Source organism: Roseimarinus sediminis, from assembly GCF_050433125.1.
Taxonomy (GTDB): domain Bacteria; phylum Bacteroidota; class Bacteroidia; order Bacteroidales; family Prolixibacteraceae; genus Roseimarinus; species Roseimarinus sediminis.
Genome location: NZ_JBNPXV010000005.1, coordinates 230,685 through 330,492, shown reverse-complemented (window position 1 = coordinate 330,492; position 99,808 = coordinate 230,685). Strand labels below are relative to the sequence as shown.

The window sequence follows — 99,808 nt, the reverse complement described above, 5'->3', positions numbered from 1 at the left end:
CGATAAAGCCAAAACCAAAAAGTGGCACAGTTTGAACCGAAATCACTGGCACTGTTGCTCCGAAATCACTGGCACAAATCGAACCGAATTATCCAACAAGCAATCTTGAATTTCATATTTAACAAAACTGCACATTAATCCAATATTTCGTATTGATATTCCAATCTCCATCGGCTTAAAAAAATAAAATACTAAATTCAAAAATGTTTACATATTTGTTAACTTTGTGGTGTGACCAGAGAAATACAATTTTATAGGAATTATTTTATTGACTTTTATATTTCACTTGATTCTTCGGTGCAAGAGAAAATAGAATATGTTTTCAAGGTCATTAAAACAGTTGATGTTATACCTCAAAAGTTTCTCAAACATATTGAAGGAACGGAAGGACTTTATGAAATAAGAGTAAAGGTGGGCAGTGATATTTTTAGATTTTTTTGCTGTTTTGACTCTGGTCGATTGGTTATTTTATTCAACGGATTTCAAAAGAAAAGTCAAAAAACGCCCAAGAAAGAGATAACTAAAGCATTGAAAATAAAAGACGAATATTTTCATTCAAAAAAGGAGGAGGATAAATTATGAAAACAATTAAAGACGCAACATCATTCGACGAACTTCTTGATATTAAATATGGTAAATTAGGATCAAAGAATAGAGATGAGTTCGAATCAAAAGCGAAAGCCTTTGTCATTGGAGAAATGATTAAGGAAGCAAGAAAAAGTGCGCACTTAACCCAAGACGACTTAGCAAAAAAAACAGGTACTAAAAAAAGCTATATTTCAAGAATTGAGAATGGTAAAATCGACATCCAGTTGTCTACCCTGTTCAAGATTTTTGAGGAAGGCCTTGGTAAAAAAGTAGGATTAACAATACACTAAGATCAAAGTCGAGTAGGCAAAGGGGAATTTCACCCCTAAACAGCGGCTGGTGCGGTTTCACCCAATAAACGCAAAATCTTATTAAAAACGATAAAACAACTGGATTTTTGATTTTTTTACTGTTGATAATCTAAGACTTACGAGCAGTTGTATAGAATTTACCTAGGGGTGATTTTCGCTTCGCTACAATTGCAATCCGCGCCTAACAGGCTCGGGATCTGTGATCTCTAAATCAATTTCAGGCTATGGTAAAGAATAAGATAATACATACACCGACCCCTGCAACGATTTTTAGTTTGTTCCATGATGGAAAATTGTAAGCATCCGGTGAACTCCGTATTGTTTTGCAAGGAATAGGAGTTAATATCAGAGTTTCTCTAAAACATTCAGAGAACTATTAAAGTCGGGTTGGAGTTTCTTTGAGTTGATTCAGGTTTTTACCTTGGATATTGAATTAAAAGAAGCCATTAAGGAGTTAAAATGAAGTATTTTAGGCCAATTGATTAACAAAACAAATATTAACCACTATTTTGTAAGGGCTGCTTAAAACGGCTAAAAAACAGCCAACTTTTAGATCTGATGCTTGGTTTTTAGACTGACTGACGTTAGCGGCATGCGAAAAAACACGTGCTTTTTACAAAATATTGCACGGGTACCAATTCTTTCATAACTTTACACGTGTAAAAATATTAAAATAGAGAAGTGTCATGAATACAAAACTTACTTTAACAATAGAAGAAAGAATAATTCAAAGAGCAAAGAAATATGCGAAACAAAATGGACGAAGCTTATCTGGAATTATAGAGAATTATCTTAAAATAATTACTCAGGAAGTGGATCAAGATATAAATGAAATTTCACCTCTTGTAAAATCATTAAAAGGTTCGTTCAAAGCACCTAAAAGCTATGATTACAAAAAAGACTTATCAGATCGTCTATCTGAAAAATATCTATAATCATGAAAAATATTCTTATAGACACAGATGTAATCCTGGACTTCTTCTTTGATAGAAAACCATTCTCAGACAATTCTGAAATTATCCTTTCTTTTTGTGAATCAAATAAGCTAAAAGGTTTTATCACTCCTGTTATTTGCAGTAACCTGTACTATCTTCTTAGACAGTCTTCAAAGCACGAAAAAGTTATAGAGAAACTAAGTCAACTATTGACTTTTATTGATGTACTCCAAATGGATAAAGAAATAGTTCTGAATGCCATTAATTCAAAATTCAAAGACTTCGAAGACGCATTACAAAATTTTGCCGCTGTAAAATCAAGTAATATTGATGTAATCATTACCAGAAATATAAAAGATTTCAAAACAAGTGAAATTGGAGTTATGACCCCTGATAATTTTATTAAATCAATAAACGCCAGCCGTTAATAAATAGACCCCTGAACGGCGCACAGCACCTGGTAAGGAGTTTCCGTCAGCTGGCGAAATGAACTACATACATCCTGCGCCGCTGGTGGCGATTTAGCTCCACTGATTTTCAATCACCTAAGGGTGATCTTCGATTGCAATCGCCGCCTAACAAACTCGCCCGCGATATATATCGGGGTGTGATCCAATACATGGAAGAAGATTCTATTTGGGAAGCCGTTGAAAAACCTTTCGACCTTTGATCCAGTTTTCAAAAGCATCGGGAAGCAGGCTGCTAAGCAAGCCCGATTCAATGGTATTCTCGAATACCCGAAGATCGTCCATGCGTCCTTTTCTGAGGCGGGCCTGAAAACCTTCATTGAGCATACGACCGGCTCGTAAGGGCATATCAAATAATTGCGGGTAGATTTTATCGTCATTGGGGCTGCTCAGGTCGTCGATACAACTTTGCACATTGCGCGAAAGATAAATACGGCAGGCCATTGGCCGGGCCTGATACGCCATGCAAAAATTTCCTTTGGAATGAAGCAAGGGACAAGCCTGTTTGTACCTGAGCAGCTTCGACATTTTTAGTTTACTGCTTACTTCGGCTTTGGTTGCTGCCCTGTCAACGATGGTTTTAAGTGCATTTCCAGGGAATTTTTTCTTTAAAAATTCAGCCAGATAAAGCAATTCATGTCCTGAGGCCAGCACCGTTTGATGACAGCAATAGGCACAACCTTTACGACATTCAGTGGGCTGTTGCTCTGCTGCCGTGCGTTTTAAGAAAGAGTCAATCAGTTCATCCACCACTTTATACAGCTGCTTTTGCGCCGACATGATGCTGTCCTTGTTGAAACCCATCGAAAGGTGGCGGTCGCACAAATTGTAACCATCCTTAAAAAATGCTTCATCAAATTGTTGCCAATACGCTTCCTGCCCACTCATATACAGCCTTTTATCACTTCTTTTTAATTGGAGTAACTTACCTGAAACTGATAACTGGCCAAAGGAAGTACTCCATCCTCCTTTCGAAACAAACGACATCCCAGTTTCCAGTTTCCTTCCAATCTGTCGAAACTTTCATCAATTGAAAAACTGTTGCTGGCTTCAAAAACTTCTTGATAAGCCATACGATAAATCAGTATGGTATCGATGGTGATCAGGGTATCGGCCATAGAAGTACTGCCGGCTTCCAAATAAGTGGTATCGCTTTGAAACAGGGTGTCGGCCACCGGCGATTGCAGAAAAACCTCACACGCTCCGTCAATCAAATCAATGCTCCCTTTAAAATGAACGGAACTTCCGGGCCGATCGACCAGTATCAGCATCGAATCGCTGCTTACACGATTTACATCCTCCGCTGCCAGCTCATAATATGAAATACTGCTTTCATCACAGCCCATCAGGAAAAAGCTGAAAAACAGTATAAACAGTAAGCTGAATACAAACAATAAATGGATGGATTGTTTCATTTTAACAGTCTAAGGTTTAAGCTCATGCATCGCATTTACCAGTTCATCAAAGCGTGCATTCATTTGAATATCAACAGTAGTATTTGCCTTTTCACCGGTATACCATCCTGCTATTTCGTTAACACCTTCCGAAAAGGGAATGCAACAGTTAAATTCAGGGACAAGTGCTTTAATTTTTGAATTATCGAAAATCATGCTGTGCATCTTATCACCCAATAGGCCCCCCCCGAGTTGTGGCAGATAACGAACAATCAGCTCAGAAGGGCAATGCAACAGTTTAGGTTCAACGCCAAAAGCCCTCCCCACTAAGGTGTAAATCTGGTTCCAGGTCAGCCATTCATCCGAGGTAATGTGAAACACTTCGTTCATTGCCCCTTGATGGTTCAGCAATCCGACCAGTCCTACTGCAAAATCACGATGATGCGTAAGCGTCCAGATGGATGTTCCGTCGCCCGGCACCACAACGGGTTTTCCTTTTAACATGCGGTCGATTACCGTGTAGCCTTCGTCGAAAGGCAGCAAGGTTTTATCGTAGGTATGCGAAGGTCGGACAATGGTGAAACTCATTCCATGTTCTCCCGCCTTTTCCCGTAAAATTGTTTCGCAGGCAATTTTATCACGCGAATATTGCCAGAAGGGATTCTCAAGCGGTGTATCTTCTTGTACCGGCAGCTTTTGAGGAGGCGTTTGATAGGCCGAAGCCGAACTGATGAAAACATATTGTTTCGCCTTGTTTCGAAACAGGTTCAGATTATGCACAAGCTGCTCGGGAACAAAGGAAATCCAATCGACCACGGTATCAAATTGCATATCGCCCAGGGCTTTGCTCACTTCGCCGGCATTGCGGATATCGGCACGGATTGGCTTCACTTTTGCTGAAACCGGTCTGATTGCCTGTGACTTTCCCCTGTTCAGATGATAAAGCTCAATGCCTTTATCAACTGCCAGTTGCGAGCATGCAGAACTGATTATTCCGCTTCCGCCTATAAACAATACCCTGGTCATTGGCTTGCGCTTTAGTCGTGGTTCGAAAAATATTTCATAAACTGGGCTCGCTCATAAACTGCCGGCGAACCAATGTTTTTGTAGCTCATGCGTGCTCTGAATTCATCAACAGAAGTAAAGCGCCATTGCTTCATAAAGGCATCGATAAAGTGATGGATCTCACCAACGATGGCAGGACCATGAAGATAAAACGCCGAACAAAGCTGAACCACCTGTGCTCCGGCCAGCAACTGCTTGACTGCACCTGCTCCGTCGTGGATTCCTGTAGAAGCGGCCAGCTGCACAACCGGCAATTTACCTTTTACAATGCCGGTCCAGCGCAAACCTGCATACAGGTCGTGCGGCGTACTTAATACTTCAGAAGAGGTGAACTCAAGTTGATCGAGATCGAAATCGGGCGTGTAAAATTTATTGAAAAGTACAACAGCGGCTGCACCATTGGCGTGCAACTGATCGACCACCCGAATAAGGTTGGAGAAATTAGGTCCAATCTTTACACTAACCGGAATTTTCACCTTCCGTTTTACCATTCGCAAAATATCGATGTATTTTTTATCGTACGAATCGGCCGATATGCTGCGGTCGACCGGCAGTTCATAAATATTCAGCTCAAGACCATCGGCACCTGCTGCTTCAATATCGGCAGCAAAATCGGTCCAGTCGGAAGCCGACATACAATTAATGCTGGCAATAATTGGTATTGAAACTGCTGCTTTGACTTCCTTCACAAATTCAAGATACTTGCCCAGGGTGTTGCTTCGCGTATAGGCACGAATGTAATCGCCAGCTTCGGGATAAGTATTGTTTTGCTCGCTTGATGAAAGCATGTTCTTGATTTCGAGTTGAATTTGTTCTTCAAACAACGATTTTAACACTACGGCTCCCACGCCGGCTTCTTCAAGCTGCTTAATTTGCTTTACTGAATTGGTAATGCCCGAACTTCCTGCAATAACAGGGCTTTTTAAGTTCAGACCCATGTAGGTGGTTTTCAAATCTATCATAGTTCAGTTGTTATTTCAAATGTTAATGTTGTGCTCTTTCCCCAAATATAGTACTTCCAATGCGAACCATGGTACTTCCCTCTTCCACTGCGATTTTAAAATCGTTGCTCATGCCCATCGAGCGTTCACAAAACGACTCATTATCGTGGAAATAATCCTGTTTCAATTGTTGAAAGACAGCATGCAGGGCTTTAAATTCCTGTCTGATTTGTTCCATATCGTCGGTGTAGGTCGCCATGCCCATCACGCCAACAATCCGAACATTTTTCAGTTGGTCAAACTCATCCGATTCAAGCAGGTCTTTCACTTTACCGGGAGTAAAACCGAACTTGCTTTCTTCGTCGGCAATATGAAACTGCAATAAGCAATCGATGGTTCTTTTGTTTTTTTCAGCCTCCTTATTAATTGTTTTCAAAAGCTTCAGGCTATCCACCGCATGAATTAAATGAACAAAGGGAGCAAGATATTTTACCTTGTTGCTTTGCAAATGCCCAATGAAATGCCATTGAATATCATCAGGCAGTTCTTCGTATTTCCGGCACAATTCCTGTACCTTATTTTCCCCAAAAATTCGCTGTCCCTGTTCATAAGCCTGCAGAATTGCTTCGTTCGGTTTGGTTTTTGAAACGGCAACCAGCTTTACATTTTCAGGAATTTCTGCTTTTATTTTTAAAAGATTTTCTGCTATCGACATAGTGATTGGCTTGAGCTACAAATCTAAAAAAATCGATACAAATACACAGAGCACTTTTACTGAAAAAGCACGCCTGCTATAATTTAGAATGATTTGTTAAAACAGATTATCAAACGCACTTCTATTCAAATAGAAAACAAAGAGGGTATTCACCAGTCCGGCAAATACCCTCTTTATTAGAAATTTTAACTCAAACCGATCTTGTTTGATCTCAGTCGAGCTGATGAATAACAAGTCCCGATCGGAGTTTAGGTTCAAACCATGTTGTTTTAGGAGGCATGATGTTGCCGGTGTCGGCAATATCGATGAGTTGTTTCATCGAAACGGGATAAAGCGCAAAGGCAACGGCCATTTCCCCCTTGTCAACCCGTCGGCTCAGTTCGCCCAGTCCACGTATTCCGCCAACAAAATCGATACGCTTGTCGGTGCGTAAATCTTTAATTCCCAGAATTTTATCGAGAACCAGATTTGACAAAATGGTTACATCGAGCACCCCAATCGGATCGTTGTCGTTGTAACGACCGGCTTTGGCTGTGAGCTGATACCAGTTTCCTCCGAGATACATACTGAATTCATGGAGTTTCTCCGGCTTATAAATGGTTGGTCCCACCTTGCTGAGCTCAAAATCATCCTTCAGTTTTACCAGTAATTCATCGGGGCTTAATCCGTTCAGATCTTTCACTACGCGGTTGTAATCGATGATCTGCAACTGATTGTCGGGAAAATGCACGGCCAAAAAGTAATTAAACTCCTCATCGCCGGTATAATCGGGATGCTGCTTGCGTTTTTCGGCTCCAACCAGTGCTGCGGCTGCAGTACGATGATGTCCGTCGGCTACATAGGTAGCCGGAATATCATTCCTGAAGATGTTTGTGATGCGTTCGATCACCTCTTCCTGGTCGATCACCCAGAAGTGATGTCCAAAGCCATCGTCGGAAATGAAATCATATTCAGGTGCTTTCTCATCCACAATTTTAGCCACCAGCCGATCGATTTCCTCGTGAGCCGGATAGGCGAAAAAAACCGGTTCGACGTTGGCATTGGTATTGCGTACGTGTTTCATTCGGTCTTCTTCCTTGTCGGGCCGGGTTAATTCATGCTTTTTTATTACACCGTTCAGGTAATCATCGACCGATGCTGCGGCCACCAGCCCGTACTGAGTGCGTCCGTTCATGGTTTGTGCATAAATGTAGTAACAATCCTTTTGATCGTTTTGCAACCAGCCTTCATCCTGAAAACGCTTGAAATTTGTGACGGCCATCTGATACACCTCGTTGGAATGTTCATCTGTTCCTGGCTCAAATTCAATTTCAGGCTTTATGATCCGGAGGAGGGACATGGGATTTCCATCAGCCTCGGCACGTGCTTCGTCTGAGTTTAATACATCGTAAGGCCTCGATGCCACACGGGCAGCTATTTCCTTAGGGGGCCTTAACCCTTTGAATGGTTTTATTACAGCCATTATTTGTTTACTTGATAAGTGGTATCACCTTTGGTGAAAAAATTTACAATTTGTTCTGCAGCAGCGAGTCCTGCATGAAGATTGGCCTCTCCAGTTTGCGCCCCCATTTTTTTAGGAGTGAAGAAGAAACGTCCTTTCAGGGTATTTTCGAACTCTTCGACGCGGTCGGGAGCAATGTCGGCAAGGTATTTAACATCGGGGCGAAAACGAAGAAAATTAATCAAATCCTCTTCATTGATCACCTCTTTTCGTGCGGTGTTAATCAGCAAGGCACCGGGGCGTAAATGTTGCAACACCTCGTAGCTTACCGAGCGGAGATGTTCTCCACGGGCAGGTACATGAATTGAAACCACGTCGGACATGGCATACAATTCTTCCAGTGAATCGGTTACCTGAAGTCCGTCGGAAACTGCCTGTCCTTTGCTAAAGCGGGTAAATACCACACAATTCATACCCAGTCCGCGGGCAATACGATGCACATTGCGTGCAACATAGCCGTAGCCATGCAAACCTAGGGTACGCCCTCTGAGTTCGCCGCCCGAAGTACCCGAAAACATATTCCTTATACCATACAAGGCAAGTCCAATGGCCAGTTCTGCCACTGCATTTGAATTCTGACCCGGTGTATTCATCACAACAATTCCTTTTTCAGAAGCGGCTTTCAGGTCGACATTATCGTAGCCTGCACCAGCCCTTACCACTATTTTCAATTCAGGAGCTGCATTCATCACTTCCTGATCGATGATGTCGCTCCGAACAATTAAAGCAGTGGCTGTTTTTACGGCCTCAAGCAATTCGGTTTTGGATTGATAGCGCTCAAGCGTATCACATTCAAATCCGGCCCGGTCAATCACATTGGTGATTTGGTTGATGGCTTTTTCGGCAAAAGGTTTTTCAGTTGCAATTAATACTTTGGTCATCATACAAGATTTTAAAAGAAAATGCAGAATTTTCGAATCCTGCATTTCCTGTTCGTTAATGTTTCGATTCGAATTCCTTCATCGCATCGACGAGCACCTGTACGCTTTCCTTTGGCAGGGCATTGTAGGTTGAAGCCCTGAAACCTCCTACTGAGCGGTGACCTTTGATTCCCAGAATTCCCTTGCTGCCGGCAAAGGCCAGAAATTCATCCTGCAATGCTTCGTTTCCTTCGCTCATCACAAAGCAGATATTCATCACCGAGCGATCGGCAGGATCGGGTACTACCGGTTTGAAAAGCGGATTGCGATCCAGTTCGTCGTACAATATTTTTGCTTTTTCAATATTATCTTTTTGCATGGCAACAATACCACCCCGTTGTTTGTACCACTTCAGTGTTTGAAGTGCGGCATATATTACCAGGCATGGTGGCGTGTTAAACATCGACCCACCTTCGATATGGGTGTTATAGTCGAGCATAGTCGGTATCGGACGTTCCACTTTACCCAGCACACTTTTGCGCACAATAACCAGTGCAACACCAGCGGGCGCCAGATTTTTCTGTGCTCCTGCATAAATCAGGTTGTATTTCGAGAAATCGATGGGGCGACTGAAGATATCGGACGACATATCAGCTATCAGCGGAACATTGACCTCCGGGTCGGCTTCAAACTGGGTTCCAAAAATGGTATTGTTCGAAGTATAGTGAAGGTATTCGGCATCGGCCGGAACTTCATATTGCTTCGGAATGTAGTTAAAATTGGTATCGGCCGAAGAAGCAACTTCGACCACTTCGCCAAAGAATTTGGCTTCCTTAATGGCTTTTTTTGCCCAAACACCAGTATTCAGGTAAGCTGCTTTTTTATTAAGCAGGTTAAAAGGTACCATGCAAAACTGCATGCTGGCTCCTCCCTGGAGGAAAAGTACCTCAAAATCATCGGGAACTTCAAGTAATTCTTTTACCAAAGCAACGGCTTCATCCAATACGGCCTGAAACTCTTTGCTACGATGCGAAACTTCCATCACCGACAAGCCTGTATCTGCAAAGTTCATTACAGCCTTGGCTGTTTCTTCTTTGGTAAACTCAGACAAAATCGATGGTCCGGCGTAAAAATTGTGCTTTTTCATTCGTCAATAATTTATTATTTCAAAAGCATGCATCATGTTCCGTTTAATGGAAAACTCAGTTGCCAGTCCGGTTTTTATTCGCGGTTAGTACAACTTTGCTTTATCAACCTGCTTTTGATGGTTAGAAATTCATTTTTTACCTGAAATTTCCTTTGACAAGTTAATGGTGGACAGTTGACAGACAACTGAGAAAAATCAACCTTATCAAAGAATTTTTCAATTTAATTTATTTTTATTAATCAACTGATTTTCAGTAGTTAATTCTTGTTTTTCGTGTTACATCAGGAATTCTTTGGGAACAGCTGGTCACGATTCATGACCAACATCAACATTTAAAACTAATTAGCCCGCATAACAGGGGCATGAGCGATAGCATGAGGTAAACCATCCCATTTGAACAGGATGCCATAATAACGGGAGGCTTGAAGATGTATCCATGTTTCTGTCATTTTAAGGCCGTAAAGATAAAATTAAATGATGACATTTATCATCCGATCAAAAACAAAGTTAGATATTTAACGTAGTTCTAAAGTCGATCACTCTTGATGCCAAATCTTCAATAAATAAGCTGATTGCGACCATGATTGTCAAAAACTGCATCTTCTGTCGCTTGATTTCACCATGGATGTTTGGTTCATGCGATCAAAAAAAAGGTCCCGCCAAAAGCGGGACCAGGTAATTGAATTAGTAAAGTTGAATTGAAAAATATTATAGGAAGGGTAATTTTACCACTTCGGCTTTTAAAAGCTTGTTACGCACTTTGATATAGATATCAGTTCCAAGGGCGGCATGGGCCGTTTCGATGTAGCCCATACCAATGCCAATGCCCAGACTGGGAGACATGGTGCCTGAGCTCACCTGTCCAATTTTATTGTCGTTAGCATCGAAAATTTCGTACCCGTGACGCGGAATGCCACGATCGATCATTTTAAAACCACGGAGCCTTTTTTTGAGCCCGTCGGCTTTCAATTGCAAAATAAGTTCTTTGCCAATAAATTCTTTTTCGTCATTCAGTTTGGTAATCCAGCCCAAACCGGCTTCAATGGGCGAAGTAGTGTCATCAATGTCGTTGCCATACAAACAAAAACCTTTTTCAAGCCTCAGGGTATCCCTGGCTCCAAGTCCAATCGGTTTTATGCCTTTGTCCTTACCAGCTTCAAAAATTGCCTTCCATATTTTTTCACCGTATTCGTTGGCAAAGTAGAGCTCAAATCCACCGGCACCGGTATATCCGGTTGCCGAGATAATTACTTCATCAACGCCCGCAAAAACTCCTGTTGTAAAAGAATAATAAGCGATTTCGGAAAGATTGACATCGGTAAGCTTCTGCAGGATGGCAGTAGCCTCGGGCCCCTGTATGGCCAATTGTGCCAGCTGGTCAGACACATTTTCCAACACGGCCCCTTCGGAGTTGTGTGCTTCGAGCCAAGAAAAATCCTTTTCAATATTCGATGCATTGACCACCAGCAGGTATTTTTCACGATCGAAACAATATACCAGCAAATCGTCGACAATACCCCCGGTTTCGTTAGGAAAGCAGGAATACTGCGCCTTTCCGGGCACCAAACGGGCCACATCGTTCGAAGTTACTTTTTGAAGAAAATACAAAGCCTGAGGCCCTTTAACCCATATTTCACCCATGTGAGAAACATCAAATACCCCGGCTGCGTTCCGAACTGTGAGATGTTCATCTTTAATCCCCGAATATTCTACAGGCATGTTGAATCCTGCAAATGGTAGCATTTTTGCCCCGAGGGCAATGTGCAGGCTGGTAAATGGCGTTTCCTTCATCGTTCTTAATTTAAGCTTCTGAACATTTTTGCATCAGGGCGATAAGCTGTTTCAATTCTTCTGCTTATCCCTGCTAATAATCAAAACAGATACACCCTGGAATAAAAATTTATTATGCTGATACAAATCAATGACAAATTTATCTTTTAAGCAACGACAGGATTATGAAAAATATCATGGGCGCGAAATATCTAAATGGCAGCAATAAAGTTTAGGAGTTAAAACCGATTTTTGCTATTATTGTGCAGTTATGTTCAAACTTACACAACCATGGCGTATACAGATCTTACTTACTTAAAAGAAATTACTGGTGGCGAAAGCAGCATTGTCAGAGAAATGGTGGAAATGTTTGTTGCTCAGGTCGATGAATTTAAAGAGAATTTGCATAAGCATTTGAATGATGGCAATTGGGCTGAACTGGGAAAAGAAGCACATAAAGCCAAATCATCGGTGTTGATTGTTGGAATGGAAGAATTGGGGAAAAATCTCAAGAAACTTCAGTTGCTTACCGAAGAAGAAAAAGAAGTTGAAACCTATCCGGAATACATCAAAATGTTCGATGAACAATGCGATGCTGCCTTGATTGAACTTCAGGAAGAGCTTGACCAACTATAAGGTGAGAGGAAGTAAGACTCCTCTCCTATTCAACTCTTAATATTTTCAATGCCAATTAATTAACTTCAATAAACATGAAATGTTAAAAAACGTTTCATGGTATTTTATCCCCCCTTTTCAGCCAATTTATTCACCTGATTATTGTTCATCTGCCATAAATTTGTAGCGGTTTAGTTTAGAAAAAGGAAATACCGATCAGATTTAGAAGATGAAGAAAAAAGAGAATTTTTATACCACTTACATTGTGTTGCGTGGTTTTGAAGCCGGAACTTTCAGTATCATTTTTGGTTTGATTCTGCTCTCACTTTTGATTGCAGGCATTCAATAAATATTATAACAGGATGGTGTTGCTTCCTGAAGGCGATTGAACAGGTCGTAAATTTCATTCAACATTTCGTGCTTTAACTTGTTTTTTTAGTTAATCTAACTGAAAATACTATTTGCTGCTATTTGTGCACAGCCCATTTCAATGCTTCCAAATAGCTAATCAAAGTGGTATTTAAGCTAAAAAAACATAAGCATGAAAAATGAAAATGAAAGTGATCAGACTTTTCAAAACAGGTCGAAACAACTTGAGCGTTCGATGGCTCGTTTTAAACACACTCCACTTTCAAACTCAACAGAATCATCGGAAGAAATTAGTAAGCTGATTGATTTAAATGACTTTGAAGAGCTTTCAGCAGTTTTCAATCAAGCCACGGGGCTGGGCGTAAGTTGCTTTGATGCCAGTTTTAATTTGATTGCCAACAGTGGCTGGCAGAAAATATGCAGCCGTTTTCATAAACAGCATCCCGAAGCCCATCAGGCATGTAGTGAAACACTGACACATTTTAAGAAACATTTGAGTGCCGAAGGGCCAATCAGCTATAAATGTAAAAACGGGCTGTGGGATCTTGCCTATCCCCTGCTATTTGAAGGCAAAATACTGGGATGTTTAATATTCGGGCAGTTTTTTTATCAGCATGACCCTGTTGACAAGCACTTTTTTGTAGAGCAGGCAAAAAAATATCAGTTCGAAAAAGATGCCTACATTGGTGTTTTAAAGGAAGTTCCGATTATTTCGCAGGAAAAACTCGAAGCCTACATCGAGCTGTTTGTAACCAGCCTGGAAAAAACCATCCAACTAAGATTACACTAACTTACAGTTGAGTGCTGCGACGCTCCTGAAGAAGGTCTTCGAGACTTGTTGCATGGAAATAGTCAGCCACAACTTTGTTCAAACCTTTCCAAAAAGGTTGGGAATTGCACTTTCCGTGACGTTCACAGATGAAGTCGTTGTTCACGCAATCGATTACACTGATGCCATTTTCAAAAGCATTGTGTATATCGAACATAGTAATTTCGGAAGGTTTTCGGGTAAGCACATAGCCGCTTTTCTTTCCCCTTTGGGTGGTAATTAATCCGGCTGCTTTCAGTGCATGAATAATGTGATCGAGGTATTTAACTGATATTTCCTGGTTTGCAGCGATGTCTTTCTGAAAAACACCTTTATCCGACTGATCGGCAGCAATTTCAAGCATGGTACGTATACCGTATCTGGTTTTCGTGCTGAATTTCAAAACAGTTGATTTTTGCCTGGTTCATGATTGTTTAAAGTTGATCCTAAAATTAATAAAAACTGTATCATCCAACCTGATCAAATTAAAAAATTTTTTTAATGGTTTGATTTCAAAATCGGATAACGACATGCTGGCACTGCCGGTAATGAAATTATCCTGCTCGTCGAGACAACCTTTGTAAAATGGTATCCGGTAACTTTTTGAAGTTCCTGCAATATTCACTATTACATTTAATACGCCTGTTCCATTATTATCAACAATCGATTCAAACTGTTTACGGTTTACGGTTAAAGATATAAAAGGAAAATGTTGGGCATTCACCATGTGCCTGAAATCGGCAATCATCATTTGATTTCCTGCTTCAATTTCACTCACAGGAATTTTAAAATGAAGCAAATCACCTGAAGGAGCAGCCTGATAGGTTCGGGCTGAAGGGGTGTTATTATTAAACGTGAGTTTAAAACTATTGATGTTGCTGCTACCCGAAATTACAAGTTGGTCAAGCGCTATTTGCCGGTCTTGTCCTGAAACATACAGCGTAGTAATGAGGAAAACCAATATGGATAACAGTACACGGATCATCGGAATGTTTTTATTAAAAGGTACCACCCGGAACCGGGCGGTACCTTTTTACTCAAAAATGATCTATTGTTAGAAAGAAATTGCAGCTTCCAATACCAGTCCGCTGAACTTGCCACCATCGATGGCTCCATGAGCAGGACCTTCGTATTTTTGGTTCACATAATCAAGTTTAACCAATACATTGTCAACCATTCTCCAGCCACCGCCAAAGTTGGTGCGGCTTACAGTTGAACCATCGTTGTTATCAACATTGTTCAAACGGGTTCCAACATAAAAGTCGCCGATATTGTAAATGGCCTGTACTGCAGTCTGGGTAAATTTCTGATCATTACCACGCAATACTCCGGTCATGGTTTCATAAATACCAAATACTTCCAATCCATAAAACTGAACAAAAAGGTTGGCCATAAAACTGCTCATTTGTGAATGACCACTACCCGGGCTCCAGCGACCTGAACGGAAGTTATCACCTTCAGCGTCGGCTGTTTGCATCACACTGTAGTAGCGGGCACCGGCACGGTCACCGTCCCACAGGTACGATCCGCTGTGTCCTTCGCCAACATGGTATCCCGAAACCGTGGCACGTACACGCAACTGTTCGTTGAGTTGCGTATCGTAACCGGCTTTCCAGTTAAAAACCAAATCCTCGGCAAGGTTTCCACCACGACCGTAGTTCATTTTACCATTGTTGGTACCTACCATGGCCAGAATACCATTATGACGGAACATTACTTCCATGCCAGGATTGGTGGTATAGGCATCCATGATCCAGTTACCGACAAAAGGATTGTTTACTACATTGGCATTGGTACTGCGGAAAAAATGAGCATCACCATAGTTGGGCATCATTACCCCAGCTTTTACAGTCAGGTATTCCATAATTCCATCGGCAGCCGGCAAAAACGGCAAATTATCGATGGTCAGGTAACCACCTTCAACCCATGCTTCGTTGTGGTGACGCGACGAAAGATAGGTATTCATGTACAACTGCATTCCCGGTGCCAAATCGGTGGTAATGCTGAAGTTGGCTGTTGGCAGATTGAAATTGTTTTTCAGATCGATCAGTTCCACATCGGCTTCATGATCGATGGCCTGAAGCTGAAGCGCAAAATCGGCTCCAACCCTGGCATTGACTTTTTCAAAATCAGCCTTATCTAATTTTGGACTTTCAAATTGAGCAAAAGTGTTTAACCCAATAAATCCCACAAGCACTAACAATACTAACTTCTTCATTTCGAAAACGTTTTATTAATTATTTGTTTAAGCTGTTATTAATTACTATTTCTTTTGGAAGTAAAAGGTGTAATCCACCACAACTTCATCTCCTGTTTTAATGGTCCCCATCAAAGCGGTTGGTGCCTTCATATTAAAATCGGACATCTTCAGTACCAGCGTTCCTTTTACTTTCACATTTCCTTCCGTATCAACTTCTCCTTTAAAAGGGATACTGATGTTCTGTGCTTGTCCGGCAATGCTAAGTGCTCCGCCTACTTTACTATTGAGGGTTCCCCCGTTTACAATCACAGCCAAAGGTTGCTTACTTGTAAAACTGATCTTCTCATGTTTTTTGACCTTCAATGCATCGTGGGCTTTATCATCCATTATAGAATTATCACTTTTAATGGACGCGGCCTTGCATTCAATTGATACATTGTTGATCTCCAGATCTGCATTGGTATTTAATCCGCCCTCGAAGCTGCCACTAAACAGCCCCGCAGCCATGTGCCAGTCGTGCAGACTTGAAGTTCCCTTTACGGTCAATTCGCTTTTTGACGGAACCAATACAAAAGTTTCCTGTGCATTGAGCACATTTACAAACAAGAATAGTACGAATACCATCCATCCTTTTTTCCCTAAACTCATCCAATTTGTTTTCATACAGCTAATCCTATCGTATTGATAGGACAGAAATACAAATAGATTGTTTCCCTTCAACATAAAAGCATTTTGAAATAGTTATTTAAAGTGCCCTATTTAAAGACTTTTTTATCCTTATTTAGAGGAAGTTACTGAAACATGGCAAAATAGAAGTACATATAATTATGTAAATGACAAGTTTGAGAAACAATTCTAAAGATAATTCTAAATAAAAGATTGCGTTTTGATTTTGTCAGTAATGCTTGAAACATGGGGAAAAGTCATAAGTTGAAATCATAATCCACTGTTAAATGAACAAAATTCTACCAATTGTAGTCGCTAATAGTAGGAAAAACCATTTCTTTGGGCAAAGAATTAATAAAAATGGACTATCAAAAAGTTATTATTGAAATAAAGCCTGACAATCAGGATTTCAGAGATCTGATGATTGCTCAAATGGGAGAAGCAGGATTTGAAAGCTTTGTTGAGAACGAAACAACAATTGAAGCTTACATTCCCCACAAGCAGTTTAAGGAGGAGCTGTTGCTGGGAATCGATATGCTTCCTCTGTTTTCGTTTTCCTATACAGAGGAAGTAATTAAAGATCGTAATTGGAATGAAGTATGGGAAACCAATTATTTCAAACCCTTACTGGTTGCCAACCGTTGCCTTGTTCGGGCGCCATTTCATAACGATTATCCTGAAGCAGAATTTGAAATCATCATTGAACCCAAAATGGCTTTTGGAACAGGTAACCATGAAACCACTGCACTGATGATGGAATTCATTCTGGACAACGAAATGAAAGGACATAACATTCTCGACATGGGATGTGGTACAGGCATCCTGGCCATGCTGGCCTCAATGCGCGGAGCGCAAAAGATTACAGCCATCGACATTGATGAATGGGCATGGCAGAGTACAGTCGAGAATGCAGTCTTGAATCAATGTAACAACATTGATGCATTTCAGGGAGATGCTGCTTTACTCGGACAGGAACAGTTCGATATGATTTTTGCCAATATTCACAAAAACATTTTGATAAGCGATGTTGAGCAATACAGTGCTGTGCTTAAAACCAATGGATTACTATTCATGAGTGGTTTTTATGAAAGCGATCTGGAAGACATAAAAAAAGCAGCCGCTTCGTCACAACTCACTTACATTGAACACAAAAGCGGAAATAAATGGGTGGCTGCAGCATTTAAAAAGAAATAGCACAAATGCAGAAACATGTTCTTCAACATAAAAATTAACATCCAATTAACAGACCTATGGCTCTTTTGCTTTATTTTTGCACTGTTCTTATAAGTTTAGATTTGGTTAGTTTTTATTGGTTAGTTTAGTTAGGTTCGAAAAGGATGGATGTCAGATCTATCCTTTTTTTTTACATAATTTCTTCTCCTGACAAAGGTTTACAATCAAATCATTATACCTTACTTCTTGAAATTTTTTATTCAGACATTACCTACAGCAACTACTTTTCGCTGTTTTTTCTGAAATATTATTGTAACTTTTGTAAAATTTCAATTCTTAATATTATGGAAACAGAAAAATTTGAAAACGTTATCAATTTGCTTAAAGAATACCTTAGCCTGTATGGAATGAAGGTTTTGGGAGCAATTGTGGTATTAATTGTTGGTTTATGGGTGATTAAATTCATCGTGAGAGGAGTTAATTCAGCTGTAGAGAAAAAAATTTCCGATCCATCACTTACCAGCTTTATCAAGTCGTTCGTATCGATGTTGCTCAAGGTTTTGCTTGTGATCAGTATCATGACCATGATTGGCATTCAAATGACTTCGTTTATTGCTATTCTGGGTGCTGCAGGTTTGGCTGTGGGCATGGCACTTTCGGGGACTTTACAAAATTTTGCCGGAGGTGTAATGGTGCTTACTTTTCATCCTTTTAAAGTAGGCGATTACATTCAGGCACTGGGGCATGCAGGAACCGTAAAGGAGATTCAACTTTTCAATACAATTTTAAATACTCCCGATAATGTTACCATCATTATTCCAAACGGAAAAATCTATTCCGAATCGATTGTCAACTATTCAAAAGAAGCACAACGAAGAGTCGACTTTGTTTTCGGTATTGGCTATGAGCAGGATTACGATACGGCCAAAGCAACATTAATGGAGCTGATCGAAGCCAACGAACTTATTTTGAAAACTCCTGCACCTTTTGTGGCTTTAAAGGAAATGGCCGACAGTTCGGTAAACATTGTAGTACGTGTGTGGGTCGATGCACCCAATTACTGGAGCGTTTTCTTCGACATGAATGAAAAAGTTTTCAAAACGTTCAACCTTAAAGGCATCAATATTCCTTTTCCGCAAATGGATGTGCATTTAAAGAAAGACGCATAAATATTTGATTCAGATAATTTAGAACGATAATGACCAGTATTTTCTGCTATAGAAGTAAATACTGGTCATTTATGCAGAAGAAAAAAATCATTCATAAAAAATAACTTTAGCATGAAAACAGTGAAGCACTTAGGCTTACTACTCATTTTGTTGCTCGCATTTAATTCTGGCTTCGGACAGACAGTGAGCGACACCACCTACTGGAAAAACGGAGGTGATTTCACCTTGAATTTCACCCAGGTTTCGTTTACCAACTGGTCGGCCGGAGGACAAAATTCGGTGGCCGGAGTGAGTAAATTCAAATATTTTGCCCGCTATGAAAAATCGGGGGTAAAATGGGAAAATCTGATGGATGTGGGATACGGTCTCTCAAAGGTGGAAGGATTAGAAATACAAAAGAGTGAAGACCTGATCGATTTTGCATCGAATGTCGGATTGAAGGCTTCCGGTTTTTGGAGCTACAATCTGGGATTTTCTTTTAAATCGCAGTTTGCACCAGGTTACAGCGATGCCACCAACACGGTAAAAACTTCTAACTTTCTATCCCCGGCCTACCTCTCGCTTACAGCAGGTATGGAATATCAGCCAGTTGAATTTTTCAAGCTGATGCTTTCTCCTTTATCGGGCAAAATGACGATTGTTACCGACGATGAGATCGACGCGACCAATTATGGCCTCGAAACAGCCGATGCAACTACACGCATGGAGCTGGGTGCCACTATGCTGGCTACCCTGAAAACCCCGATTGTTAAAAATGTTGACCTTGCCACCGAACTGGGGCTTTTTTCCAATTACCTCGATGAGCCTCAAAACATCGATGTTGACTGGAAATTAGGGATCAATATGAAAATTAATGATTACCTGAGTGCACAAATCAATACCCGCTTGATTTATGATGAAGACATCAAAGATCCGGTAGACGATACAGCAAAAATTCAGTTTAAAGAACTTTTGGGGATCGGGCTCAATTTCAAATTTTAAACCCGGTTAGCTATAAAATTCAGAAACGAAGGGGTAAATCGAGCTGATCGATTACTTCTTCGTTTTTGTCTTTATCAACCATTACTATTTCGGCAAAAACCAACTTTCCTAAATAATTTTCCGGGAATTCGGGAAAGCTAATCTCGATGCTTGCGTCGATTCCCGATCGAGAAAATGCACAATTGTTATTTTCGGCAATTAATTCCCAGCTCCCGGCATCGTAGATCCGGGCATATACCTTCCCGTCGACATCGGTTGCTGCATAATTTTTAACCACAAGCTCCAGCATTTTGCCTCCCAAAAAAGAATCATCGCTCAGCACTGCATGGCATAGTACCACGTCGGTATGGAAATCGACCGACCATCGCGTAAGCCAACGCTTCAGCATTGAAGCATCAAGCTCCTTTTTTACCTGCAATTGCAAGAGGATGGTACCAGCGTCAGCAAAACGGCTAATATCTGCATGAAAGTTATCTCCATTTAATTCACTTTCAATCAATTCATCATTAACATACACCGCAAAGAAACCAGGTTCGAAATACAAATTCAGCACTGCAGCTGCAAAATTCTCATCCGAAACATCGATTCTGACCTGAAGCACCCTGCCTTTTACGATCGCCTCTGAGAACAACAAGGGTTCGGCTGAGTTATTTTTCTCTTCGCCGTGTGATAGCAACTGACCAGCCAGGGTCCAATCAAAAACCTTTAAATTGTTGCTTCGCTGTCCGCCCAAAAGTGCCAATGAAAGGAAATTGAAAACAAACAAAGCCGAAAAAAATAAACGAGTTGTCATAAAGCTTACCTGAATATAATATTCTCAATTATTTTTGATCCAACACTTTCGTTAAGTGCTTCCTGTATGCGGGTTCGCATCATAAACAATTCATGGCGAACAACGGGAGAGCTGATGTGTACAAACAGGGTTTTGTTCAGAATGTAAATTCTGGAGGTCGATTGTGCAATTCCTTTTCCCAGCACTTTTTCCCAGTTTGCAATTAATTTGGTTTCACGTAGTTTCTTTTCATAACTCGATTCCTTCACTACCTGTTTTAGGATGTCGCTGATATTCTGGGTTTCTTTTCTTCTCATCGGTTGACAACTTTTCCCTGTTCTATTTTAAAAATACTGTTTGAAGTATCCATTTTATTGAGTATTCCTTCGAGATGCTCACGGTTGGTATCGGTAATAAATATCTGTCCAAACTGTTCTTCAGATACCAGCCTGATAATTTGCCCTACCCTTCCGGCATCCAGCTTATCAAAAATATCGTCAAGCAAGAGAATGGGTTTGATCCCGCTCGCATTTTTGAGGTATTCAAACTGGGCAAATTTCAAGGCCAGCAGATAGGTTTTCGTTTGCCCCTGCGACCCCAGTTTTCTTATCGGATGGGCTCCCAAATCGAGCTGAAGATCATCGCGATGAATGCCTACACTGGTATGCTGTAACATGCGGTCGCGCTGATGCTGACTTCTAATCTGCTCCAGAAAATTGCCTTCACGCAAAGATGATTGATAGGTAAGTGCCACTTTTTCCTTTCCACCTGAAACATATTCATAAAAATGTTGAAAAACCGGAATGATTTCGTTGATGAAAGTGCTTCGCTTTTCATAGATATAACTTCCGTATTCAACCAGCTGCTCGTCGTAAATCGACAAGGTATCTGCATCGAAACGCTTACGCTCGGCAAACTGTTTCAGTAGGTTGTTACGTTGTAATAAAGTGCGGTTGTATCGCATCAGTGCATCGAGAAAAGCACGGTCGAACTGCGAAATAACACCATCCATAAACTTTCTTCGTTCTTCACTGCTCCCGCTTATCAGATTACTATCCGAAGGGGAAATCATTACCAGTGGAAACAAGCCGATATGATCGCTCAGACGCTTGTAAACCTTATGATTACGCTTAAACTGTTTTTTATATCCCAGCTTAAATCCGGCTGAAATCAGCTCCTCGTCCTCGTCGCGCGAATAGCGCCCCTGCACCATAAACATTTCACATTCGTGCCTGATGTTTTGTACATCCATCGCATTAAAAAAGCTTTTGCAAAAAGAGAGATAATAAATGGCATCGAGCAGGTTGGTTTTACCTGCACCATTGTCACCCAAAAAGCAATTGAGCCTGGGGTTGAAATTGATCTCTGCCTGTTCAATGTTTTTATAATCGAGAAGTGAAAGTGATTTCAGATACATAAAATTCAATTTCCGACAAAATTGCTAAAATTATCACAATTCGCTAAGCTTTAATTTCAAAAGTAGTGAACAGCTACAGCAATTGGAATGTTTCTTTAGCATGTTGAAAAAGCACTTATTACTGGTTCTGTTTCTTTTTACCGTGTTTGCGGTCAGCGCACAGGTACAGGCACATCAAACCTTCAGTTCAATCGATGTACATTTCTCCGAACTGAACAAAAAAGGCATGCTGGTATTAGGAAGCTGGGGAGCAGCCAATTTGCTGGCAGGTACTGTACTTTCATTGAATATGCAGGGCAAGTCAAAATATTTCTGGCAGATGACAGCAGCCTGGAATACGATCAATTTAGGCATTGCGGCAGCAGGATATTTTGGCGGAAGCGATGCTGCAAATGCAGGTGAGCTGCTCAGCACCCTTCATGGCTATCAAAAAGCCTATTTGTTCAATGCAGGGCTCGACGCAGCCTATATCATGACCGGTTTTCTTTTAAGGGAAATAGCCCGAAACAAAGCACTTCATGCCGATCGCCTGACGGGTTACGGCAATGCAATCATCCTTCAGGGAGCTTTTCTTATGGCCTTCGATTGGGTAATGTATGCTATTCATCACCAACAATATCAGCTAATAGTTAGTCCATGGATCGACTCCTTTACAAGCAGTGCCGGGCTTTCATTCTCGATGCAATTTTAAGACGAATGTTCACTTCACTTTCTTAAATTACTGTATTCATTGCCATTACAGCTATTTGATAAATTTATCAGGCAAAATGAGTGGTTTAAACCAAAAAAAATTATTTTTGTGGGCAATTGAAAAAACAGATTTTAACCATGGTAAAAAATAAGCATCATCAGGAAGATGGATTGAAAGACGTTGAAGAAGCGTTGACCAAAACTGAACAATTTCTCGAAAATCACCTGAACCTTGTACTTTATGTGATTGGCGGTTTAATCGTAGTAATTTTAGGAGTAATCGGATATCAAAAGTATTATGTTGCTCCGCGTAACCTCGAAGCGCAGGAGCAAATGTATGCTGCTCAAAATTATTTTAGTACCGATTCGTTTGCCGTGGCCATCAATGGCGATGGTGTAACACTTGGATTCCTCGACATCATCGATAATTACGGAGGCACCGATGCTGCGAATCTGTCGCGTTACTATACAGGAATTGCTTACCTGCATCTTGGCGAGTATGAAACTGCCATCGATTATCTGAATCAGTTCGATACCGACGATATGCTACTTGCACCAATGACCGAATCGGCCAAAGGGGATGCCTATGTTGAAATGGAACAATATTCAAAAGCCATATCAGCTTATCAATCGGCACTGAAGAAAAATGAGAATGATTTCACTTCTCCGGCCATTATGAATAAATTAGCGCTTGCCTACGAGGCCAGTGGTGATACCCAGAAAGCTTTGGCAACCTATGAAAAAATCATGAAGGAATACCCAAGCGGAACCGAAACTGTTAATGTTGAAAAGAGCATTGCTCGTTTAAAACAATAAAAGCACATTGATAAAAATACAAACGGGCGCCTTTAAGGTCAGCCCGTTTTTGTTTATCTTGCATTTCAAAACAGGAAATTATGGCAACTAAAGATTTATCGGCATACGATTTGAATTCGGTTCCTTCGGCCGAAGAAATGAAATTTGGCATTGTAGTAGCCGAGTGGAATTACGACATCACAGGAGCATTGGCCAAAGGGGCAGTTGACACACTTATCAGGCACGGAGCCAAAGAAGAAAACATCATTGTTAAACATGTTCCCGGAACATTTGAACTTACGCTGGGTGGGCAGTTCATGGCCGAATACACCGACGTGAATGCCATTATCCTGCTTGGATGTGTAATTCAGGGAGAAACCCGTCACTTCGATTTCATTTGCCAGGGAGTGACCCAGGGCACTACCAGCCTGAACATAAATTACAGTCTGCCTGTAATTTTCGGCGTACTTACCACCGACAACGAACAACAGGCCCTCGACCGCGCTGGTGGCAAACTGGGCAATAAGGGCGACGAGGCAGCCGTTACAGCCATTAAAATGGTTCAGCTGCAGTTCGATATGGAAGAAGGGAATTAGAGAGGCTGAGTGACTAAGTGACGGAGTTGATAAGTCAATACACAATCCAACAGCATTCTATTTTGTATACCAATGAGTCAATGACTTTTTACTTATTGACTCATTGACTCTTTACTTTTATAGTGGGAAATTTTATTTCCTCTTTTTCCTTTTCTGGCGTGGGTTTTTACGTGCAAACTTATCAGTATAATCCTTCGCTTCACGGGTGAATTTGCGCTTTTTCTCATGAAAAGCTCCCTGGTATTCGGGATCATCAATTTTACGCTGACGGTCAATCTCGCGTAATTGAGCCTGCCGATCGTTTTTTTCGGTTTCAACCACGGTAACTTCTTGTGGTATTTCCAATACCGGAATGTTCATCCTGATCAGCTTTTCAATTTTGGCAAAGTGCCATTCTTCCGACGGATCGAGCAGCGTAATGGCTACACCATCGTTGCCAGCGCGGGCAGTACGTCCAATCCGGTGAATATAATCATCGTAATTGGTGGGAACATCATAGTTGATTACATGGCTTACTTTGCTGGCATCGATCCCGCGCGCCGACACATCGGTCGAAATAAGTATACGCACTTCATCGTTTTTAAAAGCAGTAATGGCATTAATTCGTGCACTCTGTCCCTTGTTCGAATGTAAAATACGCTTCTCTCCTTCCGATTTTCTTTTAATTACCTTGAAAACCGCTTCGGCCGATACTTTGGTCTTACAAAAGATGATCACCTTTCGAAATTCCTCATCATCAGCCAACAAATGCCCCACTAAGTTCAGTTTTGTGCGGAAATTGGGTACGTGATAACAATACTGTTTTACCAGCTCGACAGGAGTTGCCGATGGCGCAACCTCTACACGGTGAGGAAAGGCCAGAAATTCTTCGGTCAGTTTTTCAATATTACCCGAGAATGTTGCTGAGAACATCAGATTTTGACGTTTGGAAGGTAAACGGTCGAACACATTTCGCAACTGAGGCATGAAACCCATATCGAGCATACGGTCGGCTTCGTCAATTACCAACGTTTTGACTTTTTTCAGGCTAAGCACATTGTGCTGATACAAATCGAGCAAACGCCCCGGAGTTGCCACCAGTACATCGATTCCTTCATCGAGCAAGGCTGCGTGTTTGGTCCAGCCTACGCCCCCATAAACTGCGGCATGCCTTATGTTGGTATACTGTGCCAGTTCGGCCAGATCTTCACCAACCTGTATTGAAAGTTCCCTGGTAGGAACCAGAATCACAGCCCTCGGATCTTCACCTTCGGCTTTCACCAGTTTAGTAAGTATGGGTAAAATGTAGGCCGCTGTTTTACCCGTACCGGTTTGTGCGATACCTAAAACATCCTGTCCTGCCTTGATGGCCGGAATTGCCTGTTCCTGTATGGGAGTTGGATGGATAAAACCTATCTCATTAACTCCTTTCATCACCGATTTGGTTAATTTAAAATCTTCGAAACTTGCCATTAATTAAAAATTTGTCGCAAAAGTAACTAAAAGTAGGCACTACCACCAATTAAGCAGCGATTTCGATGGAATAACATGATGGTATGCACAATGTTTTAATACAAACGTCATCAAAATAAAGCACAAGTTATTGGAATTTGATGCTGCTTTTTGTCTAAAAGAGACAGACAAATTGCCAGCCATGTTGCGAAGCAGTAAAATGATCGGTAAATTTAAGGCTGAAACCTGATAAGCATAGCAACCTAAAACAATAATAAAATGAGCTTCAGCACCAACCGACGCCGGTTTTTAGCTACCACCGGCACAGTCGCAGCAGGTATGTTACTTAGTAACAGCAGCGCTGCAATGATGATCAACAACGCGCAGGGAAAAAAGTTGAAACTGGCCATCGTTGGCACAGGAATCAGGGCGATCAAATACTGGGGAAAATTTGTAGTCGATAACTACAGTGATGTAGCCGAATTTTCAGCTTTGTGCGATATCAATCCCGGGCGGCTTGAATACGCACGTTCGTTTATTGGCGTTGATTGCCCGATATTTACCAGCTTCGACGAAATGCTCAGCAAGGCCGACATCGATTTATTGTTTGTAACAACAGTCGATTCAACCCACGATGAGTTCATAGTGAAAGCACTGAACAACAATATCAATGTGGCCACCGAAAAACCGATGACTACCGATGAGATTAAATGCCAGGCCATCATCGATGCTGAACGTCAATCAAAAGCAAAGCTCATTATGGGGTTCAATTATCGTTATGGAAAGATCTTTACTACCCTGAAAGAACAACTCGAAAACAAAACCGTAGGAGACCTTACTTCCATCGACTTTCACTGGTACCTCAATACCTACCATGGTGCCTCGTACTTCAGACGCTGGCATGGTTTACGCGATAAAAGCGGCACCCTGCTTTTACACAAATCAGCCCATCACTTCGATCTGCTCAACTGGTGGATTGGATCCGATCCGGTCGAGGTACATGCATTTGGCGATCTGGAGCATTATGGCAAGAACAATGAATTCAGAGGAGAACGCTGCATGACCTGTCCTCATCAAAAGAAATGCAAATTTTATTGGGACATTACCCGCGACGAAACATCGATGAAACTTTATGTTGAACATGAAAAGCACGACGGCTACATTCGTGACAATTGCCTTTGGCGTGAAGAAATCGATATTTTCGATAAAATGGCTGTTCAGATTAAATATGCCAACAATGTGCAGGTGAGTTATTCACTTACCACCTACTCTCCTTTTGAAGGCTTCCGTCTGGCATTCAATGGCATGAAGGGACGAATGGAAACCTGGGAAGGCATTCCTTCGCTCGAAGCATCGCAGGAAGATCAATCCACAATTTACGAACGAGAAATGGACCAGTCGTCGCATACCCGGGCTCAATTAAAACATCATGAAATTATTACCCAGCTGAATTTTGAAGAGCACCAACGGATGGAGTTACCTTTTGTCAGAAGTGGTCACTGGGGAGGCGACAGCATTATGATGGATCAGATTCTCAGGGGAAAGGAACCACAACCCAATCTGAATCATGCCTCCAATGGACGAGATGGATCAATGGCCGTACTGATCGGCATTGCTGCCCGTAAAAGTATTGATGAAAAACGGGCCGTTAAAATTGCCGAGCTAAGCGATCTTCAACCAAAAATCAATAAATGGGGTTAATACTCAACAAACTTTTGGAGAAATAACAAATAAAGACTTAAATGTCTTATTTGTTTTTCTTATCTTTGCGGCCTGAAATTTTGAACAGAAAATTATGTCGAAAGGAAAGGTCCTATTATGTATGAGTGGAGGCATTGACAGCTCGGTTGCTGCCATGTTGTTGAAGGAGCAGGGTTATGAGTTACACGGACTGACCTATCGCCCTTACGATGCCATTTCGCCTGCCTGTATGGAAAAACAAACAGGATGTTGTAGTGTTGATGCCATTTTTGAAGCCAAGGCACTTGCCAACGATTTGAAATTCGATCATTCGGTTCTCGATATCCGCAAGGAATTCGACAAGACGGTTATCAGCGATTTTGTGAGGGAATACCTTGCAGGTCGCACGCCCAATCCCTGTGTTGTATGTAACCGTACCATCAAATGGGGCGAGGTAATCCGAAAAGCAGACGAACTTGAATGCGACTTTATCGCGACCGGGCATTATGCACAAATAGGAAATCAAAATGGTCGTTATTACCTTATTCAGGGGGATGACGACAACAAGGATCAGACCTATTTTTTGTGGCAACTCAGCCAGACCGATCTTAAAAGAACGCTTTTCCCCCTGGGACAATTCAATAAGCCGGAGGTACGAAAAATTGCATTCGATCATGGGTACGAGAGCATTTCAAAGAAGAGAGAAAGCCAGGAAATCTGCTTTATTCCTGATAACGATTACCGTCGTTTTATCAAAGAACGCGTACCCGATATTGCCGAAAAAGTAGGCGAAGGAAATTATGTAGACACTTCGGGAAAAATACTTGGCCGGCACAAGGGCTATCCTTTTTATACCATTGGCCAGCGCAAAGGGCTTGAAATAGCTCTTGGACGTCCGGTTTATGTGATCGACATTGATGCTGAAACCAACACAATTACGCTGGGTGATCGTGAAGAACTCAATAAAAAGGAATTGTGGGTCGACAATGTGAACCTCATGAAATATGATAAAATAGAAGGAGAACTCGAGGTAATTACCAAGATTCGCTACAATAACAAAGGTACGCTTAGTCGTATTTCGCAGCACGGTGACCGGCTGAAAGTTGAATTTTACGAAAGCGCCTGGGCCATTACTCCCGGTCAGTCGGCTGTATTCTTTGAAGGACGTGATGTTGTGGGTGGCGGTATTATTTGCCGCTGACCCTTGACTTTCTCACTGCGAAATCATTAACTTTGGCCATTGTACAGTATATGAAGCTACTTATCTTTATTTTCGTATTATGTGCATTGGGGAACACAGTTTTTGGGAGTTCATATCAAAATACTTACTGGATTCAGTTCAGCGATAAGCTGAATAGCCCTTATGTGCTTAGTGAGCCGGAAGCCTATCTGTCGGAACGTGCCATCGAAAGGCGACGGCGTCAGGGAATAGCCATCGACTCAAGCGATTTTCCTGTAAACAAGACCTATGTCGATTCAATAAAACAATTGGGATTTAACGTCATTCATACCAGCAGATGGATGAATGGCGCCATAGCAAGCCTCGATGAAAGCCTGACCATCGATTCCATCATTCAACCCTCGTTTGTAAATTTTATCCAACTCACGAAAAGCAGTGCACTGAAGAGTGCCTCAAATAAGTTGGAAGACGACAGTACCAGCATGGCCTATTATGGAAGTGCTTACCGTCAAATCAACATGCTTAAAGGCGATGCCTTGCATAAGGTTTCGAAAGGAGAAGGAGTACATATTGCGGTTATTGATGCAGGTTTTCTGAAGGCAGATCAAATGGTTGCTTTCGACTCACTGTACGCCCGCAATGGCATATTGGGAACCTACGATTTTGTAAAGCCCGGGAACAATGTATTTGAAGAACATTCGCATGGCACAGCCGTTCTTTCAATCATGGCCGGAAACTTGCCGGGAAAACTTATTGGTGCTGCACCCCATGCTTCCTACTGGCTTTTGCGCAGTGAAGATGCGCCAAGCGAATTTCCTGTTGAAGAAGATTACTGGATTGTTGCAGCCGAATTTGCCGACAGTGTTGGCTGCGATGTCATAAATACCTCGCTTGGCTATAGTGTTTTCGACGTACCCGATATGAATCACAGCTATCAACAATACGATGGCAAAACCTTGCGCATTTCTAAAGCTGCCAACCTGGCTGTACAAAAAGGGATGGTGGTGGTTTCGAGTGCCGGTAATTCGGGAAATGATGAATGGGGACACATTACAGCACCAGCCGAAGCCGAGCACGTGCTGGCAGTTGGAGCCGTAAACAGTCAGGGTGATACGGTTCATTTTTCATCGCCTGGTTTTGATACTGAAAATGCACTGCCCAAACCCGATATTTCAGCCATGGGAGCGGGTGTAGCCTATGCATCGCCTTATAGTGAAGAAATTGTAAATGGAAACGGAACTTCTTTTTCCTCTCCTATTATAGCAGGCATGGCAGCCTGTATGCTGGCAGCCTTTCCCGAAAAAAATTCATTCGAAATTATGCAAACCATACGCGAACTCGGAAATTTGTATCCTCAGCATGATCTGAAACTGGGCTATGGACTGCCCGATTTTTCAGCACTGTTCGGTACCAATTCCATCGCTTCAACGGTTGAATACAATAAAGTACTTTATCCCAATCCTTTCGATCAGCAACTTTTTATTCACTTTACGAAAGAATGGGAAACGCTTAAGTTTTTCTCATTGAGTGGTACAAAACTACTGCAATTGGAGCTTTCGTTAAACAGTCAGGAAATTTCTTCACAATCGTTGTCAGATTTGCCCAAAGGTGTGTATTTTGCAATTTTAAAAAGCAAAAACACAAGCCAAAGGTTCAAACTGATAAAACGCTAAGTTGGAAACACAAATCACACTCAAAGATCTTAACCTGTTGGTAAAGGAGACGCTCAGCCTTTCTTTTCCTGAACAGTTATGGGTGATAGCCGAAATTGGTGAACTCAAGGTAAACCGCACAGGCCACTGTTATCTCGAACTGGTTGAGAAAGATGAACTGAACGACCAGATTGTAGCACGCAGCAGGGCCACCATCTGGTCGTGGCAGTACCGCTTTATTCAGCCCTATTTTGAAGCCAGCACAGGAAAAGCACTATCGGCCGGAATAAAAGTATTGCTGGCTGTCTCGGTCGAATTTCACGAAGTATATGGAATGAGCCTGAATGTGAAGGACATCGATCCGGCTTACACCCTGGGCGATATGGCCCGCAAAAGGCAGGAGGTAATTAACCGCCTGATGGAGGAAGGGGTTTTTGAAATGAACAAAGACCTGCCCTTGGCCGAAATCCCTTCGCGCATTGCGGTGATTTCATCGCCTACAGCAGCCGGGTATGAAGATTTTATCAACCAGCTCAACAACAACCAGGCAGGATACCGCTTTTACACCCGGCTTTTTGCTGCAAGCATGCAGGGCAACGATGCTGTGCCTTCCATTATCGATGCGCTCGAAAATATATATGTCTATGCCGATTTTTTCGATGCTGTGGTTTTAATTCGTGGTGGTGGCTCTCAAATGGATTTAAGCTGTTTCGACGATTACGACCTGGCATTTCATCTCTCCCAGTTTCCCATTCCGGTTTTAACCGGTATCGGGCACGAGAAGGATGAGTCGATTGCCGACATGGTAGCCCATACCCGACTGAAAACACCCACTGCTGTTGCTGAATTTCTGATAGAAAAATTCGACAGGGCAGCAGGAACCATCGATCAGTTGCAACAGCGCTTCTTTTCCGAAGTAGAACAACTTATGAACTACGAAAGCCAGCGACTGACACATGCACTTCAGCTCTTTCGACCTTTGATCCGCTCACGCCTCGAACGAACCGCAGGCAAACTGCAGCAAATGGCGGGCACTGTTAAACCGCTGGTTAACGATGTGATTGACCAACAACAGTTTAAACTGCTGCAGCTGGCCGATCATACAAAAACCGGAACACGTGCCATGATCAAAGAACATGCTGTTGCACTGCAACAACTTTCATCAGGCATGGCTTATGCCAGTAAATTAAAAACAAGTCGTGAAAACCAGCTGCTCGAAGAAAAACAAATTCAACTGAAACGGCTTTCAATAAATAAAATGGAAAAAGAAACCAAGCGGCTCGAATGGATGGAAAAGAACAAACAATTGATCGATCCCTCAAACATCCTCAAAAGGGGTTTTAGCATCACCTTGAAAGACGGAAAATCAATCAGGGCATCCAATGTACTAAATGAGGGCGATTTGATCGAAACCATTTTATTCGATGGTAAAATTTATTCTGAAGTACAAGGCAAAACAAAGAACAACAAACAATAAAAAATACAGGCTATGGCAACAAAAAAACAAAGCTACCGCGAAGCGATTGATGAAATCGAAAGCATACTGGCCAGCATCGAAAACGACGAGCTCGATGTGGATGAGCTGGCAGTGAAGGTAAAACGCGTTTCTACCCTTTTAAAATTCTGCAAAGATCAATTGTTTGCCACGCAGAATGAAGTGGAAAAAGTGCTGAAGGAAATGGAAGCCTGACAGCAGCGTCGTTCAAGTGCAAAACTTCATGTCCAGGCTTATCCATTGTTCACGTTGAATAAATCATTAACATTTTCTTCGTGACCTGTATTCAGCATTCGATGAATAAAAAAACATCTATTTTCGCTGGCTTAAATTAATTCGGCATTTATGTGGGCATTACTGGGCGTTGTGGCAGCTCTTTTTCTTGGCATTTATGATATTTTCAAAAAAACATCGCTGAATAACAATGCGGTAATTCCGGTTCTTTTTATCTCGGTGCTTACCAGTTCGCTGATATACCTTCCGGTGGTAGTCGGTTCACAAATTCATCCCGGTTTTTTTCAGGGGCTCCAGCTCTATGTACCAAGTTTAACAATGAGCGAACATCTGTTAATTGTTCTAAAATCGTTCATCGTTTTATCAAGCTGGATCCTGGCTTTCTTTGCCATCAAACACTTGCCACTCACCATTGTCACGCCGGTAAGGGCCACTGCACCAATATGGACCTTGCTCGGGGCCCTGCTTATTTTTTCAGAAAAACTAAACGGCATGCAATGGGCCGGGCTGCTCATCACCCTCACCTTCTTTTATCTTTTCTCTACCATGGGAAAACTTGAGGGAATTCATTTCGGAAAGAATAAGTGGATCTGGCTGATTATTGCAGCAACTTTGCTGGGATCGGCCAGCGCGCTCTACGACAAATTCATTATTCGCGAAATCGACCGGTTGGCAGTACAAACCTGGGCCGGCTTGTACAAGCTGATTATTATGTTGCCCATATTTGCCTTTTTATGGTACCCCCGGCGGAAAAAAACAACTCCTTTTCAGTGGCGCTGGGGTATTCCGCTCATTGGCATTTTCCTCATTCTTACCGATTTCTTTTACTTTTATGCCCTGAGTTACCCCGATGCATTGATTGCGATACTTTCGGGTATCAGACGAAGCGGTGTCGTCGTTTCATTCATTTTTGGAGCTTTGGTGTTCAAAGAGAAAAATGTCAAAAAGAAAGGTATATATTTGGCAGGCATCATTGGTGGTGTTTTACTCATGGTGGCTGGAAGTCACTAAATCAAATTTTTTAATTCGAAATGGACAATACGACCAAAGGAATTCTATATGCACTGACGACTACTCTTTTATGGGGTTTTCTGGCCATTGCACTAAAAGTGGCATCAAGAGCCATCGAGCCTTTCACCATTGTATGGTTCCGGTTTGCCATGGCCTTTGTGGTATTGCTCGTTTATTTCAGTATCAGCTCACCCAAAAAACTCAGCATACTCATTCATCCTCCCTGGAAACTGGTAGTTGCATCCATTGCTATTGGCATTAACTACATTGGTTTTATGCTGGGAGTCAAATACACCAGTCCCAGCAATGCACAGGTACTTATTCAGGTTGGTCAGATTTTACTGGCTGTTGCAGGGGTATTATTATTCAAGGAGAAAGTGAGGCGGATCCAGCTTTGGGGCTTTGGCATCGTCATCATTGGCTTTGCCCTCTTCTACAGTCAGCAACTAAAAGGAATGTTTTTCACCCCCGATAATTTTAACAAAGGAGTGCTATTCACCTTAATGGGTGGTGTTGCCTGGGCCATTTATGCGGTGATGCAAAAATACCTTGTAAAGAAATACCATCCCCAGCAATTGAACATGTTTCTGTTTGCCCTCCCGGCACTGCTTTACCTTCCAACAGTGAATTTCAGCAACCTGGCTTCACTGAGTACCGGCTGGTGGCTGCTATTAATCTTTCTGGGTGGAAACACACTGGTAGCTTATGGCGCCATGACCGCCGCTTTAAAATACCTCGATGCCAACAAGGTGAGTACCATCGTCATCAATAACCCCATCATCACCTTCATAACCATGGCTTTGCTAACAGGTTTCAATGTGCCCTGGATTGAACACGAACGTTTCGGAGTACTGGTATGGCTTGGAGCCCTTTTGTTCATTGCCGGTGCAGTGATTGTTGTGCGCTCGGGCAGGAAATAGTTTTCAACAAAGTGCCCATTTTGTGAATAAGTTAAAGCCTTTGTTCCGCGAACTTCGAAGCGGAACAACTATTTTTGAACTCTTGTGGAAAAGCCTTTAACTTATATCGATGTGATTTTGCCCGTGCCACTCGCACAGAGTTTTACCTACCATGTACCCGATCGCTTTCAGAAGGAGGTACAGGTGGGATGCCGCGTTGTGGTACAGTTTGGGAACCGTAAGTTTTATACCGGCATTTGCAAAAGTATCCACCAGTCAGCCCCCGAATACGAAACCAAACCGCTTGAAGTGGTACTCGACAATCAACCGGTAATTAACGAATGGATGTTTCGTTTATGGGAATGGATGGCCGATTATTATTTATGCAGCACCGGCGAGGTGATGAAAGCTGCGCTTCCGGCTGGCTTAAAACTCGAAAGCCAGTCACAAATTATTCTGAATGAAAACTGGCTTGAAAGTGAAAAACTAAGCTCCACCGAAGAAGCTGTTTATCAGTTCCTATACAACAACAAGCACGCAAGCATACAACAGGTAAATTCGCTCACCAGCCGCTCGAATGCCTATCCGCTTATAAAATCGTTATTGAACAAGGGAGCCATCATTGTTGAAGAAAAATTGCGCCTGGGCTATCAACCCAAAACCGTGAGTCATGTTGGAATATCGGAAACCTTGAGTGATGACAAGGCCATGGAAGAAGCTTTTGCTCAATTGAAAAGAGCTCAGAAACAGCTCGATTTACTGATGTTCCTTCTCAGCGAATTGAATTACTATGCTCCAAAGCGTAAGTCATCGGTTTCGAAAAAAGAATTGTTGAAGAAAAGCGGGAGCAACGAAGGAGTACTGAAAGCCCTTGTAAAACGCAATTTTGTTACAATCAGCGAGGTGGAAACCGATCGGCTTTCATCGGCTGTACCATCGCGTGAAGCCTATCAGCTAAATCCTTACCAGCAAAAGGCCATCAACGAAATCTATGCTCAGTTCAGAGAAAAGGATGTAGTACTGTTGCATGGAGTTACTTCCAGCGGAAAAACGGAGATGTACATCCAAATGATTGCCGAGCAGCTCAAAGCCGGAAAACAGGTTTTGTATCTTTTGCCCGAGATTGCGTTAACTGCACAAATTATTGAGCGACTTAGCAAGGTATTCGGACAGGTGGCTGGTATTTACCATTCAAAATTCAGCGATGCCGAGAGGGTTGAAATATGGAACAAGGTGCTCGAATTCGACCGCTCGGGTTCATCGCGTTACCAGCTCATTGTGGGAGCACGCTCTTCGATATTTCTTCCATTTAAGAAACTGGGGCTCGTTATTGTTGACGAAGAACACGAAACATCGTTCAAGCAATTCGATCCGGCCCCACGCTACAATGCCCGCGACACGGCCGTAGTGCTGGCACAAATGCACGGCGCCAAACTACTGATGGGAACAGCCACCCCTTCGTTCGAATCGTATTTCAACAGTAAAACCGGCAAATATGGCTATGTACAGCTGAAACAGCGGCATAACGATGTACAGCTACCCGAAATTGAAGTAGCCGATATGCGCGATGCCTACAAGCGCAAGCTGATGAAATCGCATTTCACGCCACAACTGTTCGATGAAATGACCAGGGCACTCGAAAACAACAAACAAATTATCCTGTTTCAAAACAGACGAGGCTTCTCCCCTTTTATTCAATGTCGTACTTGTGGTTTTATTCCCAAATGCAAACACTGCGATGTTAGTTTAAGCTACCACAAATTCATCAACAGGTTACAGTGTCACTACTGTGGTTATACCAGCGCCTTACCTGCCCAATGTCCCGAATGCCATTCGGCCGATATGCAGACCAAAGGATTTGGAACTGAAAAGATTGAAGATGAACTGAAAATATTTTTTCCTGAAATAAAAGTGAGTCGGCTCGATTTGGATGCTACCCGTAAGAAACAGGGTTTTGAAAAGGCGATCAACGATTTCGCGATGCAAAAGACTCAAATACTGGTGGGCACACAAATGATTACCAAAGGTCTCGATTTTGAACATGTTCATGTGGTGGGCATACTTAATGCCGACAACCTGCTCAATTTTCCCGATTTCAGATCGTATGAAAAAGCATTTCAACTGATGTTACAGGTAAGCGGACGCGCGGGAAGAAAAGCAGAACAGGGAAAAGTGATCATTCAAACATCACAAGCCGAACATAAAGTCATTGAGCTGGTACAAAAGCACGATTTTGAAACTTTTTTCAATCTATACATTCAGGAACGAAAAATGTTTCATTACCCACCCTGGTTCCGATTAATTTACCTGACCATAAAACACAAAAACCGCGATCGGGCCAATAGAGCAGCCCATCAAGTGGCTGAGTTACTAAGAAAGAAATTAGGAAATCAGCTGTTGGGTCCCGAATACCATTTGATTAGCAGAGTACAACAATATTATCAGTTAATGATCAGGATCAAACTCAATAAAAATCAGTCACCTGCAATAGTAAAAAAATACATTGTAGAAGCTGTAGAAAAAGTGAAACATTACGAAAACAACTCACAGGTGCAGGTCAACATCGATGTTGACCCCTATTAAACAGTATAAAACAGGCAAGTGCAAAAGCCTGATGCGTACTGCCTTTCAAATAATACCGACAAAGGCCTTTGCACGATGATGGGGTTCTGACTTAAAATATTATTTTTGGGATACTAAAATTACAATAAATATGGGTAAAGTTATAGCATTAGCTAACCAGAAAGGTGGAGTAGGCAAAACAACTACAGCCATTAATTTATCGGCCAGTCTGGCGGTACTCGAAAAAAAAGTACTGCTGATTGATGCTGACCCACAGGCCAATGCCACCTCAGGATTGGGATTCGATCTAAAAACAATCGATAACAGTATTTATGAATGTATCATTGATCGTGTCGATCCTGAAACAGCCATTTTAAAAACAGAAATTGAAGGGCTCGATTTGATGCCTTCGCACATCGACCTGGTAGGTGCCGAAATTGAAATGCTCAACATGCCCGACCGGGAAAAAATTCTGAAATTGGTAACCGAAGAGCTTAAAAAGAAGTATGATTTCATTCTGATCGATTGCTCGCCATCGCTGGGATTGATTACAGTAAATGCGTTAACAGCTGCCGATTCGGTAATTATACCGGTTCAATGCGAATATTTTGCACTCGAAGGGCTGGGCAAATTGCTCAACACCATAAAAATCATTCAGAACCGCCTGAACCCTGAGCTCCAGATTGAAGGCTTCCTTTTAACCATGTACGATTCGCGTTTAAACCTGTCGAATCAGGTATATGAAGAAGTAAAAAGGCACTTTCAGGAGATGGTTTTCAACACCGTAATTCAGCGTAACATCAGGCTCAGCGAGGCGCCCAGTTATGGAAAACCTGCACTTTTGTACGATGCATCGTCAAAAGGAGCTGTCAACCACCTGAGTCTGGCAAAGGAGCTGATCGATAAAAACATGACCATTTCAAGCAATTAATTAGTTTGGTAAAAGCAGTAAAAACATGGCGAAAAGAAATGCATTAGGACGAGGGTTGGGCGCGTTAATCAACGATGCCGATGAGGTACAAAACCCTGCCGCTGCGATCGATGAAATAAAAATAAGTGAAATAGAAGCCAATCCTTGGCAACCACGTACCACTTTCGATCAGGATGCACTGAACGAACTAGCACGCTCTATCAAAGAAGTTGGTATTATTCAACCACTTACCTTACGTAAAACGGGTGAAAACAAGTACCAGATTATTGCCGGTGAACGGCGGTTCAGGGCGTCCAAACTGGCCGGAAAGGACAAGGTTCCTGCCTACATCCGCGAATCGGACGATAACAACATGCTCGAGCTGGCGCTGGTTGAAAACATTCAGCGCGAAGACCTCGATGCCATTGAGGTAGCCCTGAGTTATCAGCGACTGATCGACGAATGTCAGCTCACGCAGGAAATACTCAGCGACCGGGTGGGAAAAAAACGATCCACGATATCGAATTATCTCAGATTGCTTAAGCTCCCGGCCATTATACAAAAAGCCATTAGGGATCGTGAAATTTCGATGGGACACGCCAGAGCCATTATCAACGTTAAGGATCCCGATACGCAAATCATGCTTTACAAACAAGTAGTAAGCTACGATTTCTCGGTGCGTAAAATTGAAGAAATCGTTCGTAAACTAAACGATGAAGAGCAGGATGAGAAAAAGCCGGAAAAGAAACCGGTTCCCAAATATCCCAGCGAATTCGAAGAACTTAAAAAACACCTGTCGAAACACTTTGACTCCAATGTTGACTTTAAAATCAACAATAAGGGAAAGGGACAAATCGTTATACCTTTTAACTCAGCCAACGATTTGGAACGAATCATTGGTGTACTTGACAAATTAAACAGTTAGAACCCTATTAATTTGAGAATTACCACTACGGGCATAATTTTGGTGCTTTTATTTCTGTTAACCAACACACTTTCGGCACAAACAGCCGATAGCGTTGCGTTGAACGAAATAATCGAAGCAGACACCATTGTTGCACAGGAAACACCTTATGTGAAGGTGCATTTCCCGCGTAAGGCGACCATGTATTCGGCGGTTTTGCCCGGACTGGGGCAAATATACAACCGGCAATGGTGGAAAGTACCGATTATTTATGGTGGCTTTGTTGGACTGGGAATGGCCATTCAATGGAACCATAATTATTACACCAGTTACAAACAGGCCTACATCGACATGAACGATGGCAACCTGGAAACCGATTCCTACAAGGAGCTGCCCATTCTTGCCAATGTGAATGAGTTAGGTTCACATACCAGTGAGAACCAAACTGCTCAGACCCGTTTCGAATATTATAACCGTCAACGCGATTTGCTCATTATCGGCACGGTGGGTTTTTACTTGTTAAATATCCTCGATGCCAATGTCAATGCCCATTTTCTTGATTTCGACATTTCAGAAGATCTGTCATTACATTTTGAACCGGTAGGAAATAACCCCTACACCAATGCTCCCCTATTGGGAGCGAGTCTGTCGTACAACTTTTAAAGGAGAAGAACTTAGCGTATGAGAAAAATGTTGTCACTGTTTGCTGCCTTAATCCTATTATTCAGCATAAATGCCCGGGCCATCAACGATGTGATCGAGAAAGCCCGTCCGATGCAAAGAATTGGAATCAGCTCGGTAGATACTTCCGGAAATTTAACGATTTATAAAGAATATCCCGACGAAGTGCTTGATGATATCTTTACCGAAAAAATGGATAGTCTGATCAATAACTGGTACATCAAAAATGCCTACGACATTAATAGCAGGGTTATTTCTGACACCATTGCCAACCTCTTAATGATTGATGCCGACCAGGAGTACCCCGGCAATTCAATCCCCGATTCGGTATACATCGAACGACTGGCCATGTTAAATTCACACATCGATCTGTCGTTCAATAAAACGGTAAAAAATGTCATCACACTTTATACCGAACGCAGGCGCGATCAGGTAGAAGTAATGCTGGGACTGGCCAATTACTATTTCCCCATGTTCGAGGAAACACTCGACAAGTACAACATGCCACTCGAACTGAAATACATGGCGATTATCGAATCGGCACTCAATGCCCGCGCCTTCTCAAGAGCCGGTGCCAGCGGATTGTGGCAGTTCATGTACGGAACAGGAAAGATGTACGGACTTGAAATTTCAACTTTTGTTGACGAACGACGCGATCCGGTAAAAGCAACCGATGCTGCCGCACGTTATCTGAACGATCTTTATAAAATTTACAAAGACTGGCATTTGGTAATAGCAGCCTACAACTGTGGACCTGGCAATGTGAACCGCGCCATCCGCCGTTCGGGAGGCAAACGCGATTACTGGACCATCTATTACCGCCTTCCCCGCGAAACCCGTGGCTATGTGCCGGCTTTTATTGCTGCCACTTATGTAATGAATTATTATAAAGTACACAATCTGACCCCCCGACAGCCTGCTTTTGATATTGTAACCGACACCATTATGGTCAGCAATTATCTGCATTTTGAACAGGTAGCCAAGGTGATGAATATTGAAACCGAACTTCTTCGGGAAATTAATCCCATGTACCGGCGCGATGTGGTACCGGCTACACCCGATAATCCCTACCCTTTGCGTTTACCCCGGAATTCCATTTCGGCCTTTATCGATCAGGAACAAAGCATTTTTAATTATCAACGGGAAGTATTTTTCCCCAACAACCAGATTAAAAATCCCAGCCAAACAGCCTATCATTATGTCCCATCAGATGTAAAAAGCAAAGCCACTGTTTATTATACGGTCAAATCGGGCGACAATGTTGGATTTATTTCCGAATGGTTTGATGTAAGAGCATCCGATGTTCGCTACTGGAATAATTTAAGGGGCAATCTGATTCGGGTTGGACAAAAACTGGTGCTGTATGTTCCCGAAAGCAAAGCCGACTCCTATGCAAAAATCAATACGATGAGTTTTGCCGAAAAGCAAAAAAAGGCTGGTATAGCACCGGTTGTAAATGCTGAAAAAACTTTGCCTGTACCGCTCGATCCATCTTATGAATATTACACTGTAAAATCTGGTGATAATTTATGGGATATTGCAAAGAAGTATCCAGGCATATCGGCTTCCGATATTCAACAACTCAACAACATATCGAGCAGTCGCTCGCTTTCGATTGGTCAAAAACTAAAGATCCGAAAAAAATAGATTGTCGCCATACATGATAAATGTCACTTTCCATCAAGAAAGTGACATTTTTGTGTGTATTATTTTAAATAGAACAGGCGGAGATAAACATTTTTTAACTATTTTTCGTTTTTGAAAATCGATTGTTCAACTCAAATAACGCTAAATAACTCATGCATGAATACTGCATAATTAGTAAATCTGCCTTGTTGCCATTTATTTTCAAAATATTAACAGACAAAAATGTTCATGAAATTATTTAACTATTTTTAACAACCATGTAAAATAAGTAAAGTAAATTGACTTTTATTAATCCATAAAAATGATTTGTATGAAAAAAATTGCGCTATTACTCACGATCGCAATGTTCGTGTTATCACAGGCAGTGAGCGCCCAATCCCGAACTGTTACAGGTCTTGTAACAGCTGCTGAGAACGGGCTGAGTCTGCCAGGAGTATCTATCGTAGTTAAAGGCACAAGCATTGGAACCGTCACCAATATTGACGGTAACTATTCACTGAATGTTCCGTCTGATGCGACAACATTGGTGTTCTCGTTCGTTGGTCTTGAGACGAAGGAAGTAGCTATCAACAGCGATGTAATTAACGTTGCGTTAAATGCTTCGAGCCTCGACGTTGATGAGGTAATGGTAGTTGCATACGGCACAACAAAAAAGAGTTCATTTACCGGTGCTGCAACAACAGTGAAAGGTGAGAAACTTGAAAAGATGCAGTCGTCCAACCTTTCCAAATCACTTGAAGGAACTGTATCAGGGGTTCAGATAGCTTCAGGATCGGGCCAACCGGGCGATGGAGCCAGCATTCGTATCCGTGGTTTGGGTTCTTTGTCAGCCAGCCAGCAACCTTTGATTGTTGTCGACGGTGTCCCTTATGAAGGATCACTTAACTCAATAGCTTCACAAGACATTGAGGCCCTTACTGTATTGAAAGATGCTGCTGCTAACTCAATGTACGGTGCACGCGGATCGAACGGTGTGATTCTTATCACCACTAAAAAAGGAAAAAGCGGTAAAAACGAAATCAAATTTGATGCTAAATATGGATGGAATACCAGAGCAGTTCCAACATACGACATTATCACTGATGCCGGCGACTATTATGAAATGTTCTGGGAAGCATTAAGAAACAACTATTATGATGATGGAAACGGTGCTGCCTTGCTCGAAGCAAATTACATGGCAAGCCGTGACCTTATCGATGGTAACCTGGGATACAATGTTTATAAAGACATTCCAAACAATCAGGTTATTGATCCGTTAAGCGGCCAATTAAACCCTAACGCTACTGAAAAACTCTGGCCCGAAGAATGGACAACCGTTCCGTTCAAATCAGGACAACGTCAGGAATACAACCTGAATTTTAGCGGTGGTACCGATAATTCTAATTACTATTCGTCGATCGGTTATCTGGGAGATGAAGGTTACATTGACGGATCAAATTTTGACCGTATTTCTGCAAGAATCAAGGTTGAACAGGAAATAACCGACTTCTTCAAAGTGGGTGGTAACATGAGCTATGCCGGAACAACACAAAATACAGCAATGAGTGCTGATAACTTAACAGCCTATTCCAACGTATTTATGTTTTCACAGCAAATTGCACCTATTTATCCTGTTTATTTGTACGACCATGCAACAGGCGAATTAATGCTTGACAAGGACGGCAACAAGCGCTACGACTTCGGTTCGACCTATGCAAGGCCATACGCCTCTGAGCAAAACCCTGTTTCGGTTATGAACGATAACCTGAATGAATTCAAAAGTGACAACTTCAGCTCAAGAGGATTCTTCCAAGTAAAATTCCTAAAAGATTTTACTTTCACCGCGAATGTTGCTTACGACCTGTTCAACAGTAACAATACCGAATACGATACACCAAATGGTGGCGACGCAGCCAATGTTGGCGGACGTGGTTATAAATATACACAACGCTATGCTGCTTTGAATGCCAACCAGCTGTTGAATTATGAAAAAGAATTTGGTGCTAACACGGTAACTGCTTTGTTTGGACATGAAACAAAACATGACGAAAGCAGGTTCCTTTTAGGGCACATGACCAATTTTGTAAATTCGGATAACCCTGAGTTTGCCAATGCAACAGTTTACCAGGACCTTACTTCGTACAAAAACGAATATGCACTGGAAGGCTACTTTAGCCGTGTTGAATACGACTACAATGACAAATATTACTTGTCAGCAAGTTTGAGGTACGACGGGTCATCTCGCTTCCATCCCGATGTACGTTGGGGTAACTTTTGGTCAGTTGGCGGATCATGGAGAATCAGTGAAGAAGAATTCATGGGCAGCCTTCAGTTTATCGACAACATGAAAATTAAGGCAAGCTATGGTACTCAGGGTAACGACAACATTGGTACCTGGTACGCCTACAAAGACCTGTACGAAATTAACCGGGTTGACGGCGCACCTGCCATGAATCTTACATTCAGAGGAAATCCGGATCTGACCTGGGAAAAAAGCCAGAACTTTAATGCCGGAATTGAAGCTTCTCTTTTTGATCGAATGACTTTAGAAGCTGACTACTTTATTAAGCAAGTTGATGATATGCTTTATCAAAGCCCCTTGGCCAGCTCATTAGGAAATCCAAACTGGATTTATCGTAACGAAATGGACATGAAAAATACTGGTTTTGAATTTGAACTGGGTTACGATGTAATTAACTCAAACGATGTAAACTGGAACATTTCTGTTAATGGAACCCATTACAAAAATGAGCTGACTCGTCTGCCAGTAACAAAAGACCCCGAAGGCTATCAGGCAGGTAGTTACTGGAGAAAACTAGGCGGAAGTATTTATGATTTCTATACTTATGAATACGTAGGAGTTGACCCTGAAAATGGTCTCCCGCTTTATAATAAGTACACAGAAGCCGAAGATGGAACCGAAACTATTGAAACAGTAAATAAAACTTCAGATGCTACCCTTAGAGAAACCGGTAAGAGCGCTATTCCGGACTTCTACGGTGGTCTTTCTACAACTGTCGATGCTTATGGTATTGACTTCTCAGTTCAAACGTCCTTCCAGCTTGGAGGTTATGTTTGGGATTCGGGTTATCAGAACTTAATGAACGGTGGTGAAATAGGTGGAAACTTCCACAAAGACATCTACAAACGCTGGAGTGCAAACAATACCGATACCGATGTTCCCCGTGTTTACCTTGACGACCGGGACATTAGCGCCTCTTCCGACAGATGGTTAACCGATGCCTCTTATTTCAACATTCGTAATATCACTTTAGGTTATACCTTCCCTGAACAGATGGCAAAGAAAGTTAAACTTAGCAAATTAAGAGTATATGTAGTGGCCGACAACGTATTCTTTATCTCGGCACGTAAAGGACTGGATACACGTCAAAGCTTTACCGGTTCAACCGGATTTAACTACTCTGCTTTGCGCGCTGTATCATTTGGTGTATCACTTAGTTTATAATTGCTAAAAAATTTATGAATATGAGAATTAGAAATTTAATATATATAGGGATAAGTGTTTTTCTGTTCAGTTTGTCATCATGTGATGACAGCTATCTGGAAACAGAATTCACTGATGGTATCGACAAGGAAACTGCTTCAGAACTGGCCTTTAATGACCCTGAAGCACTGAACGGATACCTTAACGGAATTTTTGCCCACATGGTAGCTTTCGATATTAACGGAGGCGGTTCTCACGATGACTTCAGCTTTATGTCCATCCTGCATTCAACCGACATGATGGGAGAATACATTGTTCAAAGCAAAAGTCACTGGTTTACTTACGATTATGCCCATGACAATCATGAGTACAACTACAGACGTACAGCTGTAAACTGGAAGACGCTATACACTGTAATTGCCAAATCGAACGAAATTATCAATTTCTTCGACGAAGAGCCTGAAGCAGTCGGTAGTAAAGGTATTTTAGGACAAGCTTATGCCCTAAGAGGAATGGCTTATTATTATCTCATTCAGCTGTATCAACATACCAGTTATGACAATCTGAACCTCGATGCTCCAGGCGTACCCTTACGTTATGCCGAAGTTGAAGTTGTCAAAAATGGCTGGTCGGAAGAAGAAGTTACTGCCATGACTGGCAGAAATACAGTGGCCGATGTTTTCAATCAAATACAAAGCGATCTGGAATACAGTGTGGAACTGTTAGATGCAGGTTATGCACGTCCGGCAAAATATTTTCTTAACGCCTCGGTAGCCAAAGGCTTGCTGGCACGTTACTATTTGCTTTCAAAACAATGGGAAAAAGCAGCCACCACTGCAAAGGCCGCATACAGCGGATACAATATGATGTCGCCCAGCGACCTGCACGATGGATTTATGGATATCGAGAACAGAGAATGGATGTGGGGTTTTGATCACAACACCGAAACACAGACTACTTATGCATCTTTCTTCTCACACATATCAAACATTGCTCCGGGTTATGCAGGTATTAACTATGCACCGCGCCTGATTGACGCCAGATTATATAGCAGAATTTCGGATACCGACGAAAGAAAAACGCTTTTCTGTGGTCCCGAAGGACCCAGCGCAGAACAAGCAAGTGTTGCAACAACTACTGCATCACGATTGCCATATGCCAACCTGAAATTTGGTTCCGATGGAAACTGGACCATGGACTATGTGTACATGCGTGCAGCTGAAATGGTACTCATAGAAGCCGAAGCCCTCGTTCACCAAAATAAGAAAAGCGAAGCAGCGACTTCTCTCGCAATACTTATGGCTAACCGTGATCCCGAATGGTCAAAAGAAAGCATCGAAATTGAAGATATTATGATTCAGCGTGCCATTGAATTGTGGGGCGAAGGTTTTGAATTCTTCGATCGTAAACGCTGGAACATTGGTATTGATCGTTCCTACGAAGGAACCAATCACCGAACTGGAGCACAAATAACGGTTGCTGCTGGTGCCAGGTCGTGGATTTATCAAATACCGGTATCAGAAATCAACGAAAATGATCTGATCACAATGGATGACAAAAATGATTAAGTAATATTTAAAAAGGCATAATATGAAACTAAAAAATATAATCAAATCCATGTTCCTCTTGCTGGTTGTAACAATTTTTGCAACCGGCTGTCAGGAAGATATTCTCAAAGAAGATTATGAGAATGCGGATGCAAGTAAATTGCCAACATTAACACTCACGGTAAACAACGTTACCTATGAATCAGCTGTGGCTTCGGCAACAATTACCACTAATGGTGATGATGTTTTTTCAGAAAAAGGATTCATTGTTAGTACCGATGCGTCTTTTCTCTCTGCCGAATCAGTAATTGTTACTGAAGGAGATGCTTTTATGAATGCACTGAGCCTAGCAGGTTCAACTACTTATTTTGTGAAAGCCTATACGGTATCTCTCAATGGAGTTGCAACCAGCGAAGCAACAGAGTTCACAACACCCGAAGCTCCCAAATTTGAGGATACCTATTTATATGGTACCTACACCGAAACCGATTATGATTTAGACGGTGTTGTAGAGGCGGTATACGAAGGTGCGATTGTTCTTTCTGAAAAAGCAGGAAGTGCTAATCAAATGTACATTGAGAACTTTTGGGCTGGTGGTGAAACCATTGTTGCAACAGTAGATTTTGAAAATAAAACAATCTCTGTCGCTCCACAGATCATTTACATCGATGGTACTTATGGTGATTGCTACATCGTAAGTCTTTACCAGGCAGACGGTTCATGGACATATGATGAAACAAGCATCATTATAGGAACTTACGACGAAAATGGAACCATCACATTAGGAAGCTGGGGTGCCAGAGTTTCTGCAGGTTTCTTCGGTACTTACCTTGGATCTACACTACAAAAAGTGAATTAACATTCTTAATAAAAATTCAATTCGATAGTAAAAAGGGTTGCCCGAACAGGCAACCCTTTTTTTACATTAAATTATTCGACATCTGATTACTTCCATCCATTTCACTTACAATTCAACTTAGAAAAAGCCCCGAAACAACCTTGACGGTGCACTGGCATATAACATTCCAACTTAGCAACCGATTGATCAGTAGTCTGCTTTCCAGTTTATCTTCTAAACAAAAAACCGCTTCATCCGGGAGGATGAAACGGTTACAATTGAGTATTTTACTTTACAGACAATCAGAATTCAAAACCATTCTTCGTGCAATGTTATTCAAGTGTCATATAAATTGGAAAGTGATCACTAATACCACCATAATAAGTACGGCCATAAGTTCGGTTGGGCGACATTTCGCCCTTATCGTTTACAAATTCCATAAAAGGAAGATGAAAAACTGTTCCATCGTCTGTACTTGTTGAAAGTCCTTTTTCCTTATTGACCAGCGAACACGAAACCACCATATTATCAATCATGTTCCAGTCGCCACGATAATTGTACGATCCTTTCCCATCGAGCATGTCGTCGTACATCAGATTCAGCAGTTGTCTGTTCTCAACGTCAGCATCGTTGGGCAGAGCCATCAGCACATCCGAAAGACTCATGTTATCGGGTTCATCATTCATATCACCCATAATGATGATGTTGGCCATTGAATCTGCTTCAAATATTTCATCAACTTTATTGCGTAAAACCTGGGCAGCCAGTACCCGATTGGGTTCAGAAGCAGCTTCCCCACCCCGCCTCGACGGCCAGTGATTCACAAAGAAATGAAATAATTCCTTGTCGAGCATGCCCTTTACGTACAAAATATCGCGGGTAAGGAACCCTGGTTCCAGCGGATTGACAACCGGCAAAGACTCGTGTGCAACTAATTCAAAGGCCTGTGGATTATAAAGTAGGGCACAATCGATCCCCCGAACATCGGGTCCATCCTCCCACACTACCTGATAATTGGCCTTTGCCAACCTTGATTGTTTGGCCAGATCGGTGAGTACGCTTCCGTTTTCAATTTCACATACACCCAAAATAACAGGCAAATTTACCGAGTCGATGGCATGTATTACACGGGAAAGATCATCCAGTTTTTTGTCATAGCGCTCGCTATTCCATTCACGGTAAGACGATGGCAGAAATTCTTCATCGATTTTTCCGGGAGTATCTATGGTGTCAAATAAATTTTCAACATTGTAAAACGCTACAGTATAAGGCTTACCAGGCTTTGCATCGCGTTGACATGAAGCCAGCCACAAGCCGGCAAAAAGAATTATAAGAATTTTAAGTTTATGCATCACTTATGAGTTTTAATTTAACTCACCAAAATACGTGATTTTTAAAAAGAAGAAAAAGGAAATATGCTACTTTTGAAAAAATAAAAAATTAAACGCAATGATCAGCATCGATCAACTTGAAATTTTACTTCGCAGCGTACCTCAATACCTGCTTTTTGGCGCACTATCGCTATACATCTTTGGATGGATAGAAAAAAAATCACGCTACATTGCCATTGCCGAAGGAATCCTGGGCCTGTCCGGAATAAGTGCTCTGATCGTTTTAATGAGCGGTATGATTCCCTCTCCGCTCAGCGAGGGCATCGAAAGCAAGCACATTGAAATGGTAATTAAAATGCTGACTATATTAAGTCTGTCAGGATTTTTGGCGCTTGTTTCACTGCTTGTCCGGCTTATCAAAAAAGCAAGCCCAAAACCACTTGTGCTGATTGCCTTTTTATTGGCACTTTTTGTTTTCTTTTCATCAACCCGCTTATCGCGGATTAAATTTGAATTAAACGTACCAGCCGTCGTCAGTGACAGTATTGAATAGCCTGGAAGATAAAAGATTGATAGAATAAAAAAGATAAATAGACTAAAATAATTGTGTCAGTGCGCAACGATTCAGTCCGTAATTCATCTTCATTAAGCAAATTAATACTAAAAACAGATGAGAACTTTATTGAGACTGATTGTAGTGTTGGCCATCGTTTCATGCAGCCAGGAAGAATTTGAACCTTCCGACAATGAATATTTCCCGCTTGCCATCGGGAATAGCTGGGAATACGAAAACACTGTTGCTACTGTTACAGACACCGTCGTCAAAAACGACAAGGTGTATTTTCAACTGGATATTGTCAATTATCACGCCGATACCGTTCATTACAGCTACACCGAATATTACCGGATCAATGCTTCTGGTGATGTGCATCGCTTTGATGAAAGTTCCGGCAACACCTTCCTCGTATATAAACTGACGCCTCAAAAGGAACAAAGCTGGCATTACAATGCCGGCGACGATTATCAATGGAAAGTGATGACAGAAGGAGCCGTTGAGACAATTAAGCTATCCGAGCAAAATATAGAAAAATGCATGCGTTTCAGCTACGACATCGAAGAGGCGGTTGACGACGAACATTATGTGATTCTGGCCCCGGGACTGGGGAAAGTGGTTTCAGGTTCGTATGCCTGGGGAATTAACGACACCTTGAAAGCTGCCCATATCGGCGGGAAGGATTACAGCTTCTGAGAAGCTATTTGATTCCGTAATATTTTCCTATGATCCACGAGAACCACCGGTCGGAAGTGATGTGCTTTACAAAAACAGCCAGTTTCTGAATAAAGGCGCCTACCAGATAGCGATCGCGTGGTTTCCTTGCTTCTACAATTTTACAGATGGTACGTCCCAGCAATTCCGGGTCCTTCCCCTGTGTTTCATCTTTGGCAATAATGCCAAGTGTTTTTTCAAATTGTTGTTGATAAACACTGTTTTCTGCAATTGAAACAATACGGGTTTCAGTATTGCGTGTTTTAAAATCGCCCGGATTCACCATTACCACATTAATATTGAAGGGACGCAGTTCAAGTCTTAAGGCAGCACTCATGCCTTCGAGTGCAAATTTGGCTGCCGAATACACGCCCTGAAAAGGCAAACCTGTCAGCCCTCCAATCGAACTGATATTGATAATAGTACCACCTCTCTGTTCCCGCATTATCGGTACAATATTTTTGATTACACTGATCCATCCAAAATAATTGGTTTCCATCTGGGCCCTGATCACCTCCATGGGCGTTTCTTCAATCGGTCCGCCCGAATGCATGCCTGCATTGTTGATCAACACATCAATTCGTCCTTCTTTTTCGATCACCGATGCAACTGCCTTCTGAATACTTTGGGGATCGGTCAGCTCAATGAATACAGTATTTACCCCGGGAGCCACTTCACATTTTGTGCGAATGGTGCCATAAACCTTATGCCCTCGTTCGGCAAGCTGTTTTGAAATTTCTTTACCAAAACCTGATGAAATACCTGTAATAAAAACAACTTTCTTCATTGATTTTTCAATTTTGCAAGCAAATATAATTCATGTCGTTACAACTCAAGCAATAAGTAACAAAAAGTTGTTACAATTAAAATTTTAGAATATTTAGATATTGATCAGTAATATCTTGTTTGTTTAAATTGATTCCGCAGGAAATAAAAATACACATTTTACATAAGCTATTTCCGCCAGGCAGCAAATATTTCCATTAACAGCGCAATCCCGCCATGCAAAAATATTCCGCCCCAAATATTTCGACTGTACAAGGCAATGATGCCCAGAATATAGCCCCCAAATACCGAACTGATTGTTTCGCCAAGCGGCTTACCAAAATGAAGAACAGCGTAGGCTGCCACCATGGGCAATACCACATTTTTACCCAGCATTTTTGAAAGACCGATAATCAGCAAACCTCGAAATAACAGCTCCGTATTCACAAAGTCGAGCAGGTACACCAATTCATACACTACTTTTGCGATCCATTCCGACACATCGTAATACACAGAAAAGCTTTTCCCTCCTGCCCGCTCATAAGTAGGATAATAATCGAGCAAATCGGGTAAACAGGTCGCAAGCAGCAAAACCGGCATCATAAGCAGCAATAAAATACCATAGGCTTTGAAATCGACCTTCTTCAAACGCAAACCATAAAGTCCCTCTCTGCTGTGTCGATCGAACAACAACATCAACAATCCTACAGGCAAAACAATGGTGAGCAAGCCATAAGCATTGTACAAAACCTTAAAATAGAAACGATACACCTGATGCGGTATATCACTCAGCAATAGATCTGAAACAAAGGGATAAACTCCACGATCAAAGCCAAGAATCATTAAACCGGCAAGACTTTTTATCCAGAATCTTACTGAAAAATGCAACTTTTCTTTTCCAAAAAACTGAATGATCATCAACACACCATAATAGGCCAAAGCATGATAAAGGAAAAAAAAGAGCATTCGAACCGCTTTGCCGTAGAAACTGTCGATGTACGAATCTTCAAAATCAAAAGCATAGTTGAACAGAATGAGTACTGCGATGAATAAGGCCGTAAAAACATAAAGCCTTACATCGAAATAAGACCGGTGAAAATCGCGAAAGTATTCCAAAAATTTCTTCATCTGCTGGCTTGGTTAAGGGTGCTGAAAGATATTGATTTCAGGCGAAATCCTCAAGGTTTTTTTGCCCGCAGCTTAAAAAGAAAGGTCTTTCGCTTAGCTGTGTTTCAATAATTGTCAAACTGAATTAGCAAAGCCTGTATTTCTTCAAAGTAATGAGCCAACGACCGTACCGATCGGTGAATCTTTTCTATTTTTGTCAAAAATTCAGATTTATGATTCCATACCTGCAAGTAGAAGGACTAACACGACGCTGGGGAGAACTGGTATTATTTGAGGACATTCAATTCACTATTGCGCGCGAACAAAAAGTGGCACTCATCGCCCGAAACGGAGCCGGAAAGACCACCTTGCTCAACACCATCATGGGAAAGGAACTGCCCGACGAGGGAACAGTTACTTTCACCAACAATATTTCGGTGGCCTATCTCGACCAATATCCTGTTCAAAACGATGAACTTACGGTCATGGAGGAAATCTATCAGTCGACCAGCGAGGTGGTTCAGGCCGTTCGAAACTATGAGCAGGCCATTCACCATCCCGGGAAATACGACTTGCAGGAAGCCACAGAACTGATGGACCGTTTGAATGCATGGGACTTTGATGTTAAAATCAAACAGATACTTTCACAACTGAAAATCTTCGATTTTGATCAGCTGGTGGGCACACTTTCGGGGGGGCAACGAAAGCGCGTGGCACTTGCGAATGTTTTGATTAACGAGCCCGACCTGATCATACTTGACGAACCAACCAACCATCTTGATCTCGACATGATTGAATGGCTCGAAGACTATCTGAGCCGGATGAAAAGTACCCTTTTGATGGTTACCCACGACCGTTATTTTCTCGACCGGGTATGCAACGAAATACTGGAACTCGACAACAAAACACTCTATCGCTACAAGGGCAATTATTCCTATTTTGTTGAGAAAAGAGCTGAAAGACAAGAGCAGCAAAAGGCTGAAGTGGAAAAAGCCCGAAATTTGATGCGTACTGAGCAGGAATGGATGCGTCGCATGCCAAAAGCCCGCAGCACCAAGGCCAAATACCGCGTAGATGCCTTTGCCGACCTGAAGGCCAAAGCCAGCCAAAACTTCAGCGAAGACCAGCTTGAACTGAACATCAAAGCATCGCGTCTGGGGAAAAAGGTAATTGAAATTGAAAATCTGAACAAAAGTTTTGGTGACTTAACGGTTCTTAAAAATTTCACTTACAAATTTGCCCGTTTTGAGAAAATTGGAATTGTGGGCCAAAACGGAACTGGAAAATCGACCTTTCTGAACCTGATTACCGGCGAGCTGTCACCCGATAAAGGAACAGTTGACATTGGTGAAACGGTAAAATTTGGCTATTATCGTCAGGAAGGTATACAGTTTGCTCCCGATGCCAAAGTACTCGACATCATTCAGGATATTGCTGAATATATCGACCTTGGCAGTGTGCAGTGGAGTGCCTCTCAGTTGTTAACCCATTTCCTTTTCCCTTACGAAATGCAACATGGAAAGGTGGAGAAACTCAGCGGAGGTGAAAAACGACGCCTTTATCTCTGTTCCATACTGATGCAGAACCCCAACTTTCTGATTCTCGACGAGCCCACCAACGATCTCGACATCATGACACTGAATGTACTCGAGGACTACCTTCAACAATTTAATGGCTGTGTTCTGATTGTAAGCCACGACCGCTTTTTCATGGATAAAATTGTTGAACACATATTCGCATTCGACAATGGTGGTCAAATCAAAGATTTTCCGGGCAATTATTCAATTTACCGCTCCTATCTCGATGAACAGGAAAAAGCTGAACGGGAAGCAAAACAAGCCGACAGGAAAGTGGATACCATAAGCAGTAAACCAAAGGCCAGAAACAAGATCAACAAACTTAGTTTTAATGAAAAAAGAGAATTTGAAGCCCTTGGTATTGAAATAGAACAACTGGAAAAAGAAAAGTCTGAACTGGAACACATAATGAGTTCAGGTGAACTAGACCATGAAGTGTTACTGGAAAAATCGGAACGGTATAATCTACTAAAAGATCTCCTGGATGAAAAGGAGTTACGCTGGTTGGAACTAAGCGAAAAAGAGTAAAAATAAATGCTTATCTTGGTGGCACTAACCAACAAAAAGTGAAATGAAGAATTACCTGCTAAACTTCGTATTTGCAGCATTGTTGCTTGTAAATTTTGCCTGCCAGCCCAAAGGTCCGCGTACCGGTGAGTGGTATCCGCTTTTCAACGGAAAAGACCTCAAAAACTGGGACATTAAATTTACCAATCACGAATTGGGCGAAAACTACAAGAACACCTTCAGTGTTGAAGACGGGCTGCTTAAAGTAAGCTACGACAACTGGGATACCTATGAACCCGTTTTTGGTCATTTGATTTATAAAGGCGATTTTTCGCACTACCGGCTAAGGGCCGAATACCGCTTTGTTGGTGAACAGATTGCCGGCGGACCCGAATGGGCTGCACGCAACAATGGCTTAATGATTCATTGCCAGGCGGCCAAATCGATACCACTTGATCAGGCTTTTCCCGTTTCCATCGAAGTTCAGTTACTCGGTGGTGATGGAATTAACGAACGTTCGAACATGAATGTTTGCACACCCGGCACCCACATCTTGCTCAATGGCGAACGAATGACACAACATTGCATCGACTCGAAGGCCAAAACCTACCATGGAGAACAATGGGTTAGTGTTGAAGTAGAAGTAAGAGGAGCAGAAATAATACGTCACCTGATCGATGGTGAAGTGGTTCTGGAATACAGCCAGCCCCAGCTCGATGCGGATGATCCGCAATATGAAAAACTGCTTCCGGCCGACGGAAATCCACTGCTGAAAAACGGAAGCATTGCCCTACAGGCCGAAAGCCATCCTACTCAGTTTAGAAAAGTGGAAATCATGTTACTCGATTAAACAAGGCTGTTTTTATCCATGTAATTTTTTTCGTTAATTTTTCTACACTTACCAAATAAAGGCTTCAAAAGTTAAATGTTAACCAGACTTCTTAGCTAACAGTAAAATTTTATGAACAAACGAGTTTTATTCATTTTCATCTGTATCGGTACCTTTCTTTCTGTTCATGGTCGTTCGCTTCCTGCATTGAGAATTAACGAGTCGAAGAATTATCTCGAAACCGACCAGGGTGAACCTTTTTTATGGATTGGTGATACTGCCTGGGAGTTATTGCACCGGCTCAATCGCGCTGACAGCGATTTCTATCTCGAAGACAGGGCCGAAAAGGGTTTCAACATCATTCAAACAGTCATTCTTGCTGAACTGGATGGATTGCGCACGCCCAATGCCAATGGTGATCTCCCCCTGCACAATCTGGATCCCACACAACTCAATGAAGCCTATTTCAAACACGTCGACTATGTTGTCAAAAAAGCAGAAAAAGAAGGTCTGTATCTGGCCCTTCTTCCTACCTGGGGCGACAAGTTCAATAAAAAATGGGGAACAGGTCCTGAAATTTTCACACCCGAAAATGCAGCAATTTTTGGCCGCCTGCTCGCTGAACGTTATGCCGGGCAAACAAACATCATCTGGATACTGGGTGGCGACCGCCCTATCGAAAACAAACTCCAGAGCGACATTATCAAAGCCATGGCCAAAGGTCTCAAAAACGGCAACAACAAGGCATTAATTTCCTATCATCCTTCAGGAGCCAAGGCAGCTACTGACTTTATCAATGAGCCCTGGCTCGACTTCGATATGTTCCAAAGTGGCCACGACCGCCGTGCACGCGACTTTGATTTTGTAAAACGCTGTAAACAGCGAAAGCCCAGCCGACCTGTTGTTAACGGAGAACCCAGGTACGAAAACATTCCTGACCGGTTTTGGGAAGACGGTGAGCACGAATGGATAAACGATTCGGATGTACGGGTTGCAGCCTACCATAGCATGCTGGCCGGAGCAGCCGGATACACCTATGGTTGTAACGACATCTGGCAAATGTACAGCATAGAACACGCTCCGGTTATCAATGCCCGCACCGGATGGCGCACGGCCATGCAGCTTCCGGGCAGTTCACAAATGCAACACCTGAAAAATCTGTTAAGCGCTTTTGGATGGCCGGCCATTCACCCTGCTCAGGAAGTCATTCTCAACGACAATCCCGATTTCGACCATCATATGATTGCAGCTTCAGGAAACAAGCAACAGTTTCTACTTATCTATACACCCATGGGACAGGCCATCGAAGCCGATCTGTCTTATCTCGACGACAGTCTGGCCAAGGCCTACTGGTACAATCCGCGCTCGGGTGAAAGCATGATGATAGGCGTTTTCAAAACCGATAAAAAACACACTTTTACACCCTGGGCCAGCGGTCGTGGAAGTGATTTCCTATTGATACTAACGACCAATAAAATGGAATATCCGCTGAATAAGGAAAAGCAATAACAGTGCTCTGTGCTCATCTAATCTGTTTTCAAAGCAGGAGGAAAGTTTATTGCTTGCCTTAGAGATCCGGAATTTCTTCAATTTGCACCGAAATCAACGAAGCGTTGTTTCTGCTGGTATACAGGCGAAGTAAGGTATTCTCCCCTTCTAATTCAAGGGCTTTATCAGTTTTCCACAAATGGTCGCTGACAGCAATTCCCGGAGTCCAGTCATCGATGTTCGAACGAAGATGAAGTGTTTGTCTGATAAAAGGTGACGCTCCTTTAAAGTTGTGCAGCGGAACCAACTCCTGCTCGTCTACTTTCAGAAACAAACTGTCACCTGGAAAACCATCGAACCAGTTCACTATCAAATCGTATTTGCCTGTTCCTTCAATTGGTATTACATTCAGGCGTGCCTGAAAATTTTCGGGATAATGTACAGGTACAAAAGCCTTTTTATTCCCCGTGACAGCAAAGGAGAAGCGATAATAGCCCAAAGGTGATCCATCCATGCAGGTGGCATATGGCAGGCCATTTTCATTGTAGGGGCCCGTCCACCATGCACCACAAGTTGCACCAGCTACCAAACCTTCAATGTCGGGGTGATTATTTCGTTCGATCCGGTGATTTTGTATGGCATGAAGGTGGCCCGACAACATCAGTACCTGATCAAAATCTTCAAGCAGTTGAACCAGCGAATCGATTGTACCCTCACGACAATACTTTGCCATAAAAGGAATATGTGATACAATCACAATGTTTCTTTCGGGGTCAACCTGTTCCAGATCGGATTTGATCCACTGAAGCTGTTTTTCCGATAATCCACCAAAATAGCTACCTCTGCTTTTCTGATCGGAATTCCAGCCGTGATAATTCACATTATTCAGCAAAATGAAATGCTGTCCCGGATAATTGAAGCTAAAATTATCGGGGCCATATACTGCGCGAAAACTTTCAGCTGCATATTCATTATTTTCAGCTTTATAATTCAAATCATGATTGCCAACAACGCGGTAACCAGGAATGGCAAGTTTTGCCATCAATTTTCGCTCACGAGGAAGAATATCCAGGTAATCGTCGGCAATGTCGCCCAATGTAAGGTAGAAATCAGCCTGTTCCATTACCAGTTTGTTCACTATTCCCCGACGAAAAAACGAAAGCCGGGTACTATCGGCCATTTGAGGATCGCCAAGCACCAAGGCCTTCACCACATTGTTTTTGGGGGCATGCAATACCGGAAACCACAGGGTATCGGTCAGTGTTCCCGTAAGATTAAAACCCGGATATTCAAGATCGGATGGTGAACCTTCCGGAAAATGTGCATAATAAAACCGAGGTAAATAATTCTCATCGACAGGAAAAATAAAGTCATCGTTTTTAACCACAAACACAAAGCTGCGGGCTTGAACTTCGATGGAGAAAAATCCATTACTGTCGGTAAGTACCAATTCATGTCCATTCGAAACCGGCACGTTCATTATTGCAACATCACCCAAATCGTAGGCTCCGTTATGGTTTTCATCGTAAAAAACACAACCAGTAACAGTATTGGCGCTCAATCTGAAAAGCACAACGGCAAAAAACAAGGTAAAAAACAGCTTTGCCATAACAATAGGGTTTATTTGATTTCCATAAAAATACATAAAACAGCTGCGTATCCAATAAACGGAGTAAAAGCATGCATTTTATCTGGTGTGAAAATATTTGCGTTCATAACGTTTGATATCGACTTCTGAATTTAAATGTCCTTCCTTAAATATGAATTCGAAAAGTTGCCTGGCAAAATAAGGCGCAAGCATCACCCCTTTGCTTCCCAGACCATTAAAAATATATAAATTGGGATGCAGGGGATGTGGTCCCAGAACCGGACGCCTGTCGTTAGTGGTAGGACGAACTCCTGCCCTATGATCGATAACAGTGTACGGTAAGGGCAACAATTTATCGAGTTGATCGAGTAGTTGTTGCCGGGCTCCTTCGCTGGGAACAAAATCGGGTTGATCCCAGCTATAGGTGGCCCCTACCCTGTAAAGGTCCTTTCCCAGGGGAAGTAGGAAAATCTTTTTATTTACGGCTGCCCCCAAGTTCAAATCAGGACAGTGAATCGTCAGTACTTCTCCCTTTGTCGATTTGAAAGGAAGATAAGAGAACCATGGATTATCCGACATAAAACTGCCTTCGCAAAAAACAATTCGCTTTGCATCGATTCCTTTGTAATTCAAACGATTGTTGCCAATACTCAATGCTGAATAATCGAAGTCCCCGGCCAAAAAAGCATCGTTCTGCGTTAAGAACAAACGATAGTTATTAATGAATTGAGGAATGTCGAGGTAGCCGGCACCGCGAACCCTTGCAGCACCGTAGGGATGATGAATCAGTTTTATTTCGGGCTTTTCGCTGCAATTGTCATCAATGTAAGGCTGAGTATCGGATTGGCCGGCCCTTTTGATCCAAAAAGGCTCCTCTTCACTGCCCAGCACCTTGTAATAATCGAGCGGGTGATAGCACTGAATATTAAGATATTTCTCTATTCTCGGATACAAAACACCTGCATATTGAAGCAGCTCGTCAGCCATCCAGCTTTTTAGCAATCGTCGGAATACCATTGGATTAAACATGCCTGCTGCAACTTTTGAAGCATTAATCTGCTGCTTGTCGACTACTAAAAAAGGCAAGCCTTCCTGCCCAAGATGAAAAGCCAGCGTAGCACCGGCCATTCCAAATCCTACTATTATTGTATCAAAAGAATCATGCTGCATTTCAAGTTCATTTTTTGCATCTTGTTTTCGAAAAGTTCCGTTTTTACTTTCATTTTTATTTATATTAGTTTCTTATTTCATACAAAACGGGTTTAAATTCATTGAAACGCTTTTTAATAACAATATATACAACACTAAATCAGAAAGTTGAATCAATACAAGCTTGCTGTTCTTTATAAAAACACGAAATAAACCAAGGCGTTTCATTATAATATTGATGCAGGGTGATTAACATAAGATATACGTTTCTGCTTTTATTTCTTCCTCTTTTTATGTGTCTTTTGGGCGCAGCGAATGAGACTGCTTCTTCATTAAGCTACAACTTCAAACAGATAAGCTACGAACAAGGTTTACCCGGTATCAACTTAAGAGACCAGATACAGGATAAGCACGGCATAATGTGGATTTGCATTGAATCGATCGGTTTGTGCCAATACGATGGACATAAATTTGAACTTTACCAGCATCAGTCGAACGACAGTACTTCCATATCGAGTAATTTTGTCAACAAGGTAGTTGAAGATCATGCTGGTTTATTATGGATTGCCACCGACAATGGCCTCAATTCATATAACAAACACACCAACAAATTTACCCGTTATTTCAACGATGACACCGATCCGGCATCCATTCCCAGCAACATATGTCGCTCTTTATTTGTAGATTCCCGGGGACATGTATGGGTTGGCACTGAAAACGGACTTGCTGTAAAAGAATCAGAGAATGGTGGCTTCAAGCGTTTTTTGTGGAAGAGTGATACGACCATGACCAATAACCTTTTATCAATTCTTAGTTTCGAGGAACAATCGAACGGAATTTTCTGGCTTGGAAGTAGCGAAGGGCTTATCAAGTTTGATCCGGTAACCGGTCAATTTCGAATGTGGAACGATGCGGTTAATAAAAACAATGCGCCGATACACATGCGCATACTTGACCTTTTGCCGGATGGTGATTTTTTATGGTTGGCTACACACCGGGGGCTTGACCGTTTCAACCTTAAAACAGAAACATTTGAGAGATGGTACTTTCACCCCCACGATCAATATCATCTTGAAAATCAGGGCATCAATGCATTAATGAAGGACCAGCATGGTAATATCTGGGTGGGTACTTATACCAGAGGCTTACTGATAATTGACAAGGAAACGCAGGACTATCAAAGAATTACCAGGGAAAGCAAAACTGACTATCCTTTGAAAAGCGATCACATCCGTTACATCTATCAGGACCGTCAGGGTATGATCTGGATCGGGACCAAATTTGAAGGCGTATTCAAATACAATGAAAATGTGAATGTATTTAATCATTGGCCGAAAGAATACCTTTCTCTTCTGCCTTTGAAGTACACCTTCCTGCTTTCATTTTTTGAAGACCAGACAGGTGATATGTGGCTTGGATCGAAACTCGATGGTTTGTACCATGTTGACAAGCAGACTGGTGAAATCACCAACTATCAACACCAGGTCAACAATCCAAAAACACTCAGTTCAAACAGGATACAAGCCATTCTGATGGACTCTGAAAACAGAATATGGATAGGAACCGAAGCGGGTTTGAACCTGATGATCAATGATCAATTTATCACCTGCTCCAATCGACAAATTAACGCACTGTTCGAGGACAAAACCGGGAGCATTTGGGTAGGAACACTCAACGGACTTTTCAAAATAGACGAAGAAAAGCAAAAGCTTATACGGCATGAACCCGATGAAAACGTACATTTTTTTCAGAACGATCAGCTTGAAATCATGCAGATTTTTGAAGACCACAAAGCCACTTTATGGTTTTCAACACGATTTAACGGGCTTCATTCCTATCAATATGAAACAGGCGACTACCGGCATCTGCAACATTCAGGTGAAAACCAGCCCTTTGAAATCAGCGACAATATGACCAGAGCTATTCACGAAGATCACCAGGGTCGTTTATGGATAGGCACCAAATCGCAGGGAATTAACCTTCTCGACAGAAAAAGCGGACAATCACTTCAATATACCATGAAAGACGGCCTTCCCAGCAATATGATTTTGTGCATCGAAGAAGACAACGATGGACATTTGTGGCTGGGAACTCACTCCGGAATATCCCGTTTTGACACGCAAAATTATACTTTCACCAACTACAACAGCGATTACGGCCTGCAAAGCAATATCTCGGAAATTAATGCCAGTTTTAAATTGAATACCGGTGATTTGCTATTTGGTGGCAACAATGGCTTCAATGTTTTTTCTCCCGGGAAAATTAAGAAAAACAAGAATATTGCACCATTGCTCATCACATCGATTAAAATAGATAATCAAAGAATAAAAAGCTACTTAAACCAAACCGAGTATATCGACATCCGATACAAAGAAAACCTTATTTCGTTTGAATTTACACTTACCGATTACAACAATCCATACCGGCATCAATACGCTGTCATGCTAAGTGGCATCGATAAAGACTGGCAAATGCTTGGAAACCGGAATTTTGTTTCCTACTCCAATCTCCCACCCGGTAAATACCAGTTCAAACTTCGCGGAGCCAATGAATTTGGAAGCTGGTCAGATCCTCCGGTAAGCGTCAATCTGAAAGTACTCACACCAGCATATCAGCAATTATGGTTTAAAGTATTGGCTTTTCTTCTCTTCATTTTCTTCGTTATTCTGGCAATTTACCAGATGAAAAGGAGGCAAACAACCCTCGAACGACTGATTAACGAGCGCACAAAAAAGCTCGAAGTTGCCTATAAAGAGCTTTTAAACAAAAACAGTCGAATCAGACAACAAAACCGCCAAATAGAGCAACATCACAACGAACTGGAGCAGAAAGTAGCCGAACGTACACGCGATCTGGAACTTGCCAAGCAAAAAGCAGAAGAAGCCGATCGCTTAAAATCGTCTTTCCTGGCAAACATGTCGCACGAAATCAGAACACCACTCAATGCCATTACTGGCTTTTCTACACTGGTTAGCAGCGACATGTATAGCAGCGAACGAAAAAATCGTTATGTCGAACTGATTAAAGCCAATACATCGGCCCTGCTCAAACTGGTTGAAGATTTGTTGGATATTTCACGAATAGAAGCCGGACAGTTAAAAATTGATAAGGAACCTTTCGATTTCAGTGAAATGATACAGGAAGTTTTTCTTCAATATAAAGAGGAAATTGAAAAAAAGAATGAAGAAAAAGGAGTCAGTCTGTCGCTGTCGAATCTCTTACCTCAGGGAACTGTTTTAATTATTAACTCCGACAAGCTGCGCATTAAGCAGGTATTGAATAATTTACTCAACAATGCGATCAAATTCACCAGCAAGGGATACATCGAAATTGGCTATCGCATCGAAGAGAAAAAAGTAATTATTTGGGTTAGCGACAGCGGCATTGGCATTCATCAAAATGATCTTGAATCAATTTTCAATCGTTTCACAAAAATAGAAAACCAAAGTAAGACGTATCGAGGTACAGGACTGGGACTTAGCATATCAAAGAGCCTCGTTAACATGCTGGGAGGTAATATTTGGGTTGAATCGGAGCCTGAAAGCGGATCCACCTTTTACATTGAATTACCAGGACTTGTGAGAATATCACAACAAGCTGAGAAACGAGGCATGCATCCTGTTGAAAATATCAACATACATGGAAAGTCGATCCTGATTATTGAAGAAGAAAAGTCCAATTTTATTTTATTAAAATCCTATCTCGCCGGCACCGGAGTGAAACTTATCTGGGTAAATGATTATCAATCGGCTGTGGATAAAATCGCTGCGTCGCATTTCAATTTGATAGTAATCGATATTCGGTTGAATGGCTATCAGTTGCTCAACTACATCAAACAATTAAAAATTGAAACACCCTTAATTGCCCAAACGGCCTATGCAACTGCCGAAGACCAGAAAAGGTTATCGAAAGTCGGATTCAACGACTATTTGATCAAACCTTTTACAAAAGAAACCTTGATTAATAAGTTGGCTCGTTTTGCTGATTAATCGGTATCGCTGCTCATGCATTGGGCTTTCGTTAACAAATCATAGTAAACACCAATTTTTATGGATAGATTGAAGAAATTACAGTACAAAATTGTGATATTTGTCACTTAACACAAACATGAAGTCTCACTCAAAATAAAAACAGCATGTACAAAATCCGAAATCTCAACCAAATTGACGAAGAGGGATTAAAATTATTTCCTGCTGAGCAATACGAAATCAACAGTGAATTCAGTGATCCCGATGGCATCATTCTGCGCAGTTTTAAAATGCACGACATGGAATTGCCATCGTCGCTTAAAGCCATTGCACGTGCAGGTGCAGGGGTTAACAACATTCCCGTAGAAAAATGTACTGAAGAAGGAATCGTAGTATTCAATACGCCGGGTGCTAACGCCAATGGGGTTAAAGAACTGGTGGTTGCCGGTTTGATGCTTTCCTCGCGCGACATTGCCGGATCGATCGAATGGGCCAAAACACTGAAAGGAAAAGGAGATGAAATTCCTACGCTGGTTGAAGCCGGTAAAAAGAATTTTGGTGGCCAGGAAATTAAAAATAAAACACTTGCTGTAATTGGTCTGGGAGCCATTGGTGTTTTAGTTGCCAATGCTGCACAGTCACTCGGAATGCGTGTTATTGGTTTCGACCCTTACATGTCGGTTAAAGCAGCCTTGCGTCTTAGCCGTAATGTAGAAGTGGCTTCGAGCATCGAAAGCCTGCTTTCGCAAGCCGACTATGTAACCATTAATGTACCGCAAACTCCCGAAACCAAAGGCTATATCAACAAAGAGCGTATTGCCATGATGAAAGACGGAGTCAGAGTACTGAACTTTGCCCGTGGCGGACTGGTAAATAACACCGACATGAAGGAAGCACTTGAAAGCGGAAAAGTTTTTCGTTACGTGACCGATTTTCCCGATGCCGAAATAATGGACATGCCCAATGTAATTGCGGTTCCTCACCTGGGAGCCTCTACGCAGGAGTCGGAAACCAATTGCGCCATCATGGCTGTAGAACAATTACAGGAATATCTTGAAAACGGAAATATCATCAATTCAGTGAATTTCCCTGCTGCCGAAATGGAACGTCACGATGGTGCCCGTATTCTGATTGCCAATAAGAACATCCCGAACATGGTGGGGCAAATTACCACCGCTCTGGCTTCGTGCGATGTGAATATTGCCAATATGCTAAACCGTAACCGCAGCGAAATAGCTTATAATATTATTGATGTGTACCGAAAGGAAGTAGACCCCGAGATTGTCAACAAACTGATGGCCATCGAAGGAGTATTTATGGTAAGGGTACTTCCTGCTGTATAATGTCTTGAAAATATTTTCTTTTAAAAAAGGAGGGTCATCACCCTCCTTTTTTCGCAATAAACAGGCGATCACCTACTTTTTAAATCCCCAATCCACGCTTTGTAATGATTCTGCCTTCAAAAAAAACCTGATTCGATGAACCTTTTTTAAAAAACACTTGTTTAAGTATTTGATGTTGTACATCAAGCCTGATGTTCACTTCATAACAAACGTTACATTATAGTTCATAAGGTTTGGTTTTGTTAGTTTGGTTAAGGTTAACCGCGGGGTGGTTCCCGCGGTTTTTTTTTATTAAAAAAGTCGCATGCTCCAAAGCATACGACTTCTTTCTTTTAAGGGCTCTTAGTTAATTAATTCCCAGCTTTTTGGCTATTTTTTTAGGGATGGCATCCTTATGTATCATAAAATCGATGGTTCGCAGTGCAACATAGGGCTTTGAGGCATAAAAGTAACCATTAAAATCGTTGTACTCACCCCATGAATTTTTCACCTTGTAGTAAACAGTTCCGTTCTGATCTTTGGCCGTACCAATGATGTGCATTCCATGATCGTCGGTTGAAGTAAAGTTATCAAAATCGATTTGACGCATTTCCTGTGTGATGGTTTTTTCACTGCCCGGTCCATCCAGTTTGTACAACTCATCCTGACGTTGCTTTTCGTTCATGTTTTCCCATTTTGAAATTTCACTGTCACTCATTTCAGTAACATCAACATCGGGAACAACCGCCACGCCCTTGTCTTTTGTTGCAAAACCCTTATCGCTAACATCGGCTCCCCAGGCAATGGTATAGCCGTTCTCAAGTGCATAATCGATGATCTCCATCATCTCGTCAAGGGGCACATTGTATATTTCGTCCCACAACCAGTTGTCGGGGATTTCGATAATGAATTTTTCATAAAAAGGGTGATGGGTAAACGATCCGATTTCAATATAATCATCGGGATTAATTTGCAGATAATCGCGCGAAAAGCTTCGTGGTGTATACGCTACCCCTTCGTACTCGAAGGTTTCAGGAAGTTCTCCAAGATAGTTATTCAGCAAGTCGTCGAATGCATTGTTCCAAACCGGGCTCAGTTTACGGTTTTTGTTTTTAACTACCGACTCAACATTGCTTCGTAATATTTCATCCATTTCACCATGAACCGGCTTTTCCTCATCGATTACCAATCCGGTATAGGCTGATTCGGGTAACAAACCATGATTTTTCAACACCCAGGTTACATCGTGAAAGGCTCCACCAGGACCAAAATTGGTGTTCCCATGCATTCTGACATACTTTTCAGCTTTGTGTGAATAACAGTGCCACACAACAAACATTTCAGATAAATCGACTACAGGCTTTCCCATTCTGATTAATTCTGATTCAAGAAAAGAAAGTGCCGAATACGACCAGCAGGTTCCGGTACGATGCTGATCTTCGACCGGCGTTGCTTCCAGTTCAACAAGCGGGGTAAATTGATATCCTGATTTTTCGTCTTTCTGATTCTGAGCTGATACAATATTAAAAGTGGCAAGCAAAAGGCTTATTACAGCCAGGTAAAATCTTATCTTCATAAAAGGTAGTATTGTAAATAAATTGAAAAATTGAAGTTAAAAATAAAACTTTCCTGCATTAAAAAAAGTAACAATACTCACATTTATGTCTTTGTAAGCCCGTCATGTCTGAAACAATCGGTAAAATGATCATTCACCATGCCGGTGGCCTGCATATGCGCATACATCACCACCGGTCCCAAAAAGCTGAATCCCCGCTTCTTAAGGTCTTAGGCAATGGCTACGGAAAGCGTTGTTTTGGCCGGAAGTTCATCTCCCGATTTAAAGTGATTAATGATTGGCTGATGATCAACAAAGTCCCAAATATATTGGCTAAAGCTTCCAAATTCTTTCTGAACTTCGAGAAAGGCACGTGCATTGCCAATGGCCGATTCAATTTTTTTACGATTGCGGATGATTCCTGTATCCTGCATTAATTCTTCAACTTTGGATGCATCAAAAGCAGCCACAGCTTTCGGATCAAAATTGGCAAATGCGCTGCGATAGCCTTCACGACGCTTGAGGATGGTAATCCAGCTCAGACCTGCCTGAGCACTTTCAAGAATTAGAAATTCAAAGAGTTTACGATCGTCATAAACCGGAACACCCCATTCTTCATCGTGGTACTTTTGATAGATTTCGGAGCCATTGGCCCATTGGCAACGTTTCATAATAAATATTTTGAGTTCTTTACTCCGGCATTTCCCGGTCAGCATCCCAAGATACAAAAGCACGGCTAATTTCCTTCGAAAAAAAGCTCTTCCCTGATTATTTCTATTCTTTGCCGCGCATACTTCAACTCAGTTGATCGTTCATTGGTACACTGCGCTGCAAACTGTTCATAGAAAACCAGTGCTGCGGCCCTGTTCAGGTTGAATTCTTCGTGCGTCACGGCAATATCGTACAGTACCTGGTAATTTTGTTTGTCGTATTCTCTCACCTTATTATAGGTTTCAAGGGCCTCTTCAAAGCGGCGCATACTGGAATAAGCCCTTCCCAAATGATGATACAGGTCGCCGGTATAGGCTGGAATTACCAGTGTCGCAGCCTGCTCGAGCAACTCGAGCGAACGGTCGGGAAAGCCACACTTTTTGTACGACAGTCCGGCATAAAATACCACAAACGGATCGTTGTTCAGTTCACCAATTAGCGAATCGAGTAAGGGGGCTGCCAGCTCACAATTTCCTGTAAAATACTCGCAAATACCCCAGTTCTTCAAATGAAACGGATCGGAATAAGCTTCAAGCCGGTTCACTACCCGGTAAAGCTTCACAGCTTCTGTATAATTCCGGTAGGCCGAAAACTGAATGTAAGCCAGCTTGTTTAACGCAGGCACATACACAGAATCGCAGTCAACAATGCCGTACAGGGTCTCTATCGCATCTATATTGTTGCCAAGTTTTAAATAACTGTCGGCCAGCATCATTTCTACTTCCCGGTCGAAATAATGCTCCGACTGAATGGCTGACAAATTTGAAAAGACGGAATCTTTTCCACCTGTGGAATCCTCTTCTACTCCATTTTGTTTCTGATAAAGAGCAATAACTTCGTCATATTTTTTCTGCTTGTACAGCGAAAACATGTATTTGCGAAAGAAATAGGAATTGAGTCGATCGTGCTGGTGCAACTCACCGTATATTTCAGCAGCTTTCTGAAATTGATCAAGATCAAGCAACAATGCAGCCATTTTACCGGCAACATGTACATTCGTTGAATCAGTCTGTATGATTTGCCCGTAAAGCACAGCAGCTTTCTCTTTTTGCCCCAGATTCAAAAAAGCATCAGCCAAACCTTCTTTCAGAAAAACATCATCAGCATTCATGCCAAGGGCCTGCTCGTAATAGTCACGTGCCTTTTCAAACTGAAAAAGCTGAACAGCACACCTGGCCGCCATTGCAAGATCTGCAACATCGACTTGCTGCTTATCAGCTTTTCTTTCGATAAGCTCCAGGGCCCCGGCATATTGGCCAAGGTAAAACAGCTTTTCAACACGAGTTTGGGCAAAAAGCTGGCTTGCAAACAATAAAGTCAGCAAGCCGGCAAACAGAAAGTTTTTTTTCATCAATTCATTTCTAATTTATTGTAGCTGAAAGTTGATAGGCACTGTGTAGGCAACTTTCACCGCTTCGCCGTTCATCTTTCCGGGTATCCATTTGGGCAATGAGCTAACCACCCTCAATGCTTCATTATCGAGCGAACTGTCGACACCACGAACAACAATTACATCTTCAACACTGCCATCCTTCGCCACTACAAACGAAACATATACCCTGCCCGAAATTCCCTGTTTGGCTGCTTCGACAGGATAAGCCACATTTTTGGCAATGAATTTTCTGAGTTCCAATTCACCCCCGGGGAATTCTGGCATTTCATCTACAATGATGTGCACTTCGTCGTTACTGTAAGTCACATTTTTTCCATAGGCTACCACCACCACCTCGTCGGCTTCGTTTACAACGCGGGTAAGTGCCTCCACATTAAGCGTTTCCGACAATTTGTTTTGTCGCTCATCCTTCATATCAAAAACAAGGGCCGTAACCTTGGTGTGCACTTTCCCTTCAATTTCGGGGAATAGTTTAATGGCTTCGGGTGTTTCTACTTTGATAATTTTCATAGAGGCAACACCCAGTTCATCCAGCTCATTTTCGGCCAGAACACGTCCCATGTAAACATAGCTTGAAGCCTGTTCGACCTGCTCATTAAAAGCATCGTTTTGCTCACAGGCGAACATCAGGGTAAATAAAAGGGCCACAATAACACCGGTAGTGTAACGTAACCATCCAAAGCGTTGTTTTTTATTTTTTGTAATCATTTTAAATCGTTTTTGTACTGTTTTAACATTAAAAAAATTGCTGGTAATAAACGGTCGCCCGCCAATAACCTGGCTCAATAACAGCTTTTTATACTGCGCTCCCGAAATACTTCCGCGAGCCAAAACACCTGTATCGGCCAGAAATTCATGGTTTTCGCGAACCCAACGGCGCAAAAGCCAGTAAAAGGGGTTGAACCATTGAAAGATCATCATCAGATCGATGAACAACACATCGAAGCTGTGACCTTGTTTCACGTGTTCCAGTTCGTGATACACCATCGACTTCCAATGTTCTTCACTGACCAGATTTTTTGAAATAAAAACATAGTTAAAGAAGGAATAGGGAGAGATATCGCGGGAAGCGACCACCAGTTTCGCTTTTTTAAGCTGAAAAATACGGTTTTTACTCACGATTTTCCAAAGTTGAAAGAAACCCAGAGAGATAACAAACAGCGCAATAAAAGCACCCATTACATAAACGAGAAGCGAAAAATCGACCGAAAGCAGCAGATAGCTAATTTTGGCTGGAAATCCGGAAGCATAAACGGTAACGCTTTCGAGTAGGTTACTGCCCTGTACTCCCCCGCTGATTTCGTTAAGCGCCGGGCTTGCTGCCCTGTTGAACAGGTTGATTCTGATTGTTACAAACGGAAGCAAGGTTGAAAACAACAAGGCAAACAAAAGGTAAAAACGCGTGGCTTTAAACCGGGTTTCGTGCCTTAAAACAAACCAGTAAATCAGGGTAAAAATGCCTAAACTTAAACCGGCTTCGATGATATAGTTAATGAATACCTTCATCTGTTTTGTATATTAATTCAACCTTTGACAGCTGCTGTTTACACTGGTTTTATGGCTTCTGATCGTTTTCATTCTCAAGATCCTTTTTAACTTCATCCATCAGTTCTTCAATTTCGCGCACCGACATTTTGTCTTCGCGGGCGAAAAAAGAAACCATTTCGCTGAACGAATTCTCAAAATAGGAACCAATGAAGTTTTTCATAAACGATCGCGTATAGGCCCTTTTTGAAACCAGTGGATAGTAAAGATGGGTTTTGCCATAGGCTTTGTGATCGACAAAACCTTTTTTTTCGAGGATCCTGACGATGGTCGACACGGTATTGTATGCCGGTTTTGGTTCAGGCATCTTTGCAATGATGTCGTTAACCACTGCTTCATCCAGTTTCCACAAGATCTGCATGATCTGCTCTTCGGCTTTTGTAAGTTCCTTCATAGTGTATATTTCAAACAGTGATCAAGATATAACTGTTTTGTTAGTTATCAAACTAAATATTTAGTTATTTGCTGGAAAAAAAATCATGGTGGATTCCTTTTTTCAATTAATCGATTCATTTTTGTTTTCTTTTAAGTTGGATGTGATCACAAAACAAAGCTACAACTAAATGTTTAGTTTGTCAACTAATTGTTTAGTTTTTATTCTTTGCTGCTTAATGCTTACTTTAGCAAAAAAACAGAAAAATGAAGCAATTGATCGGATGGTTGGTACTTACGGTTTTGTTGGTGATGGCTGGATGTGAAGAGCAAATCAGCTCGTCCGATCCTGATTATCCCACAATTATAAACGAACCGGCAAGCCGGGAAAAGTCTACTTTGCTCGATCAGCTGGATCAGACTCCCTTTCGCGATTGTACAGCCATCGACAACTTTGGATTCCCTTTTTTAATTCTTAATAATGAAGGCTGTATTGATGTCGAACAAGAGGCAAAGCTAAGTATCGACACCATGAAAATGATGATTGCCGATGCCTTGCATTATCATGGTACGCTGTTCAATATTTTAAGCGACAGTACCATCGACATTAAGCAGATAACGAGTCTAAAAGGTGAAAGTTATGAAGAATTCCTGGCTGACTTTCCCGACTCGGCACCACCGGCCTGGCTTATTACAAGCGAGGCACAAAAGTACGAAGGGCTCGAAGTACGTGGAACAGAGCTGCGCTTTTTGTTATCACCCGACGGGGTTACAGGCATTCAGGGGCATTGGTACTACCCCATCCTCATTCCTTCGGTCGATAATTTTTCAATAGAACAGGCACAAAATCACCTATACAATCAGAAGTTCACTTATAACAGAACGGAGCTGATTCCCAATGCTGAAATGACCTGGAAGGATTTCCACAAAATTATTGTTCCGGTTAAATTTTCGCGAACCATCGAATTAAGGGTTTGCTGGGCCATTTATGTTGAAAGTTGGGAACTTGTGGTCGATACCCAAACAGGCGAAGTGTTGTCGGCCATCAATATCGATGCGCTTTAATGCTCAAGTGTAAAACGATCGGCATCTTTCAAAGTATCAAATTTCTTTCTGAATGCTTCACAGGCCTTTTTATCGATTTCACATTCAATCAATCCGGGCTGTAATGAACTTTGCAGCACCTCGCCCTTAAAATCGACCACCATCGACTGCCCCAGGTGAGCAATGTTATTCCCGTCGGCACCAATACGGTTAACCCCTGCAACATAGCACTGATTTTCGATGGCACGGGCCTTTAGCAGGGTTTGCCACACCCTGTCGCGGGCTGCAGGCCAGTTGGCGACATTCAGCAACAGGTCGTAAGCCATGGTATTCCGGCTCCAAACCGGGAAACGCAAATCGTAGCATATTTGAGGAAAAATCTTCCAACCTTTGTACTCAATGAGTACCTGTCGCTTTCCCGGATGATAATGCAGTGCTTCGTCGCCCATACTAAACAAGTGCCTTTTATCGTAGTGAATACAATTTCCTTCAGGATCAACCCAAAGCAGGCGGTTAAAATACTGACCATTTTCAGCAATAAAAAGACTTCCACAAACAGCCATTTTATTGCGGCTTGCAAATTGTTTCATCCAGGTGACGGCTTTTCCCTCCATCGTTTCGGCCACCTTTTCAGGTTTCATCGAAAAGCCGCTTGAAAATGATTCGGGCAACAAAACGACATCGACCGACGGGTTAACGGTTTCGAGCAGGCGGTCGAGTTCCGTAAGATTAGCCTGAATATCTTCCCAAAGTGGATCAAACTGAACCATCAACAGCTTTAGTACATTTTTTTCAACTCGATCGTCCATAGCCGATTGTTTTAACATTTGTAACACTTGCCGATGCATGTTGTTCAAGCAGCCGGCAACACGTTTCGCCGGCACTTTTAAGCAGTTGATGTGCGCCAAATCCAAAATAAATCACCAGAATCCGGCTGGTTTTTAACTGAATTCCGGTGCGCACCGAATCGCTGGTAGGCGATCCGAATGCACCGATGTCATCGCGCAGCACCGGCAAATTTTCAATATTCAGCACTCCTCGGCCCAGTGCCTCGTAAGGCTCATCCTTCTTCCCGATGCCCAGCACGATGTCTCCTTCAATCAAGGCTGCATCGTAGGCACCAATTGAGAAACCCGAAGTGAGTGAGGCCAGATTGATACAGTCGACCACATTGCTGATCTGATACAGCTGATTTCCCTTAACTACCCTGCGTTGAAGGGCTTCGGCCGATAGTCGGTAACGTGCCGGATCCTTCCCCAGTCGTTTGTAAGCTTTTCGTGAGGAAGCAATGGCCGGATGCTGACTAACCTTTTCGATTACAACATCCTGCTGCATTACGCTCTCGGCCTCACGAATGGCCTGAAGTAATTCGTCACCCGATGCGCTGGCAACTACTTCTGCCTCGAAAGTATACAACTGCATTTCGGGCCATTGCGCCTTAAATATTGGATCGAATCCGATATTCAACATATTAAATGGCTTGTGTTAATCGCTTCAGCAACTTAAATTCTTCTGAATTGGTAAAGGGGCTTAACGAGGACAATACATCCTGATGGTATTGATTGAGCCATTTGATTTCATCATCGCTGAGTAAACGTTTATCAACCAATCGCGTATCGATGGGATAACGGGTCAGGGTTTCAAAACGCATGAAACTTCCAAATTCATTTTCTTCATCTTCTACGACCAGAATCAGATTTTCGGTTCTGATACCATATTTTCCTTCGCGGTACATGCCGGGTTCGTTCGAGAAGATATTACCGGGCTGTAATGGAATGCTGTTCAAATCGGGTCGTATGCTACCAGGGCCTTCGTGTACGTTCATAAAGGCGCCTACTCCGTGCCCTGTACCATGACCGTAATTGAGTTTTTCGTTCCAAAGCGCTTCCCGTGCCAATACATCGAGGTGACAACCTATGGTACCTTTGGGAAACCTGATTTTGCTTAGTTTGATCATCCCCTTAAGCACCAGCGTAAAATCGCGTTTCATTTCGTTACTCACCGCTCCCAGTGCGATGGTTCGTGTGATATCGGTGGTACCAAACTGATACTGCCCGCCTGAATCGAACAAAAGAATTCCTTCGGGTTCAAGTACGTTGGCTGTTTCGGAGCTCACCCTGAAATGCACAATGGCGCCATGGTCGCGGTAGCCCACAATCGGGAAAAAGCTGGTGCCCACGTAGCCGAAACGCTTGGCCCTAAATTCGGCCAGTTGAAGTGCTACGTCGTATTCTGTTACTTTCGAGTTAAGCAATGCTTCTTCGAGCCACAGCTGAAAATCGAGTAAAGCCAGCCCGTCGGTAACATGGGCCTTTTTCATGCCTTCGATTTCGGCCTTGATTTTAACTGATTTCAGCAACTGGGGAATCGAAAGCTGCTCGATGAGCTGATTTTTTTCGGCCAGAATGCGACCGGCCTCATAATTGGTTCGTGCAGGATCGACCAACACCTTTTTCCCTTTAATTTGTCGCAAATGATCGTAAAAGAGGGCGTAGTCAAACACGTCGACTCCGTCGTTCTTCAATTCTTTCCAATCGTCGGCTGAAAATTTACTGCCATCGACAAACAATTTTGTCAGTCCTTTTCCAATAATGGCAAAGGCCAGTACAACCGGGTTGCATTCCACATCGGCACCGCGAATATTGAAAGTCCAGCCAAGGTCGTCGAGGGCAGTCAATACAGTAATTTCGGCACCTGCCTGCTGCAGTTTTTCGTTGATTTCTGTAATTTTCTCCCTGCGTGTTTTGCCAGCCCATTCAAGGGGGTGCATAAAGGCTTTGGCATCGGAAAGTGCCGGACGATCGGTCCATGCTTTTTCGGGCAGGTCGATTGCCGATTCAATTTTAATACCCAGCGCTGCCCATTTTTTCTCAAAGCTTTTTACTTCTGCGAGCGGATAACAGCTGCCATCAAAACCTACGGTTTCTCCTTCGTTGAGTTCGCTTGCCAGCCAGTCTTCAAGGCTGATTGCATCGGGTACGCGGGCTTTCATCATTACAAAACCGGTGCCATCGAGCTGCTGACCAGCCTGCAGATAATAACGCGAATCGGTCCACAATGCTGCCTTATCAGCCGTAATGGCCAACCAGCCAAACGAGCCGGTGAAGTTGGATATCCATGCCCGGGTTTGCCAGCGTTCGGGAACATATTCACTCATATGGGGATCGGAACCATTGATGAGGTAAGCGTTTAAACCTTCCTCTTTCATCAATTTCCTTAGTTGCTGTAAACGTTCTTGAATTTTACTGTTCATTTCGAATCTTTTTAATGATATTTCTTACTGACCTGAATGGCAGCTCTTCAATTACAAGCTTGCTGGGATGAATAAAACAGACTTCCATAATATCATCCTGACTTTTTGCCTGCACATTCTGATCGATTTTGCATTTAAAAACCAAATCGACTGTATTGACAATGGTACCTGAAAAGAGGTACTCGTTGGCAAAACTGCCATAATAAGTAATTTCGGAAGGCACCAGATCGAGTTCTTCCTTTACCTCGCGCAACAGCGCTTCTTCGGCATTTTCGCCCGGATCGATAAAGCCGCCGGGCAAATCGAGTTGACCGTAAGCTGGTTCAATTGCCCTGCGAGCCATTAACAGTTCGCCCCTGGAATTAAAAATGAGGGCGGTAACTGCTGCCGACGAATTTAAGAAAAAATGAAAACCGCAGGCATGACATTTGAAAGCCTGGTTCTCTTCATCAAAATCGCCCCGGCTGGCACAGCGCGGACAATACTTGTAGTGGTTGACAGGTGAAGCAGGCTTATTCATTCTTTTTTCTGACCTTTAAAATGATCCTCTTTTTCGGCAAACAACACATTGAAGGTAGTCAGACTACCATAAGCCCTGGTAATGTATTGCTGCATCTGAATCTTTTCTTCTTCGCTGAGCGAAGGATGGCTGTTGATATTCTGTTCGAGTACCCTCAGGCGATCACGAACCATTACTATTTTATGAAAGAAGGTCTCGATTGGAACTTCTTTCGACTGCAGGTCGGGATTGGCCGGTTTCATGATCATCATCCCCTTTTTCCAGCGATCGGCAATTTTTACAGCATACGTTATGCCCTGGTATTTATCAAGCACAAAGGTTAAGGCTTCCTCTATTTCGGACAACGACAAACCAGTACGCTCAACATTCTCGGGCTGTTCAAGTATTTTTAATTCAGGATTGTATTTGGTCAACTCAATTTTCCCACCTCTTTCGAAGAATATTTCATAAATGGTGAGATGTGACTTACTGATCATTCCCTCACCATAAGCAGGGTGTGAAACCCTTGTTCCCGGAGCTAAATCTTCCATAGTAAAAGTTTTATAATTGACTCCGAAAAATAGGGATTTAATTCAGAACTATCAATCAATATGGATACAATGAAGCAGGGGAAATTCAAATGATACGGCATCTTATTTACAACCAGTCTAAAACATTGACTCCAAGTAAATTTTTCATTTTTTGAAGGAAAAACAAGCAAAAATTCTTCTACTTTTGCGACCATGAGTGGGATGGTTAATAATTGGTTCAGGAAATTTAACATCTGGAGAATCAGGAATATTTCTGAACGCACCTTTATATTGTTTTTAAGCTTAATTGTTGGATTGATTAGCGGTCTGGCTGCTGTTTTGTTAAAAAACCTGATCCATTTTTCCATTGAACTGCTTGAGGAGAAATTTCTTTCTGTTGGCGATTATTATTATCTGCTCTTTCCGCTGGTTGGTATTATCCTGACAATTCTTTTTGTAAAATACATTGTGAAAGACAACATCAGTCATGGGGTTACCCGGGTTTTGTATGCCATTTCGAAGCGAAATAGCCAAATCAGGACGCACAATACCTGGACATCGATGCTGGCCAGTACCATTACCATCAGCTTTGGCGGATCTGTTGGAGCCGAGGCACCGGTTGTACTTACCGGATCGGCCATTGGTTCAAATCTGGCACGCTTATTCAAACTAAATTACAGGCAAATTACCCTGATGGTGGGCTGTGGTGCGGCTGGCGCCATTGCCGGTATTTTCAAGGCTCCGCTGACTGGTTTGTTGTTTACCCTCGAAGTGTTGATGCTCGACCTGACCATGGCCTCGCTGATTCCACTGATGATCTCGGCTGTAAGCGCCACAGTGGTTGCTTATTTTTTTATGGGTGACAGTGTTTTGCTCACTTTTAACCTCGATCAGACCTTTACAGTAGAAAATATTGGTTATTATATTATTCTGGGCATCTTTTGTGGTTTTGTTTCGGTTTACTTTACCCGCATGACCCTCTACATTGAACAGTTGTATCAGAGCATAAAAAAACCACTGCTGAAAATCATGATGGGCGTATCGATATTAACACTATTGATTTTTTTGTTCCCGGCGGTTTGGGGTGAAGGCTACAACTACATCAGCACCATACTGCATGGCGAAGGAGGAAAAATATTTAATAACAGCCTGTTTAACGCGGTTGAGCCCGACAGCATCTGGTTTCTGGTTTTGCTCTTTGCGATTCTGATATTCAAGGTAATTGCCATGGCTTCGACCAATGGCGCGGGTGGTGTTGGTGGAATTTTTGCCCCCACCCTGCTGGTTGGAAGTTTTGCAGGCTACTTTCTGGTGCACACACTGAATCAAGTCCTCTCCATCGATCTTCCTGAAAGTAATTTTGCCCTGGCCGGCATGTCGGGAGTGATGGCCGGGGTAATGCATGCCCCCATGACGGCCATCTTTCTGATTGCCGAAGTCACCGGTGGCTACAACCTTTTCTTGCCCCTGATAACCACGGCAACCATTTCGTACATCACCATTATGATTTTTGAGCCGCACTCAATTTATACCAAACGACTGGCTCAGCGCGGAGAGCTGCTCACCCATCACAAGGATAAAAATGTGCTGATCATGCTCAATACCGAAAAACTGATCGAAACAGGCTTTATCGAATTGAAGGAAGATTACACGCTCAGAGATTTTGTTAAAAGGGTGCCCGAATCGAAACGCAATATTTTTCCGGTTACCGACGACGAAAACAAACTGGTTGGCATCGTATTGATGGAGTCGGTTCGTCCCATCATCTTCAACCGCGAAATGTACGATAATACCATGATTACCGAATTTATGACGGCACCACCTGCCATTGTTGAAATGAATGAAAACATGGATTCGGTGATGAAGAAATTCAACAAGACCAAGGCCTGGAACCTTCCGGTAACCGAAAATGGCCAGTACAAGGGCTTTTTGTCAAAATCGAAAATTTTTAATGAATACCGCGATATTTTGATTCACTTTTCCGACGACTAACATGCAGAAACAAAAGGCCTAAGTTGGATGCTGCTGCTTACTTTTCCTGCGCTTTCCGCTTGAATACGGGCCGTTTTGCAGTCGTACATGATATTTCTTCTTTCTTTCCCTGTCGAAAGTTTTATTTTTGGGCATAAATTCAATTATCATCGTTATGATCAGAACACTTCTTTTGACCTTTCTCTTAGCATTCACAATCATCGCAAGTACTTTTGCCCGCGAAGGCATGTGGATTCCGCTCCTGCTCGACCGAAACATCGACGAAATGCATCAAATGGGCTTTCAGCTTTCGACCGACGATATTTACAATGTGAATCAGGCAAGCATGAAGGACGCCATCGTGCTTTTTGGGAGTGGTTGTACCGGTGAACTGATTTCGCCCGACGGGCTCATGATTACCAACCATCATTGCGGATACCGGCAAATTCAATCACACAGTTCATTGGACAACGACTACCTGACCAATGGCTTTTGGGCTATGAGCCGTGAAGAAGAATTGCCTAACGAGGGACTGAAAGTCACCTTTCTGGTTGAAATGCGCGACGTGACCGATCTTGTACTGGGCGATAGTAATCAGGCAGCCAATGAACAGTTGAAGAAGGAAAAAAGAGATAAAAATATTGAACAGCTCATTAGCGAAGCCACCGAAGGTACGCACTACAAAGCAAGTGTCAAGCCTTTCTATTCAGGCAACCAGTACTTCCTGTTCATCACCGAAACCTTTACCGATGTGCGTCTGGTAGGTGCTCCACCGTCGGCCATTGGGAAGTTTGGCGGCGATACCGACAACTGGATGTGGCCACGTCATACCGGCGACTTTTCGATGTTTCGCATTTATGCCGATGCCAACAATCAACCGGCTGATTATTCCCCCGACAATGTTCCATATCAACCAAAAAAATACTTTTCCATCAACATCTCCGGCGTCGAAAAAGATGATTTCACCATGGTGTTCGGTTATCCCGGAACAACACAACAATACCTGCATTCACAAGCGGTTGAACAAATTCTCGAACAACGAAATCCCGACCGCATTGCCATTCGCGATATCAAACTCGCCATTATGGGTCAGGCCATGGAAGCCGACAGGGGAACGCGTATTCAGTATGCAGCCAAATATGCATCGACCAGCAATGCATGGAAAAAATGGAGCGGTGAAAGCAAAGGCCTCCTGCGTCTGGATGCTATTGAAGTAAAAAAGAAGGAAGAAGCTGACTTTGCCCGCTGGGCTCAGGCCAATGAGGAGCGACAGGAACGTTTTGGCAGCGTGTTGGACACTTTTGAATTACTTTACGAGCAACTGGCACCCTATCAGAAAGCAAAAGATTATTACGATGAAGCCGTACTCAGGGGAACTGATGTTTACCAGCTTTTCCGTCGTTTCAACCAAATAAAGGAGACTTATGATGTCGAAAGTGAACTTGCCTGGCTCAACAAGCATTTCAAGGATTACAATTCACAGGTCGATCAGCTGGTATTTACTGCACTAATGAGCAAGTACCACAACGATTTGAAGGGCGATCTGGTTCCGGCTGAACTAAAGCAAATTTTTAACAGTAAAAAGCCCGGTAAAGCGCTGAACAAGCTGTATGCAAAATCAATATTAGCCGATCGTGAAAGCCTGCTGGCACTCATTGAAGCTGGTGATAGTGAAAAATTACAAAAGAAGATCAAAAAAGATCCATTGTTTGGGCTGTTTGCAGGCATGTCGAAATATTACAGAGAAGAAATTTCGCGTCCCTTTTATGCTGTTCAGGACCAGATTGACAAGAATCAAACCCGCTATCTCGAAGCCCTTTTACAGAAAAACAGCGGACAAATGATGTTTCCTGACGCGAACCTGACCATGCGCGTCACCTATGGAAAGGTGGAAGGCTATGACCCCTTCGACGGAGTAGAATACAAGCACTACACCACCCTCGAAGGAATCATTGAAAAGGACAATCCTGAGATTTACGATTATGATGTTCCCGACCGCTTAAAGGAATTATTCAGAAGCAGGGATTATGGTCAGTATGCCAACAGCACAGGCGAATTACCCGTTTGCTTTGTAGCGTCGAATCACACCACTGGCGGCAACTCGGGCAGTCCGGTGATCGATGCCAACGGCCATCTCATTGGCATCAATTTCGATCGCTGCTGGGAAGGCACCATGAGCGATATTATGTTTGACCCTGCGAAGTGCCGAAACATTGCGCTCGACATGCGCTACCTGCTCTTTCTGGTCGATAAGTTTGCCGGAGCTTCTTATTTACTTGATGAAATGACCATCATAAGATAAAGACATCAAAAGTTAGCTTTTACAATCGAATACATTTTATCATGCAAGTGATCATCAAATCCTTTTCGGAGCTCAGCAATGCCGAAATATACGAAATATTGAAACTTCGAAGTGAGATATTTGTAGTGGAACAGCAATGTATTTACAACGATCTGGATGATCTCGACCAGGAAGCGCTTCACTTGTATTGCAGCGAGAATGGCGACATCATCGCCTACGTACGTTTGTTAAAACCCGGCACGCGTTTCCCTGTTGCATCCATCGGGCGGGTGCTAACAAAAATGAACCATCGTCGAAAGGGACTGTCGACCCTGTTAATGCAAAAAGGAATTGCCTTCCTCCAAAATGAATGGTCGGCAGCAACGATCAAAATAAGTGCCCAGAAATACTTGCGGAAATTTTATGAAGACCTTGGTTTTAAAGTAGTAAGCAAAGCGTATCTCGAAGATGGCATTCCGCATTATGAGATGGAATTGGGAGCAAGGTGATTGCTTACTAACAGTAAACTGAAATTATATTTCTAACTTAATTTTTTTTACTTTGTGAGCAATAAGCGTTGCATCTATGCCAGAGCAGAATTCCATAGACCTATTGAGACATGGTAAGCGTATAATCATACTGATCATACTATCATTGTGCTTGCAATGCCTGGTGGCTATGGCACAAATAAATGACCAGTATTTCAACTTTAATCATTTTACCAACAACGATGGCTTGTCATCCAACCGTATTAACTGCATTTACGAAGACGAAGATGGTTTTATGTGGCTGGGAACCGACGACGGCCTGAACCTGTACAACGGGGTTGAAACCATTATATTCAAACAACAAATCGACGATTCGACCAGTCTTTTTAACAACGATGTGCAAAGCATCGTAAGCGATCCGGCTACAGGAAACCTGTGGATTGGCACCCGCCGCGGTGTGGCTTTCTTCGATAAAGCGACCTATCGCTTTAAGCAAATGTTTGCCTCAAGGCCGCTACCCATTAATTATACCGTTTACGACCTTAAATTTGATTCACAACAGCAACTGTGGATCGCGACCTCGTCCGGACTGTTTTGTTACAACACTGCTTCCGGCCAATTAAGCAGAATGACCCACCAGGCGGATGACCGAAATTCACTGGTCTCGGGTGTTGTTGCTCATATACACGTTGATGAAAAATATGGAATTGTTGCCAGCACCCGTGAAGGAATCGACCTGATTGATCCGGAAACATTATCGCTAAGGCATATTTTTACTGCCGATTCGCTAAGGGATGTAACGGGTGTTTATAAGGATTCACAGGGAAAGTACTGGATTTGCACCGACTACATGGGCTTATATGAAGCATCGTTCGAACAGGAACAAATAAAAAGTTTCACTTCCCGGCATCAGCAAATGAGCAGCTCAGACAGGATACATAAAATACTGGAAGACAAGGACAAGAATTTGTTTTTTCTGGCACGTGACAAAGGTCTTTATTTTTACAATAAGCGAACGGGAAAACTGACTTTTCTGGAACCCGACATGTACGATCCACACAGTTTAAGCAGCAAAGCCATCATTTCGGGTACACACAGTTCATCGGGAATAATTTGGCTGGGTACTTTCAACAAGGGCATTAACTTTCTCGATTACAACCGCAAACCCTTTTATCACTTCAAGGTAAATTACCGACCCGATGGCCTGGTAAGCAATAACATCCGCTGTTTTTTTCAGGACAGTGCCGGAGAGATTTGGATAGGAACCAAGGAGGGAGGAGGTCTTAGCCGTTTTAATCCCGCGCAGAACCGCTTCGAAAATTATGTTAGCGATGAGCGTCGCAACTCAATAAGTTCTGACTACATCTTCTCTATCAACGAACTCAATGAAAACACGCTGATGATTGGTACTTTCGGACAGGGAATCGACTTGTTCGATAAGCAAACAAAAACATTCAGAAACATTAAAGTTCAGCTTAATGGTGAAACGAAACCTGAATACAACCGGATCTATTCCATTTTCAGGGAGTCATCCGGTCAATTTTGGGTGTCGGTCCTGAACGAAGTTTTTCTTTTCGACCACAACAATTTCAGCTTTAAACTGGTCGATGGGGTTCAATCGGTGAAATGCTTTGCTCAGCAACAAGACAACTCAGCCCTTTGGATGGGGACCAAGTTCAATGGTCTGGTACGATACAGCGATGGGAAAAGACAATGGTTTAACTTAGGAAGTGAAAAAGCAGCACTCACCAGCAACAACATCACCGCCCTTCGTTTCGATGAGCACGACCAGTTATGGATTGGCACCACCGAAGGCCTCAACCTGCTGAATGTTTCAGATCTGACGACGCGTTCGTGGTCAGAGTTGGATGGATTGGCAAGCAATCGTATCAGTGCCATTGAGCTCGATGACAATGGACGCCTGTGGATTAGCACATCCAACGGGCTTTCGATGTTTGATCCCCGCGATGAAAGCTTCAAAAACTATTATGTGGAAGATGGCTTGCAGGGCAATCAGTTCGAGGTATATGTATCGCTGAAAGCCGAAAATGGGCAACTCTATTTTGGCGGCAGCAACGGGTTCAACCTATTCGACCCCCAACGAATCAAAGACAATCCCAACATTCCACAAATTCACTTTACTGGTTTCAAAGTAGCCAACAAATCGGTACCTGTTGGAGGCGAACAAGCGCCACTGAGCCAACACATCGACCGAACCGGCCAAATCGAACTAAAATACAATCAGGCTGATTTTACTTTCGAATTTGTAGCTTTAAATTACACCTCCCCTGGCAGCAACAATTACCGTTACAAGCTCCATGGCTACGACGATGACTGGATCGAAGCCGGAAATAACCGAATAGCCACCTATACCAATATCAGTCCGGGCGACTATACCTTCAGGGTCGAAGCATCGAATAACGACGACATATGGAACAATGAAGGACGTTCGATCAAACTTTCGATCAGTCCTCCTCCATGGAAAACAAAATGGGCTTATATTTTCTACCTGGTCTTTATTGGCTTCCTGGTTATGGGACTTTATTTCTTCATTGTAAAGCGAATTGAACAGGAAAGCCTGCTGGAACTTGAACGGAGGGAACGGGAAAAGTCGGAACAGCTGAATCAAATGAAGCTGCGCTTTTTTACCAACATCTCACACGAATTCAGAACACCGCTCACACTCATTGCCTCCCCGCTGGCCAAACTGATCAGCCAGACTGAAACCAACACAGCACAACGGCAGTATTTGTATACTACCATGCAAAAAAATGTGAAGCGTTTGCTGCGGCTGGTAAAGCAGTTGATGGATTTCAGAAAACTGGAAAGCCAGCAGTTTAACATGAGCATTAAACAGGGCAATCTTCGCCTGTTTATTCAGGAAATTGTGGATGGCTTCAGAGAATATGCCGACGAAAAATCGATTGCCATTAATTTTCATTATTCCAATAAAATTTTCACACAGCAATGGTTCGATCAAAACATCATCGACAGTGTCATTTTCAACCTCTTGTCGAATGCCATAAAATTCTCGCCCCGTAATTCAAATATCGAAGTGGAACTGGAAGAAGAGGAAGAAGGACAGGCAAGCATCAGGGTGATTGATCATGGCGTGGGAATTGAAAAGGACAAAATCACCAGGGTTTTTGAACGTTTTTACAGCGACAACCAGGGCTTTGATGATTATTCGGGTACCGGGGTTGGACTGGCCTTCTCACAGAGCCTGATAAAAATGCACGGCGGAAACATCGATGTTAAAAGTGAACCCGGCGTTGAAACGGTTTTCACCGTGACCGTGCCAGTCAGTAAAAAAGCTTTCAACCCTGAGTTGATAAACGAATACAACATCCCCGACCGAACGACCAGCGGACAAAGCAAAAGAACAAATACTGTACAGCTTCCGGTTGAAACGACAAGCGGTGAAAAGCAGGCTGCCACCACCCTCCTGCTGGTTGAAGACAACATCGAACTGCGCAAATTTTTAAAAAACCATTTTTCGGCCTACCACATTCTGGAAGCAGGAGATGGCCGGGAGGCACTGGAGCTTACCAGACAATCGATGCCCGACCTGATCATTTCGGATGTGATGATGCCCAACATGGATGGTGTTTCGTTTTGCAAAGCAGTGAAGTCAAATTACATCACCAGTCATATTCCGCTTGTGCTGTTAACTGCCAAAACTGCCGTAGAGCACAAAATTGAAGGAATTGAAAATGGTGCTGATGCCTACATCGAAAAACCCTTCGATATCAATTTCCTCGAGGTACAAATCCAAAGTCTGATAAAACAACGAAAACAGCTGCGAAAGCGTTTTGCCAATCAATTTGAAACCCTGCCTGCCGATGTGGTCGAAAACCAAATGGATAAGCAGTTTTTCGAAAAAGCAGAAAGAATAGTGCACGAAAACATTGGGAATACAGATTTTACGGTCGAAGACATGGGGGCTGCCCTGGGCATGAGTCGTAGTCAGTTGTTCCGCAAATTCAAAGCACTTACCGACAATACCCCGAGCGATTACATCAGGGCCGAACGTTTGAAACTGGCAAAAAGAATGCTTCGCGAAGGACAGTACAATGTGAACGAAGTAAGCTTGAAAGCCGGTTTCAACAGTACTTCACATTTCATTTCTACCTTTAAAAAATACACCGGAACCACTCCCAAAGAATTCAGTAATCGATAAGCTGAACACGTGATATTGCCCTTTGGTGCAACGAAAACGGTATTCTGCAACCAATTTAACATCTCTTGCAACTTCTTCTAAATTCTTTGCAACCTGTGTGCTATCATGCAGCGCCTTGTTGCAACTAAATTCGTCTTCGAAATCTAATCACAATTCATGTTGAATAGTATCAAAAAAAAGAAGAATAGAAAAAAAGTATTACCCGAAATGCTAGTAGGTTTCTTGCTCTTGCTGACAATCATCGTAATACTTTTTGCGGTTTTAGCCTGACATAATAAAAACCAAAAACGAATGATGAAACTTAGAATGAAACTTATCAGTCTTCCACTTTTACTTCTCATGCTCACCATTGCAGGTTTTGCGCAGGGGAATGGCTCTGTTTATGGTGTGGTAAGCGATAAAACAAGTGGTGAACCCTTACCCGGTGCTACCGTTTTTATCGAAGGAATGTCAACCGGAACAGTAAGCAATGTTGATGGTGCCTTTCGTTTAATGAATGTTTCGGCTGGCTCGTACACCTTCATTGTTTCCTTCATCGGATACAAAAGTGAAAAAGTAGAAAAAACAATCGTTGCAGGTGAAGCAGCCGAAATGAATGTTGCCCTTTCTGTCGATGCCGTTGGTCTTGAAGAAGTCGTTATTTCGGCACAAATGATGGGACAACGCGCCGCCATCAACCAGCAGCTGAACTCCGATGCACTGACCAATGTGGTTTCGGCCGATAAAATCAGGGAACTGCCTGACGTAAATGCCGCCGAAGCCATTGGCCGTCTGCCCGGGGTGAGCGTACAACGCAGTGGTGGCGAAGCATCCAAAGTGGTAGTACGGGGTTTAAGTCCTGAACTCACCTCAGTAACCATTAACGGCGTTAAACTGCCTGCAACGGGTTCGGGCGACCGCTCGGTCGATTTGAGCATGATCTCACCCGAATTGCTGTCCAACATCGAGCTCTTTAAATCGCCTACAGCCGATATGGATGGTGATTTTATTGGTGGCGTTGTGAACCTGGGGGTTACCAAAGCTCCCGATATTCCGGTAAGCGAAATCAGGCTTTACGGTGGTTACAATAATCTGAAGAACGAATTTGGCAACTACAAAGGCTCTCTCAATACCAGCCGTCGCTATTTCGACAACAAACTGGGACTGATGTTAAAAGCCAACTATGAAAAAACCAACAGGAGTTCTGAACGGATCAACGTTTCGTGGAATAAAAACAACATCGACGAAGGAAAAATACTGGTCTCGAACATGACCATCACCGATGAAAACAAACGAATTCAACGCTTTGGCGGCAGTGCGCAGGTCGATTACCAGTACGGCAGTGGTTATGTAATGGGGCAGGCACTTTACAGTGGCCGCTACACCGATAAGTATTTGTCGGTAAACCGTCTTGAAAATGCCGGACGCATATTTCACCAGCCAACTCACAACAACGGAACGCTTGCCACCTTTCAGACCTTGCTTTCGGGAAAACAACGTTTTGCAGGCATCGAAGCCGAATGGCGTTTGTCGCGCAGCAGAACCACCAACAGGAAACCATACGACGTTTCACTCGACATTGTTCAATACAATGGTGTTGAGGCATCCGAAATGGAAACCAATCCCGAAGCATTAAACAACAAACGCAACAGCAATTATGCCGATGCCCAGCTCGAAAAATACTACTTCTCACCTTCGTGGAATGAACACGAAAACCTGCAGGCTGCACTCGATTTTAAATACGATTTCTCCCTGGGGAATAAAATTTCCGGCTTCCTGAAATTCGGAGGCAAACTGACCACCGACGATCGTATTTACGACCACAATCACCAGCAGGTTTACTGGTACTACATGGATCAGGCCTACATTAACCAGGCCGTTGCCAACTGGCCGCATGAAATGTACATGACACAAAACAACAAAATCAGCTTGTATAATTTTGTGAATCAAAACGAAGGCCTAAGTATCTGGAACGACAGCTACAGTATTTATCCCCAATTCGATTTTAATAAGGTAGATGAATGGCAAAGTACCCAGAACAGTGAACTCGATCCGGTATACAATGAAGAATATTTGAAATATGCGGCCTACGAAAAGGTGATGGCCGGATATGTAATGAGCAAAGTGAACATTGGTAAAATCATCACCTTAATCCCGGGACTTCGTTACGAGCATTCAGATAACAACTACTCGGGCTTTTATTCCGACATCGATATTCACGGAGAAACAGGAAAAGTGAGCGATACCACATCGACACAAAATTACGGAGAACTGTTGCCCAGCATTCATTTAAAAGTGAAACCTACGGGGTGGATCGACATACGTGCTTCGGCAGCGCGCACTTTGGCTCGTCCGGGCTACCAAATGGTCGCACCTCGTGTTCGGCTCGACCTGAACGATGCAGTGGTTTATCAGAGCAATACAGAGCTGGAACACACAACTGCCTGGAACTACGACCTGAATTTTTCATTTTTCAGCAACAAGTTAGGCCTGCTTACCCTTGGCGGTTTTTATAAAGAATTCGACAACTATTTTACCAAAACCTCGCGCCGCATGGGTTCCGACGAAGCCGAAGAACGGGGCTATCCCAAACAGGTATACGATGTAGAAGAAGATTACATGAATTTCGACAATTCGCGGGTTTATGGTCTGGAATTCGACTTACAAACCAATTTCAGCTACTTGCCGGCACCCTTCAACGGAATTGTATTGAACATAAATGCGACCCGCTTATGGTCCGAAACGTATTCATTTACTTATCAACCATATGAATACTACGATCGTTCATTGCGTCGCATGATTTTTCTTCCCGATTCATCATTCTACGAAAGCAATGCCACCTCCCTGCCCAACCAGGTCGATTGGATTACCAATGTCTCGCTCGGATACGATCTGAATGGTTTTTCAATCCGTCTGTCAGCCATCTATCAGGCAGCCTATCTGACCGGGTTCAGTAGCAGGGGGACATCCGAAACCACCGAATATTTCTATTCCTATGTCGACGACCACCTGCGTTTCGATGCCAGCATCTCTCAAAAAATAGGAAAGAAACTGATGCTTATGGCCAACCTTTCAAACATTACAGCCGAAAGCGAACGCCGCTACACCTGGAAACCACAGTATGTAACTTCTGAAAACCGATATGGCAGAACCTTCGATATCGGATTGAGATATAAATTCTAACAACTAATAAACAACAACTTAAACAGCATTAAAATGAAAAAAATTTACTCACTTAGTTCCTTCCTGCTGCTGATCCTTTTTACGCTTTCAGCCTGGTCACAGGAAACTCGAATTGTAAAAGTAGACGGATGGGATCCGGCCTCTGGTGACGATCCGGTACAATATGAGAATGCGCTTTATTATGCCATTGTTGGCGATACTACCGAGCGAAAAACAAATCCCAATGTGATCTTCGAACTAAAGCGCAATCAGATCTATTTTATGGGGAAACAGATCCAGAACTACGACTATCACCTGCACATTCGTGGCGAGGAAGGCGAAGGTTTGCTCCCTGAAATTGTAGGTTCTGTGAAGGCCGATGGAACTTATGGACTTGATATCATTGTGGCCTATAACGATTTGACCCTCGAAAATGTGGCCATTAACGGTCACCTGCCCGATGGCGGATACCAGCATTGGAACGTTGAATTAAGGGGAAATGGCTCAACCGCACGATATAAAAATGTAAGCTGGGATGGCGATCGTGCCGCTGCCATTTGTGCACGGGCCGATTCCTTAAAGATTTTTGTCGAAAACTGCACCATGGGCAACATTGGCTACCGTACTGCTTTTGGTGGAAATGGCCGCTTAATTGACATGCGCCCCGAAGCACTCTTCCTCGACACCCTGGTGATAAAAAACACCACGACCTACAACCTCACCGACCGGATCATTCGTAACATGAATACCCAGGTGAATTACCTGTACATCGATCACCTGACAGCAGTCAACACCGTGGGACGCCACGGTGGAATCCAGTTGGGAGACTGCAAAAATGCCACCATAAAAAATTCAGTTTTCGCCAACGTAATTATGCTTGGACACAACGAATTTCATACTTCGGAACAAACACAACCCGAAAACCCGCCCAAATTTGCTGTGATCACACTCGATACAATTTACGCCGACGGCAGTTATGTAATCGAGAACAACAACATTTACTGGGATGAATCGGTAAAAAGCGTTTGGGGTCAGATTGACTCGGTTAGCCAGCCCGACTTTGTTAATCCGCTGCTAAAAGAGGCCGTTGATGCTGAAAAAGTGAACGACATGTACTTCTCCGAAAATTTATCGTTCACCACCATGTGTAACCCGCACATTTCGTACATCGCACTATATTATGCCGACCCAAATGCCGGTACTTATCCCGACAGCTGGTGTGTTGGTGGTGAAGGTGGATATTTCCCCGATGAAATTGATCTTTCCTATTCAACATCGGCACAGTCGTATACTGCAGCAAGCGGTGGATTGCCTGTTGGCAACCTGAACTATTTCCCCGATGTATCAACTTCAAATTTAAATCACACACTGTCGGATTTAAAGGTGAAAGCATTTCCCAATCCCTTTAAAGATCATGTAAATATCAGTTATTCCATAAGAGAAAAAGGCGCAGTAAAAATTGCTCTTTTCGACAGGAATGGCCGGAAAATAAAGGAGCTGATCAATCAACAGCTGTCCGAAGGAAACTATGCCGTTAACTGGGATGGAACCGATGCCAATGGAAAGCAGGTGAATGATCGTATCCTGATTTATCGCATCGAAGCACCATCGTATGTAAAAAGTGGAAAATTGTTCAGGATTCAATAAAAGTAAAAGAAAGAAGATCAGGGCAGACAAAAGAACGAGCTGGAAGAAACAGATGTTGATAAAACAGCTGCCCTGATTTTCATTTTCATTTTCATTCTAATTAATTAACATGAAGCGAATTCTACTTTACATTTCATTTTTTTTCATGATTTGCCATGTGCCTGATGCAAGTGCACAGAACCAGTGGTCGACCGATTATGTCTATTTCGGGAAAGGAGGGAAATTATGCTACACAGCCGATGAACTGGGAAATGTAATCCCCGATTTCAGCCATGTTGGCTACCGCTTTGGCGATGAAAACATTCCTGATGTTCCGGTGGTGCTCGAAGTTTCTCCGCTTGACGGAGATGACGGCGCAAGCATACAGGCGGCCATCGAAGCAATGTACAATATTGAACCCGATGCCAGTGGTTTCAGGGGGGCTGTTCTGCTTAAAAAAGGCGAATACCAGATCGAAGGCCAGCTGAAAATCGAAAAAAGCGGCATTGTTTTAAGAGGCGAAGGCAAGCATGAAAATGGGACCATATTGTGGGCCACAGGTACCAACCAACGCTCCCTGCTCGTTGTCGGTAACAACACTTCTTTACAAATTGATAAAAACACGGGGGTTGATGTTATCGAAAATTATGTCCCTGTGGGACGTCAATATCTGCTGGTCGAAAATGCCTCGGCCTACAAAGCTGGTGACCTGATCGCCATATACCGCCCCGGAACCAATGCATGGATTTCGGCCATTAAAATGAATCAACTAAGCGAAGGAAGCGCCGGTGATCCAACCCAACAATGGACCGCCGCGGCTTACGACCTTTATTTTGAACGACAACTCACCAGGGTGCATGGCGACACCCTCTTTTTCAGAAATCCTGTTGTAATGGCTCTTGATAAAAATTTCGGTGGCGGCCAGGTTTTTAGGGCCTCATTCGATCGACTGGAAAACATTGGTATCGAAAATATGGTCTTTAAATCGGAACATACTTCCGAAACCGATGAAGCACATGCCTGGACAGCCGTTGAGATGAACGAAGTTCAAAACGGATGGGCCAGAAACCTGCAATCATGGTACTTTGCCTATGCCAGTGTATCGCTTAAGCGCGATGCAAAAATGATCAGTGTGATCGATTGTGCATCCTACGAACCAAAATCGATTGTAAGCGGAGGTCGTCGTTACTCCTTCTATTGCGAAGGTCAGCTGAACCTCTTTAAGGGTTGCGAAGCCACCGAAGGCAGGCACGATTACATCAGCGGATCTAAAGTTTGCGGGCCCAATGTATTTACACAAAGCAAAGCTCGCAACGCTCATAACGATATAGGCCCCCATCATCGCTGGGCCATGGGAATTTTATTCGATCAGATTGACACCGACAATGAAATCAATGTGCAGGATCGCGACGACATGGGGAGCGGTCATGGCTGGGCCGGTGCCAACATGGTTTTCTGGAACTGCAAGGGAAGCGGTTCGGTATGCCAAAGCCCGTGGGCCTCGGCTAAAAACTATAACTTTGGTTTTATCGGCCGTAAACTGAATGGCTACCGCAGTAACCGTCCCGACGGTGTTTGGCTTGGCAACAATAGACCAGGCCTGTTCCCTGCCTCACTCTATGAAACACAATTGGATCAGCGCCTCAATGGAAGCACTGTTTTTTCTGCTTACTCAGCATTGGAGCAGCTCAACGATTCTGTTTTTCTGATGCAATTCAATCTGCCACTTGATCTGGCAACCGTAGTTGAAGGCAACTTTCAAATAGGCGGTACTGCTGGCATCGAGGACCACGAATACAGCGTAGAACTGTATAATGAATATACGGTGAAACTGATCTTCCCCGCTTTGGGACTGCTTCCATCCCTGTCCGTCATTTCAATTAATGCCAACAATGTACTTTCTGAAAGCGGACTTTCAATCAACGGATTAAACAGCAGTGATTTTTTAGTTCCTGACGAGCGTCCGGTGGTTGAAGGTGCAGAGCTTAGCACCAACAACGAAGCCGGTAGTTTTGCTGCTGCAAAAAGCTCGAAAGAGGGCTTTATTTATCTGATCTTAATGGGCGAACCGGTTGATGCCGTCGATGATTTTGAACAGGCAGTAAACAACGCCAGAGCTGCCAAAGCCGAAGTAAGCCGTGTTGGCGTTTCGGTCCCCATTTATACCAGAGGACTCCGCGGTGGTGTTTATCGCTATTATGCCATCGACACCGACGGACGCATTTCTGCTCCATCCAATCATGTGGTGATCATCAATGAAACCGGACCGGTCACATCAGTGAAACATAAAGAAATGCTTGAAATGAATTGGTTTGTCCAAAATGGCCAGCTAAACATTCAACCAGCCAATGACAACGAAAACTACCATATGGCTGTGTACGACACCAGCGGAAAGAAAATTATTCAATACAGAAATCTAAGAGGACGCTTTCAAGCCTGGCTGCCCCATCCTACTTCGGGCCCCTTCATCCTGCGCATTATTGCAACAGGTGGCGTGCTGACCGATCAATTCATCTACTAACAACCAGACAGAAAACAGGTAAAAAATGCAAAACAAAAGAACTTACATTATCAGCCTTTTAGTAGTGCTATTGCTGGCAATCAGCGGGAATCTGAATGCGCAGCGTAAGGCCCAACGACTGACCCGGAATTGGGAATATGTGAAGGGTGATCTTGGCGGACCCTATGAAGCATTGCGTACCGGTAGGGAAGCCTTGCTACCGGTTTGGGAAGCTGTTGAAATGCCCCACAGTTTTAACCGTTTTGACGCAGTTGATTTTCATCAGCCCTATTATCAGGGGCCGGGCTGGTACCGCACCCATTTAAGCATTGATCAGGTTGAAGAAGGCCGACGTTTGCTGCTGCACTTCGAAGGTGCCGGACAGAAAACAAAGGCATTTATCGGCATGCAGTTCGTTGGTGAACATGTGGGCGGCTACGATGAGTTTGTATTCGATATCACCGATGCTGTTGGTCACTATCAGCAAAATCCCATCGAGGGCATCGAAGCAGGAAAAGTACCGCTCATTGTGCGTTGCGACAACAGCCGCGATCTTGAATTGATCCCGTCCGACTTAAGCGATTTTAATCTCTATGGCGGCTTGTACCGCTATGTCAATTTGTTAAGCGTACCTGCCGTATCCTTCAATCAGATACATGTGGATGCCCAACCGGCGAAAGGCTACAAAAAAGCCACTGTAAGCATTACACCACAACTGTACAATCCTTTTAATTTTGAAGGAAAATTCATTGTAAATTATACCATTCTTGATCCTGACGGTAAAACAGTCGCAAGTCTCAAGGCCGAAGGAAACCGTACCGATGCCCTCCAGTCCTCCGTTGAAATCAAAAAACCCAGGCTTTGGTCGGTAGAAACACCCCAATTGTACACGCTGCATGCAAGCCTTGAATCGGAGAATGGAACCGACGAATTTACAGAGAAGTTTGGCATCCGCGATTTTGAATTTGTAGCACACGGGCCATTCCAACTCAATGGCGAAAACCTTTTCCTGCGCGGAACGCATCGTCACGAGGACCATGCCGGATACGCCGCAGCAATGCCCGAAGATCTTATCGTCGAAGAAATGCAGCTGATGAAAGCCATGGGGGTCAATTTTATTCGGCTGGGCCACTATCAGCAATCACGCATCGTACTCGATGCCTGCGATAGTCTGGGCATTTTGGTGTGGGAAGAAATTCCCTGGTGTCGTGGTGGTTTGGGAGGTGAAAATTACAAACAACAGGCACGCCGGATGCTCACCAACATGATTAATCAGCATTACAATCATCCATCGGTCATTATTTGGGGACTGGGAAATGAAAACGACTGGCCCGGCGATTTCCCCGAATTTGATAAAGAAAAAATAAGAACTTTCATGAGCGAGCTGAACGATTTATCGCATTCGCTCGATCCTGTGCGCAAAACAGCCATTCGCCGCTGCGACTTCTGTGCCGACATCATCGATGTGTATTCGCCGTCGGTTTGGGCCGGCTGGTACCGTGGCAAGTACACCGAATACACTGAGGTATCCAAAGAATGGAACGAAAAGGTAGATCATTTTCTGCATGTCGAATGGGGTGCCAGCAACCACGCCATGCGGCATTCCGAAGATCCCGACAAAGGGCTTGAAGCCATTTCGACCGGCGATGGAACCGACGAGCGCGACGGAGATTTTCTACTGTCGGGAGGAGAAGCACGTGTTTCAAAAGATGGTGATTGGTCAGAAACCTATGCCTGCAACCTCATTGACTGGCACCTGAAAGAACAGGAAAAAATGCACGATTGGCACGTGGGTACTGCCTACTGGCCCTTTAAAGATTTCTCAACACCGTTGCGTCCCGAAAACCCTGTTCCTTATGTGAATCAAAAAGGAGTGGTACAACGCGATTTCACCAAAAAAGAAGCGTTTTATGTCTTCCAATCTTACTGGACCGATGAACCCATGGCCCATATTTACGGGCATACCTGGCCGGTGCGCTGGGGCGCTGCCAATGAGTCGAAAATGGTAAAAGTGTATTCCAATTGTGAGGAGGCCGAACTATTTCTTAATGGCCGGTCACTGGGCGTCAGAAACCGTAACAGCCAGAATTTTCCGGCCGCCGGTTTGCGATGGATCGTTCAATTCAACGAAGGAGAAAACCATTTGAAAGTAATTGCGACCAAAAATGGAGTGCAGGTAAGTGATGAAATTAGCCAGATCTATCAAACTACAGAATGGAAAGAACCAGCCGTTTTAAAAATAGAAGAACGCAAACGCATAGGCAATATCGTTGAGATCGAAGCTAAAATTTATGACGAAAACAATGTATTCTGCCCCGATGCAAAGAATCGAATTGAATTTTCACTGTCGGGCGATGGTGAATTACTTGACCAACTTGGCACACACAACGGATCGAATGTAATTCAACTATACAACGGACGTGCCCTGATCAGGGTAAAAATGTACGGAGGCAAAGCGATAGTGGCTGCTACCTCCAATCATATTAAAACAGGTTTTATTACCATCGAAAACTAGCCTGTTATGTACTTAACTTTTAAAACAGATACTATGAATCTACACCTTTACTTAAAACAAAATGCTGTTTTCAGGATGGCGTTCATGTTACTGGCGGTTTTGGCAATGAGTTTTACAACCCAGGCCCAAAGCTCGAAAGAATATACCGATGCCGAAACAGCTGCCTTGGTCGAAGACATTGAGGCCAATGCCTACAGCGAATACATTTTAACAAGCGACGGCGGCAGCTATGTGATGAGTGATGTCGACCTTGCCGGTGATGTGATCATTAAAGCAAAAGAGGGATTAGTAAACAAACCAGTCATTACCGATTCTGAGAACAGTTCGACTTACCGTAATTTTTTCGACGTACAGAATGGTGCTTACAAGCTGCACCTCGAAGGACTTGCCATTGACGGTACTGCCGTTGAGCCCATGATGGGAGTTGCCCGCATGCGCAGCGAAAACAGCGCGATAAGCATTGTCGACTGTGAAATTTATCACTTCACAAGCAGCAATGGCTTGTTGCGTGCTGATAAAGCCGGCGTTACAGTTACCGTTGAAGGCAGCTACATTCACGACAGCAATCAGCGTTTGATCTATCTCTACGACGCAGGGGCAGTCTATGGCCCTGTAAAGGTAAGCAACAGCACCTTTGCCAATATGAGCGGCCCTTCTGCAATTTTCTATCGTTCAGCAAGTGGCAGCATGGCCTCCGGTTCTGACCTGCTGGTTGACCACTGTACCTTCTACAACATCCCCAATGGCTCAACAAAAGTGATCGAAGTGGGTGATGCAATGACAGGAACCGTATCGCTGACCAATTCAGTCTTTGTGAATGTAGGCGATTCGCTGGCCAATATTCCTCTAATTGATTATTGCTATCTGGGTGGATTTGAAAAAACCGTTGAAGGAAGCAATACCATTAGCACAGCCCCTGTTTTTGAAGATGCCGAAAATGGCAATTTCTCAATTATTAATGCTTCCGAACTGGTGGCCGGCGATGGTAAAACAGCCGGTGATCTGAGCTGGGGTGTTGCAACTACAGCCGAAAATGAATACACGTCAGAAGATGTTGCCCGACTGATCGACGACATCAACAACAGCGCACACGAAGAATACATTCTGCTTACACCGGGTGGCATTTACGATTTAAGTCAGGCACCCGATATAAGTGTAAATGCAACAATTAAAGGAGCCGAAGCACTTAGTGAGAAACCAGTCTTAAGTTACACTTCGAATACCAGCAGTGCCTTTGGAATTTTCAGGATTCGCAATGCAACTGAGCGTATCACTGTAACTTTTGAAAATATTGAATTTGATAATTCAAATGATCTTGGAAATGTAATAAGAGTCGACAGTGAAACTGACCTTGTTTTTAAAAATTGCTTCATTCATGACAACACCAACAGCAATGGTGTTTTAAGAATCAACACAGGCACAAGCACTGTCACCTTAGAAAATACACTGGTAAGCGACTGTAAGCAGCGCATCGTCAACCTTTACACTCCCGACGATATTTACGGAGCCATCAACATTAAAAACTGTACCTTCACCAACATCGACGGACCGGTAATTTACTACCGCTCGTCGGGGACAGTTGCCATTGGCACTGATGTAACGGTCGATCATGCAACCTTTAACAACATCGGAGGTTCAGAGGGAGTTTTCAAATTCAGGGAAATGACCGGACTGGTAACGGTTAAAAACAGCATCTTCAACCAGGTGGCAGGATCGCTCGATGAGGCTTTTGTTATTGCCGATCATTGCTATGTAGCGGGCTTTGAAACTGCACCGCTTTCGACCATGCCGATTGAAATCGCTCCGGTTTTTGCCGATGCCGAAAACAACAATTTCACCCTGATCAACTCCGGCGACTTACTTGCCGGCGATATGCAGATATTGGGTGATTTAAGCTGGTACAACGATGTGTATCCACCCAAGGTGTACGAAACATTGGTAAAAGAAGATGATACCCACCTTCGGGTTCAATTCAACGAACTGATTGATTCGGCAAGCGCTGCGGTAGCTGCCAATTACCTTCTGAGCGGAACTTTCGGACTTAGCGGCAACCCAATGGCTGCCGTAGTTGCCGACGATGCCATGAGTGTATTGCTTGAAGTGGCTGACATGAGCTCTATTGAAACAAATCAAACTGTAGTGGTCACGGTTGAAAATGTAAATGATATTCTGGGCAATGTAATTGGAGACAATAACATTGCCAGCTACACTTATCTGGATGAAACACCACCGGTAATTACGCTGGCAGCTCAGGAGCTGACCAATGACAACGGTGTAAGCGCAAATGCACAAAGTTCAGAAAAGGGAATGATTTATCTGATCATGGAAAACGAAAAGCAGGCCTCGGTCAGCGATTTTGAAACTGCAATTGCCGGGCGCAAAGGTGCAAGTGCGGTGGTGGAAACTGCCGGCACCGACGTCAAGATTCCCGTTGCCGGCTTACTGGCCGGGACTTACCATGCCTATGCCGTTGATGCCTATGCAAACATTTCATTACAAAGCGAAAATGCAGTGGTACTTACTGACCCAACTGCGCCCGTAGTAAGCCTTGAAACGCAGGAAGTAACAAATGCCGCCAATGCAGCCGGAGTTGTTGTAAGCTCCACTGAGCCAGGATCGATCTACCTGGTACTCGAAGGCGAGTCTGCAAGCAGTGTAAGCGAGCTACAGGCGGCCGTTGATGCTGCCAAAGGTGCAAGGGGAATCATCGAACTTGATGGGGAACTTGAAATTGCAGTGTCGGTGGCAGGTGTTCAACCTGGTTTTTATTATGCCTATGCAGTTGACATGGCTGGAAATATTTCGGCGGTAAGCGAAGGGGTACTCACCGTCGTTGAATACATTCCCCGTATCAGGTATTACTCCGATGAAGATACCGGCCAGCTTTCGAACGACATGATCTCTGCCAACGATGGTGACATTTTTGTGCTGACAAGCAATGGTGGTGACTATGCCCTGAATGCGTGGCATAAGATTACCGCAAAAATTACCATCATGGCCGATGAAGATCTAACCCGTCGGCCGGTAATCAGCAATTATCAGGAGTCATCGACTTACCAGACTTTCAGACTCTTCGCCGATGGCGCTTCCTTAACACTGAAAGGAATTGAAATTAACAGCAAAGAACATCCTGTCAATCCAATCAAATACATGATCAGGGCAGAATCAAACATTGGTCACTACTCCATTGTTGCCGAGGACTGTCACTTCCGCGGTAAACTGAAAGAAACAGGAACCATTGTTAAAACTTATGGCGGTACCCATGGCGACAGTCTCATTTTCAGAAATTGCATTTTCGAAGACATGGAAGCCATCAGCATGACCGGGCTTTCTTCGGAAGATTCACCACAGTGGGATGTTCTGGAAATCAGCAACTGTACTTTCATCAATATTCCTGAAAGGGTGATTGCCGTTAAGGACCAGCCTTCGGTGAATAAAGAATATCCAATCAACATCGATCACTGCACTTTCTACAATGTAGGTTCGGAAGACGATGATATTATCATGGCCGACTCGATGACCATGATCACTGTAAGCAATTCAATTTTTGCCAACAGTCCTTCACCAACAATTTTTGATATTTATGGTGATGAAAGCGCTCAGTCTTCCATCGATTACATCAACAATTATGAGGCAAACGTTCCGCTTTCTGTCGGATCGGGTCTTGTAGGGAGCAATACATGGACTCAAGATCCGCAGTTTGCCAATGCAGCAGAAGGTGACCTGACGCTCGGGAACACAGCGCTCTTCACCCTGGGCAGCGACGGCTTGCCCCTGGGCGATTTACGCTGGGCCGATGTGCTTGGGCCTAAAGTGAAAAAGGATGTACTGGCCTTAAGCGATTCCACCTTATTAATCCGCTTCGATGAGTGGATTGACACAACAAGTGCTGTTAATCCGGCCAATTATACGCTTAGCGGAAGCGCTGGTTTAAGTGGACCCGCAAAAAAAGTTGAACTCTATAATTTCCACGCAGTGCTTGTTACCACAGGAAGTTTTATGAGCCTTACAGGGCTCGATCTCACCATCACCGTTTCGAATGTTGAAGACCTGAATGGCAATGAGGTAAATGAGGCTCACAATAGTGTTACCTATACCATTGAACAGCTTCTGCCGCTTGTATTTGCCGAGGAACAACAGGCTACCAATGCCATCGATGAAACGGTGATCGTTCAAAGTTCCTTAAGTTCAGGAGCCGTTTACATCATCCTCGACGGAGTGGCTCAGGAGAGCGTGGCCGATCTCGATGCCGCAGTAAACGCAGGCGCGGGTGCAAAAGCGGAAAGCCTGTCATCGTATACCGACATTGAAATTTCAACCTGGGCCCTTACGCCTGGTACTTATTATGCCTACTATGTCGATGGCAGTGGAAACAAATCCGATAAAGACGACAGTCCCATAAAAATCACCGATGGAATTGCACCCGTGGTAAGTGCCGGCTTGCAAGCAGCTACCAACGGCCAAAATAGCCATGTACTTGTACAAAGCAGCGAAGACAATGGCCGGGTGTACATTGTGCTCGACGGGGTACCCCAATCGACCAATGCCGATTTCATCACAGCTGTTGCTCTTAAAAACGGAGCTGTTGCCAACGTAACTGCAGCCAATACCGATGTTGAAATTTCGACTTCAGGCTTAAATTCAGGCATTTATTACGCCTATGCCATCGATGCTGCCGGTAACATTTCGGCCATGGGCGAAAACCCAATCAACATTACCATTGAAACAGGGAATGAACTACTGAGTCAAAATTCGTTAAAAATTTACCCGCTCAACAGGAAGATTTTGATACAAGCAGACGGTTCATCCCTACAGCGGGTAGCGGTGTACAATCTCAGCGGAAAAAAGATCGCCGACAACAAGATCAATGCGCTCCATTTTGAAACTGAGACCTTAAGGCAGGGAATTTACATTGTGAATGTGGTCGATGCCAGCAACATCCTGACCAGCGAGAAAATTGTAATTAGATAGTTAATAAGAAAGATGATGTGGGTGCGGCCTTTTGAGTCGGGCTGCACCCTTCCTTTCATTTAAAAATGAATATTCTATGTTGAATAAATACGGGGGAATGATGCTTTTTCTGTTGGTACTGATTTCATGTAAAACCAACGAAAAGGAAGCATTATTGGATGAAGTAAAGTCGTTTGAAGAGAAAAGAATTGAGAAGCTCGTGACCGAATACATGGGACTGCCGGCACTCACCGTTACCGATACCATTTGTGTACGCAGTGCCGGCTCCCGTCACGATTTTTATTCTGAAGGTGATTATTGGTGGCCCGATCCCGAAAATCCTGACGGCCCCTACATTCGTCGCGACGGCATGAGCAATCCCGGTAATTTTAAGGCTCACCGCCATGCCATGGTTCGCATGAGCCGCATTGTAGGCGCTATGACCAGTGCATGGCTGCTATCGAACGATGAAAAATTTGCGCACGAAGCCATGCAGCATCTCAATGCCTGGTTTGTCGATGAGGAAACAAAAATGAATCCGCATCTGCTGTATTCACAAGCAATACAGGGGCGTTACACCGGACGGGGCATTGGAATAATCGATGGGCTGCACCTGGTAGAAGTCGCGCGCAGTGCCCAACTTTTATCCACTGCTTCAGAAATCGATCAAAATAAGCTGGCAGCCATCAGTACCTGGTTCAGTGATTTTCTGACCTGGATGTCGACCCACGAGTATGGAAAAGCTGAAATGGTGCACCCTAACAACCATGGAACCGTTTGGGCTGTGCAAGCCGCTGCCTATGCCTCATTAAGCGGCAACAACGAAATGCTTGCCTTTTGCAAAAACAGATTGAAAGAGCAGCTCCTCCCCTCTCAGATGGCAGATGATGGCAGCTTTCCGCTCGAACTCGAACGCACAAAACCTTATGGCTATTCCCTTTTTAACCTCGATGCAATGAGCCTTTTGGCACAAATACTGACCTTATCGGGTGACGAAAACCTCTGGAAATATACTACGGAGGATGGACGGGGTTTAAAGCGGGGACTCGATTTTATTTATCCGTATATTGAAGACAAAACAACATGGCCTTACCAGCCCGATGTGCTATACTGGGACAATTGGCCGGTGGCCCAGGCTTCCCTGGTTTTAGGCGGAATAGCCTATGCCAGCGAAAACTACATCGATTTATGGAAACAACTGGAACACGATCCCGAAACCACCGAAGTACAGCGCAATCTGGTGCTTCGTTATCCGCTTTTATGGCTGAAAAATTAATTACGATACTCAAAAACAGAACGATGATGTCTTTTATAAAATATAAAATACTGGCCTTTTGTGTGGTGATACTGTTGCTTGCTTCATGTACTAAGAGCGAAGAAAACAGCATCGACAACCTGGTAAAAAACAACCTGGAATTCAGCGAAAAGCAACTATCGCAAATGCTCGAATGGCTCGACAATACAACATTAAGTCCGGGGAGTGTGGAGGAAGATGGTTCAACCAAGCTGGTAAAACCGGGCGACTGGACCAGCGGATTCTTCCCCGGAAGCCTGTGGATGATGTATGAATATACCCGCGAACCGCATTGGCGCGACCATGCCGAACATTATTCAATGAACATCGAAAACGAAAAGCTTAACGGAGGTACCCACGACATGGGTTTTAAAATATATTCCTCCTTCGGAAATGGCTTCCGGCTTTCCAATGAGGCGCAATACAAAGCAGTTTTATTGCAGTCGGCCAAAACACTGACCACACGATTTAATCCAAAGATCGGATGCATTCGTTCGTGGGACCACAACAGCGACAAGTGGGATTTTCCGGTGATTATCGACAACATGTTAAACCTTGAACTGCTGTTTTGGGCCAGCCGTGAAACACGCGATCAGGGCTATTACAACATGGCTGTGTCGCATGCCGAAAAAACGCTGGAGCATCATTTCAGGGACGACTACAGCAGCTACCATGTGGTGTCGTACGACACCATCACCGGAGAACCTGTAAAAAAGAACACCCATCAGGGATTTTCGCACGAGAGTTCGTGGGCCAGGGGCCAGGCCTGGGGCTTGTACGGTTTTACCATGACCTATCGCGAAAGTGGACAGCAACAATTCCTTGATCAGGCGCATAAAATTGCCAGCTTCATCCTGAAGCATCCCAATCTGCCTGAGGATAAAGTACCCTACTGGGATTTTAACGCGCCCGGTATTCCCGACGAGCCACGCGATGCCTCGGCCGCTGCCATTATCTGCTCGGCACTTTACGAATTGAGTCTTTACAGCAAAGGCGATGCAAAAGAATGGTACCTCAGCCAG

Annotated in this window: 77 protein-coding genes and 1 pseudogene (1 of these 78 running past the window's edge); 46 read left to right on the top strand and 32 right to left on the bottom strand. The window is 43.1% G+C overall.

Annotation, left to right across the window (positions count from 1 at the left end):
- Positions 1–231: 231 nt before the first annotated feature.
- The 4 genes from FHS86_RS08940 (at position 232) to FHS86_RS08925 (ending at position 2,262) form a co-directional block, all read left to right on the top strand.
- Entirely contained in the window at positions 232–582 is a 351-nt protein-coding gene (locus FHS86_RS08940) for a type II toxin-antitoxin system RelE/ParE family toxin (protein WP_429412663.1), read from the top strand.
- Positions 579–878: a helix-turn-helix domain-containing protein gene (locus FHS86_RS08935; protein WP_429412662.1), complete on the top strand. Its 300-nt coding sequence runs from the start codon at positions 579–581 to the stop codon at positions 876–878. The genes FHS86_RS08940 and FHS86_RS08935 overlap by 4 nt, the downstream gene beginning before the upstream one ends.
- A 707-nt stretch (positions 879–1,585) precedes the next feature.
- A complete protein-coding gene (locus FHS86_RS08930) occupies positions 1,586–1,834 on the top strand; it encodes a DUF6364 family protein (RefSeq protein WP_429412661.1) in 249 nt (82 codons plus the stop codon).
- Between the two features lie 2 nt (positions 1,835–1,836).
- Positions 1,837–2,262 (top strand): type II toxin-antitoxin system VapC family toxin, encoded by a 426-nt coding sequence (locus FHS86_RS08925; protein WP_429412660.1) that lies wholly within the window; start codon positions 1,837–1,839, stop codon positions 2,260–2,262.
- A gap of 204 nt (positions 2,263–2,466) precedes the next feature.
- Here FHS86_RS08925 and FHS86_RS08920 read toward each other — a convergent pair whose 3' ends face one another.
- The 9 genes from FHS86_RS08920 to gcvT all read right to left on the bottom strand — a co-directional run bounded on the left by FHS86_RS08920 (position 2,467) and on the right by gcvT (position 11,715).
- Entirely contained in the window at positions 2,467–3,189 is a 723-nt protein-coding gene (locus FHS86_RS08920) for a YkgJ family cysteine cluster protein (RefSeq protein WP_429412659.1), read from the bottom strand.
- Between the two features lie 23 nt (positions 3,190–3,212).
- Positions 3,213–3,716, bottom strand: a complete 504-nt coding sequence (locus tag FHS86_RS08915) for a hypothetical protein (RefSeq protein WP_429412658.1) — start codon at positions 3,714–3,716, stop codon at positions 3,213–3,215.
- A gap of 9 nt (positions 3,717–3,725) precedes the next feature.
- Positions 3,726–4,721, bottom strand: coding sequence for an NAD-dependent epimerase/dehydratase family protein (locus FHS86_RS08910; RefSeq protein WP_429412657.1), 996 nt, complete (start codon positions 4,719–4,721; stop codon positions 3,726–3,728).
- 11 nt (positions 4,722–4,732) lie between these two features.
- Positions 4,733–5,722 (bottom strand): dihydroorotate dehydrogenase-like protein, encoded by a 990-nt coding sequence (locus FHS86_RS08905; RefSeq protein ID WP_429412656.1) that lies wholly within the window; start codon positions 5,720–5,722, stop codon positions 4,733–4,735.
- A 22-nt stretch (positions 5,723–5,744) separates the two neighbouring features.
- Complete coding sequence (locus FHS86_RS08900; protein WP_429412655.1) at positions 5,745–6,416, bottom strand: YggS family pyridoxal phosphate-dependent enzyme; 672 nt, start codon at positions 6,414–6,416, stop codon at positions 5,745–5,747.
- A gap of 211 nt (positions 6,417–6,627) precedes the next feature.
- Entirely contained in the window at positions 6,628–7,878 is a 1,251-nt protein-coding gene (locus tag FHS86_RS08895) for a DUF1015 domain-containing protein (protein ID WP_429412654.1), read from the bottom strand.
- Positions 7,878–8,798, bottom strand: a complete 921-nt coding sequence (locus tag FHS86_RS08890) for an NAD(P)-dependent oxidoreductase (protein ID WP_429412653.1) — start codon at positions 8,796–8,798, stop codon at positions 7,878–7,880. Before FHS86_RS08890 ends, FHS86_RS08895 begins: the two co-directional genes overlap by 1 nt.
- Before the next feature lie 55 nt (positions 8,799–8,853).
- Positions 8,854–9,924 carry a 3-phosphoserine/phosphohydroxythreonine transaminase gene (serC, locus tag FHS86_RS08885; protein WP_429412652.1) on the bottom strand — a complete coding sequence of 357 codons (1,071 nt, stop codon included), beginning with the start codon at positions 9,922–9,924 and terminating at the stop codon, positions 8,854–8,856.
- A 708-nt stretch (positions 9,925–10,632) separates the two neighbouring features.
- Entirely contained in the window at positions 10,633–11,715 is a 1,083-nt protein-coding gene (gene gcvT / locus FHS86_RS08880; protein WP_429412651.1) for a glycine cleavage system aminomethyltransferase GcvT, read from the bottom strand.
- A 270-nt stretch (positions 11,716–11,985) separates the two neighbouring features.
- On the opposite strand from gcvT, the gene FHS86_RS08875 reads away from it, so the two are divergent.
- Together FHS86_RS08875 and FHS86_RS08870 are read left to right on the top strand one after the other, a co-directional pair.
- Positions 11,986–12,330 (top strand): Hpt domain-containing protein, encoded by a 345-nt coding sequence (locus FHS86_RS08875; protein WP_429412650.1) that lies wholly within the window; start codon positions 11,986–11,988, stop codon positions 12,328–12,330.
- A 520-nt stretch (positions 12,331–12,850) separates the two neighbouring features.
- A complete protein-coding gene (locus FHS86_RS08870; protein WP_429412649.1) occupies positions 12,851–13,468 on the top strand; it encodes a PocR ligand-binding domain-containing protein in 618 nt (205 codons plus the stop codon).
- A gap of 1 nt (position 13,469) precedes the next feature.
- On the opposite strand, the gene FHS86_RS08865 is transcribed toward FHS86_RS08870, so the two are convergent.
- From FHS86_RS08865 to FHS86_RS08850, 4 genes are all read right to left on the bottom strand, one after another.
- Positions 13,470–13,889, bottom strand: coding sequence for an RrF2 family transcriptional regulator (locus tag FHS86_RS08865; protein ID WP_429412648.1), 420 nt, complete (start codon positions 13,887–13,889; stop codon positions 13,470–13,472).
- 21 nt (positions 13,890–13,910) lie between these two features.
- Complete coding sequence (locus FHS86_RS08860) at positions 13,911–14,471, bottom strand: YceI family protein (protein ID WP_429412647.1); 561 nt, start codon at positions 14,469–14,471, stop codon at positions 13,911–13,913.
- Between the two features lie 69 nt (positions 14,472–14,540).
- The gene (locus FHS86_RS08855) at positions 14,541–15,704 is read right to left on the bottom strand and encodes a hypothetical protein (protein ID WP_429412646.1); all 1,164 of its coding nucleotides are present in this window, start codon (positions 15,702–15,704) and stop codon (positions 14,541–14,543) included.
- Between the two features lie 45 nt (positions 15,705–15,749).
- Positions 15,750–16,334, bottom strand: coding sequence for a YceI family protein (locus FHS86_RS08850; RefSeq protein WP_429412645.1), 585 nt, complete (start codon positions 16,332–16,334; stop codon positions 15,750–15,752).
- 378 nt (positions 16,335–16,712) lie between these two features.
- Here FHS86_RS08850 and prmA point away from each other — a divergent pair, with 378 nt between their 5' ends.
- The 3 genes from prmA (at position 16,713) to FHS86_RS08835 (ending at position 19,675) form a co-directional block, all read left to right on the top strand.
- Complete coding sequence (gene prmA / locus FHS86_RS08845) at positions 16,713–17,546, top strand: 50S ribosomal protein L11 methyltransferase (RefSeq protein ID WP_429412644.1); 834 nt, start codon at positions 16,713–16,715, stop codon at positions 17,544–17,546.
- A gap of 323 nt (positions 17,547–17,869) precedes the next feature.
- The gene (locus tag FHS86_RS08840; RefSeq protein ID WP_429412643.1) at positions 17,870–18,694 is read left to right on the top strand and encodes a mechanosensitive ion channel family protein; all 825 of its coding nucleotides are present in this window, start codon (positions 17,870–17,872) and stop codon (positions 18,692–18,694) included.
- 111 nt (positions 18,695–18,805) lie between these two features.
- Positions 18,806–19,675, top strand: coding sequence for a DUF3078 domain-containing protein (locus FHS86_RS08835; protein ID WP_429412642.1), 870 nt, complete (start codon positions 18,806–18,808; stop codon positions 19,673–19,675).
- A gap of 19 nt (positions 19,676–19,694) precedes the next feature.
- On the opposite strand, the gene FHS86_RS08830 is transcribed toward FHS86_RS08835, so the two are convergent.
- From FHS86_RS08830 to recF, 3 genes are read right to left on the bottom strand one after another with little or no spacing between them, the layout of a single operon-like run.
- Positions 19,695–20,468: a hypothetical protein gene (locus FHS86_RS08830; protein ID WP_429412641.1), complete on the bottom strand. Its 774-nt coding sequence runs from the start codon at positions 20,466–20,468 to the stop codon at positions 19,695–19,697.
- A 5-nt stretch (positions 20,469–20,473) separates the two neighbouring features.
- On the bottom strand, positions 20,474–20,764 hold the full coding sequence (locus FHS86_RS08825) for a DciA family protein (protein WP_429412640.1): 291 nt from the start codon (positions 20,762–20,764) through the stop codon (positions 20,474–20,476).
- Positions 20,761–21,864: a DNA replication/repair protein RecF gene (gene recF, locus FHS86_RS08820; RefSeq protein ID WP_429412639.1), complete on the bottom strand. Its 1,104-nt coding sequence runs from the start codon at positions 21,862–21,864 to the stop codon at positions 20,761–20,763. The genes FHS86_RS08825 and recF overlap by 4 nt, the downstream gene beginning before the upstream one ends.
- Before the next feature lie 100 nt (positions 21,865–21,964).
- Between recF and FHS86_RS08815 the strand changes: the two genes are divergently transcribed.
- The 3 genes from FHS86_RS08815 to ribH all read left to right on the top strand — a co-directional run bounded on the left by FHS86_RS08815 (position 21,965) and on the right by ribH (position 23,945).
- Positions 21,965–22,555: a DUF6992 family protein gene (locus FHS86_RS08815; RefSeq protein ID WP_429412638.1), complete on the top strand. Its 591-nt coding sequence runs from the start codon at positions 21,965–21,967 to the stop codon at positions 22,553–22,555.
- 137 nt (positions 22,556–22,692) lie between these two features.
- Positions 22,693–23,370: a tetratricopeptide repeat protein gene (locus FHS86_RS08810; RefSeq protein WP_429412637.1), complete on the top strand. Its 678-nt coding sequence runs from the start codon at positions 22,693–22,695 to the stop codon at positions 23,368–23,370.
- Between the two features lie 80 nt (positions 23,371–23,450).
- Positions 23,451–23,945, top strand: coding sequence for a 6,7-dimethyl-8-ribityllumazine synthase (ribH, locus tag FHS86_RS08805; protein ID WP_429412636.1), 495 nt, complete (start codon positions 23,451–23,453; stop codon positions 23,943–23,945).
- Between the two features lie 132 nt (positions 23,946–24,077).
- On the opposite strand, the gene FHS86_RS08800 is transcribed toward ribH, so the two are convergent.
- The gene (locus FHS86_RS08800; protein WP_429412635.1) at positions 24,078–25,397 is read right to left on the bottom strand and encodes a DEAD/DEAH box helicase; all 1,320 of its coding nucleotides are present in this window, start codon (positions 25,395–25,397) and stop codon (positions 24,078–24,080) included.
- Positions 25,398–25,655: 258 nt separating this feature from the next.
- On the opposite strand from FHS86_RS08800, the gene FHS86_RS08795 reads away from it, so the two are divergent.
- The 15 genes from FHS86_RS08795 (at position 25,656) to FHS86_RS08725 (ending at position 46,061) form a co-directional block, all read left to right on the top strand.
- Positions 25,656–27,077, top strand: coding sequence for a Gfo/Idh/MocA family protein (locus FHS86_RS08795; RefSeq protein WP_429412634.1), 1,422 nt, complete (start codon positions 25,656–25,658; stop codon positions 27,075–27,077).
- A 94-nt stretch (positions 27,078–27,171) separates the two neighbouring features.
- On the top strand, positions 27,172–28,257 hold the full coding sequence (gene mnmA / locus FHS86_RS08790) for a tRNA 2-thiouridine(34) synthase MnmA (RefSeq protein WP_429412633.1): 1,086 nt from the start codon (positions 27,172–27,174) through the stop codon (positions 28,255–28,257).
- A gap of 50 nt (positions 28,258–28,307) precedes the next feature.
- Positions 28,308–29,909 carry a S8 family serine peptidase gene (locus tag FHS86_RS08785; protein ID WP_429412632.1) on the top strand — a complete coding sequence of 534 codons (1,602 nt, stop codon included), beginning with the start codon at positions 28,308–28,310 and terminating at the stop codon, positions 29,907–29,909.
- A gap of 1 nt (position 29,910) precedes the next feature.
- Positions 29,911–31,365: an exodeoxyribonuclease VII large subunit gene (xseA, locus tag FHS86_RS08780; RefSeq protein ID WP_429412631.1), complete on the top strand. Its 1,455-nt coding sequence runs from the start codon at positions 29,911–29,913 to the stop codon at positions 31,363–31,365.
- Positions 31,366–31,377: 12 nt separating this feature from the next.
- A complete protein-coding gene (gene xseB / locus FHS86_RS08775; RefSeq protein ID WP_429412630.1) occupies positions 31,378–31,578 on the top strand; it encodes an exodeoxyribonuclease VII small subunit in 201 nt (66 codons plus the stop codon).
- Positions 31,579–31,728: 150 nt separating this feature from the next.
- Positions 31,729–32,628 (top strand): EamA family transporter, encoded by a 900-nt coding sequence (locus FHS86_RS08770; protein ID WP_429412629.1) that lies wholly within the window; start codon positions 31,729–31,731, stop codon positions 32,626–32,628.
- 20 nt (positions 32,629–32,648) lie between these two features.
- The gene (locus FHS86_RS08765; protein WP_429412628.1) at positions 32,649–33,548 is read left to right on the top strand and encodes a DMT family transporter; all 900 of its coding nucleotides are present in this window, start codon (positions 32,649–32,651) and stop codon (positions 33,546–33,548) included.
- An 84-nt stretch (positions 33,549–33,632) separates the two neighbouring features.
- Positions 33,633–36,110 carry a replication restart helicase PriA gene (gene priA, locus FHS86_RS08760; protein ID WP_429412627.1) on the top strand — a complete coding sequence of 826 codons (2,478 nt, stop codon included), beginning with the start codon at positions 33,633–33,635 and terminating at the stop codon, positions 36,108–36,110.
- Between the two features lie 130 nt (positions 36,111–36,240).
- Positions 36,241–37,020: a ParA family protein gene (locus FHS86_RS08755; protein ID WP_429412626.1), complete on the top strand. Its 780-nt coding sequence runs from the start codon at positions 36,241–36,243 to the stop codon at positions 37,018–37,020.
- Between the two features lie 25 nt (positions 37,021–37,045).
- The gene (locus tag FHS86_RS08750; protein WP_429412625.1) at positions 37,046–37,924 is read left to right on the top strand and encodes a ParB/RepB/Spo0J family partition protein; all 879 of its coding nucleotides are present in this window, start codon (positions 37,046–37,048) and stop codon (positions 37,922–37,924) included.
- 12 nt (positions 37,925–37,936) lie between these two features.
- Entirely contained in the window at positions 37,937–38,566 is a 630-nt protein-coding gene (locus FHS86_RS08745; RefSeq protein ID WP_429412624.1) for a DUF5683 domain-containing protein, read from the top strand.
- Between the two features lie 18 nt (positions 38,567–38,584).
- A complete protein-coding gene (locus FHS86_RS08740; protein ID WP_429412623.1) occupies positions 38,585–40,231 on the top strand; it encodes a lytic transglycosylase domain-containing protein in 1,647 nt (548 codons plus the stop codon).
- Positions 40,232–40,541: 310 nt separating this feature from the next.
- Complete coding sequence (locus FHS86_RS08735) at positions 40,542–43,676, top strand: SusC/RagA family TonB-linked outer membrane protein (RefSeq protein WP_429412622.1); 3,135 nt, start codon at positions 40,542–40,544, stop codon at positions 43,674–43,676.
- Positions 43,677–43,696: 20 nt separating this feature from the next.
- Entirely contained in the window at positions 43,697–45,223 is a 1,527-nt protein-coding gene (locus FHS86_RS08730) for a RagB/SusD family nutrient uptake outer membrane protein (RefSeq protein WP_429412621.1), read from the top strand.
- A gap of 22 nt (positions 45,224–45,245) precedes the next feature.
- Positions 45,246–46,061 carry a hypothetical protein gene (locus tag FHS86_RS08725; protein ID WP_429412620.1) on the top strand — a complete coding sequence of 272 codons (816 nt, stop codon included), beginning with the start codon at positions 45,246–45,248 and terminating at the stop codon, positions 46,059–46,061.
- A gap of 311 nt (positions 46,062–46,372) precedes the next feature.
- On the opposite strand, the gene FHS86_RS08720 is transcribed toward FHS86_RS08725, so the two are convergent.
- Positions 46,373–47,392, bottom strand: a complete 1,020-nt coding sequence (locus FHS86_RS08720) for an endonuclease/exonuclease/phosphatase family protein (protein WP_429412619.1) — start codon at positions 47,390–47,392, stop codon at positions 46,373–46,375.
- Between the two features lie 97 nt (positions 47,393–47,489).
- Between FHS86_RS08720 and FHS86_RS08715 the strand changes: the two genes are divergently transcribed.
- The gene (locus FHS86_RS08715; protein WP_429412618.1) at positions 47,490–47,924 is read left to right on the top strand and encodes a hypothetical protein; all 435 of its coding nucleotides are present in this window, start codon (positions 47,490–47,492) and stop codon (positions 47,922–47,924) included.
- Between the two features lie 117 nt (positions 47,925–48,041).
- Positions 48,042–48,620, top strand: a complete 579-nt coding sequence (locus tag FHS86_RS08710; RefSeq protein ID WP_429412617.1) for a hypothetical protein — start codon at positions 48,042–48,044, stop codon at positions 48,618–48,620.
- 4 nt (positions 48,621–48,624) lie between these two features.
- Here the strand turns inward: FHS86_RS08710 and FHS86_RS08705 are convergent, their stop codons facing one another.
- Both FHS86_RS08705 and FHS86_RS08700 read right to left on the bottom strand, forming a co-directional pair.
- Entirely contained in the window at positions 48,625–49,425 is an 801-nt protein-coding gene (locus FHS86_RS08705) for an SDR family oxidoreductase (RefSeq protein WP_429412616.1), read from the bottom strand.
- Positions 49,426–49,592: 167 nt separating this feature from the next.
- Positions 49,593–50,531: a CPBP family intramembrane glutamic endopeptidase gene (locus FHS86_RS08700; protein WP_429412615.1), complete on the bottom strand. Its 939-nt coding sequence runs from the start codon at positions 50,529–50,531 to the stop codon at positions 49,593–49,595.
- A 212-nt stretch (positions 50,532–50,743) separates the two neighbouring features.
- Here FHS86_RS08700 and abc-f point away from each other — a divergent pair, with 212 nt between their 5' ends.
- The 3 genes from abc-f to FHS86_RS08685 all read left to right on the top strand — a co-directional run bounded on the left by abc-f (position 50,744) and on the right by FHS86_RS08685 (position 54,932).
- Positions 50,744–52,615, top strand: a complete 1,872-nt coding sequence (gene abc-f, locus FHS86_RS08695; RefSeq protein ID WP_429412614.1) for a ribosomal protection-like ABC-F family protein — start codon at positions 50,744–50,746, stop codon at positions 52,613–52,615.
- A 43-nt stretch (positions 52,616–52,658) separates the two neighbouring features.
- A complete protein-coding gene (locus FHS86_RS08690) occupies positions 52,659–53,444 on the top strand; it encodes a 3-keto-disaccharide hydrolase (RefSeq protein WP_429412613.1) in 786 nt (261 codons plus the stop codon).
- Positions 53,445–53,555: 111 nt separating this feature from the next.
- The gene (locus FHS86_RS08685; protein ID WP_429412612.1) at positions 53,556–54,932 is read left to right on the top strand and encodes a glycoside hydrolase family 140 protein; all 1,377 of its coding nucleotides are present in this window, start codon (positions 53,556–53,558) and stop codon (positions 54,930–54,932) included.
- Positions 54,933–54,990: 58 nt separating this feature from the next.
- On the opposite strand, the gene FHS86_RS08680 is transcribed toward FHS86_RS08685, so the two are convergent.
- Positions 54,991–56,520, bottom strand: coding sequence for a calcineurin-like phosphoesterase C-terminal domain-containing protein (locus FHS86_RS08680; RefSeq protein WP_429412611.1), 1,530 nt, complete (start codon positions 56,518–56,520; stop codon positions 54,991–54,993).
- Positions 56,521–56,598: 78 nt separating this feature from the next.
- The gene (locus FHS86_RS08675; RefSeq protein ID WP_429412610.1) at positions 56,599–57,669 is read right to left on the bottom strand and encodes an NAD(P)/FAD-dependent oxidoreductase; all 1,071 of its coding nucleotides are present in this window, start codon (positions 57,667–57,669) and stop codon (positions 56,599–56,601) included.
- A 224-nt stretch (positions 57,670–57,893) separates the two neighbouring features.
- Here FHS86_RS08675 and FHS86_RS08670 point away from each other — a divergent pair, with 224 nt between their 5' ends.
- Positions 57,894–61,637 carry a hybrid sensor histidine kinase/response regulator gene (locus FHS86_RS08670; protein ID WP_429412609.1) on the top strand — a complete coding sequence of 1,248 codons (3,744 nt, stop codon included), beginning with the start codon at positions 57,894–57,896 and terminating at the stop codon, positions 61,635–61,637.
- 146 nt (positions 61,638–61,783) lie between these two features.
- Positions 61,784–62,959, top strand: a complete 1,176-nt coding sequence (locus FHS86_RS08665) for a phosphoglycerate dehydrogenase (RefSeq protein ID WP_429412608.1) — start codon at positions 61,784–61,786, stop codon at positions 62,957–62,959.
- A 346-nt stretch (positions 62,960–63,305) separates the two neighbouring features.
- Here the strand turns inward: FHS86_RS08665 and FHS86_RS08660 are convergent, their stop codons facing one another.
- The 5 genes and pseudogenes from FHS86_RS08660 to FHS86_RS08640 form a co-directional block, all read right to left on the bottom strand.
- Complete coding sequence (locus FHS86_RS08660; protein ID WP_429412607.1) at positions 63,306–64,514, bottom strand: C1 family peptidase; 1,209 nt, start codon at positions 64,512–64,514, stop codon at positions 63,306–63,308.
- Between the two features lie 83 nt (positions 64,515–64,597).
- Positions 64,598–65,164, bottom strand: a pseudogene (locus FHS86_RS08655) (DNA-3-methyladenine glycosylase I).
- A gap of 65 nt (positions 65,165–65,229) precedes the next feature.
- On the bottom strand, positions 65,230–66,555 hold the full coding sequence (locus tag FHS86_RS08650) for a tetratricopeptide repeat protein (RefSeq protein WP_429412606.1): 1,326 nt from the start codon (positions 66,553–66,555) through the stop codon (positions 65,230–65,232).
- A gap of 15 nt (positions 66,556–66,570) precedes the next feature.
- Entirely contained in the window at positions 66,571–68,103 is a 1,533-nt protein-coding gene (locus FHS86_RS08645; protein ID WP_429412605.1) for a TonB family protein, read from the bottom strand.
- Between the two features lie 49 nt (positions 68,104–68,152).
- Positions 68,153–68,536 carry a BlaI/MecI/CopY family transcriptional regulator gene (locus FHS86_RS08640; protein ID WP_429412604.1) on the bottom strand — a complete coding sequence of 128 codons (384 nt, stop codon included), beginning with the start codon at positions 68,534–68,536 and terminating at the stop codon, positions 68,153–68,155.
- Positions 68,537–68,781: 245 nt separating this feature from the next.
- Here FHS86_RS08640 and FHS86_RS08635 point away from each other — a divergent pair, with 245 nt between their 5' ends.
- Complete coding sequence (locus FHS86_RS08635) at positions 68,782–69,579, top strand: hypothetical protein (protein WP_429412603.1); 798 nt, start codon at positions 68,782–68,784, stop codon at positions 69,577–69,579.
- Here the strand turns inward: FHS86_RS08635 and FHS86_RS08630 are convergent.
- The 5 genes from FHS86_RS08630 to FHS86_RS08610 are packed head-to-tail and all read right to left on the bottom strand — an operon-like array spanning position 69,576 to position 73,861.
- The gene (locus FHS86_RS08630) at positions 69,576–70,367 is read right to left on the bottom strand and encodes an amidohydrolase (protein ID WP_429412602.1); all 792 of its coding nucleotides are present in this window, start codon (positions 70,365–70,367) and stop codon (positions 69,576–69,578) included. The genes FHS86_RS08635 and FHS86_RS08630 overlap by 4 nt on opposite strands.
- On the bottom strand, positions 70,351–71,028 hold the full coding sequence (locus FHS86_RS08625) for a B3/B4 domain-containing protein (RefSeq protein ID WP_429412601.1): 678 nt from the start codon (positions 71,026–71,028) through the stop codon (positions 70,351–70,353). Before FHS86_RS08625 ends, FHS86_RS08630 begins: the two co-directional genes overlap by 17 nt.
- A 1-nt stretch (position 71,029) precedes the next feature.
- Positions 71,030–72,811 carry an aminopeptidase P family protein gene (locus tag FHS86_RS08620; RefSeq protein WP_429412600.1) on the bottom strand — a complete coding sequence of 594 codons (1,782 nt, stop codon included), beginning with the start codon at positions 72,809–72,811 and terminating at the stop codon, positions 71,030–71,032.
- A complete protein-coding gene (locus FHS86_RS08615) occupies positions 72,801–73,331 on the bottom strand; it encodes an NUDIX hydrolase (RefSeq protein ID WP_429412599.1) in 531 nt (176 codons plus the stop codon). The genes FHS86_RS08620 and FHS86_RS08615 overlap by 11 nt, the downstream gene beginning before the upstream one ends.
- Positions 73,328–73,861, bottom strand: coding sequence for a hypothetical protein (locus FHS86_RS08610; RefSeq protein WP_429412598.1), 534 nt, complete (start codon positions 73,859–73,861; stop codon positions 73,328–73,330). Before FHS86_RS08610 ends, FHS86_RS08615 begins: the two co-directional genes overlap by 4 nt.
- Before the next feature lie 192 nt (positions 73,862–74,053).
- Between FHS86_RS08610 and FHS86_RS08605 the strand changes: the two genes are divergently transcribed.
- From FHS86_RS08605 to FHS86_RS08555, 11 genes are all read left to right on the top strand, one after another.
- Complete coding sequence (locus FHS86_RS08605; protein ID WP_429412597.1) at positions 74,054–75,832, top strand: chloride channel protein; 1,779 nt, start codon at positions 74,054–74,056, stop codon at positions 75,830–75,832.
- A 154-nt stretch (positions 75,833–75,986) separates the two neighbouring features.
- A complete protein-coding gene (locus FHS86_RS08600; protein WP_429412596.1) occupies positions 75,987–78,113 on the top strand; it encodes a S46 family peptidase in 2,127 nt (708 codons plus the stop codon).
- Positions 78,114–78,154: 41 nt separating this feature from the next.
- Positions 78,155–78,601 carry a GNAT family N-acetyltransferase gene (locus FHS86_RS08595; RefSeq protein ID WP_429412595.1) on the top strand — a complete coding sequence of 149 codons (447 nt, stop codon included), beginning with the start codon at positions 78,155–78,157 and terminating at the stop codon, positions 78,599–78,601.
- Between the two features lie 169 nt (positions 78,602–78,770).
- Complete coding sequence (locus FHS86_RS08590; protein WP_429412594.1) at positions 78,771–82,760, top strand: hybrid sensor histidine kinase/response regulator; 3,990 nt, start codon at positions 78,771–78,773, stop codon at positions 82,758–82,760.
- A 291-nt stretch (positions 82,761–83,051) separates the two neighbouring features.
- Entirely contained in the window at positions 83,052–85,922 is a 2,871-nt protein-coding gene (locus FHS86_RS08585) for a TonB-dependent receptor (protein WP_429412593.1), read from the top strand.
- Positions 85,923–85,955: 33 nt separating this feature from the next.
- Positions 85,956–87,548 (top strand): hypothetical protein, encoded by a 1,593-nt coding sequence (locus FHS86_RS08580; RefSeq protein WP_429412592.1) that lies wholly within the window; start codon positions 85,956–85,958, stop codon positions 87,546–87,548.
- 109 nt (positions 87,549–87,657) lie between these two features.
- A complete protein-coding gene (locus FHS86_RS08575) occupies positions 87,658–90,048 on the top strand; it encodes a hypothetical protein (RefSeq protein ID WP_429412591.1) in 2,391 nt (796 codons plus the stop codon).
- A 25-nt stretch (positions 90,049–90,073) separates the two neighbouring features.
- Positions 90,074–92,542 carry a glycoside hydrolase family 2 TIM barrel-domain containing protein gene (locus FHS86_RS08570; RefSeq protein ID WP_429412590.1) on the top strand — a complete coding sequence of 823 codons (2,469 nt, stop codon included), beginning with the start codon at positions 90,074–90,076 and terminating at the stop codon, positions 92,540–92,542.
- Positions 92,543–92,575: 33 nt separating this feature from the next.
- The gene (locus FHS86_RS08565) at positions 92,576–97,513 is read left to right on the top strand and encodes a DUF5123 domain-containing protein (protein WP_429412589.1); all 4,938 of its coding nucleotides are present in this window, start codon (positions 92,576–92,578) and stop codon (positions 97,511–97,513) included.
- 76 nt (positions 97,514–97,589) lie between these two features.
- Positions 97,590–98,768 (top strand): alginate lyase family protein, encoded by a 1,179-nt coding sequence (locus FHS86_RS08560; RefSeq protein WP_429412588.1) that lies wholly within the window; start codon positions 97,590–97,592, stop codon positions 98,766–98,768.
- Positions 98,769–98,791: 23 nt separating this feature from the next.
- Positions 98,792–99,808: the 5' portion of a glycoside hydrolase family 88 protein gene (locus FHS86_RS08555; RefSeq protein ID WP_429412587.1), read on the top strand. Its footprint extends 882 nt past the window's final position; only the first 1,017 of its 1,899 coding nucleotides appear in the window; the start codon lies at positions 98,792–98,794; the stop codon falls past the right edge of the window.

Excerpts from the sequence above, each read along its gene's own strand:
- abc-f (WP_429412614.1), top strand. The coding sequence starts at position 50,744 with ATGATTCCATACCTGCAAGTAGAAGGACTAACACGACGCTGGGGAGAA.
- FHS86_RS08705 (WP_429412616.1), bottom strand. The coding sequence starts at position 49,425 with ATGAAGAAAGTTGTTTTTATTACAGGTATTTCATCAGGTTTTGGTAAA.
- FHS86_RS08620 (WP_429412600.1), bottom strand. The coding sequence starts at position 72,811 with ATGAACAGTAAAATTCAAGAACGTTTACAGCAACTAAGGAAATTGATG.
- FHS86_RS08840 (WP_429412643.1), top strand. The coding sequence starts at position 17,870 with ATGGAAACAGAAAAATTTGAAAACGTTATCAATTTGCTTAAAGAATAC.
- FHS86_RS08565 (WP_429412589.1), top strand. The coding sequence starts at position 92,576 with ATGAATCTACACCTTTACTTAAAACAAAATGCTGTTTTCAGGATGGCG.
- FHS86_RS08580 (WP_429412592.1), top strand. The coding sequence starts at position 85,956 with ATGAAAAAAATTTACTCACTTAGTTCCTTCCTGCTGCTGATCCTTTTT.
- FHS86_RS08860 (WP_429412647.1), bottom strand. The coding sequence starts at position 14,471 with ATGATCCGTGTACTGTTATCCATATTGGTTTTCCTCATTACTACGCTG.
- FHS86_RS08925 (WP_429412660.1), top strand. The coding sequence starts at position 1,837 with ATGAAAAATATTCTTATAGACACAGATGTAATCCTGGACTTCTTCTTT.
- FHS86_RS08560 (WP_429412588.1), top strand. The coding sequence starts at position 97,590 with ATGTTGAATAAATACGGGGGAATGATGCTTTTTCTGTTGGTACTGATT.
- FHS86_RS08800 (WP_429412635.1), bottom strand. The coding sequence starts at position 25,397 with ATGGCAAGTTTCGAAGATTTTAAATTAACCAAATCGGTGATGAAAGGA.
- mnmA (WP_429412633.1), top strand. The coding sequence starts at position 27,172 with ATGTCGAAAGGAAAGGTCCTATTATGTATGAGTGGAGGCATTGACAGC.
- FHS86_RS08900 (WP_429412655.1), bottom strand. The coding sequence starts at position 6,416 with ATGTCGATAGCAGAAAATCTTTTAAAAATAAAAGCAGAAATTCCTGAA.
- ribH (WP_429412636.1), top strand. The coding sequence starts at position 23,451 with ATGGCAACTAAAGATTTATCGGCATACGATTTGAATTCGGTTCCTTCG.
- FHS86_RS08630 (WP_429412602.1), bottom strand. The coding sequence starts at position 70,367 with ATGGACGATCGAGTTGAAAAAAATGTACTAAAGCTGTTGATGGTTCAG.
- FHS86_RS08715 (WP_429412618.1), top strand. The coding sequence starts at position 47,490 with ATGATCAGCATCGATCAACTTGAAATTTTACTTCGCAGCGTACCTCAA.
- FHS86_RS08830 (WP_429412641.1), bottom strand. The coding sequence starts at position 20,468 with ATGACAACTCGTTTATTTTTTTCGGCTTTGTTTGTTTTCAATTTCCTT.
- FHS86_RS08740 (WP_429412623.1), top strand. The coding sequence starts at position 38,585 with ATGAGAAAAATGTTGTCACTGTTTGCTGCCTTAATCCTATTATTCAGC.
- xseB (WP_429412630.1), top strand. The coding sequence starts at position 31,378 with ATGGCAACAAAAAAACAAAGCTACCGCGAAGCGATTGATGAAATCGAA.
- FHS86_RS08650 (WP_429412606.1), bottom strand. The coding sequence starts at position 66,555 with ATGAAAAAAAACTTTCTGTTTGCCGGCTTGCTGACTTTATTGTTTGCA.
- FHS86_RS08640 (WP_429412604.1), bottom strand. The coding sequence starts at position 68,536 with ATGAAGGAACTTACAAAAGCCGAAGAGCAGATCATGCAGATCTTGTGG.
- FHS86_RS08725 (WP_429412620.1), top strand. The coding sequence starts at position 45,246 with ATGAAACTAAAAAATATAATCAAATCCATGTTCCTCTTGCTGGTTGTA.
- FHS86_RS08595 (WP_429412595.1), top strand. The coding sequence starts at position 78,155 with ATGCAAGTGATCATCAAATCCTTTTCGGAGCTCAGCAATGCCGAAATA.
- FHS86_RS08600 (WP_429412596.1), top strand. The coding sequence starts at position 75,987 with ATGATCAGAACACTTCTTTTGACCTTTCTCTTAGCATTCACAATCATC.
- FHS86_RS08915 (WP_429412658.1), bottom strand. The coding sequence starts at position 3,716 with ATGAAACAATCCATCCATTTATTGTTTGTATTCAGCTTACTGTTTATA.
- FHS86_RS08625 (WP_429412601.1), bottom strand. The coding sequence starts at position 71,028 with ATGTTGAATATCGGATTCGATCCAATATTTAAGGCGCAATGGCCCGAA.
- FHS86_RS08810 (WP_429412637.1), top strand. The coding sequence starts at position 22,693 with ATGGTAAAAAATAAGCATCATCAGGAAGATGGATTGAAAGACGTTGAA.
- FHS86_RS08785 (WP_429412632.1), top strand. The coding sequence starts at position 28,308 with ATGAAGCTACTTATCTTTATTTTCGTATTATGTGCATTGGGGAACACA.
- FHS86_RS08665 (WP_429412608.1), top strand. The coding sequence starts at position 61,784 with ATGTACAAAATCCGAAATCTCAACCAAATTGACGAAGAGGGATTAAAA.
- FHS86_RS08605 (WP_429412597.1), top strand. The coding sequence starts at position 74,054 with ATGAGTGGGATGGTTAATAATTGGTTCAGGAAATTTAACATCTGGAGA.
- FHS86_RS08635 (WP_429412603.1), top strand. The coding sequence starts at position 68,782 with ATGAAGCAATTGATCGGATGGTTGGTACTTACGGTTTTGTTGGTGATG.
- FHS86_RS08590 (WP_429412594.1), top strand. The coding sequence starts at position 78,771 with ATGGCACAAATAAATGACCAGTATTTCAACTTTAATCATTTTACCAAC.
- FHS86_RS08680 (WP_429412611.1), bottom strand. The coding sequence starts at position 56,520 with ATGGCAAAGCTGTTTTTTACCTTGTTTTTTGCCGTTGTGCTTTTCAGA.
- FHS86_RS08710 (WP_429412617.1), top strand. The coding sequence starts at position 48,042 with ATGAGAACTTTATTGAGACTGATTGTAGTGTTGGCCATCGTTTCATGC.
- recF (WP_429412639.1), bottom strand. The coding sequence starts at position 21,864 with ATGTATCTGAAATCACTTTCACTTCTCGATTATAAAAACATTGAACAG.
- FHS86_RS08855 (WP_429412646.1), bottom strand. The coding sequence starts at position 15,704 with ATGAAGAAGTTAGTATTGTTAGTGCTTGTGGGATTTATTGGGTTAAAC.
- FHS86_RS08750 (WP_429412625.1), top strand. The coding sequence starts at position 37,046 with ATGGCGAAAAGAAATGCATTAGGACGAGGGTTGGGCGCGTTAATCAAC.
- FHS86_RS08850 (WP_429412645.1), bottom strand. The coding sequence starts at position 16,334 with ATGAGTTTAGGGAAAAAAGGATGGATGGTATTCGTACTATTCTTGTTT.
- FHS86_RS08835 (WP_429412642.1), top strand. The coding sequence starts at position 18,806 with ATGAAAACAGTGAAGCACTTAGGCTTACTACTCATTTTGTTGCTCGCA.
- FHS86_RS08910 (WP_429412657.1), bottom strand. The coding sequence starts at position 4,721 with ATGACCAGGGTATTGTTTATAGGCGGAAGCGGAATAATCAGTTCTGCA.
- FHS86_RS08905 (WP_429412656.1), bottom strand. The coding sequence starts at position 5,722 with ATGATAGATTTGAAAACCACCTACATGGGTCTGAACTTAAAAAGCCCT.
- FHS86_RS08615 (WP_429412599.1), bottom strand. The coding sequence starts at position 73,331 with ATGAATAAGCCTGCTTCACCTGTCAACCACTACAAGTATTGTCCGCGC.
- FHS86_RS08795 (WP_429412634.1), top strand. The coding sequence starts at position 25,656 with ATGAGCTTCAGCACCAACCGACGCCGGTTTTTAGCTACCACCGGCACA.
- FHS86_RS08660 (WP_429412607.1), bottom strand. The coding sequence starts at position 64,514 with ATGAAGATAAGATTTTACCTGGCTGTAATAAGCCTTTTGCTTGCCACT.
- gcvT (WP_429412651.1), bottom strand. The coding sequence starts at position 11,715 with ATGAAGGAAACGCCATTTACCAGCCTGCACATTGCCCTCGGGGCAAAA.
- FHS86_RS08890 (WP_429412653.1), bottom strand. The coding sequence starts at position 8,798 with ATGACCAAAGTATTAATTGCAACTGAAAAACCTTTTGCCGAAAAAGCC.
- FHS86_RS08895 (WP_429412654.1), bottom strand. The coding sequence starts at position 7,878 with ATGGCTGTAATAAAACCATTCAAAGGGTTAAGGCCCCCTAAGGAAATA.
- FHS86_RS08575 (WP_429412591.1), top strand. The coding sequence starts at position 87,658 with ATGAAGCGAATTCTACTTTACATTTCATTTTTTTTCATGATTTGCCAT.
- FHS86_RS08720 (WP_429412619.1), bottom strand. The coding sequence starts at position 47,392 with ATGCATAAACTTAAAATTCTTATAATTCTTTTTGCCGGCTTGTGGCTG.
- FHS86_RS08690 (WP_429412613.1), top strand. The coding sequence starts at position 52,659 with ATGAAGAATTACCTGCTAAACTTCGTATTTGCAGCATTGTTGCTTGTA.
- FHS86_RS08685 (WP_429412612.1), top strand. The coding sequence starts at position 53,556 with ATGAACAAACGAGTTTTATTCATTTTCATCTGTATCGGTACCTTTCTT.
- serC (WP_429412652.1), bottom strand. The coding sequence starts at position 9,924 with ATGAAAAAGCACAATTTTTACGCCGGACCATCGATTTTGTCTGAGTTT.
- FHS86_RS08610 (WP_429412598.1), bottom strand. The coding sequence starts at position 73,861 with ATGGAAGATTTAGCTCCGGGAACAAGGGTTTCACACCCTGCTTATGGT.
- FHS86_RS08875 (WP_429412650.1), top strand. The coding sequence starts at position 11,986 with ATGGCGTATACAGATCTTACTTACTTAAAAGAAATTACTGGTGGCGAA.
- prmA (WP_429412644.1), top strand. The coding sequence starts at position 16,713 with ATGGACTATCAAAAAGTTATTATTGAAATAAAGCCTGACAATCAGGAT.
- FHS86_RS08935 (WP_429412662.1), top strand. The coding sequence starts at position 579 with ATGAAAACAATTAAAGACGCAACATCATTCGACGAACTTCTTGATATT.
- FHS86_RS08930 (WP_429412661.1), top strand. The coding sequence starts at position 1,586 with ATGAATACAAAACTTACTTTAACAATAGAAGAAAGAATAATTCAAAGA.
- FHS86_RS08735 (WP_429412622.1), top strand. The coding sequence starts at position 40,542 with ATGAAAAAAATTGCGCTATTACTCACGATCGCAATGTTCGTGTTATCA.
- FHS86_RS08920 (WP_429412659.1), bottom strand. The coding sequence starts at position 3,189 with ATGAGTGGGCAGGAAGCGTATTGGCAACAATTTGATGAAGCATTTTTT.
- FHS86_RS08700 (WP_429412615.1), bottom strand. The coding sequence starts at position 50,531 with ATGAAGAAATTTTTGGAATACTTTCGCGATTTTCACCGGTCTTATTTC.
- FHS86_RS08755 (WP_429412626.1), top strand. The coding sequence starts at position 36,241 with ATGGGTAAAGTTATAGCATTAGCTAACCAGAAAGGTGGAGTAGGCAAA.
- FHS86_RS08870 (WP_429412649.1), top strand. The coding sequence starts at position 12,851 with ATGAAAAATGAAAATGAAAGTGATCAGACTTTTCAAAACAGGTCGAAA.
- FHS86_RS08730 (WP_429412621.1), top strand. The coding sequence starts at position 43,697 with ATGAGAATTAGAAATTTAATATATATAGGGATAAGTGTTTTTCTGTTC.
- FHS86_RS08825 (WP_429412640.1), bottom strand. The coding sequence starts at position 20,764 with ATGAGAAGAAAAGAAACCCAGAATATCAGCGACATCCTAAAACAGGTA.
- FHS86_RS08570 (WP_429412590.1), top strand. The coding sequence starts at position 90,074 with ATGCAAAACAAAAGAACTTACATTATCAGCCTTTTAGTAGTGCTATTG.
- FHS86_RS08815 (WP_429412638.1), top strand. The coding sequence starts at position 21,965 with ATGTTGAAAAAGCACTTATTACTGGTTCTGTTTCTTTTTACCGTGTTT.
- FHS86_RS08765 (WP_429412628.1), top strand. The coding sequence starts at position 32,649 with ATGGACAATACGACCAAAGGAATTCTATATGCACTGACGACTACTCTT.
- FHS86_RS08645 (WP_429412605.1), bottom strand. The coding sequence starts at position 68,103 with ATGAAGGTATTCATTAACTATATCATCGAAGCCGGTTTAAGTTTAGGC.
- FHS86_RS08585 (WP_429412593.1), top strand. The coding sequence starts at position 83,052 with ATGATGAAACTTAGAATGAAACTTATCAGTCTTCCACTTTTACTTCTC.
- FHS86_RS08770 (WP_429412629.1), top strand. The coding sequence starts at position 31,729 with ATGTGGGCATTACTGGGCGTTGTGGCAGCTCTTTTTCTTGGCATTTAT.
- FHS86_RS08675 (WP_429412610.1), bottom strand. The coding sequence starts at position 57,669 with ATGCAGCATGATTCTTTTGATACAATAATAGTAGGATTTGGAATGGCC.